At 38.6% G+C, this 115,343-nt stretch carries 101 protein-coding genes, 1 tRNA gene and 1 riboswitch (2 of these 103 running past the window's edge); of the genes, 42 read left to right on the forward strand and 60 right to left on the reverse strand.

The features are described 5' to 3' along the window. The 5 genes from KMW37_RS06170 to KMW37_RS06185 form a co-directional block, all read left to right on the forward strand. Nucleotides 1–1,825 carry the 3' portion of a DUF748 domain-containing protein gene (locus KMW37_RS06170; protein ID WP_215223733.1) on the forward strand. 368 nt of this gene lie to the left of the window's left edge, so 1,825 of the gene's 2,193 nt are visible here — the last part of the coding sequence; the start codon falls outside the window, past its left edge; the stop codon is at nucleotides 1,823–1,825. 290 nt (nucleotides 1,826–2,115) lie between these two features. Next, complete coding sequence (locus KMW37_RS22515; protein WP_262898194.1) at nucleotides 2,116–2,244, forward strand: hypothetical protein; 129 nt, start codon at nucleotides 2,116–2,118, stop codon at nucleotides 2,242–2,244. A gap of 132 nt (nucleotides 2,245–2,376) precedes the next feature. Beyond that, nucleotides 2,377–3,036, forward strand: a complete 660-nt coding sequence (locus KMW37_RS06175; RefSeq protein WP_215223734.1) for an outer membrane beta-barrel protein — start codon at nucleotides 2,377–2,379, stop codon at nucleotides 3,034–3,036. Nucleotides 3,037–3,302: 266 nt separating this feature from the next. After that, nucleotides 3,303–3,989: an aquaporin Z gene (gene aqpZ / locus KMW37_RS06180; protein WP_215223735.1), complete on the forward strand. Its 687-nt coding sequence runs from the start codon at nucleotides 3,303–3,305 to the stop codon at nucleotides 3,987–3,989. A gap of 200 nt (nucleotides 3,990–4,189) precedes the next feature. Next, on the forward strand, nucleotides 4,190–5,215 hold the full coding sequence (locus tag KMW37_RS06185) for a Gfo/Idh/MocA family protein (protein ID WP_215223736.1): 1,026 nt from the start codon (nucleotides 4,190–4,192) through the stop codon (nucleotides 5,213–5,215). 73 nt (nucleotides 5,216–5,288) lie between these two features. On the opposite strand, the gene uxuA is transcribed toward KMW37_RS06185, so the two are convergent. The 3 genes from uxuA to uxaC are packed head-to-tail and all read right to left on the reverse strand — an operon-like array spanning nucleotide 5,289 to nucleotide 8,769. Further along, nucleotides 5,289–6,470, reverse strand: coding sequence for a mannonate dehydratase (gene uxuA / locus KMW37_RS06190; RefSeq protein WP_246581358.1), 1,182 nt, complete (start codon nucleotides 6,468–6,470; stop codon nucleotides 5,289–5,291). A gap of 20 nt (nucleotides 6,471–6,490) precedes the next feature. After that, nucleotides 6,491–7,306 carry an SDR family oxidoreductase gene (locus KMW37_RS06195; RefSeq protein WP_215223737.1) on the reverse strand — a complete coding sequence of 272 codons (816 nt, stop codon included), beginning with the start codon at nucleotides 7,304–7,306 and terminating at the stop codon, nucleotides 6,491–6,493. A 35-nt stretch (nucleotides 7,307–7,341) separates the two neighbouring features. Beyond that, complete coding sequence (gene uxaC, locus KMW37_RS06200) at nucleotides 7,342–8,769, reverse strand: glucuronate isomerase (protein ID WP_215223738.1); 1,428 nt, start codon at nucleotides 8,767–8,769, stop codon at nucleotides 7,342–7,344. A 384-nt stretch (nucleotides 8,770–9,153) separates the two neighbouring features. On the opposite strand from uxaC, the gene KMW37_RS06205 reads away from it, so the two are divergent. Further along, a complete protein-coding gene (locus tag KMW37_RS06205; RefSeq protein WP_215223739.1) occupies nucleotides 9,154–10,167 on the forward strand; it encodes a LacI family DNA-binding transcriptional regulator in 1,014 nt (337 codons plus the stop codon). Nucleotides 10,168–10,211: 44 nt separating this feature from the next. Here the strand turns inward: KMW37_RS06205 and KMW37_RS06210 are convergent, their stop codons facing one another. Together KMW37_RS06210 and KMW37_RS06215 are read right to left on the reverse strand one after the other, a co-directional pair. Continuing rightward, nucleotides 10,212–11,888 carry a RagB/SusD family nutrient uptake outer membrane protein gene (locus KMW37_RS06210; protein WP_215223740.1) on the reverse strand — a complete coding sequence of 559 codons (1,677 nt, stop codon included), beginning with the start codon at nucleotides 11,886–11,888 and terminating at the stop codon, nucleotides 10,212–10,214. A 30-nt stretch (nucleotides 11,889–11,918) separates the two neighbouring features. After that, nucleotides 11,919–14,936, reverse strand: coding sequence for a SusC/RagA family TonB-linked outer membrane protein (locus KMW37_RS06215; RefSeq protein ID WP_215223741.1), 3,018 nt, complete (start codon nucleotides 14,934–14,936; stop codon nucleotides 11,919–11,921). Nucleotides 14,937–15,551: 615 nt separating this feature from the next. Here KMW37_RS06215 and KMW37_RS06220 point away from each other — a divergent pair. Next, nucleotides 15,552–15,785, forward strand: coding sequence for a hypothetical protein (locus KMW37_RS06220; RefSeq protein WP_215223742.1), 234 nt, complete (start codon nucleotides 15,552–15,554; stop codon nucleotides 15,783–15,785). Between the two features lie 362 nt (nucleotides 15,786–16,147). On the opposite strand, the gene KMW37_RS06225 is transcribed toward KMW37_RS06220, so the two are convergent. From KMW37_RS06225 to KMW37_RS06240, 4 genes are all read right to left on the reverse strand, one after another. Then, nucleotides 16,148–17,083, reverse strand: a complete 936-nt coding sequence (locus KMW37_RS06225) for a hydroxypyruvate isomerase family protein (RefSeq protein WP_215223743.1) — start codon at nucleotides 17,081–17,083, stop codon at nucleotides 16,148–16,150. Nucleotides 17,084–17,287: 204 nt separating this feature from the next. Continuing rightward, nucleotides 17,288–17,893 carry an alpha-ketoglutarate-dependent dioxygenase AlkB family protein gene (locus tag KMW37_RS06230; protein ID WP_215223744.1) on the reverse strand — a complete coding sequence of 202 codons (606 nt, stop codon included), beginning with the start codon at nucleotides 17,891–17,893 and terminating at the stop codon, nucleotides 17,288–17,290. A gap of 70 nt (nucleotides 17,894–17,963) precedes the next feature. Beyond that, a complete protein-coding gene (locus tag KMW37_RS06235; RefSeq protein WP_215223745.1) occupies nucleotides 17,964–18,839 on the reverse strand; it encodes a bifunctional helix-turn-helix domain-containing protein/methylated-DNA--[protein]-cysteine S-methyltransferase in 876 nt (291 codons plus the stop codon). Between the two features lie 311 nt (nucleotides 18,840–19,150). Further along, nucleotides 19,151–20,284: a histidine decarboxylase gene (locus KMW37_RS06240; protein WP_215223746.1), complete on the reverse strand. Its 1,134-nt coding sequence runs from the start codon at nucleotides 20,282–20,284 to the stop codon at nucleotides 19,151–19,153. A 169-nt stretch (nucleotides 20,285–20,453) separates the two neighbouring features. On the opposite strand from KMW37_RS06240, the gene KMW37_RS06245 reads away from it, so the two are divergent. Further along, nucleotides 20,454–20,906: an Lrp/AsnC family transcriptional regulator gene (locus KMW37_RS06245; protein WP_215223747.1), complete on the forward strand. Its 453-nt coding sequence runs from the start codon at nucleotides 20,454–20,456 to the stop codon at nucleotides 20,904–20,906. 58 nt (nucleotides 20,907–20,964) lie between these two features. Here KMW37_RS06245 and KMW37_RS06250 read toward each other — a convergent pair whose 3' ends face one another. Continuing rightward, a complete protein-coding gene (locus KMW37_RS06250; RefSeq protein ID WP_215223748.1) occupies nucleotides 20,965–22,248 on the reverse strand; it encodes a glycosyltransferase in 1,284 nt (427 codons plus the stop codon). Nucleotides 22,249–22,563: 315 nt separating this feature from the next. Here KMW37_RS06250 and KMW37_RS06255 point away from each other — a divergent pair, with 315 nt between their 5' ends. From KMW37_RS06255 to KMW37_RS06275, 5 genes are all read left to right on the forward strand, one after another. After that, nucleotides 22,564–23,184: a DUF2202 domain-containing protein gene (locus KMW37_RS06255; RefSeq protein WP_215223749.1), complete on the forward strand. Its 621-nt coding sequence runs from the start codon at nucleotides 22,564–22,566 to the stop codon at nucleotides 23,182–23,184. A gap of 511 nt (nucleotides 23,185–23,695) precedes the next feature. After that, nucleotides 23,696–26,050 carry a TonB-dependent receptor gene (locus KMW37_RS06260; protein WP_215223750.1) on the forward strand — a complete coding sequence of 785 codons (2,355 nt, stop codon included), beginning with the start codon at nucleotides 23,696–23,698 and terminating at the stop codon, nucleotides 26,048–26,050. Nucleotides 26,051–26,074: 24 nt separating this feature from the next. Further along, nucleotides 26,075–27,391, forward strand: coding sequence for a PepSY-associated TM helix domain-containing protein (locus KMW37_RS06265; protein ID WP_215223751.1), 1,317 nt, complete (start codon nucleotides 26,075–26,077; stop codon nucleotides 27,389–27,391). Between the two features lie 101 nt (nucleotides 27,392–27,492). Continuing rightward, nucleotides 27,493–27,819 (forward strand): hypothetical protein, encoded by a 327-nt coding sequence (locus tag KMW37_RS06270; RefSeq protein WP_215223752.1) that lies wholly within the window; start codon nucleotides 27,493–27,495, stop codon nucleotides 27,817–27,819. Nucleotides 27,820–27,832: 13 nt separating this feature from the next. Then, nucleotides 27,833–28,549, forward strand: coding sequence for a DUF4198 domain-containing protein (locus KMW37_RS06275; protein WP_246581359.1), 717 nt, complete (start codon nucleotides 27,833–27,835; stop codon nucleotides 28,547–28,549). A 168-nt stretch (nucleotides 28,550–28,717) separates the two neighbouring features. Here KMW37_RS06275 and KMW37_RS06280 read toward each other — a convergent pair whose 3' ends face one another. The 14 genes from KMW37_RS06280 to mgrA all read right to left on the reverse strand — a co-directional run bounded on the left by KMW37_RS06280 (nucleotide 28,718) and on the right by mgrA (nucleotide 42,512). Beyond that, nucleotides 28,718–31,087, reverse strand: coding sequence for a TlpA family protein disulfide reductase (locus KMW37_RS06280; RefSeq protein ID WP_215223753.1), 2,370 nt, complete (start codon nucleotides 31,085–31,087; stop codon nucleotides 28,718–28,720). A 185-nt stretch (nucleotides 31,088–31,272) separates the two neighbouring features. Next, a complete protein-coding gene (locus KMW37_RS06285; protein ID WP_215223754.1) occupies nucleotides 31,273–31,956 on the reverse strand; it encodes a GIN domain-containing protein in 684 nt (227 codons plus the stop codon). Next, entirely contained in the window at nucleotides 31,940–32,320 is a 381-nt protein-coding gene (locus tag KMW37_RS06290; RefSeq protein ID WP_215223755.1) for a GntR family transcriptional regulator, read from the reverse strand. Before KMW37_RS06290 ends, KMW37_RS06285 begins: the two co-directional genes overlap by 17 nt. Nucleotide 32,321: 1 nt before the next feature. Further along, nucleotides 32,322–33,074, reverse strand: a complete 753-nt coding sequence (locus tag KMW37_RS06295) for a hypothetical protein (RefSeq protein ID WP_215223756.1) — start codon at nucleotides 33,072–33,074, stop codon at nucleotides 32,322–32,324. A 142-nt stretch (nucleotides 33,075–33,216) separates the two neighbouring features. Beyond that, nucleotides 33,217–34,080 carry a hypothetical protein gene (locus KMW37_RS06300; protein ID WP_215223757.1) on the reverse strand — a complete coding sequence of 288 codons (864 nt, stop codon included), beginning with the start codon at nucleotides 34,078–34,080 and terminating at the stop codon, nucleotides 33,217–33,219. Nucleotides 34,081–34,084: 4 nt separating this feature from the next. Continuing rightward, nucleotides 34,085–34,921, reverse strand: coding sequence for an ATP-binding cassette domain-containing protein (locus KMW37_RS06305; RefSeq protein WP_215223758.1), 837 nt, complete (start codon nucleotides 34,919–34,921; stop codon nucleotides 34,085–34,087). A gap of 252 nt (nucleotides 34,922–35,173) precedes the next feature. Then, a complete protein-coding gene (gene cobC, locus KMW37_RS06310; RefSeq protein WP_215223759.1) occupies nucleotides 35,174–35,722 on the reverse strand; it encodes an alpha-ribazole phosphatase in 549 nt (182 codons plus the stop codon). Next, the gene (locus tag KMW37_RS06315) at nucleotides 35,707–36,513 is read right to left on the reverse strand and encodes an adenosylcobinamide-GDP ribazoletransferase (protein WP_215223760.1); all 807 of its coding nucleotides are present in this window, start codon (nucleotides 36,511–36,513) and stop codon (nucleotides 35,707–35,709) included. The genes cobC and KMW37_RS06315 overlap by 16 nt, the downstream gene beginning before the upstream one ends. Before the next feature lie 33 nt (nucleotides 36,514–36,546). Continuing rightward, the gene (cobT, locus tag KMW37_RS06320) at nucleotides 36,547–37,587 is read right to left on the reverse strand and encodes a nicotinate-nucleotide--dimethylbenzimidazole phosphoribosyltransferase (protein ID WP_215223761.1); all 1,041 of its coding nucleotides are present in this window, start codon (nucleotides 37,585–37,587) and stop codon (nucleotides 36,547–36,549) included. Next, on the reverse strand, nucleotides 37,587–38,318 hold the full coding sequence (locus tag KMW37_RS06325; RefSeq protein WP_215223762.1) for a Dph6-related ATP pyrophosphatase: 732 nt from the start codon (nucleotides 38,316–38,318) through the stop codon (nucleotides 37,587–37,589). Before KMW37_RS06325 ends, cobT begins: the two co-directional genes overlap by 1 nt. A 1-nt stretch (nucleotide 38,319) precedes the next feature. After that, nucleotides 38,320–38,829 (reverse strand): bifunctional adenosylcobinamide kinase/adenosylcobinamide-phosphate guanylyltransferase, encoded by a 510-nt coding sequence (locus KMW37_RS06330; protein WP_215223763.1) that lies wholly within the window; start codon nucleotides 38,827–38,829, stop codon nucleotides 38,320–38,322. Next, nucleotides 38,826–39,185 (reverse strand): DUF5522 domain-containing protein, encoded by a 360-nt coding sequence (locus KMW37_RS06335; RefSeq protein WP_317195555.1) that lies wholly within the window; start codon nucleotides 39,183–39,185, stop codon nucleotides 38,826–38,828. The genes KMW37_RS06330 and KMW37_RS06335 overlap by 4 nt, the downstream gene beginning before the upstream one ends. After that, entirely contained in the window at nucleotides 39,186–41,099 is a 1,914-nt protein-coding gene (locus tag KMW37_RS06340) for a TonB-dependent receptor plug domain-containing protein (RefSeq protein ID WP_215223764.1), read from the reverse strand. A 107-nt stretch (nucleotides 41,100–41,206) separates the two neighbouring features. Beyond that, nucleotides 41,207–41,405, reverse strand: a riboswitch (cobalamin riboswitch). Nucleotides 41,406–41,522: 117 nt separating this feature from the next. Beyond that, nucleotides 41,523–42,512: an L-glyceraldehyde 3-phosphate reductase gene (gene mgrA, locus KMW37_RS06345; RefSeq protein WP_215223765.1), complete on the reverse strand. Its 990-nt coding sequence runs from the start codon at nucleotides 42,510–42,512 to the stop codon at nucleotides 41,523–41,525. Between the two features lie 360 nt (nucleotides 42,513–42,872). On the opposite strand from mgrA, the gene KMW37_RS06350 reads away from it, so the two are divergent. The 8 genes from KMW37_RS06350 (at nucleotide 42,873) to KMW37_RS06385 (ending at nucleotide 52,959) form a co-directional block, all read left to right on the forward strand. Further along, nucleotides 42,873–43,307, forward strand: coding sequence for a hypothetical protein (locus KMW37_RS06350; RefSeq protein WP_215223766.1), 435 nt, complete (start codon nucleotides 42,873–42,875; stop codon nucleotides 43,305–43,307). A gap of 1,017 nt (nucleotides 43,308–44,324) precedes the next feature. Beyond that, nucleotides 44,325–44,582 carry a hypothetical protein gene (locus KMW37_RS06355; RefSeq protein ID WP_215223767.1) on the forward strand — a complete coding sequence of 86 codons (258 nt, stop codon included), beginning with the start codon at nucleotides 44,325–44,327 and terminating at the stop codon, nucleotides 44,580–44,582. Between the two features lie 296 nt (nucleotides 44,583–44,878). After that, complete coding sequence (locus tag KMW37_RS06360; RefSeq protein WP_215223768.1) at nucleotides 44,879–45,559, forward strand: haloacid dehalogenase type II; 681 nt, start codon at nucleotides 44,879–44,881, stop codon at nucleotides 45,557–45,559. A 322-nt stretch (nucleotides 45,560–45,881) separates the two neighbouring features. Continuing rightward, nucleotides 45,882–46,454, forward strand: coding sequence for a TetR/AcrR family transcriptional regulator (locus tag KMW37_RS06365; RefSeq protein ID WP_215223769.1), 573 nt, complete (start codon nucleotides 45,882–45,884; stop codon nucleotides 46,452–46,454). A 126-nt stretch (nucleotides 46,455–46,580) separates the two neighbouring features. Next, a complete protein-coding gene (locus KMW37_RS06370; protein WP_246581360.1) occupies nucleotides 46,581–47,906 on the forward strand; it encodes a TolC family protein in 1,326 nt (441 codons plus the stop codon). Between the two features lie 25 nt (nucleotides 47,907–47,931). Further along, nucleotides 47,932–49,050, forward strand: coding sequence for an efflux RND transporter periplasmic adaptor subunit (locus tag KMW37_RS06375; protein WP_215223771.1), 1,119 nt, complete (start codon nucleotides 47,932–47,934; stop codon nucleotides 49,048–49,050). Between the two features lie 21 nt (nucleotides 49,051–49,071). Then, the gene (locus KMW37_RS06380) at nucleotides 49,072–52,230 is read left to right on the forward strand and encodes an efflux RND transporter permease subunit (protein ID WP_215223772.1); all 3,159 of its coding nucleotides are present in this window, start codon (nucleotides 49,072–49,074) and stop codon (nucleotides 52,228–52,230) included. Between the two features lie 312 nt (nucleotides 52,231–52,542). After that, a complete protein-coding gene (locus KMW37_RS06385; protein ID WP_215223773.1) occupies nucleotides 52,543–52,959 on the forward strand; it encodes a LytR/AlgR family response regulator transcription factor in 417 nt (138 codons plus the stop codon). 7 nt (nucleotides 52,960–52,966) lie between these two features. On the opposite strand, the gene KMW37_RS06390 is transcribed toward KMW37_RS06385, so the two are convergent. Further along, a complete protein-coding gene (locus tag KMW37_RS06390) occupies nucleotides 52,967–54,187 on the reverse strand; it encodes an S-adenosylmethionine:tRNA ribosyltransferase-isomerase (RefSeq protein ID WP_215223892.1) in 1,221 nt (406 codons plus the stop codon). 124 nt (nucleotides 54,188–54,311) lie between these two features. Here KMW37_RS06390 and KMW37_RS06395 point away from each other — a divergent pair, with 124 nt between their 5' ends. After that, nucleotides 54,312–55,400 carry an o-succinylbenzoate synthase gene (locus KMW37_RS06395; protein WP_215223774.1) on the forward strand — a complete coding sequence of 363 codons (1,089 nt, stop codon included), beginning with the start codon at nucleotides 54,312–54,314 and terminating at the stop codon, nucleotides 55,398–55,400. Nucleotides 55,401–55,458: 58 nt separating this feature from the next. Here KMW37_RS06395 and KMW37_RS06400 read toward each other — a convergent pair whose 3' ends face one another. Next, nucleotides 55,459–55,650, reverse strand: a complete 192-nt coding sequence (locus KMW37_RS06400; RefSeq protein ID WP_186756632.1) for a cold-shock protein — start codon at nucleotides 55,648–55,650, stop codon at nucleotides 55,459–55,461. Between the two features lie 486 nt (nucleotides 55,651–56,136). Continuing rightward, nucleotides 56,137–57,273, reverse strand: coding sequence for a lactonase family protein (locus KMW37_RS06405; protein ID WP_215223775.1), 1,137 nt, complete (start codon nucleotides 57,271–57,273; stop codon nucleotides 56,137–56,139). 380 nt (nucleotides 57,274–57,653) lie between these two features. Between KMW37_RS06405 and KMW37_RS06410 the strand changes: the two genes are divergently transcribed. After that, nucleotides 57,654–60,203 (forward strand): phosphoenolpyruvate carboxylase, encoded by a 2,550-nt coding sequence (locus tag KMW37_RS06410; RefSeq protein WP_215223776.1) that lies wholly within the window; start codon nucleotides 57,654–57,656, stop codon nucleotides 60,201–60,203. 56 nt (nucleotides 60,204–60,259) lie between these two features. Here KMW37_RS06410 and KMW37_RS06415 read toward each other — a convergent pair whose 3' ends face one another. From KMW37_RS06415 to KMW37_RS06440, 6 genes are all read right to left on the reverse strand, one after another. Next, nucleotides 60,260–60,748: a Dps family protein gene (locus KMW37_RS06415; RefSeq protein ID WP_215223777.1), complete on the reverse strand. Its 489-nt coding sequence runs from the start codon at nucleotides 60,746–60,748 to the stop codon at nucleotides 60,260–60,262. Between the two features lie 336 nt (nucleotides 60,749–61,084). Next, complete coding sequence (locus tag KMW37_RS06420; protein ID WP_215223778.1) at nucleotides 61,085–62,101, reverse strand: hypothetical protein; 1,017 nt, start codon at nucleotides 62,099–62,101, stop codon at nucleotides 61,085–61,087. 14 nt (nucleotides 62,102–62,115) lie between these two features. Beyond that, nucleotides 62,116–62,442, reverse strand: a complete 327-nt coding sequence (locus KMW37_RS06425) for a DUF3817 domain-containing protein (RefSeq protein WP_215223779.1) — start codon at nucleotides 62,440–62,442, stop codon at nucleotides 62,116–62,118. A gap of 33 nt (nucleotides 62,443–62,475) precedes the next feature. Continuing rightward, nucleotides 62,476–63,021 carry a hypothetical protein gene (locus KMW37_RS06430; RefSeq protein ID WP_246581361.1) on the reverse strand — a complete coding sequence of 182 codons (546 nt, stop codon included), beginning with the start codon at nucleotides 63,019–63,021 and terminating at the stop codon, nucleotides 62,476–62,478. A 134-nt stretch (nucleotides 63,022–63,155) separates the two neighbouring features. Further along, complete coding sequence (locus KMW37_RS06435; RefSeq protein ID WP_215223781.1) at nucleotides 63,156–63,695, reverse strand: acyl-CoA thioesterase; 540 nt, start codon at nucleotides 63,693–63,695, stop codon at nucleotides 63,156–63,158. A gap of 82 nt (nucleotides 63,696–63,777) precedes the next feature. Further along, nucleotides 63,778–64,434 carry a protein-L-isoaspartate(D-aspartate) O-methyltransferase gene (locus KMW37_RS06440; protein WP_215223782.1) on the reverse strand — a complete coding sequence of 219 codons (657 nt, stop codon included), beginning with the start codon at nucleotides 64,432–64,434 and terminating at the stop codon, nucleotides 63,778–63,780. 135 nt (nucleotides 64,435–64,569) lie between these two features. On the opposite strand from KMW37_RS06440, the gene KMW37_RS06445 reads away from it, so the two are divergent. Beyond that, nucleotides 64,570–65,163 (forward strand): riboflavin synthase, encoded by a 594-nt coding sequence (locus tag KMW37_RS06445; RefSeq protein WP_215223783.1) that lies wholly within the window; start codon nucleotides 64,570–64,572, stop codon nucleotides 65,161–65,163. A gap of 66 nt (nucleotides 65,164–65,229) precedes the next feature. Here KMW37_RS06445 and KMW37_RS06450 read toward each other — a convergent pair whose 3' ends face one another. The 3 genes from KMW37_RS06450 to tamL are packed head-to-tail and all read right to left on the reverse strand — an operon-like array spanning nucleotide 65,230 to nucleotide 69,176. Continuing rightward, the gene (locus KMW37_RS06450) at nucleotides 65,230–65,814 is read right to left on the reverse strand and encodes a phosphatase PAP2 family protein (protein ID WP_215223784.1); all 585 of its coding nucleotides are present in this window, start codon (nucleotides 65,812–65,814) and stop codon (nucleotides 65,230–65,232) included. Nucleotides 65,815–65,818: 4 nt separating this feature from the next. Further along, nucleotides 65,819–66,724 (reverse strand): oxygen-dependent coproporphyrinogen oxidase, encoded by a 906-nt coding sequence (gene hemF, locus KMW37_RS06455; RefSeq protein ID WP_215223785.1) that lies wholly within the window; start codon nucleotides 66,722–66,724, stop codon nucleotides 65,819–65,821. Nucleotides 66,725–66,758: 34 nt separating this feature from the next. Beyond that, on the reverse strand, nucleotides 66,759–69,176 hold the full coding sequence (gene tamL / locus KMW37_RS06460) for a translocation and assembly module lipoprotein TamL (RefSeq protein ID WP_215223786.1): 2,418 nt from the start codon (nucleotides 69,174–69,176) through the stop codon (nucleotides 66,759–66,761). Nucleotides 69,177–69,191: 15 nt separating this feature from the next. Between tamL and KMW37_RS06465 the strand changes: the two genes are divergently transcribed. Beyond that, nucleotides 69,192–69,935: a TrmH family RNA methyltransferase gene (locus tag KMW37_RS06465; RefSeq protein ID WP_215223787.1), complete on the forward strand. Its 744-nt coding sequence runs from the start codon at nucleotides 69,192–69,194 to the stop codon at nucleotides 69,933–69,935. 13 nt (nucleotides 69,936–69,948) lie between these two features. Continuing rightward, entirely contained in the window at nucleotides 69,949–70,950 is a 1,002-nt protein-coding gene (locus KMW37_RS06470) for a bile acid:sodium symporter family protein (RefSeq protein WP_215223788.1), read from the forward strand. 5 nt (nucleotides 70,951–70,955) lie between these two features. Here KMW37_RS06470 and KMW37_RS06475 read toward each other — a convergent pair whose 3' ends face one another. The 9 genes from KMW37_RS06475 to KMW37_RS06515 form a co-directional block, all read right to left on the reverse strand. Next, the gene (locus KMW37_RS06475; protein ID WP_215223789.1) at nucleotides 70,956–71,759 is read right to left on the reverse strand and encodes a queuosine precursor transporter; all 804 of its coding nucleotides are present in this window, start codon (nucleotides 71,757–71,759) and stop codon (nucleotides 70,956–70,958) included. A 5-nt stretch (nucleotides 71,760–71,764) separates the two neighbouring features. Further along, nucleotides 71,765–72,679 (reverse strand): ribonuclease Z, encoded by a 915-nt coding sequence (locus tag KMW37_RS06480; protein WP_215223790.1) that lies wholly within the window; start codon nucleotides 72,677–72,679, stop codon nucleotides 71,765–71,767. 2 nt (nucleotides 72,680–72,681) lie between these two features. Further along, nucleotides 72,682–73,056, reverse strand: coding sequence for an STAS domain-containing protein (locus KMW37_RS06485; RefSeq protein ID WP_215223791.1), 375 nt, complete (start codon nucleotides 73,054–73,056; stop codon nucleotides 72,682–72,684). Nucleotides 73,057–73,120: 64 nt separating this feature from the next. Continuing rightward, a complete protein-coding gene (locus KMW37_RS06490; protein ID WP_215223792.1) occupies nucleotides 73,121–74,056 on the reverse strand; it encodes a phosphoribosylaminoimidazolesuccinocarboxamide synthase in 936 nt (311 codons plus the stop codon). A gap of 123 nt (nucleotides 74,057–74,179) precedes the next feature. Further along, the gene (locus tag KMW37_RS06495; protein WP_215223793.1) at nucleotides 74,180–75,487 is read right to left on the reverse strand and encodes a toxin-antitoxin system YwqK family antitoxin; all 1,308 of its coding nucleotides are present in this window, start codon (nucleotides 75,485–75,487) and stop codon (nucleotides 74,180–74,182) included. 21 nt (nucleotides 75,488–75,508) lie between these two features. Next, the gene (locus KMW37_RS06500) at nucleotides 75,509–76,690 is read right to left on the reverse strand and encodes an acetyl-CoA C-acyltransferase (RefSeq protein ID WP_215223794.1); all 1,182 of its coding nucleotides are present in this window, start codon (nucleotides 76,688–76,690) and stop codon (nucleotides 75,509–75,511) included. A gap of 38 nt (nucleotides 76,691–76,728) precedes the next feature. Continuing rightward, nucleotides 76,729–77,382 carry a hypothetical protein gene (locus KMW37_RS06505; protein ID WP_246581362.1) on the reverse strand — a complete coding sequence of 218 codons (654 nt, stop codon included), beginning with the start codon at nucleotides 77,380–77,382 and terminating at the stop codon, nucleotides 76,729–76,731. Then, nucleotides 77,372–78,025 carry a tetratricopeptide repeat protein gene (locus tag KMW37_RS06510; protein ID WP_215223796.1) on the reverse strand — a complete coding sequence of 218 codons (654 nt, stop codon included), beginning with the start codon at nucleotides 78,023–78,025 and terminating at the stop codon, nucleotides 77,372–77,374. Before KMW37_RS06510 ends, KMW37_RS06505 begins: the two co-directional genes overlap by 11 nt. A gap of 19 nt (nucleotides 78,026–78,044) precedes the next feature. Then, entirely contained in the window at nucleotides 78,045–79,010 is a 966-nt protein-coding gene (locus KMW37_RS06515; protein ID WP_215223797.1) for a vWA domain-containing protein, read from the reverse strand. Nucleotides 79,011–79,242: 232 nt separating this feature from the next. Here KMW37_RS06515 and KMW37_RS06520 point away from each other — a divergent pair, with 232 nt between their 5' ends. The 5 genes from KMW37_RS06520 to KMW37_RS06540 all read left to right on the forward strand — a co-directional run bounded on the left by KMW37_RS06520 (nucleotide 79,243) and on the right by KMW37_RS06540 (nucleotide 86,183). After that, the gene (locus tag KMW37_RS06520; RefSeq protein ID WP_246581363.1) at nucleotides 79,243–81,639 is read left to right on the forward strand and encodes a TonB-dependent receptor; all 2,397 of its coding nucleotides are present in this window, start codon (nucleotides 79,243–79,245) and stop codon (nucleotides 81,637–81,639) included. A 4-nt stretch (nucleotides 81,640–81,643) separates the two neighbouring features. Next, entirely contained in the window at nucleotides 81,644–82,474 is an 831-nt protein-coding gene (locus tag KMW37_RS06525) for a DUF4249 domain-containing protein (protein ID WP_215223798.1), read from the forward strand. Between the two features lie 196 nt (nucleotides 82,475–82,670). Next, on the forward strand, nucleotides 82,671–83,498 hold the full coding sequence (locus tag KMW37_RS06530; protein ID WP_215223799.1) for a 1-acyl-sn-glycerol-3-phosphate acyltransferase: 828 nt from the start codon (nucleotides 82,671–82,673) through the stop codon (nucleotides 83,496–83,498). 6 nt (nucleotides 83,499–83,504) lie between these two features. Beyond that, nucleotides 83,505–84,464, forward strand: coding sequence for a GNAT family N-acetyltransferase (locus KMW37_RS06535; protein ID WP_215223800.1), 960 nt, complete (start codon nucleotides 83,505–83,507; stop codon nucleotides 84,462–84,464). A gap of 462 nt (nucleotides 84,465–84,926) precedes the next feature. Continuing rightward, nucleotides 84,927–86,183, forward strand: a complete 1,257-nt coding sequence (locus KMW37_RS06540; protein ID WP_215223801.1) for a hypothetical protein — start codon at nucleotides 84,927–84,929, stop codon at nucleotides 86,181–86,183. Here the strand turns inward: KMW37_RS06540 and KMW37_RS06545 are convergent. Together KMW37_RS06545 and KMW37_RS06550 are read right to left on the reverse strand one after the other, a co-directional pair. Beyond that, nucleotides 86,180–87,595 carry an SDR family oxidoreductase gene (locus KMW37_RS06545; protein WP_215223802.1) on the reverse strand — a complete coding sequence of 472 codons (1,416 nt, stop codon included), beginning with the start codon at nucleotides 87,593–87,595 and terminating at the stop codon, nucleotides 86,180–86,182. The two genes, KMW37_RS06540 and KMW37_RS06545, sit on opposite strands and share 4 nt — an antisense overlap. Nucleotides 87,596–87,718: 123 nt before the next feature. Further along, nucleotides 87,719–88,300: a DJ-1/PfpI family protein gene (locus KMW37_RS06550; protein ID WP_215223803.1), complete on the reverse strand. Its 582-nt coding sequence runs from the start codon at nucleotides 88,298–88,300 to the stop codon at nucleotides 87,719–87,721. Between the two features lie 301 nt (nucleotides 88,301–88,601). Here KMW37_RS06550 and KMW37_RS06555 point away from each other — a divergent pair, with 301 nt between their 5' ends. From KMW37_RS06555 to KMW37_RS06575, 5 genes are all read left to right on the forward strand, one after another. Then, nucleotides 88,602–90,053, forward strand: a complete 1,452-nt coding sequence (locus KMW37_RS06555; protein ID WP_215223804.1) for a sulfatase — start codon at nucleotides 88,602–88,604, stop codon at nucleotides 90,051–90,053. Between the two features lie 25 nt (nucleotides 90,054–90,078). Next, complete coding sequence (locus tag KMW37_RS06560; protein WP_215223805.1) at nucleotides 90,079–91,629, forward strand: sulfatase family protein; 1,551 nt, start codon at nucleotides 90,079–90,081, stop codon at nucleotides 91,627–91,629. A gap of 145 nt (nucleotides 91,630–91,774) precedes the next feature. Then, nucleotides 91,775–93,355, forward strand: coding sequence for an arylsulfatase (locus KMW37_RS06565; protein WP_215223806.1), 1,581 nt, complete (start codon nucleotides 91,775–91,777; stop codon nucleotides 93,353–93,355). A 23-nt stretch (nucleotides 93,356–93,378) separates the two neighbouring features. Beyond that, nucleotides 93,379–94,839: a sulfatase gene (locus tag KMW37_RS06570; protein WP_215223807.1), complete on the forward strand. Its 1,461-nt coding sequence runs from the start codon at nucleotides 93,379–93,381 to the stop codon at nucleotides 94,837–94,839. Nucleotides 94,840–94,848: 9 nt separating this feature from the next. Beyond that, the gene (locus KMW37_RS06575; protein WP_246581364.1) at nucleotides 94,849–95,940 is read left to right on the forward strand and encodes an SGNH/GDSL hydrolase family protein; all 1,092 of its coding nucleotides are present in this window, start codon (nucleotides 94,849–94,851) and stop codon (nucleotides 95,938–95,940) included. A 71-nt stretch (nucleotides 95,941–96,011) separates the two neighbouring features. Here KMW37_RS06575 and KMW37_RS06580 read toward each other — a convergent pair whose 3' ends face one another. The 12 genes from KMW37_RS06580 to sucC form a co-directional block, all read right to left on the reverse strand. Next, nucleotides 96,012–97,076, reverse strand: coding sequence for an alpha/beta fold hydrolase (locus tag KMW37_RS06580; RefSeq protein WP_215223808.1), 1,065 nt, complete (start codon nucleotides 97,074–97,076; stop codon nucleotides 96,012–96,014). 6 nt (nucleotides 97,077–97,082) lie between these two features. Then, nucleotides 97,083–97,664, reverse strand: a complete 582-nt coding sequence (locus KMW37_RS06585; protein WP_215223809.1) for a hypothetical protein — start codon at nucleotides 97,662–97,664, stop codon at nucleotides 97,083–97,085. Between the two features lie 64 nt (nucleotides 97,665–97,728). Beyond that, on the reverse strand, nucleotides 97,729–98,544 hold the full coding sequence (locus KMW37_RS06590; RefSeq protein WP_215223810.1) for a DUF6597 domain-containing transcriptional factor: 816 nt from the start codon (nucleotides 98,542–98,544) through the stop codon (nucleotides 97,729–97,731). A gap of 20 nt (nucleotides 98,545–98,564) precedes the next feature. Further along, on the reverse strand, nucleotides 98,565–98,924 hold the full coding sequence (locus tag KMW37_RS06595) for a nuclear transport factor 2 family protein (RefSeq protein WP_215223811.1): 360 nt from the start codon (nucleotides 98,922–98,924) through the stop codon (nucleotides 98,565–98,567). A 289-nt stretch (nucleotides 98,925–99,213) separates the two neighbouring features. Beyond that, nucleotides 99,214–100,608, reverse strand: a complete 1,395-nt coding sequence (locus KMW37_RS06600) for a TolC family protein (protein ID WP_215223812.1) — start codon at nucleotides 100,606–100,608, stop codon at nucleotides 99,214–99,216. 4 nt (nucleotides 100,609–100,612) lie between these two features. Then, entirely contained in the window at nucleotides 100,613–101,791 is a 1,179-nt protein-coding gene (locus tag KMW37_RS06605; protein ID WP_215223813.1) for an HlyD family secretion protein, read from the reverse strand. A 51-nt stretch (nucleotides 101,792–101,842) separates the two neighbouring features. After that, nucleotides 101,843–102,241, reverse strand: a complete 399-nt coding sequence (locus tag KMW37_RS06610) for a DUF3302 domain-containing protein (RefSeq protein ID WP_215223814.1) — start codon at nucleotides 102,239–102,241, stop codon at nucleotides 101,843–101,845. 326 nt (nucleotides 102,242–102,567) lie between these two features. Continuing rightward, nucleotides 102,568–103,392, reverse strand: a complete 825-nt coding sequence (locus tag KMW37_RS06615) for an alpha/beta hydrolase (protein WP_215223815.1) — start codon at nucleotides 103,390–103,392, stop codon at nucleotides 102,568–102,570. 44 nt (nucleotides 103,393–103,436) lie between these two features. After that, nucleotides 103,437–104,198: a glycosyltransferase gene (locus tag KMW37_RS06620; RefSeq protein WP_215223816.1), complete on the reverse strand. Its 762-nt coding sequence runs from the start codon at nucleotides 104,196–104,198 to the stop codon at nucleotides 103,437–103,439. 203 nt (nucleotides 104,199–104,401) lie between these two features. Next, a complete protein-coding gene (locus KMW37_RS06625) occupies nucleotides 104,402–107,044 on the reverse strand; it encodes a twin-arginine translocation pathway signal protein (protein ID WP_215223817.1) in 2,643 nt (880 codons plus the stop codon). A gap of 259 nt (nucleotides 107,045–107,303) precedes the next feature. Continuing rightward, a tRNA-Arg gene (locus KMW37_RS06630) sits at nucleotides 107,304–107,377 on the reverse strand. 55 nt (nucleotides 107,378–107,432) lie between these two features. Further along, nucleotides 107,433–108,650, reverse strand: coding sequence for an ADP-forming succinate--CoA ligase subunit beta (sucC, locus tag KMW37_RS06635; protein WP_215223818.1), 1,218 nt, complete (start codon nucleotides 108,648–108,650; stop codon nucleotides 107,433–107,435). A 140-nt stretch (nucleotides 108,651–108,790) separates the two neighbouring features. Here sucC and KMW37_RS06640 point away from each other — a divergent pair, with 140 nt between their 5' ends. Then, nucleotides 108,791–109,471: an ABC transporter ATP-binding protein gene (locus tag KMW37_RS06640; protein ID WP_215223819.1), complete on the forward strand. Its 681-nt coding sequence runs from the start codon at nucleotides 108,791–108,793 to the stop codon at nucleotides 109,469–109,471. On the opposite strand, the gene KMW37_RS06645 is transcribed toward KMW37_RS06640, so the two are convergent. Next, nucleotides 109,468–109,932: a peroxiredoxin gene (locus tag KMW37_RS06645; protein ID WP_215223820.1), complete on the reverse strand. Its 465-nt coding sequence runs from the start codon at nucleotides 109,930–109,932 to the stop codon at nucleotides 109,468–109,470. The two genes, KMW37_RS06640 and KMW37_RS06645, sit on opposite strands and share 4 nt — an antisense overlap. A gap of 303 nt (nucleotides 109,933–110,235) precedes the next feature. Here KMW37_RS06645 and KMW37_RS06650 point away from each other — a divergent pair, with 303 nt between their 5' ends. The 5 genes from KMW37_RS06650 to KMW37_RS06670 all read left to right on the forward strand — a co-directional run. Further along, nucleotides 110,236–111,477: a cation:proton antiporter gene (locus tag KMW37_RS06650; RefSeq protein ID WP_215223821.1), complete on the forward strand. Its 1,242-nt coding sequence runs from the start codon at nucleotides 110,236–110,238 to the stop codon at nucleotides 111,475–111,477. 102 nt (nucleotides 111,478–111,579) lie between these two features. Further along, a complete protein-coding gene (locus KMW37_RS06655) occupies nucleotides 111,580–112,383 on the forward strand; it encodes a DMT family transporter (protein ID WP_215223895.1) in 804 nt (267 codons plus the stop codon). Then, on the forward strand, nucleotides 112,384–113,859 hold the full coding sequence (locus KMW37_RS06660; protein WP_215223822.1) for a nicotinate phosphoribosyltransferase: 1,476 nt from the start codon (nucleotides 112,384–112,386) through the stop codon (nucleotides 113,857–113,859). It begins immediately after the preceding gene. An 87-nt stretch (nucleotides 113,860–113,946) separates the two neighbouring features. Then, nucleotides 113,947–114,564 carry a bifunctional nicotinamidase/pyrazinamidase gene (gene pncA / locus KMW37_RS06665; protein WP_215223823.1) on the forward strand — a complete coding sequence of 206 codons (618 nt, stop codon included), beginning with the start codon at nucleotides 113,947–113,949 and terminating at the stop codon, nucleotides 114,562–114,564. A gap of 50 nt (nucleotides 114,565–114,614) precedes the next feature. Further along, a protein-coding gene (locus KMW37_RS06670) for a PhzF family phenazine biosynthesis protein (RefSeq protein WP_215223824.1) crosses the window boundary here: on the forward strand, nucleotides 114,615–115,343 show its 5' portion. 63 nt of this gene lie beyond the right edge of the window; 729 of the gene's 792 nt are visible here — the first part of the coding sequence; the start codon lies at nucleotides 114,615–114,617; the stop codon falls past the right edge of the window.

The following is a 115,343-nucleotide window of genomic DNA, read 5'->3' on the forward strand; positions in this document are numbered from 1 at the left end:
CAGTGTTCAATCAAGTGATGAAAAATCGGACATTCAATTTGAAATTCTCAATTTCCAAATGAATAAAGGACTGGCTACTTATTTTGATAAGGGACTGGATCATGAGGTAGATATGAAAGATCTATCATTGACACTGCCACGGTTTGCCTATGACAGTGAGTTGGCAAATATGGATATAAAGTTGATCGTCAATGAAACCGGCCAGCTGGCCATCAAAAATGATTATTATCCCAATGAAGACAGATTTGAATCACTAATTTCTGTTAGGGGACTTAATTTGGATATAATAGAACCTTATTTAGGGGATTATATAGTAGCTGAGGACTTTGAAGGATATTCTGGTGGCGATGTTAAAATTTCAGGTACTTTAGGTGAAGTCTCTCAACTAAATGTTTCTGGAAATGCCTGGGTTACTCATCTGATTTTGAAGGATACTGCTACCATGCCGATTTTTCAGGCCGATTCTGTATTGGTATCTCTAAATGATATTAATGTGTTTGAAGAAAAATATGAGCTAAGAAGGGTTTTTGCAGATGGTATGAGGATTCGGTTTGACATGTTTGATAGCACTAATAATATGATGGTACTTTTTGATCCACTTTTAGAAAGTGAGGAAGGCGCCAGCAATGATATTCCTGCTGACACTGTGCCTACTGAAGTAAGTTATTTTTATAGCATTGATACTTTTTTAATAGTAAATAGTGAGATTAAATATCGGGATTATGCCTTGGATGAATATTTCGAATATAATATTTCGTCCATCACGGCATTAGCTGACAATATCAGATCTGATAGTTCACAGGCTAAGATTGGCAGCTCAGGGATTTTGAATGTCAAAGGAAAGTATAATGCTAACTTAATTTTCAATCCGCAAGTACCTCTTGATTTTTCTCTGGATTTTGATGTGAAGGGATTCGAGATGGAAGATCTAAGTCCCTTTAGTTTGACTTATGCCGGCCACCCTATTTTTAAAGGGGATTTGGTTTATAGCGGGAAGACTTCTGTCAAAGGAGGGGTAATGGACAGCAAAAATAAGATTACCGTGTATGAATTAGAAGTAGGTGACCGGGTTTCTAAAAATGTGCTTTATGTCCTTCCCTTGAAGTTTGGCGTCTTTTTACTGAAAGACAAAAATGGAGTGGTAAACCTGGACTTGGCAATGGGAGGCAATCTATATGATCCAGAATTTGAAGTTTGGCCTTTAGTCTGGCAAATAATTAAACAAAATCTGGACAAAGTTGTGGCTGCTCCAGGTAAATTATTGGCCAATATGTTTGGAATGAAAGAGGAAGATATTCGATATATAGCTTTTGAGCCTTTGGATAGCCTTGCACGAGAAGAACAGACTCATTCATTGGATGTTTTACTGGAATTAATGAATAAGAAACCAGGTTTATCTGTGGAATTAGCCTATTTCGAGCCTGATCAAATTGAGTCCAGCCATTTTGCAGTACAGGAGGCTAAGGCAAAATATATCCATGATAAATTAAATTTGGAGAATGGGGATGATGACATGAATATTGTAGCCGATGATGATATTCATTTTACAAATTTCATGAAAGAACAGTTGCTTTTGCTTAATCCTGAAATGGATAGTACCGCCCTGAATATGCCTAGTGACAGTTTGGCGATTAAATTAATAGGAATGGAAAATGTCTTGCCCATGGCTATGCACTTGGAAGACATTAGAAAAAATCAAATTGAGGAATATCTAAACTCGATAGACAGTACAATGGTACACAATTTTACTTTTGTTGAATTGGAGAATTTGCCCGACTTTCCAGTTGAAAAGAGTGGCTTCGTGATTAGTTTTGGAGTTGAATAAGTTGGTTTATGTAATCTTATAATTTGAATCGATTTACATTTTCGGCTTGCCTTTGAGGGGCTGTTTTTTTCAAATTGCCCAGAGATAATTGAGAGGTTAACTACATGGGAGATTGAATGTTTTTTAGTCATTATCCATAATGATTAAATCTTGATTTTATGAGTTATTGGAAATATCTTTTTATTAATTGAGAAAAGAGTTTTGGGTCAGTATTCCCTATATAATTAGTTTTTATGTATATCCGCAATTGCACCAGTAAATATTAAAAGTGAATCGAAACGATCCTTTTGATGAAAGTATCAATTGCTTCGGTCTCCATACTTCAGTCTTCCGACCACTTGAGCAAAGGATTTATGGTTACTGGCATCATAGCGGATAATCAGATTAATTTTTTCTTTATTGATCCAGTCCTAAAATGATTTGGTAAAATGATCAAATGTGCCAAGAATTATAATTATTGATTTAAAATATGATACAAAAGATAAGTTTTGAGGTGGAATTTTGTAAATAGACTATGGTAAAATGTTTGTTTTCTAAACTTTATTTTAGCTATGAAAAGGGTATTTGCAATTGTAATCATGTTTCTTCTTCTTTCAAGTTCATCTTTTGCTCAAGAAGGGGGGATCCGGTTAAACTTATATGGAAATTTTGTTTTTGCAGATAAATTTGATTCCTATTATGACAGGGGGAATGGATATTTTTATTCAGGCAGGATCGAAGAAGGATTTCAATGGGGTGGAGGATTGGAATATATGGTCAACCCGATTTTTGGGGTTGAACTGATGTATTTGAGACAGGATACCAATAGTCCTACACGCTACCGTTTCGTAGCAGGCCCGGAAGAATTTACAAATTTTGATTTGGCCATAAATTATGTCCTGATTAATCCCACTAGATATTTTAGGACGCCAGGAAGTCCTTTTGAAGCATACGGAGGTTTTCAGATAGGCGGAGTATTTGCTAACCTTACTAACCCCGATAATGGCAGAGATGATACGGCGACCAAATTGGCTGTGGGACTTAGGGGAGGAGGAATATACTGGGCAAGTGATTATGTTGGGATAAAAGCCCAGGCCCAATTTATTTCAGTAGTTCAGTCAGTTGGAGGCGGTTTTTACTTTGGAACAGGAGGTTCAGGTGTTGGCGTAAGCAGTTATTCAAGTATTTTTCAATTTGGCCTTGGTCTAGGGGTTGCGTTGAAACTGAATTAACAGTGGAAAAGCCTTTCTAAAGAAATTTTTCCACACTGATTTTAAGGAATGAGCTTATGGTAATGTTATTTGATTGCGTTAAAAAGCATTTTGAAGTATTTAAAATGTTTTTTATTTTGATTTGAATTTGTGATTATACTTTTCTGGAGCATTATATTTCTATTGTGATTGGGTCAATGTAGTTTATTATTTGGCTTATTGGTTTTTTGAATAAATCTATAGTAATCATAAATGGAATTTTTGATTTACATAAACCACAAAATAAGATGAAAAACTTTATTGCTGAATTTATTGGGACCTTCTGGTTAGTATTGGGAGGCTGTGGCAGTGCTGTATTGGCTGCTGGTATTCCTGGTGTAGGAATTGGTTACGCAGGAGTTGCCTTGGCGTTTGGGCTTACTGTTTTGACGATGGTGTATGCGATCGGCCATATTTCAGGATGCCACCTTAATCCAGCAGTTTCTTTGGGGCTATGGGCAGGAGGCAGATTCCCTTCCAAGGATCTGTTGCCCTATATCTTCGCTCAGGTTTTAGGCGGAATTGCTGGGGCAGGGATATTGTATCTGATCGCTTCTGACCAAGCAGGGTTTGAATTAGGAGGTTTTGCTGCCAATGGTTATGGAGAGCATTCACCTCATGGGTACGGAATGACAGCTGCTTTGATTACTGAAATTGTGATGACCTTTATTTTCCTAATAGTCATCATGGGCGCTACTCATCCCAAGGCACCAAAATACCTCGCTGGTGTAGCCATTGGATTGTGTTTGACCTTAATCCATTTGATAAGCATACCGGTAACCAATACTTCTGTAAATCCAGCTAGAAGTACCAGTCAAGCTATTTTTGTACAGGACTGGGCAATCGGACAACTTTGGCTGTTTTGGTTGGCGCCTATTATTGGGGCTATTTTGGCTGGGTGGGTTTATAAGGCCTTATTGCCAACAGAAGAATAGGCCTTTTCTTTCTTTGAAAGAACTTGATGTTTTTTGAGCCCTGGAATTTGTTTCAGGGCTTTTTTGTGCTTTTTTTCCAAAGAAGCTGGAAAAGTGGCCATAGTTTTAATAAAAAAATGGTTCACAAAAGGAATTGGGTAAATCTTCCTTATTAATTTAGTTTGATTATGCTATCAATAAACTTTTAATGATCATTTAATATGAGGCAAATAGTAAAATTTGGGATCATCGGAACTGGGGCCATTGCTGCACAGCATGCTGCTGCTATAGCAGCAAGTGATACGGCAGAACTGATAGCAGTATGTAGCTCCAGTGAGGATAGGGCAAAAAGTGCAGGAAAAAAATTTAAGGTTGCTGCATATGATGATTTGGATAAGTTTTTAGGTAATCCGGAGCTGGATGCAGTTTGTATCTGTACTGCCAGTGGTCGCCATATGGAAGTGGCTATCAAATCTGCCCAATATAAAAAGCATATTTTGGTTGAAAAGCCTATAGAAATTAATCTCGATAGAGCGGATCGAATAATTGAAGCTTGTAAAGAAAATGGGGTAGTACTAGGGGTGGTTTTTCAGAACAGATTTAATGACGGCTATCTCCAACTAAAGAAGGCTGTGGTAAAAGGTAAATTGGGTAGATTACTTATGGGCAATGCCCATGTCAATTGGTTTAGGAACGAAGAATATTATAAAAGCAGTGATTGGAAGGGAACATTGAGGGGAGATGGAGGTGGTGCGCTCATTAATCAGGGAATTCATACTATTGATCTATTATTAGATATTATGGGGGAAGTAGAGGATGTATATGGCCAGGTAAAAACTGCCATGCATACAATTGAGGGTGAAGACCTAGCTTCAGCGCTCATTAACTTTAAAAATGGAGCAATGGGAAACATAACAGCCGGGACTTCCTTGTATCCAGGCTATCCGGAGAGGCTGGAGATATTTGGAACAAAAGGAAGTGTTATTTTGGAAGCCGGTAAAATAATTGCTTGGAATGTCCAAGATGGAGAAAGTTTGTCTGGTAACTCCAATTCTGAAAAGGCCAGTGGTGCTGCAGACCCTATGGCCATTGGGCATCAATTGCATTTTTTACTTATTGAAGATATGGTAAGTGCAATTAGGGAGAATAGGGAACCATTGATTACAGGAGAAATTGCCAAGCAGTCTCTGGCACTGATAAAGGGGATTTATAAGAGTTCATCTGAAGGAAGAAAAATAAAAATTTAAAGATTATGGTCGAGGAGAATAAGGATAATACGCTAATGAAGCAATAAAAAAGCAGGGCCTAAACCCTGCTTTTTTATTGCTTCATGCTATATATCAATCCTAACTCCAAGCCCCTGAGTTCGGCCAGCCCCTTAAGGCGGCCGATCCCAGTGTAGCCAGGGTTGGTGGTTTTTCTTAAATCATCTAACATCTGATGACCATGGTCAGGGCGCATAGGCAATGACTTTTGCCTTCTGGCCTGCACTTTGATCAATTCCTGCATGACTTCAATCATTGGCACATCACCCTCAAGATGGTTGGCTTCATGGAAATTACCTTCGGCATCCCTTTGGGTACTTCTAAGGTGGATAAAGTGGATATGATTTCCCCAGTCTTTAATGATCTGAGGCAGGTCATTGTCTGCTCTTACACCAAAGGAACCTGTGCAAAATGTAATACCATTATAATCACTTCCATTATCAGTAAGCAGCCTCTCCACATCATTGATGGTGCTCATCACTCTTGGCAATCCAAACATGGCAAATGGAGGGTCATCTGGATGTATGGCCATAAAAACCCTGTTCTTTTCTGCTACCGGGATGATTTCATCCAAAAACAGCTTGAGGTTTTCCGCCAATACTTTTTCATCTATGCCCTGATAAGTATCCAAAACCTTTTGGAAATCTTCTACCGAATAACCTTCTTCAGCGCCGGGAAGTCCGGCGATGATATTATTGGTAAGCAATTGCTTTGCTTCTTCGGTCATGCTTTGGAAATACTTTTCAGCTTTTTGTACTATTTCTGGAGAATAGGAAGCTGCTGCGTTAGGGCGCTTAAGGATAAAAAGGTCAAAGGCTGCCAGAGCTTGTAATTCAAATCTCAAAGCCTTGGAACCATTTTCCAATTCATAAGCCAAATCCGTTCTTGTCCAATCCAATACTGGCATGAAATTATAACAAACCGTATGGATGCCTTCTGCTGCCAGGTTTTCTATTGATTGCTTGTAATTGTTTATATATTCATGAAATTGCTCGGTTCTGGTCTTGATATTTTCATGTACCGGGATACTTTCCACCACAGACCAGGTTAAACCTGCAGCTTCGATGGTATCTTTTCTCTTTTTGATTTCCTCTCTGCTCCAAACCACTCCATTGGGAAGATGGTGCAAAGCTGAAACAATGCCGGTGGCTCCGGCCTGTCTGATATCTGATAAGGTTACTGGGTCATTGGGGCCATACCATCTCATGGTTTGCTCCATTTTTTTTATTGCTTTCATTGTTTAGCTTATTCTATTAGTTATACCCCGCTAAAAGCACTGAAACCACCATCTATGGGGATGATTGTTCCGGTAACAAATTTAGAAGCATCGCTGCATAGGAATCCCACTGCTCCGAACAAATCCTCTGGATTTCCAAATCGGTCCATTGGAGTATGACCGATGATTTGGTTACCACGATCGGTTAAACTGCCGTCTTCTTGAGTCAATAAGGTCCTGTTTTGTTCGGTCAGAAAAAATCCGGGAGCAATGGCATTTACGCGGTATTTCTTGCCATATTTTTGACAGAACTCTACCGCTAACCATTTGGTGAGATTGTCAATAGCAGCTTTGGCAGATGCATAGCCTATTACCCTTGTCATGGGTCTTGAAGCAGCCATCGAGGAAATATTGATGATGCTAGCCTCTGGGTTTTTCAATAGTAAAGGGGTGAATACCTGTATAGGCATCAAGGTACCCAAATAATTGAGCTCCATTACCTTTTTTACTTCTTCAATCTTTAAATCAGTGATTTTTTGGTCTGGAGTAACTATGGCTCCGGGCATGTTTCCTCCAGCTGCATTGATCAATACATCAATCTTTCCAAAATCCTTTTCAACTTGCTGTTTGGCAGTTTCGAGTGCTTCTTTATCAGTGACATCAGCAAGCAATGGATAGGCTTTCCCTCCATTGTCTTTGATTTGGCTGACCAGCTCTTCTATTTTTTTAGGTGTTCTTCCTAATATAATTACCTGAGCACCTTCTTGGGCAAGATACTGGGTGATCTGATTACCCAGTACACCCGTAGCACCGCTGATTAATATGATTTTGTCCTTTACAGAAAATAGTGCAGACATATTTTTATTTAAATTTTAAGATATACTAATTGAGATTATTGGAAGTTGAAATAATCTTTGGCATTGTTGTAGCAAATGTCTTGGACCATTTTTCCCAACCATTTTTCATCCGCGGGTAATTCACCGTTTGCTACATCATTTCCCAATAGATTACATAGGGTTCTGCGGAAATACTCGTGACGAGGAAATGAAAGAAAGCTCCTGGAATCAGTCAACATGCCCACAAAGCAGCTCAAAAGGCCCATATTGGAAAGGACATTCATTTGCTTTTCCATGCCATCCTTTTGGTCAAGATACCACCAGCCAGAACCAAACTGTACTTTTCCACGGATGGAGCCATCATTAAAGTTTCCAGCCATGGTGGCCATTACCTCATTGTCCCTTGGGTTAAGATTATAAAGAATGGTTTTACAAAGTTGGTCACTTTTATCCAGTTCATTCAAGAATTGGGCAAGGGCTTTTGACTGACTGAAGTCCCCAATAGAATCAAAACCAGTGTCTGGTCCCAAAGTGGCTAACATCCTCTCGTTGGTGTTTCTCAAGGCTCCAAGGTGGAATTGTTGGGTCCATCCTTTGGCATGATAAAGCCTGCAAAGTTCAATTAAAGTAACAAACTTAAAATAGGCTGTTTCGTCCTTGTTGATATGCTGGCCTGAAGTGACTTTTTTGAATAGGGACTCGATATCATAAGTGCCCATGGGATAAAAATATAGTTGCTCAAGGCCATGGTCAGCCAATCTTCCTCCCATTTCATGAAAATAGGCAATTCTGTTTTCCAGGGCTGCCATTAATTTTTCGTGGCTGTCAATCTGGATATTACTAGCCGAGGATAGCTTCTCCAAATAGCTTACATAGGCTTTTGGGTCTTCAACGGCAAAGGACTTGTCAGGGCGGAAAGTAGGGAAAAGCCCAATCGCCATGCCTTCATTGGCAGCTTTCTGGTGATATTCCAAGGTGTCCGTTGGATCATCTGTAGTACAGACTGTTTTGACTTTCATTTCCGTCAATAGAGATTGGGTACTATGGGAATCCTCCTGCAATTGGCGGGTGGTTTCATGATAAATTTCAGCGGCATTATCAGCCGTTAGCAATTCATCTATTCCAAAGTAACGTAATAGCTCCAAGTGGGTCCAGTGGTACAAAGGATTTCTCATCGTATAAGGAACCGTGTAGGCCCACTTTTCAAATTTTTCCAGGTCAGTACCGTTTCCAGTAATATATTTTTCATTGACTCCCAGGGCTCTCATGGCACGCCATTTATAATGGTCACCAGCAAGCCAAATCTGAGAAATGTTCTCGAATTTTCTGTTTTCTGCCAGGTCTTTTGGAGAAAGGTGACAGTGGTAATCTATGATGGGCATTTCTTTTGCATAATCATGATAAAGCACCTTGGCCATATCAGATTGAAGCAAAAAATCCTCTTGAATAAATTTTGAGCTAGATGTTGTTTGGGTGGTATTCATAATATTCAAATATTCACTTATTTTTTTGAAAAGCTGCTGTTCGTTTCTTTGGTTAATTAAAGGATAATCCAAAACAATGATTGGTATTGGTGCAGAGTTATCCCCTGATTTAAGAAGAAATATTGATTCAAAAGGGGTTTATAAAATAAGATTTTTGAAACCGCCTAAATCGAATTTAGATGCGCCATTTCAATAAGTAATAATAGCTAATGTTTGTTGGTTTTTTTAGTAATTAATCTACTTTAATCACGGAATCGTTTTCGTACTCATGCAGGCAAGTAAAGGACAGTTAACCATTTTGAAAGAATTAATTTTTTTAGGGCTGAGAGTAATTGAGGAATTAGTTTAAATTTGATGTTGGAATAAATCTTTTGTTACAGAATTATGAGTGGAGTAAACATCAAAATGTTGGCGGAGGCACTTCAGCTTGCCCCATCTACAGTTTCTAGGGCACTCAATGATAGCCATGAGATAAGCGAAAAAACCAAGAAAAGGGTTTTGGCTATGGCTGATCAAATGAATTACCAACCCAACCCTTTTGCCAGAAGCTTAAGGGAGCATAGGAGTAAGACCATTGCCATGATCATTCCCGATCTGGTCAATAATTTCTTTTCCCAGGTCATAGAGGGGGTAGAGGAAATCACCCAACAGTTTGGGTACCATTTGTTGGTTTATCATACGCATGAAAATGTGGAGAGAGAGAAGGAGATTGTGACCCATTTGTTGAATGGAAGGGTGGACGGGATTATGATGTCTGTTTCTCACCAGACCAAGGATACGGAGCATTTGAACAGGGTGCACCAAAAGGGTATTCCATTGATATTTTTTGATAGAATTTGTAATAGTATTCCCACTACCAAATTTGTTACGAATGGTTATGAAAGTGGCTATGAGGCTACCAAGCATCTGATTGAGCAGGGATGCAAAAAGATTGCCTTCTTACTACTTTCAAAAGAGATTTCCATTAGTCAGCAACGTTTAAAAGGTTATACAGATGCCTTGAAAGATAATGGTTTGGAGATGAATGAGGATCTTATCCTTATGTGTGGCAAGGAGGACCAAACAAACCATCAGCTGATCAAGGAATTTTTAAGTGGAGATGAAAGACCTGATGGTATATTGGCAGCAGTGGAGAAGCTTGCTATCACCACTTATTACGTTGCAGGTGAACTCAAATTAAACATGCCAGAAGATTTAAAAGTGGTCAGTTTTTCAAATATGAAAATTGCTGATCTATTAAATCCAAGCCTGACTACAATTTCTCAGCCGACTCATGAATTTGGGAGACAGGCAGCTAGTTTGTTGATGAATAAGTTGACAAAGAAGAATGCTCCAGATTTCAAGGATGAAATTGTTGTTTTACCCTCCACATTGCATATTAGAAAGTCTTCAAAATAAAAAAGCCGCCCTTTAAAAGGCGGCTTTTTTATTGTTTTTTGGAATTAATAACCGGGGTTTTGTGGGAATGCATCATTGCCTCCTGTGGTCCGGTCAATTTGATCTTGCGGAATAGGTCTGAGAACATGGAAATCCTGAATATTGTCAGCTCCAAGCGTATTATACATTTTTACCCTTTCGACAAGAATTCCCCATCTCACCAAATCCAACCACCTTTTTTGCTCTCCGAGTAATTCCCTGGCTCTTTCTTCGGTTAGGAACTCAAAGGTCATTTCAGCAGGAGTGATTTCCATTTGCGCTTCCATTCCTGGCCAGGCTGCTCTTCTCCTGATGGTGTTGATAGTGGCGGCTGCTTCAGCAGTTTTATCTTGCATCAGTTGGGCCTCTGCTAGTAGCAAATAGGTGTCTGCAAGTCTGAAAACCACGTAATCTCTTCCCCCTTCGGCTTGAGTTTTATCCGCTCTCCCCGGATCCAAGTGCTTGTTTAAAGTTGGGTAAAGTTTATCTGTATAGAGACTGGGAGTAAGCACCTGATAAGGTTTTTCAGCCCTTTCAGCTTCGGAAATCTCATAACCAGGGATATAAATGGCCGTGTCACCTTCAGCAAAGGTAACGCTAGACTTGGATTGATCAAATGTGGTATTATAAGTCCCCGGTTTATTGGTTTTGAATACATGTTTGAAAGACTTATTGTACCTACTATCAATATCCCTATTAGCAAATATTGTGTTCAAGGTATAATCAGTAGGGCGGTACCTTTTCCAAGGTCTTCCGTTGGCTACGTCCCTTTCCATACCTGGCTGAACATCATATTCCATGAGAAAATATAAATGTGCTCTGTTTCCATTGCCATTGTTCAGTGGGTCACGGGTATATTGAATGGAGAAAATGATTTCATCATTAATTTCATTTCCAAATTCATATACTTTGGCAAAATCAGGCAATAATTGAAAGCCATAATCATTAATGACTTTTTTGAAAAGGTTTTCCGCATTTTCATAGTCTCCGGATTCCTGTGCCTCAGTGCTGGCCTTTGTTAGATATACTAAACCAAGTAAGTTCTCTGCAGTTGGACGAGTTGCACGACCATAATCGTTAGACCTCATGTTTGGCTCTAAATCTGGGATAGCAGATTCCAAGTCATTAATGATGGCCGTATACATCTCAGCTACTGTTGATCTAGTTACTTCCTTGCTTGGAACCACTGATTCACTAAGTTGTAAGTCTACACCTCCAAAGAATTGGGTGAGCAAGAAATAATGATGAGCGCGAATAAATTTGGCTTCCGCCACTCTTTGCGCTTTGGTACCCTCATCCATTCCAGTAACTTCTGGTGCTCTATCGATTACCGCATTACAGGTATTGATGCCTTCATAAAATGCGTTCCAAATATTTCTGATATGTCCATTTCTAGTGTCAAATTGGGAAGTATAAGAATTCATGAATTTCCAACTTCCATCAGAACCGTTGGTATAGGTGTCTGTTCCAAAAATGGTCAAGTTATTTCCTTCTTCAGTACCGTAGAAGGGTCTCATAGTACTATAGGCTGCATTGATACCATCATTTAACCCACTTGGGGTATTCATATAATCGTTGCCGATTTTTGAGATTACATCTTCTTCCAAAACTCCCTGACAGGAAGTGAAGGCCAAAATTCCAGCGCCCAAAATCCCAATAGCTGCCAGTGAAGAAAGTTTGTTCTTTATTTTATATATGTTCATATTACTTCATTTTTAAGGTCCAAAAGCTGCTTAAAATTTGGCGTTGATCCCAAAGGTGATAGAGGTAATTGCAGGGCTGATATTGGCATTTACCTCACCGCCTCCTGCACCTTGGTCTCCATCGATGAACACTTCAGGATCTATTCCCTTATGCTTGGTTCTGTATTCGGAAAAGATGAATGGTTGCTGTATACTGCTGTATATTCTCAAGCTGCTCATCCCAATTTTAGAAGCAATTTCATTGGAGAAATTATAGCCAATATTGATGTTCCTCACTTTGATGAATGTGCCATCAAAATAAGACATAGAGGATGCATATTTTGGACTTTCTTGATTTTGGTTTGGCCTTGGATAATCATTGGTTGGATTATCAGGAGTCCAGTAATTGACCGCTAGGTTATTATATCTTCCGAATAGTGAATTAAAAGAGTCATGGAACCTGCTGCGGATCATAGAACCAAATCTTCCATAGATAAAGAAGGACAGGTCAAAGTTTCTATAATTGAAACGGTTGGTCATACCAAGTACAAAATTCGGTACTGCCGAGCCTAGGATTTGTCGGTCATCAGCATTGATCTGTCCATCATTATTGATGTCTTCCACCCTGATTTCACCTACATTGTCGCCATAAGTGTTGGCCACATCTTCTTGATCTGTTTGCCAAATGCCAATTTTTTTGTAATCATAAAATACCGTCAAGGCTTCTCCAACAAATCTACCAGCAGAAATATCATCTCCATTAGGTAGTTCAAGGATTTCTTCCCTATTTCTATTAAAGATGAAATCTGTAGACCAGCTGAAATTGGTCTTGTCAATATTTACACTTGAAAGCGTCAGCTCAACCCCTCTGTTTCTGGTTTTACCGATATTGGTGGTAAACCCTCCGAAACCAGTTGAGTTTGGTAGCGGTTGTGGTGCCAAAAGGTCCTCAGTTGTGGTGATATAATATTCCAAACTACCGTTGATCCTGCCCGCAAAGAAGGCAAAGTCAGCACCAAGGTTGAAAGTAGAAGAAGTTTCCCATCTTAGGTTTGGATTTCCAATGGTATTTGGGCCATAACCGTAAGCAGGCGTATTATCAAAAGCATAGGAAGTTCTACCTAATAAAGGTTGGGTTTGGTAAGGATCTATAGCTTGGTTTCCTATAGAGCCATAGCTGGTTCTAAGTTTTAATTGGTCCACAAAATCGGAGGTGCCAATAAAAGCTTCATCAGTCAAGTTCCAACCTAAAGCCACAGAAGGGAAGTATCCAAATCTATTGTTTTCCCCAAACCTGGAGGATCCATCAGCTCTCAATGTAGCGGTCAAAAGATATTTTCCTTTGAAATCGTAATTCAACCTTCCCATAAAGGATAGCAAGGTCCATTGGGTCAAATTGGTGTTTGCTGAAGTAATCTGACTTGCGTCCCCTAGTCTATGGAATAATTGGGATTCAGCGGGAATTCCCAATACCCCAATATTGGTTTCTTCGTAATTGTCATTTTGAATGGACTGAAGACCAGTGAACCTGAAGTTATGCATGTCCTTTAAACTCTTGGTATAGGTCACGATGTTTTCCAAGGTATAGTTGAACCGGAAATTTTCGCTGATACTGCCTGTTGGACTTCCGCCTCTTCTTGAATTGGTCATGGATCCGGTAAATCTGCCGTTTCTATCTATGGTGATGTCTGGTCCAAAGTTAACTCTATAAGAAAGGCCTTCAGCTATATTCCATTCTCCAAAGATACTGTTGAATATCCTATACCGTTTGGTCAGGTCCATATTGGCTCCAGGTACGATTTCAGCCAATGGGTTAGTTCTCAATCCATCAGTTGTTGGAAGGAATATTAGGTTTCCCTCATCATCATAAGGTTTGCCCAATGGATTTTCCTGCATGGCTCCGCCAATAGGATTGAAGTTTTCTCCATTTCTTTCACTGTACGAGACTAGGGTAGAAGTACCTATCTTGATTTTTTTATTAATCTTGTGATCAATATTTGCCCTGAAATTATACCTAGTAAAATCTTGGTTTATGATCACACCTTTATCTTGAAAATAATTTCCTGAGATAAAGAATTGTGTTTTTTCACTACCACCTGAAACACCTACTTGATGGCTTTGGATACTGCCTTTTCTCAATAATGCTCCTATATAATCGGTGGATCTGCCTTGTGCAATCCCCTCTAATTCCACGGGTTCAAAAAGTGCCTCATCAGCCTCCGGGGTAGCAGGTCCTTGCGGATAATTTCCTGTAGCCCTTCTTGACTCTCTTTTGTACTCTGCAAATGCAGGCCCATCAAATACCTCAATGGTTCCTAAGGATTGATTGACACCATAATAGGAATCTACAGATACCACTGTTTTGCCAGTAGTTCCTCTTTTTGTGCTTACCAAAACTACTCCATTAGCTCCTCTGGAACCATAGATGGCCGTAGCTGAGGCATCTTTCAAAACCTCCATTGAGGTGATGTCATTTGGGTTGATGTCATTGATGCCGCCAGCAATAGGAATACCATCCACTACAAAGAGCGGATCATTACTGGCATTAAATGAACGGCGCCCTCTGATCCTTACTTGAGGGGCTGCGCCAGGCTTACTTCCTGGAGAAGTCACATCCACACCTGAAGTACGGCCCTGTAAAGCTTGCCTCGCATCGGTGATGGGCTGTTCTGCAATTTCTTTTGCTCCCACGGATGAAATTGCGCCTGTTAGTTGGCTCTTTTTCACTGTACCATAGCCGACTACCACTATTTCTTCCAGATCAGAAAGATCCTGTTCCAAAGTGACGTTGATAGTACTTTGGTTGCCTATTTGTACGTCTTTAGAGATATAGCCAATGAATGAAAATTGGAGCGTACTACCGGATGGGGCAGATAGTTGGTATTTTCCATCGATATCTGCGGCAGTACCTTTACTTGTACCTTTTACTAATACTGCGGCACCCGGGATGGGCAGTCCGCCTTCATCAGTTATGGTGCCACTTATTTGGACATTTTGTCCAAAAACCGGGACACACAAAACCAACAATAATAGCATAAATGCTACTTTTGGGTAGAATCTGTCTTGCATAGTTATTTATAGGTTATTGTTAATTAAATAAAGTTCAAGGTTATGGGTTACTTGTAAAAATTAGAATAAAGTACATTTCTACATTTATTAAATTATGAATAGAATAATGCTATTTCAAGGTTAAATGGTGATTTATTTACGGAATCGATTTCGTTAAAAAAGTAGGTTTAAAGGTTATATTCTATGATGAAAGGTTGTAAAATTGTTTTTATATAGTGTCAAATCAATGTTTATGGTGATGAAATAAAATAATTGGCTATTAAGTTAAAACAGTAGAAAAGATCCTAGTAAATTATAAAAGGAGGGTGGTTGCATTATTGTTTAAGGCAACTTTAATTAGGCATATTGATCTCAACATACTTTCCTTTACCATGATGGATAAAGGAAAAGTAAAGCCATGTTGGGATTGGAATCCTAGGACAATCTAAATAGTGAGTTAATTGGAGAATTTAAAATTTAAGTGGCTTATGTAGATGCCGATTTTAAATATGCTCATCCTTTTGGATTTGTATTGGTGGGTTATTTGATAGACAAAAGAATATCACTTCTTATGACTTGGTGGAGAATCTAAAAATGCCTTAGCAGCATATCAAGAAAAATAATGGGACCTTGGTCATGATTCAGAATCCAGATGAAAAAGGGCAGGAAAATTCTCCATGGAAAAGTATGCTAAAGAGGAGAGATGTTTGTGTCATTGCTATGGGGAAGTTGAGAACCGATCCTATTTGGTGGTTTTACCTTACATGGTTACTTGATTTTTTTAACAGTAATGATGCTTTGGATTACAATTTAGATTTGAGAGGATTGGCCTTGCCTTTTATTTTCATATATTTCACATCTGATTTGTGAAGTTTCCGTTTTGTTGGTTGTCCGATAAAATGATCAGCAAGAGCTGGACAATTAATGGGAGGAGGAAAAACACACTTTTGATTTTTACACTCTTAGCAGTGGTAGGGTTTGCGAGAACTTTAGGGGCCTTGGTTGGCGCTTTATTTGAGTCGTTTGCAGGATTGACATTAGTGAAATGGGGCTATTTTCCAATTTTTATCATTGCCACATTATCTAAGTATAATGGCATTGATATTGATAGAAGTGTTAGTCCCAAACATAAATAAATAAGATACTTTGTATAAATAAGTTCAATTCCCAAATGAATAATAGCAAAGTAAAAATCCCGGAATTTTGTTCCGGGATTTTATGTTTTTATTACATCATTTAAATGAATCTGCTTCATGATAGGCCTTTAATAGGGCCATTTCTCCTTCTTTTCCTGGAGAAGCGTTACCATGTTCCATTCCACAAACGCCTTTAAAGCCTTGTTCGTCTATCCATTTAAAGACGTTTTTATAATTGATTTCTCCTGTACCCGGCTCTTTACGCCCAGGATTATCACCAATTTGGATATAGGCAATTTCCTCCCAGCATAACTGCATATTCTTGATCAGGTCTCCTTCATTTCTTTGCATATGATAGATATCATATAGGATTTTGCAGGCAGGGCTGTCTACTGCCTTACAGATCAAATGACCTTGATTGGAATGTCTTAAAAATAGATCGGGATTATCACTCAAAGGCTCCATAACCATGGTCAATCCATGTGGTTCAAAAACTTCAGCAGCTCTACGGTAAGCATCGATAACATTTGCGGTTTGTTGATCAAGGGGTAATCTTCTCTCGAAGTATCCAGGAACCACCGTCATCCATTTAGCATTGACAATTTTAGCTACTTCCACAGCCTTTTCACATTCTTTTACAAAAGCTTCCTTAAACTCTTCCTTGCCAGTGGTCAAGCCTACTTTCCAGTTGAATCCGGGGTCGATCACAAAAACACCCATGGTCATATTGTTTTTTTCCAAGGCAGCACCTATGCGTTTTTGATCTTCCAAAGACCTTTTCATCAAACCATTATCTTCCATTGCAGGAAATCCCTGCTCGGACATAAAATTGATCTGGTCTACATAATCGTCGCCTGCATGGTTTTTGAACATCCCGAAATGTGGCGCGTAATTCATGTTAAAAGCCCTTCTCTTCAGTTCCTCTTGTTGTTTGGCTTCAGCAAGTGAGAGCCCTCCGGTAAAAGTGGCCAGTGCTCCACTGAGTGCTGCATTTTTTAAAAAACTTCTTCTTTGGTTATTAAGGTTTTTCATATTGAATAATTGTTTGTGCAGATATATTTAAGGTTTTCAGTTGATAGTTTGAATTTCAAAATCCGACTAATATATATAGTAATAAAGCCTTACACAAGGGAATTCTTTTATGATTAACTGAAAAAGTTATTATTGGTTTTGAGCTATTGAATAGTGCTTCAGTGAAATTTTGAAAGGTGAGTTATAAATCCACGGCTTCAGATCTTATTGGTCGACAATGGTTCTGAAAGTCAGACTGATCCTGGGCCTAGTGATCTTTTTCGTAGGAGGTAGGCGGTGTAACCAATGGCTTTGGGTAGCACCACGCATGACTAGGAGACTACCGTTTTCCAATATCCTAGAAACAGTTTGCTTATTGATTTTATGTTTGAAAGTGAATTTGCGCTCTGCCCCCAAGCTAAGGGAGGTGATTACGGTATTTTCCCCTAAGGATTTTTCACTGTCACTGTGATAGGCCATTCCCTCAGAACCATCATGATAAAGATTCAAAAGGCATGAATTGAATTTTACATCGGCCTTTTCTTCTACCAATGTTTTTAACTGTTTGAGTTCTTCTGTCCAAGGAAGCGCCTGTTTGGTGGTGTTGGAATAGCTATAATCATAGGGCTTGTCTCCATACCAGGCAACCTTTCTTTTGGTAGTATAATGTTTACCATAGATAACGGCCTCATCATGGCGCCATTCAATATTGGACATTAGCTTTTCAAAGAAAAACTGGGATTGTTGTTCATTGAGGATCTTTCCATAGTAATGAACCGTCCCGTCATATGGGAGTAGATTGGTCAATTGGTTTTGGCTAAAGAGATCCATGTATTGAAGTACGAAGCAGGGGGAGTGCGGGGTTTGAAATAGGAAGATAGAATACAGTGATTGAATGAAGTCAGTAATTTTTTCTTGGTTCTATTATCTTGTGTCTAGCATCTTGTAAGGTTGCTTCCCAACCAATAATAGCGGTTTTTCGGATGGGGCCCCACATATAGCCTCCAAAGATACCACTCGCTTGAATTACCCTATGGCAGGGGATAAGGAAGGCAACTGGATTGCTTCCAATGGCAGTTCCCACAGCTCTGGAAGCTTTGGGATTGTCAATTTTCTCTGCTATTTGTCCATAAGTTGTGAGTTTACCCATAGGGATTTTTAAGAGACTTTCCCAAACCTTTAGTTGAAAGTCGCTGCCCTTGAGGTGGAGTTTGATTTGATCCATTCTGGTCCAATCTTGCTGGAAGATACGCAATGCATTTTGCTGTAATTGGTCTTCTTGGTTTTTGAAAGTGGCATTGGGGAAGCGGGCAACTAAGCCCTCTATTGTGTAAGGCTCATCTTCCAGAAAAGCCATATAACAAATTCCTTTTGAGGTGGAAGCCACTAGAATCTCACCAAAGGGAGTTTCCGAAAAACTATAATTGATCTGCAAGTTGGTTCCTCCATTTTTATATTCTCCAGGTGTCATTCCTTCTATATTGACAAAGAGATCATGTAACCTTCCAGTTCCAGAAAGTCCAGCTTCCATACTTGCATCCAAAAGATTGGAATTGGTTTCTCTGAGGATTTTTTTTGCGTGACCTATACTAATAAATTGCAGGAACTTCTTTGGGCTGACACCTGCCCATTCAGTAAATATGCGCTGAAAATGGAAAGGACTCAGACTAGCTTCCTCAGCCAATTCATCTAAGCTGGGCTGTTTTTTAAAGTTTTCCTGCAGATATTGGAGTGCTTCCGCTACCCTTTGATAGGTGATCTTTTCCTGGCTTTGCATAACTGGTTATTCCTTATGGATCAAAAGTAATAAGATATTCAGCAAAGCACCACCCGAAAATTGCTGTTTTGATAAATCATAATTTTTGACACCTGGAATCATGAATCCTGACTTTATTTCAACGTTTTTGTTAGTATTGGTGCTATTAAACTATCTTAATCATGGCAATACTCGTTGCGGCTATTCTAGCCGCATTTTATACAATCTTTAAGAGATTGTTTTATAAAAGAGACACTAATTAGAAGGGAACAGAAAAGCCCATCTGCTGAATCTTAAGCAGTAAATGGGCTTTGATTTAAACTTCTTTTTATTTATTCAATTAGGATGGTTTCCTGCTCGTGAACGAGATCAATGACAAATTCATCGATTTGTTCTTTAGTTACATTTGGCATACAGATGACATGGGTAATATCATCCTCAGTTGCTAGTTGCCATTTATTTTTGATATGATCAGAAAGTTTGGGAAGGATTACCGTAATGGCGCCAGGATTTGACCAAGCTTCAATTCCGATTTTTTTCAATTCATCTATGCAGTATTGAGCTACTTCAAGACTGTGGAAATAACGTTCTTTTAATCCTTCAATGCCCATTGATTTGATGGCATACCAGAGGAATAGTGGGCTGAGACCATTTCTTGAGCCAGTAATGGTAGTATCCATGGAGCCTATATAGGAAATTCCCTTTGCAATGCGGTCCTTATAAGATCGCTTGGTGACGATTACTCCACAAGGAATCGGTGAGCCGATGAATTTATGCCCACTAATGGAAATGCTGTCTGATCCATCTTGGAAGTCAAATGGGATGCGGGGTTCCATAAATGCCCCAAATGCACCTGAAAGTGCGGCATCACAATGGATATAGTGATCTTGGATAGCCAGTTTTTTGAGAATTTGCTTCACCTTGGAAACATCATCTTTGGCTTCTTTCATGGTGGTCCCAAAAGTGGTCAGGATGATGGCCGGCATATGACGGTTGAACCGCAGTGTCTGCTTAAGATCATCATAATCAATTTCCCCGTTTTCCTGTGATCGAATCACAATACTGGGGATGTTTAGCAAATGAATATTTTTCTTAACACTGTAATGAGTCGATTCAGAATAGTAAACCATTCCTTTGGGGTACATTTCCCTAGCGATATAAAGCCCGTAAAGATTGCTTTCTGAGCCCCCATTGGTTACATAACCCCAATAATCCTTCGGGTTCGCCCTGAAACGTTGCGCAAAAAAGTTGATCACTTCCCGTTCCATATCACTGGTCTGTACCTTATAAGTGGTGGTTTCTTCGAAAGGATCGCCTACATTATTGATAGGGTAATTTAGGAATTCCAATAATGGTCCGTAATTAAAGTCCTTAGCAACAGGATATCCTAAAAGGGATTTGCTCTGTTGTTTTATCCTTTGTATTAGATGTTGCAGTTGTTCTTTATCAGCAGGTTCATTGATCATAATTAGTGCTTTTTGCTCTTTATAACTTGATGTAAAAATACGAATAATAGATGTTTGGTCTGTTTTTATGTATCATTTTAGAAAATTAAACTATTATTTATAGTTTTATAGTGTGAAACACCTTTTTAACCTGACCAAGGGTTTAGTAATCAGATAATAAAATCTAGTAATGGACAAAGTCGATAAGAAGATATTGGCAGAACTACAGAAGAATGCCAAGCAGAATACTAAAGAAATAGCCAGTAAAATTGGATTAAGCGTTACCCCTACCTATGAGCGGATCAAAAAGCTGGAAAAGCAAGGCATCATTAAAACTTATGTTGCCTTGGTTGATCGCATCAAAATAGGAAAGGAAATAGAGGCTTACTGTCAGATTACAATGGCCCGCCATCAGAAGGGACTGTTGGAAGATATTAATGAAAAAGTATTGTCCTTTCCTGAGGTGATGGAATGCCACCATGTTTCGGGCAATTATGATTTTTTGTTAAAAGTGGTGGTGGATGATATCCACGCTTTCCATCATTTTATCAATGAAAAGTTAATTGTAGTAGAGGGGATTTCCACCATTCATAGTGCTTTTGTGATGCATTCCATTAAGGAAAATACAGCCTATTCCTTTTAAATAGCTTGGAGAATAAGAAACCTAATAAAGGTTGATCTTCCTGAGATGATGAACCTTACTAAAGGCGACCCAAGATAAAGTCGTTCATGATCTCGACAGTTTTCTCGACACCATTGGTGGCTCTTACCATTGCTTTGATTTTAGATGCATTGTCCATAAACTTTTGAGATGACACCTTATGAACAGCTTTCAGTAAGCTTTTGGGAGTGACATCATAAATAGGGATTCGAATGGCCATCCCGGAACGGGCAAGTCCATCAAGGTTAGCTTGCTGTTCAGCCTGAAAACCAATTCCTACTACAGGTGTACCTGCCCAAGCTGCGGTTTGGACTGTTCCTTGCCCTCCATGAATTACAGCGATATCAGCCATTTGATTGACTAGATGAGCAGGAAGAAAGCGACAAGCAAAAAAGCGATCGGATGGAATACCCAATTCATTGGGATCCAGAATAGTGGTGGTACTGCAGACAATATTAAAGTTTTCTTTTTCCCTCAGCGTTGCTATGATCAAATGAAGGGTTTCAGGAAAACCAGAACTTCCCAGGGAACAGAAGATATTTAGTCCTGGTCTAGAAAATACTTTAGTGACTTCTTCAGGCAATGGAATATCCATTTGAGAAAAAATGGGTCCAGAGTAATAATATCCTTGGTTGAGATCCTCCTCTTTTAAGCCACTTAAAATAGGCATGTCCGGTAAAAGGGTAATATCTCCTCTGACCAGATCGGTGATATTATAAATTGGCTGGAGGCCAAAATGTTTTCTAGCCTCATTAAAGGTTGTAAGCGAGGCTTTGGCAGCATCTTTAAGTAGGACCCGTTTCATGATTTTTCGCTTAAGGAAATCGGGCATGACCCTTCGCATAAAGAAATTCCTTTCCATGGTATTGGGCATATTATACATTTCCTGATGGATAAAAGCGGGGCAATTGACGGTAGGAACCTGTGTAACCATGGGAAGCTTTGCATAAGGCATGGAGATCATGCAACTAAGGTTTAGCCCTGCATAGACTCCATCCGGTTTATATTCGGCCAATGCTTCTAAATCAGCTTCAGCCATATTGATCCATTGATCGGTTGTAACAGGCAGGGGAGTCCCTACTTTGGCTTTGTAGCGGTTGATATCCATTATGATCTGGTGCTGTTCCCAGGATAATTCAGGCTGAAGGTTTTCTTCATCGATTCCTGCAGCTCCAATCATATGGTTATGGACACCGCCATGATTAAAGAATTTAACTTTTGCCCCAGTGTTTTTCATCCCTTTTGCAGTTTCTAAGGCTCGGGTAAAGTCTCCTAAGTTATGGCCATAGGAAAAGAAAGCCCACTTTAGATCATTTATTTGCATGGTAAGCTTGCTTGGTGAAGTGGAAAAATTAAGTCTAAACAAATAGCAATTTACCGGTTTTAATAAAAAGAGGTTTAGGTAGAAGATGATTTTATTTGAATAATGCTGTATGGTGTTGATAATGATATTTTTATTTCGGTCAGATTGAGCTGGGTCTTTGGATATGATTTAGGATCAAGTCTGTATTAGCAAATATATATTGTTAGTTATAAAAGGTAAATCAATAACAATTTGTGTGACTTATGTCGCTGTTCAGGCACATGACTATTAGTAACTTGAATGCATAGGAGGGCGCTATAAAAAAGCGTATAAGTCATGAGAAATTTACTAATGATTGGAATGGGGCTTATATTCAGTGTATTTCTGTTGACATCTTGTAATGATGATAAGGATCCCCAACCAAATATTCCGGAAACTAATTTAACTGAAGCAGAGGCAAAAGATTTGCTGTATATGCGTGAGGAAGAAAAGCTAGCAAGGGATGTTTATCAATATGCTTTTGACAAATATCAGGCTTTGATATTCGAGAATATAAGCAATAGCGAGCAAACTCATATGGATGCCATTTTGGTTCTATTGACAAAGTATAATTTGGAGGATCCAGCCAGTGAAATAGCAGGGGAATTTGATAATACTAGCTTACAAAGTTTGTATGATGAATTGGTCTCAAAAGTGGATGTTTCATTGATGGAAGCCTTGAAAGTGGGGGCTACCATTGAAGACTTGGATATATATGATCTAGCGGAAGCAATGGAACAGACAGAGTTGGCAGATATTCTTATAGTCTATGGAAATCTACAATGTGGATCTCGAAACCACCTTCGTTCTTTTACTGATGTAATCCATTTGGGTGGTGAAAGTTATTCTCCACAGTTTATTTCCATTGATGAATACTCGGAAATTATTTCTAGTGAGAAGGAGCTGTGCGGAAGATAAGTCAGGGAGGAATGGTTTTTTTTGGGTATTTTAGGGATTATGCTTAGAAATAGGTAGAAAGATAGGTATTGCGCGTATTAGCTTAATTCTGAGGTATTCGTTAGTTTCTATATTTTATAAAGAGATACTCTTTTAAGATTAATTGCTGAATTTTATTTTTTGACTCTACCTAACAGTAGATAGGATAGCAATGTCTGCCCATATTTAATAGGCTGCTTTAATTTTTACATAGGAACATTCCCTATGGCCATTGGGAAATGCGATCACAAGCAATTTTGGATGATCACAGGTTAATGATCAAAACGGCACTTTGGAAAATAAATCAGATCCTAAGCTGAATTTACCTGTTCACCATTTATCGGTTTTGCTCTAATTAGCAGTGGCAATAGCTTTAACTATTGGCTTCATGTTTTGATAGAAAAATACTATTTAAAATTAGTCTAAATAATTTTAAGGTTAGCGTTTTAGGTTATAGTTTTGTCCTTAATTAAACTTAATCTAAATAAGGAGAATGAAAAAGATACTACTATTCTTAGTTTTTTTATGTCTGGGAAATATGCTAATGGCCCAGGAAAAAGGCACCATAATTGGTCAAGTTGAGGATGAGGCAGGGAATCCTATACCTTATGCTTCAGTAATACTTCAAGGAACTTCTTATGGTGCAGCATCTGGTGAAGAGGGGGGATATCAATTTTCTGCACCAGTAGGAACTTATGTGTTGGATATATCAGCAGTGGGCTTTGAGGCCATGCATAGAAAAATATCAGTGAGAGCTGGACAAGTAAGCAGCGTGCCTTTGGCGGCATTGAAGGAATCTCAGGAAGTTCTGGGAGAGTTTACTGTAAGAGGCCAAAAGAGTGAATATAAGGTTGACAAGGCTTCTGGAAGTCTGCGTTTGAATGCACCCTTAATCGAAACGCCTCAAAATATCCAGGTGATCACGGCACAATCATTAGAAGATCAGCAGGTTTTGGATATGGCCGATGGAGTGCTTAGAAATGTCAGCGGTGCAACGCGTCTCGAGCATTGGGGAAATCTATATGCTCGGGTAAATATGAGAGGTTCACGCGTAGCGGCTTTCAGAAATGGGATGAATGTTACTTCCAATTGGGGACCTCTGACTGAGGACATGAGTTTTGTTCAGAATATCGAGTTCGTTAAAGGGCCAGCTGGTTTTATGATGTCCAATGGCGATCCCAGTGGAATGTATAATGTGGTAACCAAAAAGCCATCAGGTCAGACCAAAGGAAGCGTTAATTTGACTGTTGGGAGTTTTGACCTTTATAGAGGCGCTTTGGACTTGGATGGTAAATTGAGCAAAGATGGAAAGTTGCTGTATAGACTGAATGTAATGGGGCAGTCCCAGAATTCTTTTCAGGACTATACATTTCAGAATAGGTATAGTATAGCTCCAGTATTGAGCTATCAACTGGATGAAAAGACCAAGCTTACCTTGGAGTATGCCTACCAGCATGTGAAAATGTCCAACGTCGGTTCTGCTTATGTTTTTTCTACTGAAGGTTATGGTCAGTATGACCAAAGTTTTACCATTGCTGAACCAGGCCTAGATCCTACCAAAATTGATGACCATAGCATTATGGCCAATTTGCAGCACCAGATTAATAGCAATTGGAAAGTTACAGGACAGCTGGCTTATTTCAATTACAGCCAAGAAGGTAGTTCCATGTGGTTGAATGGAATAGAGGGGACCAGTTTACGCAGGTATGTGTCTATTTGGGATGCATTGAATGAAAGTGCTTATGGACAGGTTTACTTGAATGGAGAGGTGAAAACCGGAGGAATCAATCACCGTATTTTGGCAGGATTGGATTTGGGAACTAAAGAATATTTAGCTGATTGGAGCCAATCCCATCAATTGGATTCTGAGGAACAGTCATTTGATTTGGACAATCCATCATATGGTTATCCTGCCAATGGCTTACCGCAGTTTGACCGTAGTAGCAGCTTAAAACAAAGAGCCAACACTTCGGCTATTTTACAATCATATACAGGATTTTATGCGCAGGATGAGCTGGGTTTCTTTGATAATTCTCTGAGACTGACCCTTGCAGGAAGATACACTTATGTTTCCCAAAATTCTTATGGGACTACTGTTGAAGACAGCAAAATAACACCAAGAGTGGGTTTGAGCTATTCAGTGGATAATCAAACTTCGGTATATGCCTTATATGATCAGGCTTTTGTACCTCAAACGGGAATGCTGAAAAATGGAAATCCTGCCGGTCCAATTACCGGAAACAATATGGAGATAGGCTTGAAGAGAGACTTCTTTGATGGTAAGTGGAGCACAGGGCTTTCTATGTACAGAATATTCAAGGACAATGAACTGGTATCTGATCCGGAAAACCCAACAGCTCCTTATTCTCTTCAACTGCAAACTAGGACCCAAGGCGTTGAATTTGATGCTAGGGGAGAATTGGCTCCAGGTTTGGTGGTTACGGCGAACTATGCTTACACCGATTCTGAAATCACGGAAGATGAGCGTTCAGAACAATATTCACAAGTGGGTCAACCTGTAGCTGGTTTTGCTAAGCACTTGGCCAATGGTTGGTTGACCTACACGCTTCAGAATGGGAGCTTGAAAGGTTTTGGAATCAGTGCTGGTTTTACATTCCAAGGAGACAGAACGACATGGAATTGGCCAGGAGATGGACAGATGTCCTTGCCTGATTATTTCAAATTAGATGGTGGTTTATCTTGGGAAAACAATAATCTCATCATAAGGGCTAATGTATTTAATGTCCTTAATGAATATCTCTATTCTGGATCTGCCTATGCAACTTACTATTACTATCAGGCAGAAGCACCGAGAAATGCCCGTCTTAGCTTAGGATTTAAATTTTAATATTTCAGCTGTAATTTCTGACTTATGGATATTGTTTCTAACCAATCAAACATTAACACAAACGCCAAAAGTGTCAAAAAGAAGCCATCCGGTAAATCTGTTTTCCGTAGGGTCAATGATTGGCTACACCTTTGGTTGGGTTTGATTTCTGGAATCATTGTATTCATCGTGAGCATTACAGGCTGTTTATATGCTTTTGAAAAGGAAATCAGGGATTTTACACAGTCTTACCAATATGTAGAAGCACGACAAGTTTCCATGAAGCCACCTTCTGCGTTGCGTAAAGCAGCTGAGGAGTTTGTGGAGGAAAAGCATGGCCAAAAGCCCAGCATATTTGGTGTCCAATACCCAGGTAGTGACAAAGCAGCTATTGCTGCATATTCAGATAAGGAATATGGATATACCATGGTGTATATGAACCCTTATTCCGGAAAGGTTTTGCATGAAAAGATCCTAAATCGTGATTTTTTCAGAATTGTACTGGCAGGTCATTTCTATTTGTGGTTGCCACCCACAATTGGCCAACCTATCATCGCCTCTTCTGTATTGATTTTTGTGTTGCTATTGATCACCGGATTGGTCATGTGGTGGCCTAAAAACCTCAAAAAGTCAAATCGTGATAAAAGCTTCAAAATAAAATGGAAAGCCAGTTTTAAAAGAGTGAACTATGATCTCCATAATGTGCTTGGCTTCTATTCTTTGGTTTTAGCAATGGTTTTGGCCTTAACCGGCTTGGTCTGGGGCTTTCAATGGTTTAACAAAGCGTATTATTGGACCCTGACTGGAGGGAAAGAATACAGGGAGTTCTCCAAACCTAGCTCAGATAGTATCTTGGTAGATTTGCCTAGAGAACCAGCAGGGGAAGCAGGGGAAGATATAATTTGGGCAAAAATGGTGGAGGAATACAATGACCCCAACGGGCAGTTGATGGTGGAATTTGCCCATGCAGAAAATGCATCCATTGGCGTAATGTATAATCCGGATTATGGTACTTATTATAGAAGGAGTTTCAGGTACTTTGACCAGAAAACCTTGGAAGAAATTCCTGATGGTGGGGGAGTCTATGGAGAAGAATATACACAGGCTTCTTTGGGTGATAAAGTCTATAGGATGAATTATGACATTCATGTGGGGGCCATAGCAGGTCTTCCTGGGAAGATTTTGGCCTTTTTTATCAGTCTCATATGTGCAAGTCTTCCTATCACGGGATTTTTGATCTGGTGGGGAAGGAAAAAGAAAGCCAAGTCTAAAGCAAGAAAGTCAAAAAACAGATCTGATCACGCTGCTGAAAGCTGGCAAATGTCCAGAAAGGTGAAAAGCACTGATCAAATTACAGTATAAGATTTTAAGTCCTGTGGATGGAAGGGAGATGATATTCTGTCATTACCAAGCTCTCTTTCGACTACAGGCACAAATTAATTTTTCAACCTCAAGTGATGAATATGAACTACTGTAGCCCAGAAGTAATAATGATGAAAGATGATTTTATCCTGACCCGATGTGAACATTGTGGCCGTATAGGAATGATGTATGGCCAATGCATGGTAGGTTTCAGTGAAATTGATTTCAAGGGTTTTTGTCTTTATATGGATGAACTTTCATTTGAAGGGAATTATAGCCCTTTTTACGACGGGGTGGACAGGATCGTATTGGAAACTTATCATATGGACATACAATTTTCACTGCTTGAGGAAGAATTTTACAGGCTCAAATCCTGCTTGGAGGAAGTCCAAATTCAAATGAAAATTGATGATTTATTTAAGAATTAATATTTATAGAAAGATGATGAAAATAAAATTTAGCTTACTATTTGCCCTTGCATTGATTATCAATATGGGGAGTGCATCGGCCCATGCCTTATGGATAGAAACGTCCATTAAAGGGGAAAAAGGTGTGGAACAAGAAGTGAAAATCTATTATGGAGAGTATGCCGAGGGAGTAATTGAACAAGTATCAGATTGGTATTCGGATGTTAAGGATTTTGAGCTTTGGTTGATTGATCCTGCCGGAAATAAATCCATTCTAAAAACTGAAGCACAGGATGATCATTTTACCAGTAGCTTTGTTCCAGAAATGGACGGTGTGTATAGACTTCAAATAGGCCATTCTGCCAAGGACTTGGGAGGAGAATACCTTTATCAATTTAATACTGCTACCCAAATAAGTGTTGGAAAAGCAAAGGATATGGGTTCTACAGATGATAAAACAGATTTGGCTTTGCTTTTGATTTCTCCAGCACAGAAGAGTCTTAAGGAACAACTTTCATTCAAAACTTACTTCAAGGGAACTCCAAAGGCTGGTGTGAAAGTAGTAGTGGTAAGTCCAGAAGGATGGACCAAAGATTATGAGTCTGATGAAAACGGAGAGATCTCAATCGATACTCCTTGGAAAGGTCAATACCTCATTGAAGCTACCTATACAGAAGAAATATCTGGTGAACATTTCGGAACTCCTTATGAATTTATCTGGAGATGCGCCACACAAAGCATAGAAAAATAGGTTTGTAATTTTTTAACTGACTGACGACCCCATCAAGGTGAAGACTTTGATGGGGATTTTTTATAATAATAAGAGCTGTTCTGTAAAATGCGTGTAAGCTGTCCGGGATTTCAAATCCCGAACAGCACTGTTTACATCCCAAACAGCCTAAAATTCCTTTCTAAATCCTCAATTCAAATTTTCCTTCATCAAAGCTTTCAATTCTGCGTTACTCATATAAAGTTTGTTTCGGATTACTTTGCCCTCTTTATTGACCAATACGTAATGAGGAATACCTGAAATTTGGAATTTCTGGGAAAGTACATTCCATTCATCGGAAGTCAACCTGAAATGCTCTCCTTTGATGCTGGGGATACGTAGTCCCCAAGTTTTTTCCGGGGAGCTTTGGTCGGTGATATAGACAAATACCACGTCTTCACCCTTCATCTCATCTTTGAGAGGAGCGATTTTTTTCATACCGGCTATACATGGCCCACACCAAGTCGCCCAGAAATCCACATAAACCACTTTTCCTTTGAATTTGGCCATCATAGCATCGAAAAGCTGGTCTGCTTCTGTTTTTGGAGTTTCGTTGACATGATAGCCTTTGGCGGTTTTATTTTCTTCTTCAATGGCGGCAATTTTGTCCTTTAAACCCTGGAAGACTTCCAAAAGATAATTGGCTATAAATTGATTTTTAAAAAGTGTGGGGACCTCTTTTTCTTGTTCTGGTGTATAGGGATTATAGGCTGATTCCAAAATATTATGCTTGTCCTGAGAAAGCATAATATCAGCTAATAGTCCTGGTTTTATCCCGAGGTTTCCTTTGAGGTTTTGAGCATATTTAGCTTTTAAGTTTTTCTGAACAATTTCAGTTAGCATGCTTAGGTTTGATGAAAAAAAAGTTTCGAGAATATCTTTTGAATTATTAGCAGCAGTATTGAATTCACTATGTGAATTGGTAGATTCGAGTAATTTAAGGGAATTTCTTTCTTCCTGCGTTAGGCTAATACCTTTTTTATCTATTTCTGAAACTAAGTTTTTGTAGGGGTTGGTGAAGCCAGAATTGCGAATGATATCTGTGAACTTGATCCTATTGATCAGAATATCGTAATCACTTACTGCTAAATTAAGCGAATTGTTTAGGTCAGCTTCCTGCAAAAAAGATAGGTAATCTTTATCCAAAAGGGATTTTTCCAATGGGATTTCTCTTTGGTCGCGAGGAACCTGATTTTTTGACCTGTAGGCACTTTCCCGGTTCATATTATAGGATAAGACATTTGAATAGGCCCTAAATTGAATAGATTTTTCTTTAATGAATTTGGCCTTTTTGGACACTTTATGCTCCTTCAGATAAGTCTCAAATGCAGCCATGTCCTTATCCATAATATCAAAGCAGTAAGCCTTATATTCATCCCTATCCATTTCCAATATTTTTGAGTCCATATCCTGATAATTGAAATTGTGAATTCCGCTCATGCCTACGAGGTCTGAATTGATTTTGGCATTGTCTCCCATAAAATAGGAAGATGTTTTTCCATCTTTTTCAGGATCGTGTAAAGTCTTTAAATCAATTAACTGGAAAGTGGTTTTTCCCGGCTCAAAATAGATTGACTCAAAACGACCCATTAGCCTGATATAGGCTTGCTCAGGGTAGATCATTGGGAATTTGGCATAGAAGGTTCCGTCTGGATTAATGTTTATAGTATAGCTTTCTTGATTTTGTGTGAGCACATTGTCTAAGTGCAATAAACCTGTTTTTCCCAATTTTGGATGGTAACCTTTTATATAGCCTGTATAGACAGCACTGTCTTTGCTGAAGATAGGTGTCTCAAAAAAGTCATCATTGGTAATATGGTAACTAGGGACTTCAGTAGTTTGCTGACTATAAGTTTCCATGTTTTTAGGTGAAAAGTCTATAAGCATTTGGCCGTTTTTTCCTTCTTTGTAGAAAAGGGAGTTAAGTTGATCTTCAGTTTGATAGATGATTTCACCTTTCTTCTTTTTGGATTTTACTTCTACAATAGTAAAAACCTTTCTGTTCATGATTAGCTTGTCTTTATCAAAGCTATAAGTCCAGCCATTGCTGCCATCGGTTTTTAGCCAATTGCCCAGCAAGGATGGGGGAAAGGGAGAATCTACAATAGGCTGATCAGTCAAATGGATATCAAAGATTTTCCATTGATTTTCTAAGAAATCTATTTTTTCTGTTCCTTTTTCCAAAGGGGGGAAATACAGCACATATTGGTGTACACCTGATTCGTCCATAATGTGCCTTTCGTTAAGCGCAATACCTTCAGATTTCTTCACATATAGGGGTTCTCCTCCTGCACTGTTTATAATACGGGTATCTGATGTACCGACGCTAATCCATCGGCCTGGGGGATAATTTACCTTAAAATGTAAGACAGTTGTAGTGTCCCGTAGCTCTAGGCTTGTAATTTTTACATTGGGAGCCGTGGTGACTTCAAAAGGAGGGTTTTCAATAATCCTGTTTTGCGAAAATGATGTCAAATAACTTAGAACAATAAGTAATAAGGTTAAAAATAAGTTTTTCATAAATAAAATTTATTGTTAAATAATGAAAGTAAAGGGCAAGGTAATAAAAGATATTGAGTTTTAATTAAAAACTTAGTTCAGGTTGAAAAGGCCTGATTTGCCCATTTGATTAAAGCTTGAAGCTATTCGGGATTCCAAATCCCGAGCTGCTTATAAAGGGTCCTAAAAATTATAGCATGGCTCAATCAATAGAGATTGACCTTGGAATTATTGTCTTTTTCGATATTAACTTGATTAGGAGCGTTTCTAATGGATAATTTACTTTTTTCCATTTTTAAATTAATAGAAGAAGTTATGTTTTGGAGATCAGCTTCTGCTTCATTTAATGATCCAGATATAGTATCAGTAAGGTTGATGTGATTTTTGGATTGCCCCGTTGCTGTAAGATCTAGCTTCTTCACTTTAAGATCGTGGTTCATATCCAATCTGCCTCCTCGATTTTCAATATTCAAGGCATCGTAATTACCATGGACTGATACAATACTGTTTTTATCCATATCAATATTTTCTAAGTTTTTTACATCAATTAATATAAACTGGGTAGGACTTTGCTCATTAGTTTTGCGACTGATAAAGCAGGTATCATTTTCTATCCAGACATGATGGTTTAATTCACCACTTGAAACAGTATCTCTAAGACCTTTGAAAAGCACTTTAGAAGTTTCGCTTTTGGTAATGGTGATATTGGTTGGGGTTAACACTTTGATACTAGAAAAATGTTCAGCTAGCATCTGTTCTTTCAGTGGAACGATAGCACTATAATCCAATCCGGATTTTTTAGAATAATTATGAGCGATTACAATGCAAGTAGTTTGTAAAACAAAGGCAAATAGAACAAAGCCTAATAATATTTTATTGCTGGTTTTCATTGGTAGTTTCTTTAAGAGCGTTTAAAAGTGGTTTTAGATCATCGTGGGACAACTGGAGCAATTTTACCTTATGTACCAGTAGGGGAAGTTCTTGTTGAAGAAATTCTTCCTTTTGTCTTTGATGGATTTTTAAGGCGGCTTTTTCGGCTACAAAGAAGCCTATTCCCCGCTTATTGTCCAGTATGCCCTGGTCTTGTAGAATAGAGTAGGTGCGCATAACGGTGTTTCGGTTTACCTCCATCTCCTCAGCCAATTCCCTGACAGAAGGCACGCGGTCTCCGGGAGCAAATTTCTTTTGCAAAATTTGCTCGCAAAGCCAATCGGCTATCTGGAGAAAGATATTTCTGGATTCGTTAAACTCCATATTATACCTCCTTTTCTTTAAGTCGGAAATAGGCGATTATCCAGCAGATGATTGGAAAACAAATTAATACGATTGCTCCCCCTAATTCAGTTAAGGGAATTTCTGAATTGAAAAGAGGAATTTTTGGATGTTTATAATTTGTCATACCATTCCAAACACCTCCTTCAACTGAATTAAGGATTCGAAATATCAGTAAGATTAGAAAAACATATGTGAAATAAAGGAGTATGGCTGATAGGGGGCCTTTAATTATATTCCATTTTCCGAATAAAGTCCCTGTCATAAAAAGATAGGAAAGTCCAGTCATTCCCATTGCAACAATACCAAATATTCCTTTTTCAAAGTATGGATTTGGAAACATTGCAAAAAAAGAAAAATACTCAATTTCTATACCACTGACTCCTGGGACTACAGAATCAAAATATTCTGAGTTTACTCCCTTGTATAGCCATATAGTGAGATTGACACTCAGTTTGAATATAATAGGATAAAAGATGGCGAATAGTAGGAGCCTTAATATCCATTGCGCTAAGAATTTTTCGAAAGCAGATGCAGGTAATGAAAGATAACTAATCGTGGAATAATGATTTTCCAGTCCCGGAAAACTTTTACAGGTAATTAAAGTTCCAAAAATAAAATATCCCAATAAGAAGGAAGCAAGATAACTCTCAACTTTCCATTTGTAATCGGTCGAAGAGTAATTCTCGGGATTATTCGGCCAGATAAACCAATGAACAAGACCAATGGCCAACATCACTACAGGTATAATAGCAATATAATAAAGCCGATTATTATTGAAATCGTACTTTAACAACTTCAAGAACCTGTTTAAGCTAAAGATTTCATGTTGCCTTTTGGGATAGACTGGTGCTAAGTTATGCTTATTGTTTTCCATTTTATACCTCCAGTTCTTTAAGTCTGAAATAAGCCGTAATCCATGAGCTGACACAAAAAAGTGAACCTAATACCAATGTAGTAAGGGAAATTAATTCGACCTTTTCATCAAAGAATATCGGTTTGTCAACCTTTAAATTGATAGACCAAAACTTCAGGGAAGATGGATTTAAAATATTAGATAAAATGGTGAGGTATAATAGAATCAATAATAATAATCCTATTATACTTAGTGGACCCAGTAATAAATTCCATTTTTTAAATATGGTACTTCCAAAAAACAATAAGGATACTCCTAGACCGTATACGATACAAAGCCACATTGTTGTCAGTGTAGGTTGATTGGTTTTTCCTACAAAATCAGTAAAGGTAAATCTTTCTATCTGTGGTAGTAAAGTGGCTTTAAAGCCTTTTGAGGAGACATAATACTCGTGTAAAGTAACATAACTATCAGCGGTTAGATTTGCTGTGAATTTGAAAAGCAACGGGTAAAGAATAATAAATAGAAATACCCTAAAGGACCATTGGACTATGAACTTTTCAAAATTTGATGCAGGTATTAGTAAATATTTTATTGTTTGTCGCTCATTTTTTAACCCAGGAAAACTATTTCCCACTATGATTATTCCAAAAAATACATAACCAAGGATAAAGAAAGGAGTGAAATTTCTACTCTCAAAAATAATTGATGTTCCCGAATATCCATTTTTTGTTATATCTCCGGGAAATATCATCCATAAAATTATACTTATAGCCAACATTGCTACAGGAATAGTAGCGATATAGTAAAGCCGGTTATTATTGAAATCGTACTTTAGTAGTTTCCAGAACCTGCTTAAGCTGAATGTTTCATTTTTTGAGTTCATGGGCTTAGGCATTGACAGGTTTAAGATTGACCAATTGTTTATTGATTACTGCATTGAAGAGGAGCTCCAGAGAAACTTGTGATGGATGTTGTCCTGAAATCAGCGGTTTGATATAATGGTAACCACCCATATTTTTTTCTGCGTAGATACTGCCTTGATCTGCTTGTGGAGCAAAGCCAAAGTACCAGCGATCACTGATGGTAAGCATATCCTCATCAAAAATCACCTTGCCATCATCGATCATAACGACCCTATCAATTAGGTTCTCCACATCTTTCACTTGATGGGTACTGATGATAATGGTTTGGTCTTCCTGAATATTGGCAGTGACCAGTTTTCTGAATAGGCTTTTGGAAGGAATATCCAAACCATTGGTAGGCTCATCCAATAGCAGTAGCTTACAGTTGGAGGAAAGGGCAAAAGCTATAAGGAACTTTTTCCTCTGTCCATAGGACATTCTACCGAGTTTTTTGTCCCTTGGAAGATTGAATTCATCCAACAGCTTATCCAGTTTTTCATGATCAAAGCGTGGGTAAAAAGATGCCAACGATTTGGTGTACTTTTTCATACTGGTCCTTTCTGGTAAAAAGTTTTCCTCTGGCAAAAGAATCAATTCTTCCAAAAACAGTGGTGAACGGTCAAACGGAGTGAATCCATTGATATTGATCGAACCGGAATGCGGTTTTAAAAGTCCGCTGAGCAGTCTTAAAAGTGTAGACTTTCCTGCGCCATTTTTTCCTAAAAGGCCTATTACCTGTCCTGGATGGACTTCCCAGTCCATTTGATTGAAAAGTTGAGTTTGCTTTTTGTGGGCAAAGCTCATGTTGTTTAACAAAATCATACTCTAGTGTTTTAGTGTCATAGTGTATTATGACAGTAAATAAATAACTAAAAAACTATTAATACAAGGAAAGGGAGAAAAAAGTTGCAAGTATTTAGTACTAAGTATCAGGTATCAAGTACAAAGTATGGAGTGCGAAGTAAACACAAAGAGAAAAGAGCCTAGAGAAAAGATGTAAGAAAAATGAAACTGATCAGTCAGAAGCTGTTCGGAATTTGTAATTCTGCCCACTTTATTAGGGGATTTGTTAGTCTAAATAGATTGCACGTTTTCTAATTGAAGCTTGATTATTTCTCCATAATCCACTTTCAGGTCAAAGGAATCCTTTAGTGCGATATTATTTACATATGCATGAATTGCCCTTATGGGGCCGGCATGGGTGACTATGGCTATAGGACCAGCAGGTAATTTGTTCAGATCATTCAAAAAATCAATTCCTCTGGCAGAGAGCTCATGATAGGATTCTCCGTTGGGGCAGGAGGTGTGAACAAAATCTGACATCCAAGGATTCAGCTCCTTTTCAGGAATTTCATTCCAAGGCTTCATTTCCCAATCTCCAAAATCTAGCTCCATAAGCCTTTGGTCTTCCTTGATATGATTCCCAAAGAGTCCGATGGCCAATTCTTTGCACCTTTTTAAAGGGCTGGAAAAGACTGATTGGAAATTGATATTCTTGGGGATATTTTTCCTGACAGCTGTTAATTCCTTTTCAAAACTACTTGCCAAAGGCAAGTCTGTTTGACCATAGCAAATACCTTTTTCTATCGCTGGCCGGGTGTGACGGATCAGGAAAATTTCCATATGATCAAAAGACTCAGATAAAAGATTACCTCAGTGATCTGCTGTACAGCGCCTAAGGTGTCGCCAGTAAAACCACCAATCCACTTATTGAACCATCTTCCCAACCACCATTTGGTGATAAAACAGGGGATTAAGACCAAGAATACCGCATAGCTCTGGAATAGAGCTAAGGGCAAGAGTCCTGTAATAGTGGCCACAAATAGGTCCAAATTATTGATCTTTTCCTTAGCCATTGGTTTGGATTTGCTGCCTATTTTATCATTTAGTTTGGCGTATTGGTGGGTTTTGAAGAAAGTCAAAGCCATAAACCTACTAACAGCGTGACCCGAAATAAAACAAGCTAATAAGGACTGGTAAAATTCAAAGGAGTAAGCATTTCCCTTTGCCCAATCCACTAATTCCATCAAAGCTAAAAACTTTATGGGTAAAAGTATCAAAAGTCCAAGTACCCCATAAGTGCCCAGGCGGCTATCCTTCATGATGGTAAGGATCTTTTCCTTGGTCCATCCACCTCCAAACCCATCAAGTGTATCTGCAAATCCATCTTCATGAAATGCCCCAGTCAGGAGCATACTGATTCCCATGGAGAGGAAAATTGTAATTTGAACGGAAAGAAAATTCAAAAATATTAGGACTATCAAGCCAGAAAGCCCTCCAACAATCCACCCTATTAAGGGAAAATATTTTCTGGATAAAGTCAGATACTCCTCGGAGTGATCTACCCAACTTGGGCATGGGATACGGGTATAAAACATAACCGCAGTAAAGAAAGCCTGTATCTCTTTCTTCATAAGATATAATTAAATAGTGTACTAAATTAAACCCTATGCCTGGCTTACACCGGCACTTTCAAAACTGGCCATTTCATTTAAAAAGGTACAAGAAGCAGCAATAACAGGATAAGCAACAGCAGCTCCTGATCCCTCACCAAGCCTCATTCCTAAGTTTAAAACAGGCTTAGCCTTTAAATGTTTTAACATTGCTCGGTGACCCTTTTCTTCAGAACAATGGGTGAATAAAGAATAGGATAATACATTAGGGTTGATCTTATTTGCAATCAATAATGCGGCAGTTGAAATAAAGCCATCTACCAGAATAATCATTCTCTTCTCAGCAGCTTTTAACATGCCCCCACATATTTGTGCAATTTCGAACCCTCCAAAAGTAATTAAAATTGACAAAGGATCATCGCTAGTAGGGTGAAAATCAATGGCTTTTTTCAGTGTTTCAAATTTTTTCTTGAATTGTTCAGGATTGGTTCCTGTACCTAGGCCTACACAGTCTTCAAGAGGTAGCTTACAAATGGCCTGCATGATCAAAGCTGCAGATGAACTATTACCAATGCCCATTTCTCCAAATCCAATGATGTTGGTGCCATTATTGAAAGCTTCTTCTACCAAATCAGCTCCCTTGGTTAATGCCATTTGAGCCTCAGGCTCAGTCATGGCAGGCTCCAGAAGGTAATTTTTTGTGCCAAACGCGATTTTCGCATCAATCAGCCCAGGTGTTTTTTCAAAGTCATGGTTGACACCTGCATCGATGACCTTTACTTCGATATTGTTTTGTTGGGCCAACACATTTACAGCTGCTTTTCCAGAAAGAAAATTCAAGACCATCTGGAAGGTTACCTCCTGTGGGTAGGGGTTGACCAATCCTTCTTTGGCAATGCCATGATCTCCTGCAAAAACTAGGATTTGTGGCTTTTTGAGTATTGGACTGGTACTTTGCTGAATCATCCCAATCTGCAAGGCCAGCTCTTCCAATAGCCCCAAAGAGCCAATGGGCTTTGTTTTTTGATCAATCTTTTGTTGAAGTCTATCCTTTAATTGAGGGTTTTCAATTTTTTCAATTTGGAATTGAAGCATCAGCTTTTGGGAATTAGGTCTAAATAATGAAATCCTGACAATTGTGGTTTGTCTTGCTCTTTAGGCAGACAGCTATCATTGAGGTCCTTTGGACTTTCGTAGCTTCGGAAAATCTTTTCTCCCAACTCAAATTCAATTGGGTGGTCAAAAATAGGACCGTCAAAAACAAAGGTGTGAAACTCTCCATTTTCTCCGCATGGGTCTACTGATGAAGGGAGCTCTTTCAAGAAATCTTGATCGATCACTTTTCCTACAAATTCTGCAGGCAAAAGATCGGCTTTGGCACAGACAACAATAGTTTTGAACCCTAGGTCCAAAAATTCCTGTATAAGGTTCTTTGTGTCTTTTTTCCAAAGCGGAAAGTGACCTTTGAGGCCTATTTCTGCCAAGCGTTCCTCACGGTATTTTTTTAAGTCTTCCAAAAAGATGTCGCCAAAAATGCTATGACTGATATTTTGCTCTTTTAGTGGTTCAAGACTTTCTCTCATTATCCTGTCATAGTCTGACATGCTGGGCATTTCTGGTAATCTAATTTCCTGAATGGGAAGACCTAAGGATTTGCCTTGGGCATATAATAAATCTTTTCGAACCCCATGCATGGATATTCGGTCAAATTGGGCATTGACTGTAGTCATTAGTGAGCTTACCTCAAATTCCTTTTCCTGAAGAATATGATATAAGGCCAATGCACTGTCTTTGCCACCGCTCCAATTAAATATGCTTTTTATCATCTTACTTTAGTTGAATGGGTAATCCTGATACCATAAAGGTTGCTTTGTCCGCATTCTTTGCGATAAATTGGTTGATCCAGCCTTGCAATTCAGTGAATTTTCTACCGACTTCGGTCTGTGCGTGTATGCCCATACCTATTTCATTGGAAATGATAATCAGGTGTGCATTTACTGCGTTCTTAAAAATCATTTCCAGTTCATTTTTGCAGGATTCAAGGCAGGATTCCACATTGTTTTTGCTGTCGGCATACCAGTTGGTAAGCCAAAGGGTTACACAGTCCATCACCACGGTTTTGCTTTCTATGTCGACTTCGCTCAGAAACTTTTCCTCTTCAATGGTTGTCCATCTCTCATCTCTGTCGGAAAGGTGCCTTTCTACCCTTTTTTTGAAATCATCATCCCAGATTCTTGATGTGGCCAGATAGTAAGGGAATTCAGAAAGTTGCTCAGCCAATCCCTGTGCATACCGGCTTTTGCCGGACCTTTCACCTCCAGTAATATAGTAGATCATGATTTATTGAGTTTATCATATGGACAATTTTTGCAGCCGTTTCCACAGCATTTTCCCTGTCGGAGCAGGTACCAAGCTGTAAATACGTAGAAGCCTTGTTCATTTATAGTATAGTCTATTCCTTCTATCAGTTCTTTGGGCAAACCCAGTTTCTGGATGGTTTTGACCTTGTGTCCATCCAGGCTTGCTGTCCAATTGTTTATTCTATTTATTGTCTCCGTTTTTAAACAGCTGGGACAAAGACAATCTTTGCCTTCTTCCAAAGGTAGGATAGGAGGAAAAGCACTGCACCAGCATTGGTGGGAACAATGGAATTTGTTTTGACAATTTGGGCAGTGCTTTTCTTTAACCATCATTTAAAATTGATACCTGGCACCAATATTAAAGTTTCTACCTCTGGTAGTGTAGCCATATATAGCTGTAAAATCTTCGTCTAGAAGATTGTTTATTCCAGCATACAAATTAAGTTTTTTATTCAAAACAGATTGTTGGACATATAAGTCGATAAGCCCATAGCTATCCAACTCTAATTCTCCACCATAGCCCCAGTCATATATGGTTCTTTTGCTGGTGAAGTTATACTTTAAGGAGACCACTGTATTGTCTGTTGGCTTAGTAAGGAAGGTCATGCCCCATTTGTCTTTTGGAATCCTGTAAAATGTTTCAGGTTTATCAGTGCTTACATGAGCATAGTTTCCATTAAGCTCAAAAAACTGGTTCACTTTCCATGAAAAGTCAGCTTCAAAACCTTCCACTCGCCTTTTATTGCTTGTGTTTTGGTATTCTCCTCTAATATAATTTCCCTCCTCATCAAATATAGAAACAAAGTCTATAGGAGCAGATTCGTCTCTGGTAAAATGCACCAAGTTAATGGTGAAATCCTTGCCTACATAAAATGAGATCCCTTGCTCATAATTGATGGATTCTTCAGGTTGAAGGTTTTTATTTCCATATAATGGGGAATTCAGCTGATAAAGGGTAGGAGTGACATAGGCACTGGAAACCGATGCAAGAATTTTCAAGCTCACTTTGTCTGAAATGGCTGTCAAATAAGATGGATTCAGGTTATAAACAAATTTGCTATCATATTCCGAGTGTGTGTTTAATCGGGCACCCCCATGAATATTAAACCCCGAATTGGATTCATAAAACAAACTGGCATAGGGGTCGACTAAGGTGAATTGGTTTTCATCAAAGCTTAAATCACTAGGTTGCTCATAAGCAAGTTGCTGTAGATTTACACCCCAAAGTCCCTTTAAGCCAGATAAAATTTGATGCTCTTGGGTAAGGTCTAGTTGTAAATTTCTGCCATTGAATTTGCTGGGGAAACTGCTGATAAATTCCCTTTCATTTACATTATAAACAGATTTTAGTTTGATGCTTCCTTTTTCGTAGGTATAAGTAGGGGTAAGCCCCAACCTAAATTGTTGGTTAGTTTGCTGATTGTCTGCATCAGTGAAAGTGTTATCATCGTAATCTGATTCCATATCATCAAATGCAGAAATAAAATCCAATTGGAAGCGCTCAGAAACGGCATAGCCTAATTTCAATAGCGCATTTTGCCTTTTCATTCCATCCTTGCCAAATGGAGTAGGGGATTGCTCTTCAGAAGCGGATGAAAATCCATCTGAATGATAAGAACTGGCAGAAAGCATATAGTTAAACTTATTGCTTCTACCGTTCAGGTTGAGACTTCCTCTGTAGGTTCCAAATGAGCCGCCGTTTACATCCACAGAACCGGCCAATACTTTGTCCTTCTGACCTGATTTTAGTTTGATGCTGATCACGGCAGCAGAGGCTCCTGTCCCATAAAGTGTGCTAAGCCCCCCCTTTAAAACCTCAATGGATTCGACCTGATCCAATGAAAGCAACCTGAGGTCGTAAGTAGAGGCTATGCCTGATGGATCGTTTATAGGAAGTCCATCAATTAGAATCAAAGTGTTTTTGCTGCTGGCTCCCCTGACGAAATAATTGATATTGGTACCTGGAGAGCCGAAATTACCTTCTATTTGTATCCCTGGAACCTCATTGAGGAGGTCAGCAACGGTTTTACCGGCATTTTGTGCAATAGCCTCTTGGTCAAGTTTGTAAATGGATTTTCCTGATTTTTCTACTGGGATTTCAAATTTGGTCCCTGTGACGACCACCTCATCCAATTCGGTGGTATCTTGTGAAAATGCTTGGGAAGTGGAGAAATATAAACCAGCCAATGCAATTGAAAAGGCCCATCTTCTCCCTTTTTCTGTAAAAGGAACAATACTTTTGTTCATAGCGTAATGATAAATATTAAGAATTTGACACTATGAACTTTCTGGGAAAACTGATAAAAACACCCTCAGCGCTAAGAATGATTTTTCATGGCTTTTCACCCGAAAGCTCTGAATAACAGTTGATGGCAGGTCTTCTGACTTACTTCACTTTTGACGGCCTTCCCGTGCGCCTGAGCGTACAGTGGCTGTGGATGTCAAAAGCTGTATTGAAGCTTACAGCTGCGGGTACAGTTTCGGACTTTCACCGAATTCCCTTTTAAACCAAGTCCAAGAAAGGAGATTGGTACCAAAAACTTCTGCAAAGGTAATTATTTTTTATAATTAAGCTCAACAAATTACCCTTTGTAGAATAAGAACAGTATTAAAAAAAAAAAAGCATCCATCGATCTATATGGATGCTTTTTGCAATTTAAAGACTCCTGCTTATTTCAGGATGCCTTCTATTTTATTTAGTTCTTCTTTAGAAAAATCAAGCTTATCCAAACATTTAAGTGAATCTTCCAGTTGATTGGTTTTGCTGACTCCAATAAGAACAGAGGTGACCCGGTCATCCTTTAACAACCAAGAAAGGGCCATTTGGGCTAGACTTTGTCCCCGTCCTTGTGCCAAGTCATTTAAAGCTTTTATTTTATTGAGTGTGTTTTCATTGATTTCTGATTTCTGGAGAAATCCATGTGATTTGGCTGCCCTGGAATCTTCTGGGATTCCTTTTAAGTATTTATCTGTCAGCATACCCTGCGCCAATGGAGAGAATGGAATACAGCCTACTCCTTCTTGGCCCAGCACATCCAGTAATCCTCCTTCTACCCAACGTTCAAACATGGAGTATTTCGGTTGATGGATGAGACAAGGTGTTCCCATTTCCCTTAGCAAGTTGATGGCTTTTTGCGCATCTTCTGCTGGGTAATTGGAAATTCCTACATATAATGCTTTTCCTTGTTGGACAATTTGGTGGAGTGCTCCCATGGTTTCCTCTAGAGGGGTTTCAGGGTCAGGCCTATGGTGGTAAAAAATATCCACATATTCCAGTCCCATTCTTTTCAGGCTTTGGTCAAGGCTGGAAATTAAGTATTTTCTTGATCCCCAATCACCATAAGGTCCGTCCCACATTAAATAACCTGCTTTCGAAGAAATTACCATTTCATCTCTAAGACCAGCAAAGTCTTCTTTTAGGATTTTTCCGAAATTTTCTTCTGCTGAACCTGGTGGTGGTCCATAATTATTTGCCAGGTCAAAATGGGTAATACCAGAGTCAAATGCCAGTTGCAGTATTTTGCGTGAATTTTCCAAAACATCCACATGGCCGAAATTATGCCAAAGTCCTAGGGAAAGGGCAGGGAGTTTTAGTCCGCTTTTTCCACAGCGACGATAGGTCATTTTTTTATATCGATCTGGATGAGGTAAATAGCTCATATGGTATTGTGATTTTAAAATTTTACAAAGGATGCAATATAATCAGAATGATTCAGCTTTTCCCAATCCCCTGGCGGAGGAACTAAAAAATTATTTTTATAGGATGAATTACTTACGTTTTTAGGTTAAAAGGAGAGGAAATGATTACAAAACCCTTCAAATACAAGGATATCTGTATATATGTGAACGTGCTGAACTTAAAAAAACATAGTTTAAAATACGTTTTTATATATAAAAAATGAAAAATTATTTGTTTGTTTGAAATTTAATACAGACATTAGATATATAGATAATCAAAATAACCAAAGGTTAAAAAGTTAGTCTTAAGGTTGAATTTTTGTTTCATTAATTGTTTTTGATATGCTATTAGAACAAAGAAGAATGAAGCCCAATTTTCTTCCCGCATATGGAAAGAAAACATTCGAGAGGAACCTGATGCCATTGTTGGATTGGATTCCCATGATGCAAAAAGAATTTAATAGGGTAGAGAGGATAATAGGGAATGAACTTACCCCAGAGGCTGCATATTATTATTACGATTTCTATGATTTAGCTCAGATTATTAAACGGAAGTTGCTTGAAGGTCCACCCTTGGAAGTATCTGATTTGATTGCAGCGAAAGCAAAATTGGATTTTGGCTCGGAAGTGTTTCCTGAATTTAATAGGGAGGCTTTATGGAATCTATTAAGTGCGGCTGTACAAATCGACCAAGCTAATCACTCCTATTTAGAGAATAAAATTAAAGATAAAACTGTTTTGAAACTGCTTAGTGCAATTAAAAATTCTTTTCGTTGATTTTTTTAATATGTCAAACTTGGTGAGAAAGGTTCGGGAAATTTTCCCGAACCTTTTTATTTTTTTAGTATCCATAAGCTTATATGGCTACGCTGTTGAGGCAAGCCGTAATTCTGTAGGGATGGGCTAATTAGTGAAATTTTGTTCATCCTAACAATTTAAAATTAATAGATATGTATATCCGCAATTGCACCAGTAAATATTAAAAGCGAATCGAAACGATCCTTTTGATGAAAGTATCAATTGCTTCGGTCTCCATACTTCAGTCTTCCGACCACTTGAGCAAAGGATTTATGGTTACTGGCATCATAGCGGATAATCAGATTAATAGAAATCATAAATAGAAAGTACGAAGGCTGGTTTATAAATAACGAATAATCAATAATGTGTTTTTCTTTAGCTATCTGTGATCAAACAAAAGGGAGATATTTCAAAGAAGGCATGTAACTATCAAAATATTCTTTCTCTCCAAATTATTTGCTTGATCTAAAATGTTGACGGGACGAAAGAGGAAAGGAGGTTATTAAGTTACTTTTAGAATTTTTTTAGAATTTAGCCCAATAAATTTGTCTGTTTTGTCTTAGATATTTAAATGATCCTATAGGTGAATTCCAAATTATCGTTTATTATTTTTGATTAGATTTTTTTATGAAAATTTATTTGAAAAATTGAATTTTAGTAATTACAAGAAAAATACCCAAAACGGGGTATTTTTTTATTGATAAATATGATTTATGTAAAATTGGTGGCTGGTAAATATGTTGATAAGTTGTTGATAAAAAGATGCTTTTCCACTGTTTTCATCATTGTTTTTGTTGAAATCTCTTTCTATTTTTAAATCGATTTAAGTATTATAGGCGGTTTACCTGTTAACTAAGTAGTATTTTGAACTGTATTTTGTTACCATTTGTAATCAACACGAATCCGATCCCATGATGGGATGGTCAGCCAAAGGACCTTTTTTAAGGAATTATAAGTATCATTAAAGTACAATTAAAAAATATTAATTTCATATTTATGCTAATTTCATCTACTAATGGGTTTCTCTCAATAGTGAATTGTCCTTCAGACGGAGATCATGTGCTGGTGAGGGCAAATAAGAAAGTGGTGCTATCTCAATTATTTGATGATGGAAGAATTAAGTTTATTGAAGAAGAAGGATTTATTTTTGGTGTTTCAGTTTGTAAGCAGGAGCTTGCGGATATCTTGGTGAAGATGGTCAAGAGTATAGATTATACCAATTTTGAATCTGGTTTCGCCTTGGCAGATGCTTAAGCTTTATGCTTAATTTAAGTTTATTCTTTTTGTTTTTTTAAATGCTTTCTTGTTTGATAAAAGGTCACTAAGTATTACTTCGTTCTTTTTATAGGCCTTGTTTTCCAAGATTATATTTTGGGCTTTGTATTTTATTATCCTTTCTAAAAATCGTAAATTAAGGAGTAAATTTTGATTGAAATAGAGTTTTTGAATTTCAACAATTATTGTTTGTAAAATTCATCTATTGGAAATTATCAATTTTATTTCTTCCAGTGGTTGATCTTTGTTTATGGAAGTGTAATAAATAACCTGATATGCGTATTTCTTTAGCTTTTGATGTACATGGTACCTTGGTCGATGCTTCCAGTGTTATCAATTTGTTAAAGGAATATATTGGGAAGCAAGCAGGGGAAGTGTTGGAAACTTGGAAATATAAGCAAAGAGAATATGCTTTTCGTCATAGGCTGATGGAAGAAGATGTGGATTTTACAGTTTGTTCTGAACAGGCTTTAGAATATGCCTGCCTGTACCATAAGGTGGATATAAAGGCAGAGGAGAAAGTGGCCATTATGGATTACAGTAAAGCATTGCCAGCATATCCAGAGGCTCTCACTGCTTTAAAGGCTTTAAAGGAATTAGGCTTTCGTCTATTTGCCTTTTCCAATGGTCCTCAAGATGAGGTGAAGACCTTATTAAAACAAGCTGGTTTAGCTTCCCAATTTGAAAATATCTATAGTGTTCAGGGAACAAGAACCTTTAAACCGGACCCAGAAGTTTATGAAAATTTTTTACGGTATAACCATACTGGACATCAGTTTACTTGGTTTATATCTGGCAACTCCTTTGATATTATTGGCGCAAAAAATGTTGGGCTTAAGGTCGTTTGGGTCCAACGCTCTCCAGATATTGTGATGGATCCCTGGGGCATCGAGCCTGATATGACTGTAAGGATTCTGACTGATTTGATAGATTTTTTTAAGGATAAAGTTAGATAAGGGTGCTCGATAGGGTTTTGTATAGTATTTTTTAAATAAATATTTAAATTATCTTCCAAAGGATGGAACCTTTTATGTTTAAGCTAGCTTTTATTAGGCAAGTATTTTATCGGAAACCTTTAATGAGAGGGTAGATTGTTTCCTTGGTATCTAATGTTTTAGAAAGAGACCTTATCTATTTAAAGAATTGATCTTTTTTTTGGTGTTGGTTTTCAGTTGTTTATCGCGAACCAGGTGATTTAATTTTCTGAAATTTCAGTATTGAGGAACTAATTCTTGTTTTTAGCGATTGAATGTTCATTCGGTTTTAAGCAAATGACAAATGAGTAAAAAAGAACAAATACTAGCGGCCACTCTTGATTTGATTCGGGACCATGGGTTTCATGGTTGTCCTATGAGTATGGTGGCCAAGAACTCAAAAGTTGCGGCCGGAACCATTTACCATCATTTTGAAAATAAGGATGATCTTATCTTGGAATTATATCAATATGTCAATCAACAGTTAGTTACGGTAGCAGTAAATGGAGACAATCCTGCCAAAGATTTTAAATCCCGCTTTATGGATTTTTGGCAGAACATGAAAGCTTTCTATTTGGAAGAACAGTCCAGTCATCGTTTTATTGAGCAGTTTATGAATTCTCCTTATAACTCCGAGGAAGTACAAATGGGAGAAAACAAATGGCATGAATGGTTACATGATTTTTTCTCTGATGGTATAGAAAGTGGAGCATTGAGATCAGGAGTGAAGCCCGCAATTTTAGCCATTTTAGTACATGGCAGCATTATTAGTTCAGTTAAGGTCAGTTTAAACCATGGCAAAAAGGTTCGTCGAGACCAACTCAATCTTGGGGAAATCCCTGAAATAGTTTGGGATGGTATTAAATGCCAAGATTAGTATTCCAAAACCCAAATAATCCAATACAATTATTGATAAGATATACTTTGATCGAAGTGATCAAGGCCGGGAAATCTGTATTGTAAAATTGATAAATCAATTGTTTTAAGAATAAAATTTATGAGGATGAGTAAATACGTGTTTCTGTATTTAATCGCAGGAGCTTTATTATTTCCAGATGTTAGCTCAGGGCAGGGAGTCATGGGTAAAAGTGGTCAAGCTGCCCTTACATTGGAACAGTGCATTCAGTACGCCTTGGACAATGGGCCTGGTATGCAGCAGGCAATACTGGACGAGAGAATAGGTGGCCACGAAATAAAGTCAAGTTTATCGGGTTGGTATCCTCAAGTGTCCGCCAATGCTTCGGCTGCGAATAATATTAAATTGCAGCAACAGCCAATAGGAGGAGAGCTAATTACTTTTGGACAAAAGTATAATTCCGGTGTTTTACTTCAGGTCGATCAGCAGATCTTGAACAGGGATCAGATTTTTGCTGGCCGAACCTCCAAGTATATCAAGCAACAGTATGAATTGAATATAGAGCATGTAGAGATCGCTACGGTGGTAGATGTCAGTAAGGCCTATTACGATATTCTATTGACTTTTGAACAACTTAAAATACTGGATGAGAATCTTCTAAGACAGGAAAAACAGTATAAGGACGCCAAAAGTAGGTTTGAATCAGGTCTGGTAGATAAGACAGATTATCAACGAGCTGCGATAACACTTTCCAATATCAAGAGTGACCAAAGGAGGGCACAGGAAAGTGTTAATGCTAAAAAGGCTTTCTTGAAGCAATTGATGGGGTATCCAACAGAACAGGATATCGCGCTAAGTTATGATTATGCCCAAATGGAGCTGGAAGCTTTAGCTGATACCAGTAGCATTTTAAAGCCAGAAGATAGGATAGAGTATAGGCAGATTCAAACGGAAGCGAATCTTGCACAATTGAATACTGGATATCAAAAATGGGCTTATCTGCCCAATATTTCCGCAAGCTATAATTATAATTGGATCTATTTTAATAATTCAATTTCAGGCTTGTACGCCCAGAGTTATCCGAAATCAGCGCTAGGGCTAACATTGGCATTCCCAATTTTTCAAGGAGGAAAGAGACATCAGGAAATCCGCATTGCAGAACTGCAGCAGGAGAAAATCAATATAGCCAAATATGATCTGGAAAAGCAGATCAATACAGAATACCAAGCGGCACTGGCCAAATATAAAAGTGATCTGTTCGAATGGAAAACAATTAAATCCAACATGGAATTGGCCGAGGAAGTATATGATATACTCAAACTGCAATATGATGAAGGTATAAAGGCCTACGTGGATTTGATCGTTGCTGAAACGGAACTCAGAACAGCTCAACTTAACCATTATAACGCCATGTACAATTTGCTATCAAGCAAGATAGACCTTGACAGGGCATTAGGAAATATAGAGATATAAAACAATGACAATAACTAAGCAGGAAATGAAACAGTTTTTATGGATAATTTTTAGCGCTGCAATGGCAGGAGCAATAAGTTCTTGCGGGTCAGAGGCAACTACACAGTCAAATCAACCCTCAGCAGTTGCTGTAAAAGCAGCAAAAGTTAAAAGTGAGCATGTAACTGGCCTTGACGAGTATCCAGGTACTGTTGTGCCTTTGAATGAAATTCAAATCAGGCCTCAAGTAAGTGGATATATTACAAAGATTTTTGTGAAGGATGGTCAGCAGGTCACCAAAGGACAAGCATTGTATGAAATAGATAGAAGCAAGTACCAGGCAGCTTATGAGCAAGCAAAAGCCAATTTGAAGAGTGCCAATGCCCATCTTGAGCGTGTGAAAAAAGACTTGGAAAGGTATAAGGTTTTAGACCAAAAAGAGGCAATTGCGAAACAGCAATTAGATTATGCGGAAACTGATATTCTGACTGCCGAATCACAGGTAGCATCTGCTGAAGCACAGGTGAAGAGCACGGAAACAGATTATAATTATTCTGTTATCAGGGCTCCTTTTTCTGGGACCATTGGGATTTCCCAAGTGCGTCTAGGGGCTCAGGTTAGTCCAGGGCAAACCTTATTGAATTCACTTTCTTCAGATGATCCGGTTTTGGTTGATTTTGTGATCAATGAAAAGGATATCAGAAGATTTACTAAAATGATGAAGTCTGAAAATCTTGCAGATTCTGCTTTCACTATCAAATTCGGGAAAAATGATGTTTATCCCTATCCAGGAAAGCTCACGACCATCGATAGGGCTGTGGGCAGACAATCAGGAACAATCAATTTACGCGTGGAATTTCCTAATCCGGAAAAGGAATTGATAGCAGGGATGACCATTAATCTTCAAGTGTTGAATCAGGATATTGGTGAACAGATTACCATTCCTTTTAAGGCTGTTACTGAGCAAATGGGAGAGTACTTTGTATATGTCATTGATGAAGAAAGTACTGTTCATCAGCAAAATGTATTGTTAGGTACAAAATTCGGGGCAGATATTGTCATTAGAGAGGGTGTCAAACCTGGACAACAAATAGTGGTGGAAGGAATTCAAAAGTTGCGTGAAGGGGCAAAAGTAAGAATAGAAGCTGGCCAAGCAAGCAAATAAACGCTTAAAGCAGAAAATTTTATGATATCAGAAGTTTTTATTAAACGCCCGGTGATGGCGATGGTGATCTCTATAGTCATTTTGTTAGTGGGAGCCATAGCTATCGTAAATCTACCGGTGACACAGTATCCTGATATTACCCCACCGGTAGTGTCAGTATCAGCAAATTATACAGGGGCAGATGCCCAGACAGTTGAGCAAACAGTGGCCACGCCTATTGAAACCCAAATCAATGGTACACCTGGTATGGCCTATATCAGCAGTAATAATACCAGTACTGGTCAGATGAACATGAACGTTACCTTTGATGTAGGTACTGATATTGATATTGCCACGCTGGATGTGCAGAACAGGGTGAGCATTGCAGAACCCACGTTACCTGAAGCAGTAAAACGCCTTGGCGTGGTCGTGAGAAAGCGAAATCCAAGTATCATGATGGTGATCAGTATGTATTCTCCAAATGGTACACATGATACCAAGTTCCTTTCCAACTATACGAATATATTTATTAAGGATGCCCTTTTGAGGGTAAAAGGAGTAGGGGATATCCGTGCCATTGGGCAGGATTTCAGTATGCGTGTTTGGCTAAAGCCTGATAAGTTGGCGCAATATAATATTTCTTCGAAGGAAGTTTCTGCAGCCATACAGGAACAAAATTTACAAGTAGCGGCAGGAACAGTTGGTGGGATGCCTCAAATAGAAACGCAAACATTTGAATATCCAATAACTGTAAATGGGAAGTTGGAAAGAAAAGAAGAGTTTGAGGATATAGTGGTGAGAACAAATCCTGAAGATGGAACTTTGGTTTATCTAAAGGATATTGCCAGAATTGAATTTGGCGAATTTGATTATGGTAGGTTTTCATTGGTAAATGGGGAGCCTGCTGCGATTCTTTTGGTTTATCAAGCCCCAGGAAGTAATGCCATTGAAACTGCTGAAGGCATTTATAATGCACTGGATGAAATGAAGGCTTCCTTTCCTGCTGATATGGATTATGTGGTGCCTTTTGAATCCGTTTCAGTGGTTCAGGTGTCCATTGACGAAGTGTTACATACTTTGGTAGAAGCCCTGATACTGGTCATCATTGTTGTATTCCTCTTCTTACAAAACTGGAGAGCAACCCTCATTCCGATATTGGCCATTCCGGTTTCTATTGTGGGAACTTTTGTGTTTTTCATTCCATTAGGCTTTACCGTGAACACCTTGACCATGTTCGGTTTTGTCTTGGCCATTGGTATTGTAGTGGATGATGCCATTGTGGTGGTGGAAGCGGCACAGCATTATCTTGATACTCAGCGGATATCAGCTAAGGAAGCTACCATGAAGGCAATGAAGGATATTACTGCACCGGTAATTGCCATTGCATTGATCTTGGCGGCAGTATTTATTCCTGTTGGATTTATCCCTGGAATTGTGGGCAGGATGTACCAGCAGTTTGCCATTACGATTGCGATTTCAGTGTTGCTATCAGCATTTGTAGCATTGACCTTGACTCCTGCATTATGTAGTTTATTGCTTAAACCTTCAGAGATCAGCAAGGACTCCAAAGGTTTGAATAAGTTCTTTTACAGGTTTAATACTTGGTTTGAGAGGGTTACAGCGTCTTACGGGGCAGGAGTGAAGAAAAGCATCAAAGCTGCTCCATTGGTACTTATCCTATTGGCTTGTCTCTATGCAGGTACTTTCGGACTTTTCCAATCAAAGCCAACAGGCTTTTTGCCTACTGAAGATGAGGGAAGGTTATTTGTTTCTCTGGAATTACCTGAGAGTTCATCAACTTCAAGGACTAGGGCCATTATGGAGCAGATGTCCGAGATGATTACCTCAACCGATGGGATTAAAAATGTAACGGGTATTGGCGGGCTGAATGCTATTAATTTCTCCTTTAAGTCCAATAGTGGTACTTTCTTTATCCAAATGGATCCATGGGAAGAAAGAAAAGATCCTTCGCAACAACTCTTTGGTTTGATCGGACAGCTGAACCAGAAGTTTTCAGCAATCCAAGAAGCCAATATAGTGGTGGTGCCGCCTCCTGCAATCCCAGGTTTGGGGCAAACTGGTGGGTTCAGTTTTATGTTGGAACAACGTGCCGGAGGGAATGTTAAAGAATTTGAACAAGTACTTGGTCAGTTTTTGGGAGCAGCTAACCAGAGACCTGAAATAGCTATGGCTTACAGTTTCTTTACTGCCAAAACGCCAGGTTATCATATCAACGTTGATAGGGAAAAGGCTAAGAAACTAGGTGTGGCAATATCAGATGTTTTTTCAACCATGTCCACTTATATGGGAAGTTCATACATTAATGATTTTACCAGATATGGTCGTAATTTCCGGGTGGTGGCTCAGGCTGATACTACTTACAGAATGGATATTGAGGATTTGGAACAATATTATGTGATGAACAGGAGGGGAGAATCTGTTCCGCTAGGAGCCTTGGTGGATTATGAGGTAGTTGAAAATGCATCAGTGATTAGTCACTATAACTTATTCAGGTCTACAGAAGTAAATGGTAATGCTGCACCAGGTTACAGTAGTGGACAGGCCTTGGCTGCATTAGAGGAAGTGGCTGAAGAAGTTCTACCTGCTGGATACGGTTATGATTTCTCAGGATTGAGTAGGGAGGAATTGTCATCAGGTAATACCACCATATTGATCTTTGCATTGTCTATTATTTTAGTATCTCTACTCTTGGCAGCCTTGTATGAAAGTTGGTCAGTACCATTTTCTATATTATTGGCACTTCCATTAGGGGCTTTTGGAGCAATATTGGCGCTTACTTTCTTGCCAAAGCTGGATAATAATGTTTACGCGCAGATTGGTTTAGTGACTTTGATTGGACTGGCAGCTAAAAATGCTATTTTGATCGTGGAGTTTGCAAAAGAACGGGTAGACATGGGGATGCCTTTATTGCCGGCCACCATTGAGGCTGTCAAGCTAAGGTTACGTCCTATTGTGATGACTTCTCTGGCCTTTATTTTAGGGGTGGTGCCTTTGGCCCTTTCAAATGGTGCTGGGGCTGTTGCTAGGCAGACTATAGGTTGGACAGTTATCGGGGGAATGTTGGCCGCTACCTTTTTGGCTATTTTTGTGGTACCTGTATTATATGTGGTGATTACGAAAATTGCATATGGAAAGAAAACCTTGAAGTCATTGGAAAAAAGGGAAGCCGTAAAAGTATAAAAACACTAAATTTTTAAATATAAATTAGCCTAAGGATCGGGGATCTTTAGGCTAATTTTTATATTTTTAATAAAAAAAATGATTTTTGAATACATAAATATGCATATTATTTTATATCTTTATTCAAGATTGAAATAAAGAAAGCCATATTAACAAATAGCAGATCGTTTTTGCTTTAACTCTGAAATAACAATTGGAAGATTCTGGAATAGATTTATCATTCCAGTATTTTTTATTTGAAAGGGGGACTTAAATGTGATGATAAAATAAGCGGCTGATAAAAAAAAATCTCCAAAGTCAAATAAAGAAATTATGGGGGAAATCATATCACATCATGGAATGGCAACAAATAAGAAACACTCAAAATTAGAGAAAAACCACTCCGATCACGACGAACTTTTGATAAAAGACGCGCTTTTCGTTCGTGATAAAGGTTGCCTAAGACGGGTAAAGTTTAAAAATATACTTTGGTTAAAAGGGGATGGGAATTATACCACTCTAGTGACCAAAGATAAGGTATATTCCCTCAGAAATATTCTGAAGGAATTTGAGGCTCTATTACCAGAAGATGAATTTGTGCGAATTCATAAATCTTATCTGGTTAGGTTAGACAAGATTACCACGATTTCACCAAAGGAAGTTACCATTGAAACCGAAAATGTACCTGTTGGTAGGACTTATTACCAAAAATTGATCCATGGAATCAATAAATTAGGTTCAGGTGCATAATCTCATTTTAGCTTTTGTGATGCCATAATAAACTACTGTCACCATAACTCAAGAACCTATAATCTTGAGACAGGGCTTCTTTGTAAATATTTTTCCAGCGATTTTTAGTGAAAGCAGCCACCAGTAGGATTAACGTAGATCCGGGCTGGTGGAAGTTGGTTAATAGACCATTACAAACTTTGAAACGGTATCCGGGCATAATGAATATTTCAGTGCTACCAGTAACTTCTTCTAAATTTTCATTTTCCATATAGTCCAAAATAGCCTTAAGACTTTCTTTTAGGCTAGCTTTTTTGGGGTGGTTTTGATATGGGTAAAGCTTGGGGATCAGGAATAGTTTGTCCTCCTCGTTTAATAATTTTACGCCAAACCAATAAATACTTTCAAGGGATCTCATGGAGGTTGTACCTACTGCAATGATATTGCCTTCATGTTCCAAGAGGTTTTTAATGTTTTCTTTTCTAACAACCACCTGTTCACTGTGCATGGGGTGATCTGTTACATTTTCATCTTTGATAGGTTGAAATGTGCCTGCACCTACATGCAGGGTTAAATATTCCTTTTTTATCCCTTTTTCAGAAAGTTGGTTTAAGATGTCGTCTGTAAAGTGAAGCCCAGCAGTTGGAGCAGCTACAGCTCCTTCTTTTTGGGAATAGACTGTTTGGTACCTAGGTTTGTCCTCGGATGTGGCTTTTCTGTTAAGATAAGGAGGTAAAGGGACTTCTCCAGAAGCCTCAACAATAGCTGCAAAGGGAATATGTTCTTTGTCCCAAGAAATTTGGACATGTCCGGATGCTCTGTCGGACAAAGCAGCAGATACTTTTACTTCTTTATCATTGATAATGGCTAGACCTTCAAGAACTTCATCATCTTTCCACTTTTTCAAATTACCAATCATGGCCTTCCAAGTAACTGGGCCTTCATGGATCATGACCTCGTTGATGACTTGATTTGGAGCAATAGGTTGTAGCAGGAATATTTCAATTTTAGCACCTGAGGCTCTTTTAAAAATGAGTCTGGCAGGAATAACTTTCGTGTTATTGAATACCATAAGGGAATTGCTGGGAAGAAGTCCAGGGAGATCAAAAAAACGATGATGTTCAATTTCTCCCTCCTCAAAATGGAGTAGTTTGGAATGGTCCCTTTTTTCGAGTGGGAATTTGGCAATTCTCTCGTCAGGTAGTTCGTATTGGTAATCAGATAATTTGATTTCAGGCCTGCTTTCCATAGGGAAAATAATATCAGTAGTTAGTATTCTTAATAAAGAACAAGGTAGAAATTTGTACAATTCCTTTAGTTTTGCCCTTTAGGAGTGCAAATATAATTGTTTAGAAATAGGAGAAGAAATAATCATGTCAAATACACTTAGGTTGGATGCTGCTTATAAAAAGCACCAATTGGATTTTCGTTTTGAAGCAGGGACTTCTAGGGGAGTACTCAAAAGAAAGGAAACTTATTTTGTTAGTGTGAGCAAAGCTGGAGAGCATGAGCAAAAGGGTTGGGGAGAAGCAGGGCCATTGCCTAAATTGAGTATTGATGATATTTCCAATTTTGAGGCGTTTTTATCCAATTATATTGAAGCATTGAAGGAAAACGACGTGCCTTGGTCTCAAGAAGGGATTCTTGATTTTTGCAAAAGTTTTATCTCTGATGAACATCCAAGTATCCGTTTTGCATTTGAGACAGCTATGCTTGATTTACTCAATGGAGCAAAGAAGAAAATACTTGAGAATCCTTTTTACTCCGAAAATAGAGCGATTGATATTAATGGCTTGATTTGGATGGGGAATGTTGACTTTATGTTAAGGCAAATTGAAGAAAAACTTAAGGCTGGTTTTTCATGCATAAAAATGAAAATAGGCGCAATAGATTTCGATCAGGAATTAGCGTTGTTGGCCCATATTCGGAAAAATTTCAGTGCGGATGAGATCGTTCTAAGAGTGGATGCCAATGGCGCATTTAGCCCTGAAGAGGCCTTGGCTAAGCTGGATCTTTTGGCGAAGTTTGATTTGCATAGTATTGAGCAACCCATTAAGGCTGGTCAAATAGATACGATGGCTTTACTCTGTGAACAAAGCCCATTGGATATAGCGCTAGATGAAGAGTTGATTGGTGTGAATAAGATAAGCGATAGGAAAAAGCTGTTGGAGCAAATAAAACCACCATTCATTATTTTAAAACCTACTTTAGTTGGAGGTATTAAAGATACCCAAGAATGGATCAATTTGGCTGATCAATTAGGGATTCAATGGTGGATGACTTCAGCTCTTGAAAGTAATATTGGTTTGAACGCTATAAGCCAGTTGACTTCCAGTTATAATACCGTATTGCCACAGGGACTTGGAACCGGGCAGCTATATCATAATAATATTCCCTCGCCATTGGAGGTTAAGGAAGGGAAAATATTCTATACTTCAAGTATAGCTTGGGGAAAGGTATAAAAAAAAAGCTGCTAATTAGAAGCAGCTTTCGGTAATGTCATTAAATGTTATATATATCTTATGATAATTTTACATTCACTGCATTAAGACCTTTTCTTCCTTCTTTAAGGTCGAAAGTAACGTCGTCATCTTCTTTGATTTCGTCTACTAATCCAGAGATATGAACGAAATACTCTTTAGAAGACTCATCGTCAATGATAAAGCCGAATCCTTTAGATTCATTAAAAAATTTAACTTTTCCTGTGTTCATGATAATAATAATAAATGATAATATTAATTGATTTGTTCCAAAGGTAACGATACTTTTGACATTATATACATGCAGCTAAATTTTTTTTTTGCTTTTTGGAAAATATTTAATATTTAGAACATGCGGATAATGTTTGGGTAAAAGCAATTTTTATTTTTAAAAACATTGATAGGTGTATGTTTTGTTCTGATTTTTTGAAGCGATTCTATAAATGAAAAAGCTGGATTGGTTTGGTTCAAGTTATTATTGGGTGATGTTTTGTTAAGTTTTGTTAAAAAATCTACAAAGTGTTTTTTTTGTTATTTGCTCGGAATCAGTTGTTTATGTCTACTTCGTTTAGCTTGGGAATTGGACTTATTTAAGAAGGTTATTCCATGACGTGCCGGATATTTCCTTCAGAAAGACTAGAAGTGTTTATACAATAAAGGGATGAATTACTATCACTTTTAGCAATTCATCCCTTAATATTTTAGAGCAATCCCGGTACTATCTCGCCATAAAGAAATAAACAGGTTTGTGGATCGTAATTTTGCTGTCTAATTGTTTTATGATGCCGGTTTTAGGATTGCGTTTAAAAACAAAGATATCATTGGTGTCTTGGTTGCCTGAAAACAGGTATTCACCATCTGGTGAGATGCCGAAATTTCTGGGGGTTTTTCCTCCTGAAGAAACAGTTTGAATCTTATCAAGCGTGCCGGTATTTTCATCGATTTTGAAGGCAGTAATTTCATTGGCATCACCACGATTAGAAGCATAAAGGAATTTGCCGTCTTGGGAAATTCGTATCTCTGCAGCTCCGAGTGCGCCATCAAAATCTTTAGGCACTAGGGGATAGGTATCTAAGTGGATGATTTTATTCTCTTCTAAATTATAATCGTAAAGCCCTACTTCAGAGGTCATTTCATGTATCAAATAAATTTTGTCACCTGCTTCATTAAATACCAAATGCCTTGGGCCCGAGCCTGGTTTAACCTCAAAATGAGAAGGATTGGATATGCTAAGTGGTTTTTCTTTTGATGGATCAAAATCATATATATTGACTTTATCGGTACCAAGGTCAGCCACGAAAACCTGTTTTCCATTTGGGTGAAAAACCAGGCTATGAACATGAGGACCTTCTTGGCGATCAGGGTTTACACCTTTGCCCGAATGACTAATGTCCTGAACAGGGGCTCCAAGGGAACCGTCTGAATTAATGGGCAGCACTGCAAGGTCACCACTACTATAGTTTCCGGCTAATATGTATTTTTCCGATGGATCTAGAGTTATATAGCAAGGACCACTACCAAGCGTTGGTTTTGTGCTAATTTTAATGAGTTTATTATTGGCTTGATCGTATTTAAAAGAGCAAACGCTTCCTCCTTCTTCGCCTCCCATTTCTTGGACAGAAAACAATAAGTCTTCTTTTTTGTTTGTAATGATAAATGATGGATTGTTGACATCCGATTGTAAAAGAAGAGAATCAAATTGTCCCGTGTCAGGATGGTAGCCGATTAAATGAATTCCTTGTTCTGGACTCGAAGTATAAGTGCCCAACCAAAATTTGATCATGGGAATGGTCTTTTCAGGGTTAGATATATTTTCGCTTTTTTCCTGTTTGCAGGAGAAAAGACTTATGATCATTAGAATGATTAATGGTTTAAAGAGAGTTTTCACAATACTTGGTTAAATTTATGGATGCCTGAAGGTAAATATAAATTATGAATGTGCATAGCATAGAACTTGTTCAGAAAAATTATAAATTTATAAGGGGCTTTTTGGTTGAGGCATACTTTTACAGAAATACGTTAAACTAATTCCATTACGATCAAATTATGCATCTGACAAAAAACGCTGAATGATTGATAAATTGGCGGAAAAAAGGCTCTTTTTTTGATTAAAATTTAAAAAAAAGTCGGTTTTTATGAATAATTTTCTGTATATTGCAGTGTTTTTGATCAAAATGTATTTGTACTAACTTGTTTTGATTAAGTTGTAATTTTAATAAAACATTACTTTAAACCATGTCAAATACCTACCAGACTGAGGTGGCCAAAAGGTTTACCATTTATAACAGTTTATTTCTTGATTTACCTTTCGATGATATATATCGCACAGGGACTTTGCTCCCGATATTGTCATCAGCCTGTCAAAAGGGCTTTGAAGAAGGTAAAACGCCAAAAGAGATTATTAACCAGTTTTTTGAGGGCATGATGTCTTCTCATTCGATTAAAGAGAAGCATAATTTGTTGTTCCAATTGGTTCAGTATGTGGAAAGACAGGTTGTATTGTTTGATTCAATTGAGGACGCTGCTTTTGAGAAGATCAATGACGTGAAAGGTCAGGGTACCATGAACGCATTGATTTCAAGAGCTGAAAGCGATAAAAAGAAAGAAGAGCTGATAGAAAAGTTAAGGACTTTCTCTATTAGACTTACTTTGACTGCTCACCCAACCCAGTTTTACCCTGGGAATGTACTAGCGATCATTACTGACCTGGAGACAGCTATCAGAAACAATGATTTAGGTAGTATAGATTCCTTATTGAGACAATTGGGGAAAACTGCATTTATCAACAGAGAGAAGCCTTCTCCCTATGAGGAAGCTGTCAGCCTTTGTTGGTTTTTAGAGCATGTATTTTATAAGAGTATTCCAGATATCCTAGCTCGAGTATTGAGAAAATTGGATATACCTCTACATGAATGGGACAACCCTGATTTGCTGAAAGTTGGATTCTGGCCAGGAGGCGATAGGGATGGGAATCCTTTTGTGACCCATCAAATTACCATGAGCGTAGCAGACAAGCTTCAGGAAACTATTTTGAAATGTCTATACAGAGACATTAGAAAAGTTAGAAGAAGATTGACTTTCCAAGGTGTTGAGCCATTGATGCTAGAAGCTGAGAGAGGAATTTACAAGACGCTTTTCAGTGGGGAAAAAATATTCAAATCCAAGGGAGAGCTTTTGGAAGTGTTGCTTAAAGCCCGTGATATCATCATTGAAAAGCATGATGGATTGTTCTTGGATCTTTTGGATGAGTATATCTTAAAAGTAAATGTCTTTGGTTTCTACTTTGCAAGTATGGACATGAGACAGGATAGTCGTAAGCATGAGGCCTTATGGAATGAAATTATTGAAGTAACTGAAGGAAAAGAGGCTTTGGAGACATATCTAAATGCTTCAGAGGAAGAAAAAATTCAGAAAATCTTAAACTTTAAAGAATTACCAAGTCCGCAAAGTCTTCAGGATGAGTTCCATCAGGAGATGCTGGAGAGTATAGCTTCAATCAGCTATGTGCAGGACAATAATGGTACTGAAGGTCTTCACAGATACATTATTTCCAACTGTCAGTCAGCACTGCATATCCTTCAGGTTTATCAGTTGAATAAACTGACACTTGCTCCAAAAGGAGAGCTTAAACTGGATATTGTTCCATTGTTTGAGACTATTGATGATTTGGCGGCAGCGCCTGGTATCATGGAGCAGCTATATACAAATCCCACATATTCTAAACACCTTAAGCTAAGAGGTGGTAAGCAGACTATCATGTTAGGTTTCTCTGATGGAACCAAGGATGGTGGGTATATCAGGGCTAACTGGTCTATCCTTAGAGCTAAAGAGGGCTTGACCTTAATGTCAAGAAAATATGATGTCAGCGTCATATTCTTCGATGGTAGAGGTGGGCCTCCAGCTAGAGGTGGTGGAAATATGCATAACTTCTATGCTTCACTGGGTGACCAGGTGGAGAATGAGGAAATTCAGGTAACCATTCAGGGACAAACTATTTCCGCTAACTATGGAAAGCCGGTTTCTTGTACCTATAATTTGGAGCAATTGCTTAGTGCTGGATTGGAAAATCATTTGTACCCCACTGTGGATAATAGATTGACCGAGGATCAAAAGGCCGTTATTGATGAAATGGCGGATATCAGTTATCAAGCTTATAAAGAGTTTAAGAGTCATCCACAGTTTGTTCCTTACTTGGAGAAAGTGACGCCTTTAAAATTCTTTGGTAAAACCAATATTGGATCTCGACCACTAAAAAGAAGCAAGGGAGAGGGGATGAAGTTTGAGGATCTTAGGGCCATTCCATTTGTGGGGTCTTGGGCTCAAATGAAGCAAAATATACCTGGTTTTTATGGGGTAGGTAAAGCCATTGAAGAAATGGAGAAAAGAGGAAAGAAAGATCAGGTTGTGAAACTTTATCAGGACTCTTTGTTCTTTAGGTCTTTGCTGGGTAACTCCATGCAGTCATTGGCTAAGTCGTTCTATCCAGCTACGGCTTATCTGAAAGATGATAAGACCTTCAGTGATTTCTGGGAATTAATGCATGAAGAATATCAAAGATCATTTGACAAAATCTTGGAAGTTTCTGGAATGACATCATTATTGGAAGATAATGAAGTAAGTAAGAAGTCCATTGAAATCCGTGAAAAGATTGTATTGCCATTGATCACTATTCAACAATATGCTATTCAGGAAATGCTTGAGGCTGGAAAGGAAAACGCCATATTGCAGAAATTGATATTGAGAACTATGTTTGGAATAATCAATGCAGCTAGAAACGCAGCTTAATTCCAAAATAAAATAATAGTAAAAAAATCCCCGGCATTAAAAACCGGGGATTTTTTTTATTTAAGGAATGATGTTAGCATCCAATGGTGAAGTTCTATGCTCTTGATCATAGCAATCAACATATCCTCTGTGGCTGAATCACCGAGTTCTGCTACATTTTCAGCACATTCATTCATGTTTTCTGCCAATATTTCAAAATCCTTTAAAACCTCCTTAACCATTTCATCGGATGGTAAATCTGTTCCCACCTCTTTGATCTCTGAATGTTCCAAGTATTCCCTGATTAAACTTAAAGGCGTCATACCAAATACTCGAATTCTCTCTGCTATCAAATCAATGTTTTCATAAGATTCCGTATATAGTTCTTCGAATTTGTCATGCAAATCAAAGAAGTCTCCACCTGTGACGTTCCAATGGAAATTCCTTAGTTTTTGGTAGTGGACGTGGTAGTTCGCTAAAAGTTTATTTAAGGAGTTTACTATCTTGTCTGATTCTTGTTTGTTAAAGCCTAATTTTTTGAATACTCTTTTTTCTGTCTGAATCATTTTTGGTTTTCTTTTTTAGTTCAAAATATAATTATTGGGTTTAATCCTGTTATTGGGTCCAATAACCTGTATCAATGATACATCAGTAATTACGATAAAAATCAACCGCAAAACTATCCTTATTAAAGCATATACTATGCCAAGAGGTACATATTAAAAGGATCTATGAACCAATCTGAATTTAGATCATGTAAATTCAAAAAATGGGAATAATCGTGTTTAGTAGTATAAAATCTATATTGACTTTATAATAATATTACTTTCCTAAATGGGGAGTTGTTTTTAATAGCTAGAAGTAAAAACCAAGTAGAAATAAAGGGAATCAGCTATGCTTAACTACTTGTGAAGAACTTGCCTCAAGCTTAATCGAAGGATTTCGCCCATATTCTTACATTCCAGAAATTCACTGGTTTTATAATGCTTGGATAAATCCTTCTTAAGGTTATCGATATTTTCTGGTGTGGAAATGGTGTCTCTTTCCATACTGTACAATATATCTTCAATTTCCTTGGTAGAGGTTTTTAACCTATGCGCTATCAAGGCCCTTTCCTCACGTTGGTATTGGGCCATGGATTCGGGAGTAATATGTTTGATCCCTAGCTGGATTAAGGTGTTGTTTTGTTTGAAATACTGCGGTAGATAAACTGATTTTTTGCCTTCGTAAGATTGCTGGTCAAAATCAATGGCCCTGATCCTATAATGGATTTCTTCAAAATCAGGGGTTACATCCACGACAAAATTAGATGAATGCATGTCACCCAATAAGCGAACAAAGCATCGCTCATTGAATTTTACAAATTCCTTGGATATACGGATGGGGTTAAGCAGCGGATCATGAATATGCTGGCGCATAAACTGCTCACCAGGTATTCCCGCAATATGTTCTTCCACAAGGGTGTCCTTATAGACCAGGTATCCCATCCTGTTAGGAGAGAGCAAGTGTTCAAGCTCTAAGCCATAAACCCTAGAAGCATCGGCCATTTTTACATAAAAATAATCAAAATTATCATTGATGCGGTTGACTATTCGGATCCTAAACGGCTGGGTATTTCCATAAGTGCAGATGTCTACACGATCCACATAAAGGTGTTGCATGACACTCATGTCTCCCTCAGCCTTTAAGATCGCATATATTTTCTTGAGGTTATAATGAATGTCTTCCCTGTCTTGCTCATTATAAAATACAGTTTCCCATAGGGTGTCATTCCCTTTGGAGTCATATAGGGAAATGGAGCTTACATAACGTAAAAGTTCCTTATAATGGATTGGAATGTCTATTTCCCTACCATATTTTATCAGGTACCTCCTAAGCCCCTTATTGATCGGGTAAATATGTTTTTTCCTTTCAATCACGCTAAATGAATGCTTTATCCATTAGTAACCTCAATATCCTTTAATTGATTCTTTATTTTTCGATCAAATAGAAAAGGACCAAAGGGTAAAACTGATGCAATTAAGGCAAACAGGGTTCTTCTGAATGTCCAGTTAAGCTTGGATTTCGTAGGGAAAACCAAATAAACATAAGCCATAAATAGAATCCCGTGTGCCCAACCAACGTATTTTACTGCCATTGGCATGTCCATGGTGTATTTTAAGGGCATAGCAATAAATACCAGAATAAGGAAGGAAGCACCTTCTGCTATACTGATATACCTGAATCGCTTGAGGGCATTGATTTTTTTATTATCCTGCATGGGTACTTTAATGTTTCACACTCTGGGAATCTACTATTTGTTAATATTAAAAAACACTTGAAGGCTTTTCCAAAGTTTCCTTTTTAGGTTTTCTTCTTCAAAAATTATTTGTAGGTCATCTACAAAGATGTATTCTACGTCTTTTTCTGCAGTTACTTCATAGCTGACTTCTTTGAGGTGGGCCAAAGGATGGTTCAGTCTGCCAAAAATCAAAACTTTATGCGGGTTCAACTTTCTGACAGCTCTGGGGTCTAATGATTCCAGATGCGTAGAAGATACTAGGGCTATATCCTTTAGTGAATGGGAAACAGCTCTTAATATTTTTAATAAGAAGTCCTTTAGTTCGTTTGCCAATGTATCACCTTGGTAAATGACCATCAGTCCCTTCTCAAATTCTCCTTCATAGTCTATTGTACTGGATATCGATGATACATTATTATCCTTGTCTGAAGCATTATTCTCTATTGGTTCTTCAACTTTTGAGTTTTCAGAGAGAATATTTGTTTCGTACTGGTTGAATTTTCGGGCCAAAAGTAATTCTTTGGCTTCTTCAGGAATTAGTACAATATCTTCCTCCATGAATAATCCCAGTTTAAATAGGTCTATTTCTTCCATATGGCTAAAATGCTCAAAAATACATCGACAAGCAACCAAAAAAGCGGGATTTCCATAGGTATCCCGCTAAATTTATCCCCAACTTGTTGATAATCAATTTATTGGTTTTTACCCAACGCGTCTTCGAAGCCAAATATTGATTTCAATTCAACAGCATCCTTAGGGTCCATTCTTTTAGCTAATACAAGTCTCAACTGTCTTCTTCTTAATGCACCTGCAAATAATTCATCTTCTTCAGGATTAGAAGGCTCGAGTTTGGGTACTTCAATAGGGCGACCATTTTGATCTACCGCAACAAAAGTAAAAAAGGCCCTGTGCGTTTTGGTCTTTTTATTGGCAGGTATATCCTCGGCCCAGACTTCAATATATACTTCCATGGAAGAATTAAAGGAGCGGGTAACCTGCGCTTTAAGGGTTACTACATTGCCCAAAGCAATAGGATGCTGAAAAGAAATACTATCTGCTGAAGCAGTCACAACTATGCGATTGGAGTGTTTTTGAGCTGCTATAGCGCCCACAATATCCATCCAGTGCATCAGTTTACCTCCCATGAGGTTATTTAAGGTGTTGGTATCATTGGGCAATACCATCTCCGTCATGATTACTTCAGATTCTTGTACTTTCTTTATCTTCGCCATTTAAAATTTGTTTTTTACGAAAATATAAAATATGTTTCTAAGTTCTATGAACAATAACTTTAAGTTTAGAATATTGTTTTGATTACTCCCACCCTTCTTCACCTAATAGAGGTACAAAAGCAAAATTACTGAAGGACTCTTGAGTTACTTGTTTGGCTGTTTTTTTGATGAATCTCATCATTTTTTGGCTTTTTCTATCACCAACAGGAATCACCAAAATGCCACCAATTTTTAGCTGCTTTAACAAGGAATTCGGGACTATTGGTGCCCCAGCCGTAACGATTATTTTATCAAAGGGAGCTTGTTCCGGTAATCCCAAAGAACCATCTCCTTGGTAAAAGTTAATATTGATGCCAATTTTAGGTAGGAATTTTTTTGTCCGTTGAAACAGCTTTTTATTGTATTCAATGGAGTGAACTTCTGCTCCCAAAAGGTATAATATGGCTGCCTGGTAGCCTGAACCTGTCCCAATTTCCAGCACCTTATCTCCTGGTTGAACATTAAGTAATTCGGTTTGGAAAGCCACAGTAAATGGTTGGGAAATAGTCTGACCCTCGCCAATGGGGAAGGCCTTATCGTCATAAGCATGGGAATGAAGGGCACTGTCAAAAAAGAAATGACGGGGTATGGTACCTATGGCATTAAGTACTTTCTTGTCCATGATCCCTTTATTTTCAAGTGTCTTGACCAGTGCTTTTCTTTGGCCTTTATGAGAATAGCTGTCCTCCAGTTTTAGCATGCTTGATGTGTGAACTTATTTTTATCGAAACTTCTTTTTAATGCTAAGTTAATGGATTAAATGGCTTAATTTTAATTCTGAAAGGGCAATTTGAGTTATTGCCTGATTTTATGAACATTAAATTTACAGGCTTTCATGTTTACAGGTATTGTAGAGACAATGGGAGAGATAAAAGGAATTTCCCAAGAAGGTACAAATATTCATTTTGATATATCTTCTCCGATTACTGGAGAACTAAAAATAGATCAATCGGTTTCCCATAATGGTGTTTGCCTTACAGTGGTGAAAGTAGAAGGGGAAGTTTATAGGGTGACAGCCATTGATGAAACCCTTCAAAAGACAAGCCTAGGGGAGTGGTTGGTAGGAAAGAAGGTGAACCTGGAACGTTGTATGCCAGCTGATGGGCGTTTTGATGGGCATATTGTTCAAGGACATGTAGATCAAGTGGGAACTGTAGAAAATATTTCTTCCCAAGATGGTAGTTGGTTATTTGATTTTTCTTTTGATGATTCCAAGGGGAATGTAACAGTAGAGAAAGGTTCTATTACCATCAACGGTACTAGTCTAACTTGTTTTAATTCTAGACCAGGAGGTTTTTCGGTAGCCATCATCCCATATACTTATGAACATACGAATTTTCATCAATTGCAAATAGGGGATAAAGTCAATTTGGAATTTGATATTGTAGGCAAGTATATTCAGAGAATGATTAAAGGTTATGAAAATTAACTTTTATGCTAAAAGTGGAAATTAAAGAGCAGGGATAATTAATTATCCCGGCTCTTTAATTTTATCTCATTCATCCATTTCTTCTACTTTTCGAATGGCTGTCATTTTTATTTTGATTACCAACCACCATGAAAACCATCCGGCAAGCATGCCAACACAAGCACCAACGATGAGGTCAGCAGGATAATGTACCCCGAGATAGAGTCTGGTATAACTTACTACAGTTGCCCATAAGAACATCCAGCCAAAGCCTGGCACGCGCCGTTTGAATGTAAACCAAAGGTAAGTAGCCAGGGCAAATGTGTTTGCTGCATGTGAAGAAGCAAATCCAAACATGCCACCACACCTTTTATAGTTAAACATTAATCCTTCCCATCTTGGATCATGACAAGGGCGCGGGCGCTCAAAGAAAGGCTTCATAAATCCAGAGGTAGTTTGGTCACTGATCAAAATGGCCAAGAAGATTCCAATGAATATCCAAATGCTGCTTTTGCCAAGTTTTTTGATAATAACATACACCAAAAATGCATAGAAAGGAACCCAAATTAAAGTTTTGGTCATGGCATACATTACTGGATCCAGCCAATCCAAATGCAAGGAGTTTAAGAATAGAAAAAGCTCCTCATCCCATATTTTTAATGTTTCTATCACTGAATTATAAGCTTTGCCAGTCGATCCCTTTTTTTAAGTATTTTAATGTATTGGCTTCTGGAGAGCCCTCTTCTGGGATATGCATATATTCCCATTCTGCTTGAGGAGGCATGCTCATTAAGATACTTTCGGTTCGGCCATTGGTGTCCAAACCGAATTTGGTTCCTGCATCCCAAACGAGGTTAAACTCTACATAGCGTCCTCTTCTTAAGGCCTGCCACTTTTTGTGCTCATCCCCAAAAGGTAGCTGGGAGTTTTTGGCCATAAAATGGCGGTAAATTTTAGGAAAGAGATAGCCTATGGATTTCACAAAATCAAAGGTGGATTCGAAATCATTTTCTTCCGTTGATGTCAAGCGATCAAAGAAAACTCCTCCAATACCACGGGTTTCATTTCTGTGAGCTATATAAAAATAATTGTCTGCCCAGTCCTTAAATTTTGGGTAGAAATCTTTATTATATTGATCACAGGTGGTTTTTAATTCACTATGAAAGTATTTAGCATCTTCAATGTCCACGTAATGTGGTGTAAGGTCAATACCACCCCCAAACCAATATTTTCCATTGCTCATCTCAAAATACCGGATATTCATATGGATGATAGGAACCATGGGGCTGTCAGGGTGAATGACTATGGAGACACCAGTAGCATAGAAATCAGCTTTTTCAAGTTTTAATTTCTTCAGGATTTTTTCTGGGGTCGGACCATGTACGGCAGAGAAGGCTACACCACCTTTGGCAATGATATTTCCGTCTTTAATGATACGGGTTCTTCCTCCTCCTCCCATTTCACGGGTCCACAAATCTTCTTTGAATTTGGCTTTTCCATCACCTAATTCCAATTCTTTGCAAATATGGTCCTGAATGAGTTTGAAATCTTCTGAAATCTGTTCTTTACTGATTTTATGCATAGTCATTGATTGATCAAAATCTAAAATTAAATGATTAGAAAGGATATCCAATACCGATATTAAATACCGTCTGTCCTTTTTCTCCCAATGGGTTTTTGAAGGAGAGTTGGTCCAAGATGAACCTTTCTCCCTTTGGTCTTGCTGGATCAATGGCCTTAATTCCCATGTCCAACCTTAGGACCAAAAAGTCAAAGTCCATTCTGAGACCAAGGCCAGTTCCTACCGCGATTTCGCTGATGAATTCTTTGGCTTTGAATTGGGCACCCTCACGGGTTGGGTCTTCCTTTAAGGTCCATATATTTCCTGCATCAACGAAAAAGGCCCCATCGAAATAACCGAATAGTTTTCGTCGAAACTCGAACATGGCTTCCATAAGAATTTCACCAGGCTGCTCATACCTATAATCAAAATATCCGTCTTCATTTTTAATGGGCGTAAAAGATCCAGGCCCTAAGCGCCTCGGTTGCCAGGCCCTGATACTGGTACTTCCTCCAGCAAAGAAATACTTTTCATAAGGCAGAACTCCATTACTAATACCATATGGAATAGCGAGACCTGCATTGAGGCGATAGGCGAAAGTGCTTTTTCTGCTCAAAGGGATAAATCTCCTAAAATCTGACTGGAATTTTAAAAACTGGAAGTACTGTAAGCTTCTGTTTTCAAAGTTGGCTTTGTTAAGGAAATTGATGGAAGTACCACCACTTTCCATAAACAGCCGTAATAATGAAGAACGGTTTCTTTGGAATAGTCCATATTGGTTGAAGTTGATAATGGCCTGTCCAGAAACACTACTGACATAAGAGGACTGAAAAGAGTTAATTAGGTTATTACCCAGTTCCTGCAGCTCCAGTAGCCTTTCCTCGAAGGCTGGATCAAGGTTTGAGCGGATCAGGTTGGCATCAAGGGCATTGATGGTATATTGCTGTCTTTGGTTCCTAGTAGCCCAGCTATAGGCTATAATGGTGTTAAAACCTTCCCGCACATACTCTGGCCGATTGACATAATTATAACCCAAAAGCGTCCTTGTCCTTGGGTTGTAGCGGCCATATTGATTAAGTGCCTTTCTATTAAAAGGGAAGAGGAACTGAGGGAAGATCACTGATGCGGAAGTATTAAGCTCCCTACTTCTATAAACCCCTCCAGCGGTAGTAGCAGAGGCTACCCCTTCTAGACCAGCCCTAAAATTGAATTCAAAGATTTCCAAACCACGAAAGAGGTTCCTGTTTCTAAGGGAATGGCTGAAGAAAGGCCCAGGAAGCTGTTCAGTAATACTCGCACCCAACTGATTGGTGATTTGATATTTTTGATTGGGTTGGGTGTAGATTTTTGTGGTGATATTATTTCCTAGCGTATCAAAGGCAATATTCACAAACCTAAAGATATCCAGGTTGGCTAATTGCCGCTGGGTTTCCAATACTTCCGACCGGCTATAAAGATCACCCTTATTAATAAATACCCTGGAATCAATGATCTTTTCAGAATAGCGGTCTCTGTACATTATATAGGTAATATCATCATATTCCTTAATAACTTCTTGATCTAAAATGACATCAGTAGGGGTGGAAATATTGAAAATTACCGAATCGATGGTGTAAACCTTATGATCCTGCGCATAGGTTGGTTTGCGGATGATTTGTTCTATTGAAACGGTCTTTTCTAGCGTGTCTTTATAAACATTGTATTCTATATAAGACTTCGAAAAAGTATAGTACCCATTGTTTTTAAGTAGCTCTTCAACCCTTTGTCTTTCCTTTGTCAGGTCTTCTTGGTTGTATTTCTTTTTGGGAATGATGAGCTGCTTTTTCTTGTTTTCCCTGAGCAGCCGATAAATGTTGTCATTGTCTGATCGAGTGTAAAGACTGTCAATTATGTAGGGGGGATTTTCGGAGATATTATAAGTGATAAAAGCTTTTTTCTTTTTTCTCTTCACTTCAGTGCTGACCTCTGCATCAAAAAATCCATGGTTTACAAGGTAATTATTCATTTCACGTTCTGTGGCAAAGGTCTTTGCACTGTCATATATGGTTTTTGGATTGCCCGTTCGCATAAACCAGTTACCATAATCCAGCTTTTTATTTAGGTCCTCTATTTTGTTGTTTAATTTAAAAAACTTCCTTTGAAGCTTATTATTGTCAGGTTGCGCCTCCAGTTGGGCTTCCAATTCATGTTGTTGGCTGATATAATTTGCTTTTTTTTCAGCGAGACGCAGGCTATCATAATTCATCTTGCCGATATTATGTATGATTACCCCTGGAGAAAAGTTAAATATTGGTATACGGGTATTGGGGGTTTGTTTGATGAGTTCTTTTAACTTTGTCTCATTGCTGGCTTGGATTCCTTTCAGGTCAACATTATATACCAGGTACTCATTTTCCTCAAGCCCCCGAGTAAGGGAGCAGGAACAAAATAAAAGTGCGGACAGTATAAAGTTTATATATTTGGTTTTATTCACAATGTTTCGACCTTAATGATCAGCAAAAATACGCTTAAGTTTATTAAATCCTTACAACAGAAAAAATTCCGTAAGCAAGAGAATGCTTTTTTTGTTGAAGGAGCCAAAAATGTAACGGAATTATTGCAATCTGATTTTGAAGTTAACCAACTTCTTTACACAGAAAAATTCTATGAAAAGCATTCCAGTTTGGTGGATGGCTTTGTTGGCCAAAGCTTTTTAGTTTCTCAGAAAAATCTAGAGTCAGCAGGGGCTTTTAAAACGAATGATGAGGCCTTGGCGGTGGCTAAGATAAAGGAAAACCATTCTTTCGAAGTGCAGGAAGGGGAGCTGGCCATAGCATTGGATGATGTCCGTGATCCTGGAAACTTGGGAACGATTATTAGGATTGCTGATTGGTATGGGATCAATAAGCTTATTTTTTCCGAGCAAACAGCTGATTTGTATAATCCAAAAGTACTTCACGCAAGCATGGGATCATTTACCAGGATTCAATTTTTTTACACCTCACTGAAGGAATATTTGTCTCAACAGAATCAAAAAGTATATGGAGCTTTTTTGGATGGAGAGAATATACATCAGTCCCCTTTAAAAGGAGAAGGTATTATTCTTATGGGCAATGAATCAAACGGAATCTCAACAGAACTGTCCCCTCTAGTAGATTGTAAACTGACGATCCCTAGATTTGGGAGTGCGGAGTCCCTGAATGTAGCCATTGCAACAGCGGTGATTTGTGATAATTTTAAAAGAAATATTTAATAAGGATTGTTAGATGACCAAATTGAAAAAAGTGATTGTTAAGGCCGGCTTAAACGGCTTTTTTTTAGCCTTAATGGGCACGATTTTATTGGCCAATTTATTTCCTGAATGGGGAAGCGAAGAGAGTGTAATTCCATTTAAAGAGATCACTCATTATGGGGTTTCCTTTATTTTCTTCTTTTATGGAGTAAAAATGGATCCTGTAAAATTGAAGTCAGGTTTATCCAATTGGAAACTCCATCTTTTGATACAGACAACCACCTTTCTGGTCTTTCCCGTAGTTGTGCTATTGGTAAAAAGCATTTTTGGAGAGGAGGATAACAATATTTGGTTGGGTGCATTTTATCTCTCTGCGTTACCTTCCACAGTATCCGCTTCAGTGGTGATGGTCTCGATCGCAGGCGGTAATATTCCCGCCGCAATATTCAATGCCAGCATTTCCAGCATTGTTGGGATTTTTATTACACCCATATGGATGGAGCTGTTTTTGAAAGGAAGTAATATGAATTTTGATTTGATGGATACTTTTTGGCAATTGAGCCTACAGGTTTTGTTTCCCGTGATAGCAGGGTTTTTACTGCATAAAGTCTTGGGCAAGTTAGTCAATAAGTATGGGGTGTTTTTGAAATATATTGACCAGTCTATCATATTGATGATCGTATTTTCGGCTTTTTCGGCGGCAGTGGGGCAGGGGATGTTTGAAGGAGAAAGCTGGGCTTTTCTGCTTGGCCTTGGAAGTTTGATGCTGTTGCTTTTCCTGGTTATGGCCATGACCATGTTTGGCATTGGAAAGGTTTTAGGTTTTGATAGGGCAGATCAGATCACCGTTTTGTTTTGTGGCTCCAAGAAATCCCTGATACAAGGTGCAGCTATGGGGAAAGTGCTTTTTCCTGATCCAGTGACCTTTGGTGTCATTTTACTTCCAGTGATGCTTTATCATGCCCTGCAGCTGGTGATGGGGAGTATAATTGCTCAGCAGCTAGCAGACCGAAAGCCAGCGCCTGCTACCACATAGTTTCATCATAAAAAGGAGGTATCGGATGCTGCTTCCTCCATCATTCTTTCAGAAGATTCCTTGCCCAGGTATTTGTCGATGATATCATGAGCAAGATAAAGTAATGGTGTAAGCACAATGGCAACGGTAAATTTATAGATGTAATTAATAATACCTACAGCAATCAATTGCTCAATGGACCAGTTTCCAAAAACATAGAAAGCAATTCCCAAAACGACAAAGGAGTCTATTAATTGGGAAACCAATGTGGAACCGGTGGCCCTAAGCCATATCATTTTTGCTCCAGTGACTTTTCTTAATTTCTGAAATACAAAGACATCGATAAGCTGCCCCAAAAGGAAAGCGGTCAAACTGCCAATAATAATCCCTAATCCTTGCCGAAATATGGTGTTAAAGGCATAATCAATATCAAATGGCATTCCTTCTGGTGTGCTGCTGTTCACCTCCAACCAAAATTGGGCAGGTGGTAGGTTGGTGATTATTGCAATCGCTATAAAGACATAGGCGATAAAAGCAGCAGTAAGAAAACTGATTTTTCTTACTCCTTTCTTTCCAAAATATTCATTGATAATATCGGTAGTGATAAAAACTACGGGCCATAACAAAACACCGGCTGTTAAATTGAAATCAAGTACATATTCACCAAAGAAACTGATATTGGCAGGATTGAGATCCAATGTAGCTTCACCGGAAAATATTTTTACACCGATGATTTCAGCCAAAATCGCATTTGTAAGAAAAATTCCACTTAGGATAATGAAAAGGTTGGTTTTTTTGTTTTGAAAAGTATTGTTCACTTGTTTTTCCATATTGATTAAACAGTATAGGTTTCACCTTCTATGCTAAGTTCACTTCCCAAAAACACCTCTTTTGCCTCGTTTAATAAAGGATCAAGGTCTTGGTATCTCGTTGAGTAATGTCCCAAGAGTAATTTTTTCACATTTCCCTCCTTGGCTATCCTGGCAGCTTGCCTAGCTGTACTGTGGTAGGTAAGTGATGCCCTGTAAGCCTCTCTCTCCATAAATGTTGCCTCATGATAAAGTAAATCGACTCCTCGAATATAAGGTACCAAACTAGGGTCATAAATAGTATCCGAACAAAAAGCATAGCGGTGCAAAGGAGGAGCAGGGTAAGCAAATTCATCAACCTTGTAAATGGTTTTACCTTTTTCATCCTTAAAGTCCTTTCCACTTTTTAGGGTGTTAATGGCTTCAATACTCATTGGATGGGCCAATAACTGTTCTTTGATGAGGTTCCGCTGTCCTCTCTTTTCTATGATATAAAACCCTGTACAAGGCAAACGATGCTTTAGAGGAAAACTAAATACCTGGTATCTTTTGGCATCCAATAATAATTCCTTGTTTTTGGGGTTGGTGGGGACAAACTTCAGCGGATAATTTAATTGTGTATTACCATATTTAAGTTGGGTGGTAATAATTTCATCCAAGCCTTTCGGACCGTAGATGGTCAAGGGCGTTTTCCGTTTGTTTAAATGAAAAGTGGAGATCACTCCCATCAATCCGAGGTAATGATCTCCATGTAAATGTGATATAAATATGTGTTTAATCTTGGAAGATTTAACCTTATATCTTTGTAGTTGAATTTGTGTTGCTTCCCCACAATCTATCATAAGCAGGTCATTGCCCACTGTGATTATTTGGGAAGTTTGATGCCTGTCATGTGCAGGAACGGCAGAATTGGCTCCTAAAATGGTGACTGTAAATTCCAAATTTAGTTGCCGTCTTCTTCGCTACCGTTAATTTCATGCATGAATATAGCATCTGCAGCTTCCTCCTGAGAGTCCACAATGGTCAACACTTTATCCAACATGGAGATTTTAATAAGCTTGTTTACGTGATCCTGAGGTGCAGAGATAATGAAGATACCTCCATCTTCTGTAAAGGTCCTGTGCCCCACAAGTAGCGCACTTAGTCCACTCGAATCAGCATATTTTACTTGGCTCATATCCAAAACCAAATTGCGGTAGCCCTCTGCATGAACTGTTAAAAGCTCAGATTTTAATGCTGGGGAAAGTGGGGAGTCAAGTTTTTCTTCCAATAAGGTGAAAACTACAAACTGTTCTTTTTTATCTACTGAGTATTTCATGGGATTTAACTTACAAATTTTGCCATTCATATGAATAGCCTAATCACTTTTTGTGTTTCCAAGATTAAATATTTTCTGCGATGGCAGATTTAATACGATCCATCATATTACTGTTGTCAGCCTTAACAAATGCTTCACCAGTAATCTGCTCGTAAAGTTCAATATAACGTTCCGAAATATCATTTACAATATTATTTGGCATATTGGGGACACTTTGACCATCCTTGCCTTGGAAACCATTGGAGATTAACCATTGCCTAACAAATTCTTTTGAAAGTTGCTTTTGATGTTGGTTAGCTTCCTGATTGGCCTTATATCCTTCAGCATAGAAGTATCTAGAAGAATCTGGGGTATGTACCTCATCAATCAACAAAATTTCTCCATTGTACTTTCCAAATTCATATTTGGTATCGACAAGTATCAATCCCATTTCTGCTGCCATTTCTGTTCCTCTCAGGAAAAGAGCGCGGGTGTATTTTTCCAAAATGCTGTAATCTGCAGCACTTACAATTCCCTTAGCCAATATATCCTCTCTGCTGATATCTTCATCATGTCCTTCATCAGCTTTGGTAGTAGGAGTGATGATTGGCTCTGGAAGTTTATCATTTTCTTTCAAGCCTTCTGGCAAGCTTACCCCGCAAATACTCCGCTTTCCATCTCTATATTCTCTCCAAGCATGTCCAGCTAGGTATCCTCTAATAACCATTTCGACCTTGAAAGGTTCGCATTTTTTACCAATTGTTACATTGGGATCAGGCGTGGATGTTACCCAGTTTGGAACAATGTCTGAAGTCGCTTTTAGGAATTTTGCGGCTATTTGATTGAGTACTTGTCCTTTGAAAGGGATAGGGAGAGGGAGGACAACATCAAAGGCAGAAATCCTGTCTGATGCCACCACAGCAATCTTATCCTTAAACATATAGACGTCCCTTACTTTTCCCTTGTAGAATCCAGTTTGCTCAGGGAATTCAAATTGGGTTTCTTTTATTGCTGTATTCATGACAAAGCTATTTTTATATTTCCAATTGGTAAAAAACCAGAAAGGAGGGTTAATTCGATGAATAAAATTTTAAATAACAAAAATAGGGGTTAGCATTTTTTTAACCTTTCTTTCTCCCCAAAATTATTTAATTAATTTACCTTCTTTATTGAAAATTTCAGTTTTTAGAATTTCACCATCCCTATCAAAGTATTTCCACTCGTGGTATTTCTTATTATACCAAAATTCCCCTTCTTCTATTAGCTTACCATCTTCTCCGAAATGCTTATAGGGTCCCATTCTCCAATCAAGGTCATAGGTGGTGACAGTATTTAATTTTCCATTGGGATAATATACTTTTTCCTCACCTTGTTTCATTCCTGCTTTAAAGCCTCCCTCTAACAATAATTGACCATTTTGGTCAAAGCGTTGGTAAGTGCCATCCCATTGGCCCTGCTTATAGGGGATGATTTCCACTTTATTTCCTTTATCATCAAAAACGTTAACAATTCCCTCAGGGAGCTTATTGGTGAATTTGATGGTTTTGAGGATTTCACCGTTTTCATGGAAGAATTCATGGGTGATTTTTTCACCATCCTTATTATATGAAATGATTTCAGCTTTGCTTCCAGAGGGGAAATTGATGCGCTGTTGACCTATAGGTATTCCATTTTTGTATTCGGCCTCTTCTCTTAAACTACCAGAATTGTAATATGATTGGAATTTTCCTTCTGGCTTGCCTTTTTTGTAAAGACCTGTTTGAGCAATTTTTCCATTTTCAAAATAGCTGGTAAATAGTCCGTTTTGTTGACCATCTTTGTAGATCGCTTTTTCCTCCAATTTTCCACTTGGGAAATAAGCAATAAGCTCACCTTCTAATTGACCATTGTCATAATGCTCAATAGAGGAAAGCTGCCCACTTTCATAGAAGGTCTTGAAAACTCCATCCAATACACCAAAATCATAATTTGCAATGTTCATGACTTCACCAGAAGGGAAGTACTGAATGCTTTGCCCATGAGGCTTATTGGAAAAAAAGGTTGTTTTCTGTTTAATGGAGCCATCAGGATAATAGGTGCTCATTTCCCCTTCAAGTACATCTGCTGTGAAATGGGCTATTTGGATTAGGTTGCCATCCAGATCATAAGAATAGGATTCCCCTTCTCTTTTATCTTCTTTGAAATTAATGACTTTTAGGGTGTCTCGTTTTTCAGGAGAGAAATAAACAAAGAGCCCTTCTCTTTTTCCGTCTTTCCAATTGCCGGCAGTTTGTAGGGCTCCATTTTCGTAGTACAGTTTATAGGGGCCTGTAATTTGCCCGTCTACTTCTTTGTATTCTTCTTTGATTTGGGTTTTTTCCAAATCATAATAAGTGATAATCTTTTCCTGGCCAAAGACCAAATGGTTGCTGATTATAAGCAGGAATAAGGCTGGGAAAAGTTTGTTGACCATAGGGCTTAGAAAGATAGTATTTTAACTAAGGTTTTGAATGACCATGGCAGAAGCACCTCCTCCGCCATTACAAATGCCGGCAACACCAATTTTACCTTTTTTATGCTTAAGCACGGAGTTTAAAGTTGCTAGGATTCTTGCACCAGAAGCTCCTAAGGGATGGCCCAATGAAACCGCACCCCCAAATACATTTAGTTGATCTGAAGATAAGTTCAGCTGTTCTTGGTTAGCAAGGGCTACTGCGGAAAAGGCTTCGTTGATTTCATAATAATCGATATCAGCATTGCTTAAGCCTGCATTTTCTATGGCCTTGGGTATGGCTAGGGCAGGAGCAGTGGTGAACCAGATAGGATCCCTGGCGGCATCTGCAAATCCCAGGATTTTGGCAATAGGTTTCAATCCCAGTTCTTCAGCTTTTTCTTTGCTTACCAGTACCAAAGCTGCTGCTCCATCATTCATGGTGGATGCATTGGCGGCAGTTACTGTACCTTCCTTATCGAAAACAGGTCTAAGATGAGGGATCTTTTCAAAAATGACATTTTTGAATTCTTCATCTTCATCTATGACAATGCTTTCACCTTTCCGGCCTTTGATTTCTACAGGAATAACCTCTTCTTTGAAATAGCCATTTTTCCAAGCTTCTGCGGATCGCTGATAGGATTGTATGGCATATTTATCTTGTGCTTCCCTGGATATGTTCATATGCTTGGCCGTATTCTCGGCACAATTTCCCATTGGAAAATCATAGTAGACTTCATGCAAGCCATCTTTTGCCAGGCCGTCTACTAATTCACTATTGCCAAATTTATATCCAAAGCGCGCTTTTGGGATATAGTAGGGGACATTGGACATACTTTCCATTCCTCCGGCCACCATAATATTGTTTTGCCCGCACATGATTGACTGGGCGGCAAACATGACTGATTTCATCCCTGAAGAGCAAACCTTGTTTACTGTAGTACAGGGAACATTATAGTTGATTCCTGCCCCCAAGGCCGCTTGACGAGCTGGAGCTTGTCCCAAATTAGCAGAGAGCACATTCCCCATAATGACTTCCTGAACAGCTTCGGGTTCAATTTTAGCTGTTTTTAGCGCTCCCCTTATGGCCTGTGCACCTAATTCAATGGCACTGAGTCCAGATAACTTTCCTCCGAAACTCCCCAAGGGAGTTCTGACAGCAGATATGATATAAACTTCTTTCATTTGGGCTTATTGGTTATAGGGTCATAGAAATTTATCAATTACCAGTCAGGGAGGTTTTTGTCAGGTCGCTTGGTGGCCTTTTTCCTGGTTTGCTGTATATACTGCATTTCTGCATTGTTCATAGCATCTAGGATTTGCTCTGCCTGTTCTGGTGAAATATTCATCTGTTGTAATTTCTGCTTGAGTTCCTCCATTGCTTTTTCCCTTTCACTCAAATCACTCTCTTGGGTTGACTTCTCCTCGGAGGCTTCTTGACGATCGGATTTTTCGCCACGTTTTTCATCCATTTTTTCAGATTCTTCAGCACCATCTTCCTGGGTTTGCTCTTCACCCTGACCGTCCTTGGATTCTTTTTCTTGCTGTTGCTGGTCTTGCTGATCTTGATTTTGATCGCCTTCCTGTTGCTGATCTTGGTTTTGCTGATCCTGTTGATCCTTATTCTGCTCTTTTTGATCTTGGTTTTCTTTTTCCTGATCTTCTTGCAATTTATCCTTTAGAGCGTTGAGCTTCGGGTCATTGGGGTATTTCTGCAGTCCTTCCTGCAATATTTCCCCTAGCTTGGCATAATCAGTATTGACATATTGTTTGGCTGCTTGGTTAAAATATGCCATGGCAGTTTGGGCCTGCACATTTTCTGAAGCCAAGCCGAAAAACAGCATGCCAATGGAAAAGCAAATTATTTTAATTTTCATTGATTTCATTGATGTCTCCTAAGTTCTTAATAAACTCCTGATAGTGAGAAACAGTTTCATCGATTTCCAATGCCTTGTTCATGATATCCAAAGCTTCTTTAAATTTGAATTGGTCTACCAATTCATCAGCTTGGGCTTTCATGCGTTTGGCATAATTGGATGGTTCCTGCTGGTCCTGGTTTTCATTCTGCTCCTGATCCTTTTGTTGGTCTTCATTTTGTTCCAGCCATCTGGCTAATAGCTCATAGTTATAACGTGCTATGTCATTGGTAGGATCTTTGATCAATGCCGTTTTAAATGCCTGTAGGGCTTCCTGATATTTTTCGCCTCTACCATGTAATACGCCGTTTTGGTTGGCTGCTGATGAGGCAATGGCCTTATTATTGGCAGCACTGAGCTCAAGGAATTTCCTTTGGGCTTCTTCTTGCTGCTCATTAAACTGATAACTTAAGGCGAGGTCAAAATTTGCTTCCTCAGCGGTTATACCAAATTCATTGAGTAGGCTCAGATGCTGACGTACTGATTCCTCATATTCTGCTTTGGCATATTGTTCTGCAGCTTGGTCTATGGCCTTGTTTCTCTCAGAAATTTGGCTCCAAGATGAAGGGATCAATAGAAGTGTGGTCAGAATAATCTTATTCATAGTTATGGGGCATCTCTATTTACATACTGATTGTCCTAAGCGGTAAGATCATGTCCAATAGGGCAAGGCCCAAAGCCGCTAATAAGAAATAGAAATATTTATTGGCAGAGGCTTCTACGGTTCTGGAGCCGGTAACAGTGCCTTCTACTTTTTCAATGACAGTAATCAACTGCGGGATTTCCTGTGCATTATTACTGATTTCAAAATATTGTCCATTGGTCTCACTGGCAATCCTTTTCAAAGTAGTGCTTGAAAGTTTACTGATTGCTGGACCGCTGGAGTTTTTGTCCATCATTACACCACTTCCCTTGGGGATAGTACTTCCTTTTTCGGTACCAACACCGAGGCTGAAAACCCGAATTCCCTCTTCTTTCATGTTTTCTATAATAGTGTTGAGGTTGTCTCCAAAGTTTTCCCCATCGCTAATCAAGACTATGGATTTTGACTTTGGATCTTGGTTTTCATCTGTTTTGAACTTTTGAATGGCAAGTGCCAATGGAGCGGCAATATCAGTTCCATAATTAGGGACAAGATTGGTGTGGAGACCATCCAAATGAAGCTGCAGTACATTCTGGTCAAAAGTCAAGGGACACTGCACGAAGGCCTCAGAACTGAATATGATCAGTCCAATTCGGTCAGTGCTGAAATTCTTGATTAAGTTTTTAAGCTCAAATTTTACCCTCTGCAGCCTTGAAGGACCTATATCCTGGGCATTCATGGACTGCGAAAGGTCTATTGCTATGAATATGTCCTTACCTTCTTGTTTTATTTCCTTGGTGGCATTGCCTACGGAAGGGCCAGCCAAGGCTACCAGAAACAAAAGGAAATAAAGTATCCTCAGGCCCATTTTCAACAAAAGGCGGTGAGTTTTGACTTTTAACTTTTTATTAATAATGTAAAAACGGTATAAATATACCGTATAGAGCAGTGTGAAAATCACTGCCATTATTGTCAACAAAGAAACATTAGGATATGCCCAAATCATGCCTTGAAATTAGGAATTTTAAATCAAAACGAAACAATGCCCATAAAATTATTACGGTCCATTGGCTATAGCTGGTACGTATGTCGGAGTAATTAGTTAATAGTAAACTTACTAGCATAGATATCACAAAAAAAATACTAACTTAAATTGGAATTTTGTTTTCAGGCAGAATGATTAAAGTAAAGGATTTTGATTACCCATGTACCCAAATAGAATAACCAAGAGTTTCCCTATGAAGCATTTTTTGTTTTGCCTGATGATTTTTTGGCTGATTGGCTTTTGTCCTTTTATGGGGATCGCTCAGGAAATAAAGAAAATCAAAGGAGTTATAAGTTCTGAAAAGACAGGAGAAGCACTCCCTGGGGCATCCATTTTTTGGCTGGGGGAAGAAACCAAAGGCGTGGTCAGTGATGAAAAGGGTTTTTTTGACATAGAGGTAATCGAACTGCCCCAAACCTTGGTAATTACTTTCGTGGGATATGAAATAAAGCATATACCAATAGATAGAGCCAATTTAAGCACAGAGTTAAAGTTGGAATTGGGTGAACTGTTACAGAATTTGGAAGAGGTGGTAATAGAAGGAGGCAGTGAAGATTCACCAATTGAGAGTGTTGATTTGGGTAGGAATACCATTCCCATTAGTACATTAAAAAATATCCCCTCCCTATTTGGAGAAGTAGATGTACTCAGAAGTCTACAGTTATTGCCTGGAATACAGACCGCAGGTGAAGGCACTACAGGATTATTTGTCCGGGGTGGTTCATCCGACCAAAACCTGATACAACTTGATGGGGCTCCAGTCTACAATCCATCTCACTTTTTCGGGTTTTTCTCTGTTTTCAACCCTGATGCTTTGGAAAGCGTGGACCTCTACAGGGGGAATATTCCAGCCAGAATGGGAGGGAGACTATCATCGGTTGTAGATGTGAAGATGAAAACCGGTCGGACGGACCGGATTCATGGTGAGGGTGGAATAGGAACCATCAGTTCTAAATTGAGCCTTGATGGACCTTTGTTTTCAGATAAATCATCATTTGTACTATCAGCTCGAAGAACATATGCAGATTTGTTTTTGAAGGCTTTTGGAAGTGATGAAGTGAAAAATAACCTGCTGTATTTTTATGATTTAGGAGGGAAGCTGGAATTTCGGACAAGTGATAGGGATAAGCTCACGTTTACTACTTTTTTAGGAAATGATTATTTGGAAGTAGATGGCCTTTTTGCCTTTGGCTGGAAAAACTGGGTGAATAGCCTTAACTGGAATAGATTAATCAAGGAAAACCTGTTTTTGGAAATCAATGGATATTATTCCCAGTACGGATATAATCTAATTATCGAAGACGAGGAAGATGGGTTTAGCTGGGAGAACCTCTTGTCTGAAGGAGGCTTAAGAGGAATAATCAACTGGTCCGTTAATGATAAGATCAATTTAGAAGGAGGTTTTCAAAACCGGTATTACCATTTTTTCCCTTTAGAAATGGAAGTTGAGCCTGGGAGCAGTTTGGAACCTGTGGTGACCAATCCTGTCAATGCTTTTCAGTACGACGCATTTGTTTCTGGGAATTTTGATATTAATGAAAGACTAAAAGTAGAAGCGGGTTTAAGGGTAAGTGCCTATCATCAAATTGGGAAAGGAGCAGAATATATTTATAGAGATGGTCCAAGTAGTGAGGAAGAGGATATATTGGATACGCTCTTTTACAAACCATTTAAAAAAATGCAGTTTTACCATGGATTGGAACCCCGCTTAGCTTTTAGGTTTAAGATTAATGAGCAACTTTCCCTCAAGGCAGCCTATAATAGAAATTACCAATATTTACAGATTGCTGCTAACAATTCAGCTGGACTCCCTATAGATAGATGGGTTTTATCAAATAGGTATATTGACCCACTTAGTCTCGATCAATATTCACTTGGGATATTCAAATCATTTGGAGAGCAAGATTGGGATTTGTCTTTGGAAGGATATTATAAGGACTATGATAATATCGTGGATGTAAAACAGGGGGCTGATTTATTATTCACTGACAATATTGAGGCAGAGTTGCTAAAAGGCCAAGCTTGGTCTTATGGGGCTGAACTTATGCTGAAGAAAAATTCGGGAAGTTTTACAGGCTGGCTAAGCTATACTTATTCAAGGACTTTCCGGAAAGTACCAGGTATCAGTTTGGGAGAAGCCTATAACCCTAGGTATGATAGGCCTCACGACTTAAGTTTGGTCTTGCAACGAACAATTAATCCAAGATTACTGGCCAATATTACCTTTATATATTCTACGGGCCAGGCAGTCAGTTTTCCCGTGGGTTCCTATGCTATGGATAGACAGGAAATCCCACTATATGGGCCCATAAGAAATGAAGACCGTTTTCCTGACTATCACCGGATGGACGCTTCAATTACCTGGAAAAATAAAGACAAGGGTAAAAAATGGAAAGGAAGCTGGAATTTCAGTATATATAACCTTTATGCTAGAAAGAATCCCTATTTATACCAGTTTACAGATATCATCAATAATGATGTGAATTATCAATCCTCCCCAGACGATGAAATATTTTCAAGAAGGCCCGGAGTGGTAATGACTTATCTGTTTACTGTATTGCCATCGATATCTTATAATTTTGAATTTTAAACTTATGAAGTCCTCAAAATACGGCATAGTAATCATTACTATTCTTCTTCTTAGCTCCTGTTTGGAAGAAGTTAGGCCGGTATTACAAACTGCTCCTTCCCAGACGGTTATTGAGGGTATATGGACTGATAATAGAAGTATTAATGAGGTGATTATAAGCCAAAGTCATGATTATTATGATTCTACTGGTTATAAGTCGGTAGAATCTGCAGAAGTATATATAATAGAAGAAGATAGGCAGAGAAGGATTGATTTTCAGTTTGTGAGCAGTTCTTTGAAATATCTTCCCGAAACCAATATTGTTCCAAGGGAAGGAAGAGTTTATTCGCTGCATGTGAAACTGGGAGGTGAACATCATGTGTCAAGTGGTACATTATTGGAGGCACCAGAAATAGACAGCCTAACTTATTCCTATAAAGAAGGAAATTTGATCAGAGATGAGGGGTATTATATAAAGGTGAATGGGAAAATCCCTTTTGAAGAAAATAATTATTATAGGGTGAAAGTGGTGAGGAATGATACCTTGTTAAACAGAAGGGGGGATTATCTGCTTTTTGATGATACCTTTGGAAAAGGAGCCATAGAAGATGGTTTTGATATTGATAATATTGTTTTCAAAAAGGGAGATGTGGCCAGGGTGTCCCTGTATAGATTGAACAAAGATGCCTATGATTATCTGAAGAGCCTCCAAGGATTCCTTTTCAATGATGGAGGACTTTTTAGTCCTTTGCCCGAAAATCCACCAAGTAATATCCAATTGCTTGAAGGTGAGAATGCTGCTTTGGGATATTTTATGGTAGGTCCAGTAGTAACAGAAACAATAACGATAGAATAAGGGACTAATAAGGTTTTATGAGCTAATTTTTAAGGGGCTCTTTATGATTTTTTTGTATTTTTAGCTTTTGAAGTCGCAAAGAATGGCTTCAAAAAGGATTTGTTAATCACCAGGGAAATCCGCATAAATCTGTATATCAAATATTTAGGGTTGACAAGATTTGTCGGGGAGTTTTGGTTAAATTTAATATCCGCAGTTGAAGGAGCCACAAAAGAAATTTATAGAAATAAGAAAAGTAATTGAGGACAAGAATCCTTCACTTTTGAAGTGGGTTCCTGGCTTTGTTCTCAGTTATATCCGTCGCATAGCTCATGAAGATGATATCAATTATGTTATGGGCAAGTTGGGCCATCTTCAAGGCCTAGACTTTGTAAATGGACTGATAGAGGAATTCGGGGTAAAGATTGAGCTTAAAGGTGCTGAGAATATTCCTAAGGACGAAAGCGTGATCTTTGCTTCAAATCATCCTTTGGGTGGATTGGATGGAATTGCCTTTATGTATGCCCTAGGAAAACACCGTAAGGACTTGAGGTTTTTAGTGAACGATATCCTCACCAATATCAAAAATTTTGAGCCTCTGTTTGTACCAGTAAATAAACATGGCGCACATGGAAGGTCTGCTGCACGGCTGATAGAGGAGACCTATGGAGGAGATGAGGCGGTATTGGTTTTTCCAGCTGGCTTGGTTTCAAGAAAGCAAGAAGGAGGGATAAAAGATTTGGAATGGAAGAAAAGCTTTATTGCGAAAGCCAAGAAATATAAAAAAGATGTAGTTCCTGTTTATATTGAGGGAAAAAACTCATCGTTTTTTTATAACCTGGCCCTGATCAGGAAAAAACTGGGGGTCAAAGCAAATATTGAGATGCTTTATTTGGCAGATGAAATGTTTGGCCAAAGGAACAAAAAAGTAACTATACATGTAGGAAAACCCATTTCTTACAAGTATTTTGATGATTCGAAAAGTGAAAAGTACTGGGCAGAGGAAGTGAAAAATACCGTTTACTCCATAGCCACAGAAAGTTAAGTTTTTATGCAAGAGATAATAGCGCCTGTTGATAAGGAGATTTTGAAGAGGGAGTTGACACCCGAGAGATTTTTACGCCATACTAATAATGGCGATAATCAGGTATATCTAATAAATCACCATAATTCCCCCAATGTGATGAGGGAAATTGGACGTCTTAGGGAACTGACCTTTAGAGGTGCAGGAGGAGGAACAGGACTGCCATTGGATATTGATGAAAATGATACCTGTGAAAATTGCTATGAGCAATTGATCGCTTGGAACCCTGAAGAGGAAGAAATCATTGCAGGTTATAGATTGATAAACTGCAAAAATGCAGGAGAGAATGAGCATGGTGAAGTGAACCTTTCCACCGCCCATTTATTTAAATTCACCGATAAATTCAAGAAGGAATATCTGCCAAAAACAATTGAGTTGGGCAGGTCTTTTGTTCAGCCTAAATACCAGCCACGGAAGGATAACCGAAAAGGGGTGTTTTCCTTGGACAACCTTTGGGATGGACTGGGAGCGGTGGTGGTCTTGAACCCTGATGTTGAGTATCTTTTTGGAAAGGTGACGATGTACCCACATTTCAATGCAGAGGCAAGGGATTTGCTACTGTATTTTATGAATCATTATTTTCCAGATAATGAGCATTTGGTGGAGCCTATCAGCTCTTTACCCTACAAAACAGATATAAGTGGATTTAAGGCGCTTTTTGAGGAGAAAGATTATAAGGAAGGATACAAAATCCTAAATACCAAGGTTAGGGCTCTAGGTGAAAATATTCCACCATTGATCAATACCTATATGAACCTTTCTCCAAGCATGAAAACTTTTGGAACTGCCATGAACAATGAATTTGGGGCGGTGGAAGAGACAGGAATTATGATTACCCTAAAGGATATCTATGAGACCAAAAAGCAGCGCCATATAGAAACTTATGAGAGAGATAAGTACATAGATAAGAAGGTGGAGGACAAATAGGTTTTAAGATAAGAGATTGTAAAAAAGCTGTTGGGATTTGGTTTCAACAGCTTTTTTATTGTTTATGTTTAAGGAACTTTTTTAATCTGTATATCCGCTATTCCACCAGTAAGTATTACCCTTCAAAACATTCTCTCAAAAATGACACATCTTTCACAGAAATAATTAATTAAACCTGTCTTCCGCCAGGTAGATCAGTGGAAATTCGTGGAATCGGTGAGAAATAAATCTACTGGTGTGAAACTGGATAATCATATTTTTAAATTATAGGATTGGATAAATAAAGATTTTTTGATCACAAAAGTTTGATGTTCAGGTGTTTTAATTAATGAAAAATTTCGTTTCACAAATAAATAAATGTATTTTGTATTTGTATATAAGTGCTTCATGGTTAAGTAGACGGTTTGTTGTTTGCTTTTTTTGAGTAATTGTATAAATATTTTGGTTTTTTCATTTTGTATCATGTCCAATAAGTTCATTTTATGTACTGTTCTAAGTGTTTTGATAGGTGTTTTTTCTTGTTCCAGAGAATTGGATGTTCCCTCACAACTTAGTGGTACAGTTTCTTTTAGTTTTAAATTGCCAAATGAAAGCAGCAATGCCAGAAAGTTGGTTGATGATTTCAACTTGGTGGTCAGTGCTCAAATTACCATCATTAAGGGGGATGGATCGGCTACCGAAATTACGGGAAAGGTAATGGATGTTTATGAATCAGAGGGTACGTTTTATGTTGAAGAAATCACTTTGCCTGTTGGAAAATATCAACTAACTGAATTTTTATTGCTAGATGCAGAAGAAACGGCACTTTTTGCAATACCAGAAAAAGGGAAATTACAAGATTTTATTGATGCTCAGTTGCCCATTGCTTTTGAAGTAATGGACCTTAATAAGGTTAAGGAAATTATTTTGGATGTTCTTTCGACTTTAGGTTACTCCCCTGAGGATTTTGGTCTAGATCCAGAAAAGGTGAAATTTAGGCCATTGTTGTATTTTTGGGTGGCATTGCGAGATAAGTATGATGAGGAGAAATATTTATTGGGTGATTTGGTGATTAATACTTCTTATCAGATTGAAGTTGATTCAGCTGCGAAAGTAATATTGAAGGAAGGGTATGAAGAAGGTTCGATTCTTGGATTGGAGGCTTTTGTAGATGGCTATTCAAAGATGAGGACCCTTATTTCTATTGATAGTTTATTAAAGCATCAGGAGGAACCTTTGTTGATTAAAATGGCGAAAATACAAGAAGAGGAAAAAGTATATAATGGAAATGTGCTGCTAAGAAACCAAGAGGAAGTGGATGAGTTTGGAAAATATCAATATGAAACCATAAGGGGCAATTTGATAATTGAGGAAGATGGAAGGGAGGGAAGCACTTCTATCCAAAGTTTATCTCAATTGAAGGGGTTAGGAATGGTCGAAGGTGATTTCATTGTTAAAAATAACCCTTCACTTGAGTCATTTGAGGGGATGAATGTTAATGAAGTAAGTGGAGAGTTTTTAATTGAAAACAATCCTAAAATATTAGAGCTTTCAGGCTTGCATGAGTTCAGAATAATGGGAGGAACCCTGAAAATCCTTGAAAATTCAAGTTTAGTAGACTACTGTGCAATCAGTAAATTAATTTTTGAAGATCCAGAGGTAGAGATAGAGGTACAAAACAATGGCTACAATCCTACTAAAGAAGAGATCCGGAATAACTTAACCTGTGCTGCGGATTAATTGGCCAATTTTCTGATCATGCCGCCAAAAATTGCGCCGTGAAATGGCAGTACGGAATACCAATAGATACGACCCCAAAGACCTTTTGGTCGGAAAGTAGCTGTTTGGGTAAGTCTATGGTTATCAATTTTGAACTCTAGCCAAGCATCGCCAGGAACTTTCATTTCCGCATAAAGCAGCAATCTTTTTTCTTCTTTCTTGGCATATAATACTCTCCAGAAATCCACGGCATCCCCATTATTGATGGTATGTACATGGGTGCGTCCTCTTCTAAGTCCAACGCCCCCAGATAGTTTGTCAAGAAAACCTCTTAGTTTCCAAAGCCAATTGGCATAATACCATCCCGTTTCTCCGCCGATTTGCCATATTTTTTCCAAACATTCTTCTTCATTTTCGACTGATGCAGTTCTGCAGTCTTTCATACAGCCAAATTCAGGGACATTGATAAATTCGGAGATATTGTGATCAAACCTTCCACTCACCAGTGAATCCTTCCAGCTGGAAATAACTTCATTGGAATCTATTTTTGTAAAGGCTTTGCTTAAGGCTGTTTGATAATCCATCGGTTCTATGCCCAGCTCCTTACCCAGTGTGTTGGGCTCACAAACTACTTCTACTTTCATACTATCCACTAGGGAGACGGCCAACTTGTAGGTTGTGCTGGTGACGAAAAACAACCAGTAGGAGGATAGCCTTGGAGTCATGACAGGCACAATCCAAATCTTTCTTTTCAGACCTCTGTTGGCTGCATAGCCCAATAGCATCTCCTTATAAGTTAGTATGTCCGGTCCGCCAATATCAAAATGCTTGTCATAGGTTATTGGATTGAATATGGAAAGACTCAAAAAACTGACTACATTCCTTATGGCGATAGGCTGGCATTTTGTGGATAGCCACTTTGGTGCGACCATAACAGGGAGTTTTTCGACCAAATCCCTAATGATCTCAAAGGAAGCACTGCCTGAGCCTATAATAATTCCTGCCCTTAGAGCAGTGAAATGATATTTTCCCTTTGACAATTCATCTTCGACTGCTTTACGGGATAGCAAATGTTTTGAAAGTACTTTATTATTGATGATGCCTCCCAGATAAATAACATGTTTTGCTTTAGTTTGATCCAGATAGTTTCTGAAGTTTTGGGCTGATTTTAATTCTAAGGCACTAAAATCTTCTGAAGTTGACATGGAATGAATCAAGTAAAAGGCTCCATCAATATCCTTAGGGATAGATTTAAGGGAAGTTTCATCCAAAAAGTCAGCTTCTATTACTTTGACCTGATTGACAAATGATTTGGGTAGCGAAAATCTGTTTTTATCCCTTACACAACAAACTACCTTATGGCCATTGTAGACCAAGGCGGGAAGAATTCTCTTTCCAACATAGCCCGTAGCACCTGTAAGAAGGATTTTCATTGAATTGCATCTTTATATTGTTAAGACCAAAAAAATAGAGAATTGTTTAGAATGAAGTGGTCCTCTTAGAAAAAAAGCTCCGAATTATTTCGGAGCCAGCGAGTTCTGTTTAAAAGCAGGTTGTCAGTTAAATGAAATTTGAATCCCAAGTAATTTATAAAATTCTTTCAGTATAGCAGGATGGCCTGGCCAAGCTGGTGATGTGGTCAGATTACCATCAGTAATGGCTTGATCAGCAGGAATGTTTTTCCATGTTCCTCCTGCCAATTCAATATCAGGTCCTATTGCTACATAGGCTGTTAAGGTTCTGTTTTCGAGTACCCTTGCAGCGGTTAATATTTGTATACCATGGCAGATGGCTGCTACAGGTTTGTTGGCTTCGAAGAAATGTCTGGTAAACTCAAGGACTTTTTCATTTAACCGGGTGTATTCTGGGGCCCTACCACCTGCAATATAAAGACCATCATAATCAGCGGGTTTGACCTGATTAAAGTCTTTGGTGATTCCGAAACGGTGACCGGGAGTTTCTTTATAAGTTTGGTCTCCTACGAAATCGTGAATGGCTGTGGGGACAGTATCTCCTTTTTTTCTTTCAGGCCCGACTGTGTCCACATGTAAACCTACCGAAAGCATGGCCTGAAATGGGACCATGGCTTCATAATCTTCCACATAATCACCAACGAGCATTAATATTTTCTTTGTCATAATCATTAGTTTTATTGGGTTTAAAAGATAGAAGCAGAATGTAATTATTTTTGTTTATAATATAAAATCAGTACTGTTAACTGTCTTTTAATTTGTTATTGGGATATGAAAGTGGCTGATTTTTCCGTAGAGTTTATTAAAAAAATTGATGTATGGTGTTTTATTAGTTTAAAATTGCATAAAAGTTGTCGTTAGTTTTTTTAAATTTGTTTCAGGCCGCTAAATCCCTATTTTATTTAAGCAAGGAAATGTTTAGGCTTTTGCTAAATTTAATTTTCTGAAATCATAAAAAAATAAACCATTGAAATACCTAGTCACAACGCTTTTGTGCATTAGCGCAAGTTTTGCTTTTGCCCAAAAAAAGGAAAAACCTAATGTCCTATTTATTATAGCAGATGATTTGACAGCCAAGGCTGTATCTGCCTATGGTAATCCATTAAAAATTACTCCCAATATTGATAAGCTGGCAGCTGAAGGAACCCAATATGATATGGCCTATTGTCAGTTTCCAATCTGTGGTCCTTCACGTGCTTCTTTTATGTCTGGATATTATCCTCACGCAACAGAAACTTTTGGATACACTAGTGGAAGAGAGAATATTGGTCCTGATAAAATTACTTGGTCACAATTGTTTAAGAATAATGGCTACTATACAGCCCGGGTGAGCAAGATATATCATATGGGAGTTCCCATTGATATAGAGACAGGTTCCAATGGTGCTGATGATGAAGCTTCTTGGACAGAAAGGTTCAATAGTCAAGGTCCAGAATGGAAGGCAGAAGGTGAAGCAGAGTTGGTGCAGGGAAATCCTTTTGGGAAGCTTCCAAGAAAAGGGGGGAATGTAATGACGATAGTAAAGGCAGATGGAGATGATCTAGCACATTCTGATGGGAGAACAGCCGAAAAGGCAATAGAGTTGATTAAAAATAAAGGTGATGAGCCATTTTTTCTGGCTGTAGGCTTGGTAAGGCCTCATGTGCCTTTTGTTGCTCCAAAGCAGTATTTTGAGCCATATCCTTATCAGGAAATGGTTTTACCACCAAAAGTGGTAGGGGATTGGGATGATATCCCTGCAAATGGTATCAACTATGTGACCAGTGTAAATGCTAGGATGTCAGAGGATCAAGAGAAAAAAGCCATAGCGGCTTATTATGCATCGGTATCTTATATGGATGCTCAAGTAGGTAAGGTCTTAAAGGCCTTGGAGGAAGAAGGCCTTACAGATAATACCATTGTGATTTTTACCTCGGATCATGGCTTTCACTTAGGAGAGCATCAATTCTGGATGAAGGTAAGTCTTCACGAAGAATCGGCTAAGGTACCTCTGATCATCAAGGTGCCTGGGAAGAAACCGGCAGTCAGTAAATCCTTTGCGGAATTGATAGACTTATATCCTACAGTGGCAGAATTGGCAGGTTTGGAATTGCCCAATGCCATCCAAGGTAAAAGCTTGGTGGGAACATTGGATAATCCAGCTCATGAGGTAAGGGATATGGCTTTTTCAGTTTCCAAGTGGAGAGGTAAGCATTTATTCCTATTGAGAAATAGAAAATGGGCATTTATACAATATGAAGAAGATGGAGCAGGAGGAATGGAGTTATTTGATATGGTAAATGACCCTCAACAATTTAATAATCTCGCCCACAATCCTCAGTATGAAGATGTAGTTGAAATGTTCAAGTTGAGGCTAAAGGAGAAATTGGCTGAGGTTCGGGATAATGATTTAGGAAAAACTTATACAGCAAATAAATAAAACCAGCATACCAAAATAATAATCCATGTTTAGAAATGTATTATGGGCCTTGATAACACTGGCAGTTGTTTCATGCTCCAAGCCCAAAGAGCAAAAACCGCCAAATATTGTTATCATCATTTCGGATGATCATACTCGTCAGTCTATAAGTGCTTATGGCAGCACGATTACTGAAACTCCAAATATTGATAGAATAGCCAATGAAGGGGTGTTATTTAATAATGCTTATGTAACTAATTCAATTTGTGGACCTAGCCGTGCAGTGTTATTGACAGGCAAATACAGCCATTTGAATGGTTTCAGAAGGAATACGGATAGCAAATTTAATCCAGGCCAAGATCAATTTGTGAAACATTTGCAAGCAGCAGGTTATCAAACAGCATGGATTGGTAAATATCATTTGGGTGAAAATCCACAAGGTTTGGATTATTATGAAATTTTACCTGGTCAGGGTTTCTATTTCAATCCGGATTTCATTGTAAAAGGTCAAGAAGAAAGAATAAGAAAAACTGGTTACGTAAGTGACCTTGTAGAGGACGCTGCTGAAAACTGGTTGGATAGCAGAGATCCGGAAAAGCCATTTTGTGTGGTGATTGGCCATAAAGCTACTCACAGAACTTGGATGCCTGATTTGAAGGATATGGACATGTATGATGATGTCACTTTCCCAATTCCTGATAATTTCTATGATAACTATGAGGGGAGATTGGCTGCCATGGAAAATGATATGTCTGTCGACAAAACCATGATCATGGGCTACGACCTTAAAATGTTCCCTGATGAGGTAGGAGATAATAACGTTAAGAGAATGACTGATGAGCAAAAGAAAGCGTTTTTTGCCCATTATACTCCTATTCGTGAAGAACTTGAAGCCAGCAACTTATCCGGAAAGGAATTGGTAGAATGGAAGTACCAGCAATACATGCGTGATTATTTGGCTACAGCTGCCTCAATGGACAGAAACATTGGTAGAACCTTAGATTATTTGAAAGAAAATGGCTTGGAGGAAAATACCATAGTTATTTACACTTCGGATCAGGGATTCTATTTAGGAGAGCATGGATGGTTCGACAAGCGATTTATGTATGAAGAATCCTTCAGTACTCCAATGATCATGAAGTACCCAGGAGTGGTAGAGCCTGGTACAAAATCTGATGCTATGGTCATGAACTTGGATATTGCACCTACTTTGTTGGATGCTGCTGGAGTGAAAATTCCTGAAGACCTTCAAGGTGAATCCATGCTTCCTGTATTAACAGGTGAAGTTGAAAAGGGGAGGGAAGTGCTTTATTATCATTATTATGAAGTAGGTGAGCATAATGTTTCCCCACATTTTGGAGTGAAAACTGATCGTTATAAAATCATTAGATTCTATAATCAAGTGAACTCTTGGGAATTATTTGATTTGGAGAAAGATCCTACAGAGATGAACAATGTTTCAGGTGAAGAGGCTTATCAGGAAGTCGAAAAAGAAATGAAAGCCAAGTTACTTGAAGCCATTAAAAAGTATGAAGATACGGAGGCTGAAGAGATTTTTCATCAAGAGATCGGCAACCCGACCATAAATAAAAAATAAATACCATAAGGAATAGCAAAGGGTGTTAATGCTTGAAAATAGCATAGCACCCTTTTTTTGTTTTTAATCTTAAAAGGAAATGAAGCTTATTTTTTTATTTTAATTATTAAATTCTAATTTTAGAAAGGAATCAAAAGATATTTTAATGAAAAGTTTATTATATACTGTTATGGGAGTGATTGGCCTATTTGGCTTCAGCTCTTGTCAAAAAGCAGTGAAGGAGGAAACCAGCAAAAATGCTAGGCCTAATATCGTCTATATATATGCAGATGACCTTGGCTTTGGTGAGATAGGCCCTAATGGCCAGGATAAGATCAAGACACCTAATTTGGATAAAATGGCCCAAGAAGGGATGTTGTTTAATCAGCATTATACAGCTTCTCCAGTTTGTGCTCCTGCTAGATGTGCTTTATTGACGGGTATGCATACAGGGCATTCATATATCAGAGGCAATAAGCCAGTATTACCTGCTAGCTTTACTGATGAGGTAGAAAATGGTCAGGAACCTCTCCCAAAAGATCAGGTAACGATTGGTGAAATGTTACAAGGTGCCGGATATAAAACTGCAGGGATAGGAAAGTGGGGACTTGGAATGACCGGAAATGAAGGGCATCCCAATAACCAGGGCTTTGATTATTTTTATGGTTTTCTTGACCAACGTCAGGCGCATAATTTTTATCCAACCCATTTATGGGAAAATGATCAATGGGATAGCTTGAATAATCCTTATATTTTTGTTCATACTCCTTCTGCCCGTGGCAGTAAAGCCAATCAAACTGCATTGGAGAATTTCAAAAAGAGTGATTTGAAATATGGTGATGAAGGCTTTTTTGATGCCTATATAGGGGAGGAATATGCTGTGGATAAGATGACTGAAAAAGCGGAGCAGTTTATTCGTCAGAATAAAGACGAGGAATTCTTTTTGTATTTACCCTATACGATTCCCCACGTTTCACTTCAGGTTCCAAATGAAGCGCTGAAACCTTATCTAGGTAAGTTTGAGGAAGAACCTTATTTGGGACAACAGGGTTATGCACCACATGAGTTTCCTAAGTCAGCTTATGCTGCCATGATCAGCTATTTGGATCAGGAAGTAGGGAAGATATTTGCTTTATTGGACGAATTGGGACTTGATGAAAATACCATTGTGATTTTTTCAAGTGACAACGGACCAACCTTTAATGGTGGTGTAGATGCCGAATATTTTGAAAGTACAGCTGGTCTTAGAGGCTTAAAAATGGATGTATATGAAGGAGGGATCAGAATGCCGATGATCGCTTGGTGGCCTGGAAAGATCAATGCAGGAAGCACTACAGACCATATTTCAGCTCAATACGATGTAATGGCCACTTTGGGTGAGTTAACTGGTTCTGAAGTTCCAACCAATTCGGATGGGATATCATTTTTGCCTACTTTATTGGGAAAAGATTCCGAACAGCAAGCCCATGAGTTTTTGTACTTTGAGTATCCTGAAAAAAGAGGACAGTTGGCAATTAGAATGGGGAAATGGAAAGGTGTAAAAACTGATCTTGCAAAGAACCCGGAAAATCAATGGCAGCTATTCAACCTGGAACTTGATAGAAATGAAGAAAATGATGTGGCAGCTGCTCATCCGGGAATTTTGAAACAATTGGATGAGATTGTAGCAAAAGAGCATGCTTCTCCTAAATTTGATAATTGGAAGTTTGTGGACAAAATGCTGGAAATGGCTTCTGTTGAAAATTAACAGTGATCTAAACAATATCATTAATGCTTAAAACAGCCAGATTATTATCCTTTTTGCTTGTGTTGGCCAATGTGGTTCTCGGTGCTTGCACGGAAAAAGTATCAAAGTCCTCTGAGCAAAAAAGACCGAATATCATCCTGATCAATGTTGATGATTTGGGATGGAAAGATTTGGGTTTTATGGGGAGTGACTACTATGAAACTCCCAATTTGGATAAATTCAGCCAAGAGGGAATGATCTTTACCAACGCTTATGCAGGGGCTTCTAACTGTGCACCTTCTAGGGCCAATATGATCAGTGGTCAGTATGGGCCAAGACATGGGGTCTATACGGTGAGTCCTTCGGATAGGGGAAATGCCAAAACCCGCAAATTGATTCCTACCAAAAATATAGATTCGCTTTCAGATTCCTTGTTTACAATAGGAGAGATGTTCCATGCCAATGGTTATACCACAGGTACTTTTGGAAAGTGGCATGTCAGTGAGGATCCAACCAAAATGGGCTTTGATGTCAATATAGGAGGGAATCATCGCGGGAACCCTGGTAGAGATGGTTATTTCACCCCTTATAATATAGAGCATATTGTGGATGGCCCTGAAGGGGAATATCTTACAGATAGGCTGACGGATGAAGCTATCAAATTTGTAAAAGACAATCAGGATGGACCTTTCTTTTTGTATTTAGCTTTCTATACTGTTCATAGTCCTTTGATGGGGAAACCTGAATTGGTTGAAAAGTTCAAAGCCAAACAAGGTTCTGGTGGCCAGGATAATGCAGTTTATGCAGCGATGGTTTATTCCATGGATGAGAATGTAGGTCGCTTGTTAGAAGTGGTTTCATCCTTGGGCTTAGAAGAAGAAACCATGGTGATTTTTACCTCAGATAATGGTGGCATTCGAAAGACCTCCAATCAATACCCTCTTAGAGCTGGTAAGGGGTCGTATTACGAGGGTGGAATCAGGGTGCCATTGGTCATCAAGTATCCAGGAAAGATTCAAGCGGGACAAAAGGTAGATGAGCCAGTACTTCAAATGGATTTCTTTCCAACACTTCAAAATGTAATCCAGGCTGAGAATATAAACCAAGGTTTGGATGGGCAGGATTTAAGCCCATTGCTTTTTGAAAATAAGAATTTGGCTAAGAGAGATTTGTTCTGGCATTTTCCTATTTACTTGGAAGCTTATTCTCCTAAGGATGACCAGGCAAAAGACCCTCTTTTCAGGACTCGTCCAGGATCTGTAATTAGGTCAGGTAAATGGAAATTGCATGAGTATTTTGAAGAGGGGGATTTGGAACTATATAATCTTGAAGAAGATTTGAATGAGCAAAATAACCTAGCAGAAGAGCATCCTGAAAAAGTCGAAGAACTCTATTCCAAATTAAAAGAATGGAGAGTATCGACCAATGCTCCAGTTCCAACTGAGAAAAATCCTGAATATGACGCTGATTTTGAAGCTCAGAAGAAAGCGCAAGTGATGAAATAAAAACTGAATATGATGAAGAATATAATTATCCCAGTACTCCTGTTTTTTGGTTATTTATCAGGTTTTGCACAGGAAGTTAAATGGTATGATCCGCTGCAGGCTGATGAATTAGTTTTGGAGGGTCAAGGATTTGACAATATTGCTTATAATAGATTACCTGATGATGCTGAGGAAAAGGTCAGGAAGCCTGTTTGGGGACTGTCTCGACATGCCGCAGGTTTATTGTTGAGATTTCAATCTGATGCAACCGAAATTAAGGTCAAATATAAACCAGGTGGTAATCTACAAATGCCCCATATGCCTGCTACAGGAGTAAGTGGCCTTGACCTTTATACCAAGGATGATACTGGCAAATGGATTTGGGTGCGTGGAAAATATAGCTTTGGACAGGAAGTAAGTTATCAGTTTATTACTCCGGGCAGTGTAAATGAAGGAAGGGAATACCAGCTGTATCTTCCTTTGTATAATCATGTTGATAGTTTAATGATCGGAGTAGGAGCAAATGACCTTTTTAGTTTCATAGCAAAGCGGTCAGAAAAACCTGTCGTGGTTTATGGAACTTCCATAGCACAAGGAGCTTGTGCCTCTCGTCCAGGAATGGCGTGGACAAATATCGTTGGAAGGGAGTTGGATACCCCCATGATTAATTTGGCCTTTTCAGGAAATGGTAGGCTTGAGCCGGAATTGATTGATTATATTAAAACCATTGATGCAAAGGTTTTTGTATTGGACTGTTTGCCAAATTTGGGGCCAGGAGGAGGATTTACAGAAGAGGTTGTTAAGGCCAAGATTGTTAATTCGGTAAAATCTTTAAAAGAACAACATCCGAATACCCCCATCTTGCTGGTTGAGCATGCTGGTTATTCAGATGGCTTGATTGATCCAGAAAGAAAACAGACTTATATTAGTCTCAATAATTGGACAGAGGATGTTTTTTATAAGCTAAAGACCCAAGGTTTTGAGAATTTGCATTTGATGACTTATGAAGAAATAGGGATGGGGAATGATGATTTTGTTGATGGAACGCATCCCACTGACCTAGGCATGCAGCGTTACGCTGAAGCTTATTTGAAAAAGCTACGTCATATTTTGAGTGAGTAAAACTTAAGAGAAAAAATTATAGGAGAAGGTATTTGAAATCTATTCAAATACCTTCTTTGCTTACATTGGATTTAATCCATTACAAAGTTTATAATTTCGCTCTGGAATTTTTCTGACTCATTGATATAGGGTTCATGGCTGGAATTTAAAAAGAGAACAAATTTCTTCTGTTCAGCTGGAGTACCTAAATTTTCAAAGACATCCATTCCTTCTTCGGGTGCAATAAGGTCATCGTATCTTCCCCAAATAAACAATGTGGGTAAACTGAGTTTTTCTACATTAGCAATGAGGTTGGTTCCTTCTGCATCCTCATTTAGTCGATCGTTGACAATAGCTAAGTTTTGGGACAAGTATGCAGGGAAAGGATTGTAGGATGAGGCAAAGCCGATTCCCAAATAATCACCAAAAGATAAATCGGCCAGTTCTTCAGGAATGATGATTCCACCAGGAAAGCCAATAAAATCCCTCCAGGCATTTTTGTCTTCCCTAGATTCGATTCTAGGAGTTTCTGAAGCCCAAGCCAAAGCTTCCGTCCAATGTGCAATGTGATTACCTTTGGCAATTTCTTCATTGGCGATATTTATGAGAAAGCTTCTCCTGTATTGCCAACTTAGATCATAATCAAAGTTATAGGCACCATCCACTGAAATCCACCCACTAATTTTGTTTTGGGAATCAGCTGTCAACAAGTAATTAACACCAATGAAACTACCGAAACTATGTCCCATAAGGTAAATTTCAGTGTTTTCATATTTTGCTTTTAGGACTGTAACAATGGCATCAAGATCCTTCACAAACTGCTCGATGTTAAGGCTGCTCTCATCAAATTTGCCTTGGGCATTACCACAGCCCCTTTGATCATAATAAACCATGGCAAGGTCTTTTTCAAGGGATTCTGACCAATCAAACATATCTGCTTTGGCTACATCCAAACTGGTCAAGCCTGGGCCTCCATTTAAGTATATCACTAATTTCTTCGAGGCAGTATTGCCTTTTACCCATACAGGGAGTACTGACTCATCTACTTTTACATGGAAAAATGTGTCCGCTTTAGTAACCGAATCAAAAGACTCACTGCAAGCCGTCAATAGGACTGAAAAAGCAAACATTACCAGGGATTTATATTGATTTTTCATAACAGTTTATCTGAGCTTATATTTTAGTCCAAGTTCTAGAAAGAAATATCCAGTATTATTGGGGAAATTGGGCAGGGCAAGCAGGAATTGTGGCTTAATAAAATATTCTAAAGGAATTTCACTTTTGGCACTCAGATCCTTACCGAAGGAAATGAAATAGCTTGATGCAAAATACCCCATTCCGGCTTTAGCTTTTTTTACTTCTCCATTAGGGGTTGGTTCATAAACATTAGGGACAAAGGTTTTTAGACCACCCAGTCCAAAACCCAAGGCAAGTTGATTGCCTTTTTGGTTTTGCCGGGAGTATTGTATTTCAGGCAGAATAAGTAAGCCGCTTTGGTATCTTCTATGATAATAGTAGGCAATATTTGGACTTATAATCCAGGATTTTGTAATGGACTTGGTCAGGCTGTTATTTTTAGAATGGTCTTTTTCCCAAGTTTTAATAGAATAGTCAAGGCCTATTTTAATACCTGGATGAGTAATCATGTCACCAAAGTAAGAAAAGGTAATGGCCTCAGGTTTGGTGATTTGGGCCTGGGCAATCAGAGGCAGACAAAGCATGAGCCCCAGTAGTTTTAATTTCATGTTTTTATTTCAAAGAAACAGTTTTGCCAAGTTTAATAATTGTAAATTTTAGACAGGCAGAGAATTAATTTAATAAGGGGGTTTGAATTCCTTTGTCCAGTTGGGAATACTGAGAAGGAGAAAGTCCCGTGCAGGATTTTATTTCTTTTATGAAATGTGATTGGTCGTAAAAATCATATTCATGGGATATTTGGGTAAGTTGCTTAGATCCCCGTTTTCCAATGTCTTTGAGACTGTTGGTGAGCCTTATGGTCCTAGCATACTTTTTGGGCGTCATCCCCAGTTTAGTTAAGAATTTACGTTCGATAGATTTTACGGATATTTGAAAGGTTTTTGATAAATCAGCTACGTTTATCCTACCCTTAGAATGGTGAATTAGCTGAACGATGTGATCAAATGTTGGATCAGGATTCAATTCAATTTTCTGAAGAGACTTTAGAAAAAACTGCTCAATCAATTGTACTCTTTTATGGAAATTCAAAGCCTCAAAGAGCTGGTCTTCCAAAATGACTATTTCTTTTCCAAAACAAATTTCAGGACTAAGAAAAGTATCTATGGTTTCTTTCAGGTCCAATTTGGAAAAAGGATACAAGCCATTTGGTTTAAACCGAACACCGATTAACGGACTCCTTTCGACAATTACCTTTTGGTATTTGGATTTGAGGCCGGTTAAGTGGCTTTTCATTTTACCGTTATCCTTTAAAAAAGGAGAGGACCTTATTATAAATGAATCTGTAAAGATCAGCTCAATGGAATTGTCTGGTACAATATGGTGAGGTAATGATGAAGGATTGATATCAGAGAAATTTTCTGTCCATATACATTCAATGTATTGGTTTAATGGATGAATGGGCTTTATTTCTTGATAATTCCAGTTCACAGGATAGGTAGTTTAAAATACTATAGGTTCTCTAATTTTCTGTCTTCCCTGATTTCTCCGGGAATATTATAATATGCCTTGATTTTATGGATCAGCCCATCTTTTAAATAATGCCATTCCGTTACTTCCAAGCGAAAATTGTCCTGAATAGCCGTATATTGTATACACGACTTATTTTTATCGTAAATACTGTCGTGTATTTCAAATCGATGACCAAGAAATTTATCTTTATTGATTTCTATTAAGCTCATATAGGCTTGTTTTCCTTCAATGATACCATATGGGCTAATATGGGTGAAATCCTCTGTTATTGGTAGCTCCATGAAGTTTCCGGATTCCCAGAGTTCAAACCATTTCATCGAAAGTATTCTGGCTTCCATTTAATCTTTTTGCTTTTAATTTGGTAAGTTAATAATGTTTTATGATTATCTGTTTTCACACCAGTAGCTTTATTTCTCACGGATTTCCACGGATCTACTTGGCGGAAGACAGGTTTAATTAATTATTTCTGTGAAATATGTATCATTTTTGAGAGAATGTTTTGAAGGGTAATACTTACTGGTGGATTAGCGGATATACAGATAATGTTTTAAAAACATCAAAATTTGCCAGTTATTGATAATAAGAATTTTTAAGATTTTTGGCAAAAGTTCAAAAGAAGATTAAATCCTACATAGATCCACCTAAGGCAAGATATAGATTGACCCTTTGGATGATTTTTTCTGTTTGCACGCGAAGCAAAGTGATTTGGGAAGTATATAAGTCCATCTGTTGTAAAGTGAGATCCCTAAGGTCTGACTTACCTACTTTGTAGGAAATTTCTTGAAGTTCATAGGCTTTTTGGTTCTGCTGGACTTCCTCTTTTAGTATTTTTTCTCTTTGATCCACTATCTGTACCGCTTCAAGTGCGGTTTCTACGTCATTTATGGCAGCCAATACCGTCTGGGCATACTCATAAACCGCCTGTTCTTGTTCATAGGTTTTGACTTCAAGGTTTTCCTTGAGAAGACCACCTTGGTAGATCGGGGCCACCAAGGCCCCCCCTAAACTCCTGATTGGATTGGAAAATTGAGGGACCAAGGAAAAGATATTGCTGTGCACAGCCCCAAAAGTTCCTGTCAGGCTGATTTGAGGAAGTCTAGCTGCTTTGGCTGACCTTACGCGATGAAAACTTGCATTGAATCGGTGCTGGGCTGCCAAGACATCAGGTCTCCTTTCCAATATCTGAAGAGGAATGCCTGCAGGTATGATACTGTTGATTTCCATCAAATCACCCTCTACGCTTATAAGGCTGGAAGGGTATCTGCCCAATAGCAGTTCTAGCGCTCTGACTTGGTTACTATAAGCCAGTTCCAGCAAGCTAAAACCGTCTTTGATATTATTCAGACTCGCTTTGGCTATCGCAAGGTCCTTTTCATTGCCTATCCCTACCTGAAAACGCTTGTCAGCTATTTCAACCAATTGTTCGGACAGGTCAAGCATTTCCAAAGCCAGTTCTTTTTCCATATAGATTTCAATGGCCAGGTAATAGTTTCTGACTACAGCTGCCGCAATGGAAAGTCTGGCAAAGCTCAGGTCCATGGCAGCAGCTTCATATTCTTGAATTTGGGCATGTTTGACATTTCGGAGCCTGCCCCAAATATCAAATTCCCATGCGGCTGAAAAAATAGCTCCATTTAGTCCACCACCGAAGTCACCACCTAACTTACTGTTTTCCCTCCCCAAGATATTGAGAGCAGGGCTGAGCGCACTTTTGGCCATCTTTACATACCCCTCAGCTTGCGAAAGACGGGCTTCTCCCACGTTTAAATCCAAATTGTATTCCAATGCCTCATGAACAAGTGTGTCCAGTATGGGGTCTGAAAATTCCATTAACCAATTCTCGTTAAACATAGTAGAATCAGATTGCGATTCTTGCGCTTGTTGCCAGGTAGATGGGAGGATAAAATTGGCAAAAGCTTGTTCTTGAAGCTCTTCAGGGCTTGGCGGATCCTTTACCTTACATGAAAAGGGGCAAACAGCCATGAATATAAAAATAATACTGATTGGGGAAAGATTCTTCATTAGATCAGTGCAGTTTAAGTACCAGCCAGTCCAATTTTGTACCTACTCTTATGATCACTTTTCTGACCAAATGAATAAGTTTTCCATGTTCTGTATAGATGGCTCCTTGCCCTACGGCACCCGGAGCAAGGAAAACATCTTCGTTTTTATCCAGTTTTAACCTGACCGCAAAACGCCCTTCATGATAGCCATCTATCCTGGTGTCTGGGAGCCTGCCAGAAGTAGTCAGCTGGCCTTGTGCATTGGCCCATACAATGTGCTCCACTTCACATTTGATGATTCTATTTGGATGTGTGCGGATAGCTACTTCCGCCTCATTGCCACTCTCTACATATCGAAGCTCATTTTGGTGGAAAAGGGCAACTACCCATTGCTCATCTTCAATGAAAGTCATGACAGGCTTGATGGGAAATTGTACCGCCATGGCACCTTTGCGGAGCTGGAGGTTAATTACCCTACCATCTGCTGGGGCCCGGTAAATGGTCTGATCCAATTCCCACTGGGCATAAGCAATATCTGACTTGGTCTGTACCAATGCAGCCCTTGCCTGTGATATTTCGGCTAATTCACCCTCTTCTGTCTGGGCAGAGAGTTTTTGAATGACTTGGGATTTTTGGGATTGTGCCACTGCAAGTTGTGCCTGAAGGTTATTTAAGTTGGTTTCCGCTTCTTCATACTCAAACTGTGATCCAGCCCCGCTTTCTGCCAGTTCCTTTGTTTGTGCAAAGCGCTTTTTGGCCAGTGTAATTTGCGTGTTGATAACCTGGATTTGACTATTGGCAGTGGTTAGCTGAGATTCTAATTCCCTATCAAATGCCTTAGCTCCAACCAATTTTGCTTCAAGCTCAGGCAGTTTGGCTTCCAGTTTTTTGATTTTTAACTCAAAGGGAGTGGGGTCGATTTTGAACAAAACTTCTCCTTTTTTAACATGTTGGTTGGGAGAGATGGGGACCTCTACCACCAAGCCTGTCACGCGAGGGACTATCTCCACATTGTAGTTCATGATCCTAACATCGTGGGATGAGGGTGCTACAATATTGAGTATCAATATGAGTAGCGTAATGGCCACCACTGGAATGATAATAACTATGACTTGAGAAATGGTGTTCCAAGGCAGTAGCTTGAACTTAAAAAAGATCAACCAAACAATACCCGAGTAAATCAGCAATAATAATATTTCCATTTTGAAGAATTAGGGGTAAGTGAGAGTTGGTTAAATTGAGAGTAAGGATATTCAGGAATTATCATGACCCTTTTCTTTTTTCAAGTCATCAAAGGTTTCCTCATGATAATCACCTTTATCTGTTCCATAGGCCATTTTATAAAAAACAGGTTTAGAATAGGTCCAAATCCAAGCCAAAGGCCATAAGAGCCCACCAAAAAACAAGGAAAGTATACATAGTGTTTTGATTGCTTGGGCCTGCGGATGATTTCGTTTTTCCGCAATTTTTTCAGGAAGGACATGGACCATCAAGAAGACTGTGATCATGATGATGGGAGCAACGATCAAGGCCACCCAGCTGACCACATCTGCTACTTTGTCTTCGAAAGCACTTCCATATGTAATGAGTGGATAGAGGTTGAACATGGAAAATAACGTCAACCATTTGGTATGAGCGTGCATCCTTTTCATGATTATCAGGGGTTGTGATGACGGTTATTCTTAAACACAATCATTACAAGTGGTGATTGTACAGATTAGGCATAAGAATACAGATACTGAATTATCAAAAGAATTAAATTTTGTTGTATGTGGTCTCTTACTGGATAAACTAATTTAATGAATTATTAAGGAAGCAGGGATCGATGAACTTAAGGATTGAAAAAGATTATAAAATGGTGCAAAATTTGGTGACAAAAAAAAATGACAAATTCTAAGGGTAGAAAAAGAATGGTGTTAAAAGTATAAGAGTAATCCAGGTATTGGATTACTCAAATTTTGGTGGAAATTAAATGGGGTTATTTGTTTTTCTTTTGAATAATACGATTTATTTCATTTAGTAATAATGGAAAAGCGGGGGCAGTCATATTGTGGCCATAGCCATCCATTTCATAGATTTTCGTTTCATGATGACCTGCTTCCTTCATCATTCGCATCATATAGGCGTTTTCTTCATATCTGCCTAACATTTCCATATTTCGGTCTCCGGTAATCAATAATAATGGAGGAGCGTCAGGTCTCACATGATATAAGGGAGCCAAATCATCAATAATGGGCTGGGTTCCTGGTATACCTCTTTCTTCTCTTACAGTAAAATGGGTAATGGTATGTCCACTAAATGGAATAAGACCTGCAATCTGATTGGGGTCAATATTGTGCTGACTTAGCCATCTTTTATCTAAACCAACCATGCTGGCAAGATATCCGCCTGCCGAATGTCCCGAGACAAATATCAAAGAAGGATCACCGCCAAAGTTTTGAATATTCTTAAATGTCCAAGCAACAGCAGCAGCTGCATCTTCAATATATTTTGGTGCATTAATTTTGGGGTATAAACGATAATTGACCCCAATCACCGCAACCCCCTTTTCTTTTAAAGCTTGGGGGATTTCCTTTTCTCCACCTGTCAGTCCACCACCATGAAACCATACTACTGTTGCAAAGTCCTGCTTACCTTCTGGGTAGTATATATCCAATACACATCTTTCGTTAATATATTCATCAGCAGCCCGAAGGTCTTCTTGATAATAGGGAATATTGGTTTCTGTCTTATAAGCTTCGGTTTGTGCAGAAACTATGATGGCATAGCAAAAGGATAGGGTAAATAGAATGATTTGTTTCATAATGGTTTATTAGGGAGTTAATTATAATGGATTTAGCTGCAATGTTAGTTTTCAGAATTTTGGTCAATGAGCTGTTCTTCAACTATATCCCATGAGAAATTAAGAAACAGCCTCGAGTGTCCTCTAAATGGATCTTTTGTCTTGAGGTATTTAAGTTTTTCCTGTAATAATTCATGATTTACCTTGGTGTCTCTTATCAATAAGTGATGGGATTCTGAAGGATGCTCTTTGTGTTCCCGCACCCAAATAGGGTGTCGCTTGATGGTCTTTATTTTGGTTTTCAGACTTTTTTGAAGCTCTAGAAAGTAAATATCCTCATAGCCATAATTACCACAGAATTCTTCGTCTACACCAAGAGATTTGAAAAAGGTAGATTTAGTGCAGTAATAGGTATTTGGATGGATATTATGTTTCTGCCCATCTTTCAATCTCTCGAAATTATAGAGTGCTTTAGGAATGGGCTTTTTTAACAGGTAGGCCAAAGTTTCCTCGGGGAAAGTATGGTCAAGATCGGTCAGAATTACTTTGCTGGATTTGGCTAATAATACACCTAAGTTACGGGCTCCACCCTGATTCCATTTAATATCATCATTAATCCTTGCAAGGGTGAAATTTAACTTTTTTGAATTGATAATGACAGGTACGGGTGAACAGTCATCTACAAAAATAAATAGGATTTTGTTTAAAATTTCAGGGCTGTATTGCTCATATTGGGTTACAAATTTTTCTATGATTGGAGCCTTTTGGTTTTCAATATATACAGGGACTATATAAGTTAATTCTATAGGAGAATAGGAACTTAGCATAACAGATTAATTAAACAATAATATTCCTTCGATATATTCATCGAAGATAATACATATTTTTTACCAGCCCTATCAGTAGGTGTGACTAAGCAATAGTTTTTCAAAGGAAAAAATAGGTGCTTCTGAATGGAAAGATGAATCCACATCTGAAATGGACAAAAAAGACATAAAAAAAGAGCGGCCTTAGGCCGCTATAGTTGGGTTTATATACTGAACATTAGGGTTCCTTTTGATTGTGAATTGGCTTTTATGCCTTTTTTCTCAAGGGTTTTTCCTGTAGAGCTGTCCTTAACCTTAATGGTATAAGTGCCTTTGGAAAAGACTTTTGGGGTAAATGTATTTCCTTTAATGGCCATATAATAAAGGCTTTCACCGGATTTCTCTTCAATTACCTCTACTACTGGATTGCTAAGTCCATTGACTTTGATTTCAGGAAGCCAAGCAGCTGCTTTACGACCATAATTGTCTTCTTGGGCAACAGTGATTGGCCAACCAGCGTATTGTCCTTCAGGATTTCTTAAAGGATGAACGTATTTTGGCCAGCATTCAGTGGTAATGGTTCTATTGGTTTTGTTGAAGGTGACAATACCATAACCAGTAGCTCTGTCATAAACAATGGCTGGCTTTAAACCTGTCAGCCTAGGGTTGGCTACTGCTTTTATGGTCATTTTATTGCCAAATCCATCCTCGTAATTCCCTGTGTATGCAGGATTACTTTCAGAATGATTTTCCGAATTGGCTACTGGTGGCCACCATCTTCTTGGCCAGATATTATTTAAGGCAGGACCTGCAAAAGCAAATCCACTGTCTCCATGCTCTTCTACACCGTATTGGACGAAACTTGCCAAATGCTGGTCCCCCGCTATATGGAAGGCAAAACATTTTCTGATTTTTTCCACTGCTTTATCCCTACCTACTTGAGGCCAACCATTGCTGTCCATATCTCCATTGATGACATCTCCACTGACATATTCTCCTGATTCTGGAATTTTTAGGCCAGGGACTACACCATCATTTTTAGCATCAGCGGGAAGGGTAGATACTGTGCAGAAATTGGTCTGTGTTACCAAGGATTTCATTTTGACATCACCTGACCAGTCCTGGGACCAGTGGTCAAGGAAGCTTAGCTGCCTTTCTCCCAGTAGTTGGGCATCTTCCACACGGTGTTTTTTGATGTCAAAATCCGGATTCTGGATCCAACCATTCCAAATATCGGCTTCCTCGGGAAGCACGTGCTTTGGAGCTGATTTCCATTTTCTGTCTTCCAAAATAGCAAAGCTTACACCGCCATAGATCCATTCGGTATAATATACATCAATACCTCTTTTTACTGGAGTAGGATCGTAAGGGTCAGGAAGATGGCTTGTTTGACATTTTTGGACCATATTCACCCATTTAGGAGCCATTTTGTATCCGCCTGAGTCTTGGGCAGGAGCTCCCCAGCTACCTGAGATGTCTGCTGCTTTACCGGCCTCTCCCCAAATATTTCCATGATATACATCGTGGTCATCGGGAATAATGGCGCAAGGAATGTGGCGGAATACTTCTCTGTAAGACCAGCCAAACATCATCCATTTGCGAAGATAATCCAATGCAGCTTTGTCTATAGGGGAGGTCTGTATTCCAAACCCTCCTGTGCTTTCATAAAATTGGTCCCCGACAAATAGCGCCAGGTCAGGTTGGTGACAGGCTACATGTACAGGTACCTCTGAATCAGGAAAACCATAATCACAGTTACAACTGAATACCGCTGTTTTTACATCTTCCTTAGCAATAGGCTCTTTTGAGATAGTTCCCTCATAGCTATAAAAACGGCTTTCTGATTCATCGTCTGAGTGCCCACTTTTGATAGGCAATTCCAACTGAATTCGGTATGGGACCGATTCGTTATAGCCCCAATTTTCTTGTCTGAAATGGACAGTTCTAGACATAGGTTCCACTTCCGATTGGTCCAACTCTTTCCATGTCCCACCATCTTTTATTGCGAGACTTACCTTATGCCCTGGGATTTGCTCAACTGGAGCAAGTTGTCCTGTTAACTTTAAGGTGCCTTGGTGTAAGGTGTATTGGGCAAAACAGATTGGTCCAAATTCATGTTCTGAACTGGATATTAACTTGCTACCGAAAATCTTCCAGTTGGCAAATGAAGCAGCAGCAGTAGTTTCTTGGATTTCTTTAGCCCCTTCTTTGATATTGGCCACCAAAGCAATATTGCCTGATATTAATTCATTGCTGAAACCGTCTTTCTCTGTAGAAGTTTGTAGTATTTCTCCAGAAGGGCTCAATAGGTTAACAGTAATGCTGGGCTGGCTATTATGGCTAGAGGTTTTCACCTGAAGGGTGAATTTATCTTTAATCTCAGCTTGGATAGGGAGAAGTTTGTCTCCGATTTTGAGCTTTGCGCTAGTAGTCATGGCGATATCAATGCCTTTTCCATGTACAGCAGCGGAGCGGTAATCGTCAAATTTTCCTTTTATCCCAAGACGAATTCCAATATAGTTTTCATCAGATACAGGAAGTGATTGATTAGGTTCAATATCAATGCAGGTTTCCAATGATCCTTTTTCATTGGTAGCTTGGGTGGTTAGACAATGTAAAGTTCTGTTAGGACCACTGACTTGACAAAGTACCTTGCCGTTTTGGATTTTCCAATCTTGTAACCTGTTTCCCCAATACTCTGGGCCTACCCAGTCCATATCCGGCCAAAGCGCCCAATCACTTTCAAAGTGTAAACTTGTGTTTTTCTCAACATGGTTTTTATGGGCATCCAACGGGGATGAAATAAAGCTCACGCTGGGAGTTAATGCTCCCAAGGCCATTATTTTTAAGGACTTTCTTCTCTTCATTGTTTCTTTTATTCGGCTGGTGGATTGGGGGAAATATTGTTTCTCCTAAAATCAGCCTCAATATATGATATTTCATTAGGAAGTAAAAATTAAAAGAAAGGAATTGAAAGAAAATATTTGTGATGAGTTAAAATGTTTTATTAGTGGATTTGTAGGGTATTGAGGGAAAGCGTCTTTTTGAAAAATGGGAGTGAGGACTAGTTTATTGCTGTCTGTAAATAGAAAAGCCTGATGAATTTTTCATCAGGCTTATGTACTGTACGCGCGGAAGGATTCGAACCCTCAACCCTCGGAGCCGAAATCCGATATTCTATCCAGTTGAACTACGCGCGCAAAAACACGATATGAGGACCTAGGCCCTCATATCGGCTACAAAGATAAGATATTTTTAGGCGTTTTTAAGAACGTCCTGAACTTTTTCTGCTGCTTCTTTTAGGGTGATAGCAGAAGAAACTTTCAATCCAGATTCGTCGATAATCTTAGCACCTTCTTCAGCGTTAGTACCCTGAAGTCTTACAATTATAGGTACTCTGATGTCACCGATTGACTTATAAGCTTCCACAACGCCACTAGCAATTCTATCGCATCTTACGATACCACCGAATACGTTGATAAGGATAGCTTTTACATTAGGATCTTTCAAGATAATTCTGAAACCAGCTTCTACAGTAGTGGCATTTGCCCCGCCTCCTACATCTAGGAAGTTGGCAGGCTCACCACCAGAAAGTTTGATCATATCCATAGTGGCCATGGCCAAACCGGCGCCGTTCACCATACAACCTACGTTTCCGTCAAGTTTTACATAGTTAAGGTCAGACTTGCCTGCTTCTACTTCCAAAGGATCCTCTTCGGAAAGATCTCTTAGTTCAGCAAGGTCTCTGTGTCTGTATAGTGCGTTGTCATCCAAGTTTACTTTGGCATCTACTGCCAAAATTTTATCATCAGAAGTTTTCAACACAGGGTTGATCTCAAATTGAGAAGAATCGGTAGCATCATAAGCCTTATAAAGGGCTGTGATAAACTTAACCATTTCCTTCAATGCATTTCCAGAAAGGCCAAGGGCAAAAGCCACTTTTCTAGCCTGGAATCCTTGAAGCCCTACTTTAGGATCGATCCATTCCTTGATGATTTTCTCGGGAGTTTTTTCAGCTACTTCTTCAATGTCCATACCTCCTTCAGTAGAGGCCATGATCACATTGCATCCTTTTGCTCTATCCAATAGGATAGAAAGGTAATATTCTTTTGGTTCAGAATCACCAGGATAGTATACATCCTGTGCTACTAGTACTTTATTTACTTTCTTTCCCTCTGGACCAGTCTGATGCGTTACCAAAGTTCCTCCTAGGATGTTTTTAGCTTTTTCAGTTACCTCGTCCAACTTCTTGGCTAAAACCACACCATGAGAGTCGGTTTCCTGAATTTTACCTTTACCACGTCCACCCGCATGGATCTGAGCTTTGATCACATACCATGAGGTACCTGTTTCTGCGTTGAGTTGCTTGGCTGCTTCTAGTGCTGCTTCTGGGGTATCAGCGACGATACCTTCCTGAATTTTAACACCATAACCTTTTAGAACTTCTTTAGCTTGATATTCGTGTATATTCATCCTAGCGAAAATTTTTGCTCGAAGTTAAGTAGCTAGAGGGGATTATTCAAGGTTTTTGACTCTCTTTTTCCCAAAATAAATGCATTTTTGAACTAATCCGTTAAATAGTTTTATCTTTGAATTTGTTCAAATAATCAATCATGCTTAAAGCAACTGGCATACAAAAATATTATGGCGATCTCCATGTTCTTAAGGGTGTGGATATTAGCATTCAATCAGGAGAAATAGTTTCTATAGTAGGTGCATCGGGAGCAGGTAAAAGTACACTTTTGCATATCCTGGGAACCCTGGATAATGCTGATGGCGGAGAAGTGGTTGTTGGGGACAAAAAATTGGGAAATCTTAAAGGAGATAAGCTGGCTGCCTACAGAAATTCTGAAATAGGCTTCATTTTTCAGTTTCATAATCTGCTTCCTGAATTTACCGCTGAGGAAAATATCATGATTCCGGGATTGATTGCCAAAAAGGATGCCAAGCAGTTAAGGCAAAAAGCCGTAGAACTGGCCAAACTGCTAGGCATCGAGGGGCGTTTGTTGCATAAACCCTCAGAATTGAGTGGGGGAGAGCAACAGCGGGTTGCCGTAGCCCGCGCATTGATCAATGACCCTAAAATAATCTTTGCAGATGAACCTAGTGGAAACCTGGATACTCAAAGTGCTGAAGCTTTACATGAATTGTTTTTCAAGCTTAGGGATAGCTTTGGGCAGTCCTTTGTTATTGTGACCCATAATAAGGAACTCGCCCAAATGGCCGACAGGATGTTGACCATGCAGGACGGAGTTATTATTTCTGAAGAAAAGGAAGTGGAAAAGCTTTCCTAGTCCTTTTCAGCCAATTGGTTGATTTCTTCTATCATGGCCTTTACATGACCTGGTCCATCAAATAAACCTTCATGAGCAGCAATTATCCTATGGTTCTTATCCAGCAGATAAGTGATTCTTTTTGGCATTTTAATCAATGGAATCAAGGCATCATATTTTTTGCAAACCTCACCTGTGGGATCAGAAAGTAGCTCAAAGGGAAGATTATGCATTTTCTTAAATTCTTCATGACTTTTGATGGAGTCTCTGCTGATTCCTACAATATTTACATCCAGTGATTTGAAGATTTGAAAATTGTCCCTAAAACTGCATACTTCCTTTGTACAGCCTTGGGTTTGATCTTTTGGGTAGAAAAAAATCAGGCATGGTTGACCTTTGAAATCCTCACTTAATTTGAATTTTTTGTTCGAGGTAGAAATTAAAGAAAAATCAGGAGCTTTGCTGTTTATTTTGATTGCCATATAAATGTTCTTTATCCTAAAGTTTATCGTTTTATTGCCGAGTTTTTATTTTCTTCTTGATAACAAATATGTCTCAAAGTTGTTCCAAGTATTGTTCCTTTTTTCAGTTCAAGAAACTTTTTTTAAAAGTTTTAAGCTATTATTACAATAAGATTAAGTCGATTTTTCCTATTATAAGGACTAATTGATTCAGGATCAGGATATAGAAGTTTTTGAAAAACCGGTAGGAAAGGAGTATCCTTTTAATTTGCTTCAAAATGGTAATAGAATAAATTTTGGAGCTGAACCTTTATCTAATTACGCATGACCACGACGATCATTATAACACTTTGTAGTTTATTGCTGATTGCCTATTTATTTGACTATAGTTTCAAAAAAACCAAGATACCGTCAGTAATATTATTGCTTTTGCTAGGATGGCTGGTGAAACAAGGTACCATGCTTTTTGAGTTGGATTTGCCTGACCTTTCATCCATTTTGCCAATACTCGGTACTACTGGTTTGATTTTAATTGTACTTGAAGGGTCTCTGGAGCTGGAACTGAACAAGGATAAGATCACTTTGATAAAGAAGTCCTTTTTTGGGGCTTTAGCGCCTTTATTGGCCCTTTCTTTCTTGTTGGCTTATATATTTGAAATGTATGGAGGTTATTCCTTTAAGGATAGCCTGATCAATGCCATTCCTCTGTGTGTGATCAGTAGTGCCATCGCCATTCCAAGTGTAAGGAATTTATCCACAGCCAATAAGGAGTTTGTTATCTATGAAAGCAGTCTTTCCGATATTTTGGGAGTGGTATTCTTTAATTTTGTACTGAGAAACGATACTTTTGGATTTAACTCTTTTGGTGTGTTTGGTCTCCAGTTGGTGATCATTACATTGATCTCCTTTATTGCGACAGTGGGCCTTTCCTTTTTGTTGAGCAAGATAGAACACCACATTAAATTTGTTCCGATCATTCTTTTGACCTTGCTGATCTATGCCATTTCATATGTTTACCATTTACCGGCATTGATCTTTATTTTGATATTTGGACTGTCTATAGGTAACCTTAATGAGCTTCATAATTTGAAGTTCTTCAATGTTTTCAGAACCGATATTTTGAATAAAGAGGTTCAGAAATTTAAGGAGTTGACGATAGAAGCGACCTTTTTGATCAGGTCATTGTTCTTCCTGCTTTTCGGATATTTGTTGGAAACTTCAGAAATTCTCAATACCACAACCTTGATCTGGTCTGTTGGTATCGTAATATTGATTTTCTCATTGAGAGCAATACAGTTAAAAATGAGCAAGTTGCCACTTAAGCCGCTACTATTTGTAGCGCCCAGGGGCTTAATTACCGTTTTGTTGTTTTTGTCCATCGAGCCATTTAATGTTATTGGATTAGTGAATAAATCATTGATCATTCAGGTAATTGTTTTGACGGCATTGGTAATGATGTTTGGCGTGATCACGAGCAATCCGGAAAAGGCAGAAGAGGAGCAAAAAAAAGCAGCAGAGACCAAGGCTAATGGCGAAGATGTGAAGTCTACGGTTAAAGCCAGTTAATTAGCCTTGATGGAACCTTTTTAAGGAATTAATGATTGCCTATTAAATCCTATTTTAGCAGTCTAAAAAGCCTAAGTTTTGAATCAAAAAAGTGTGCAGCACATGTTGCTAGCTGGGATATTCTTTGCCATGATGCAAGTTTTGGTGAAATTTGTCCCTCATTTGCCTGCCGTTGAAGTGGTGTTTTTCAGGTCTATATTCAGTTTGGTTGCCACTTATGCTATTCTGAAGAATCAAAATATACCCTTGTTTGGGAATAATAAGAAGCTGCTCATTTTACGGGGAGCTTCAGGTGCTTTGGGGCTGATAACCTTTTTTTACACCTTGCAAAATATTCCCTTGGCCAGTGCGGTAACCCTACAATATCTATCACCGATATTCACGACCATCTTTGGAATCTTTATTGTCAAAGAAAAAGTTAAGCCCATTCGGTTTTTGTACTTTGCCATAGCTTTTGGTGGAGTTTTGGTCATCGAAGGTTTTGATCCTAGAATATCCATTGAATATACTTTGATAGGAGTGGCTTCAGGCCTGTTTGCTGGATTGGCGTATAATATTATCAGGAAGCTCAAGGGCACAGAGCACCCTTTGGTGATTGTATTTTACTTCCCATTGGTTACCTTGCCTATTGTGGGGCTATGGAGCTATTTTAACTGGGTGATGCCCCAAGGCTGGGACTGGCTGCTACTCTTGGGAATTGGTGCTTTGACTCAGATGGCACAATATTATATGACAATGGCTTATCAGCATGCCAATTTAGCCAAGATTACCAGCCTAAATTACATTGGAATCCTTTATGCATTGTTTTTCGGTTTTATCTTTTTCGGGGAAACCTTTAACTTGCTAACCTATTTGGGGATGGCACTGGTGTTGTTTGGAGTAATATTAAATATAAGATCAAAATAGATGAAGATTACCAGGGATTTGTATCAAGGCTCGTTGGCCCTTTTGACTGACTTCTACCAACTGACCATGGCCTATGCTTATTGGAAGTCCGGTAAGGCAGAGCAAGAAGCCGTTTTTAATTTATTCTTCAGAAAAAATCCCTTTCAAAGTGGTTTTACTATTGCAGCAGGCTTGGATTATGTGATTGATTATTGCAGGAATTTTAAGTTTGACGATAATGATCTGGAGTATCTTTCAGAGATGAAGCTCGAAAATGGCGAGCCAACCTTTGAGCCAGGGTTTATCAAATACCTCAGAGACTTGGAGTTTTCTTGTGATGTGGATGCTGTGGAAGAAGGCGCAGTGGTTTTTCCCAATACTCCTATCATTAGGGTAAAAGGACCCTTGTTACAATGTCAGTTATTGGAAACCCCTCTTTTGAACATAATTAACTTCCAGACCCTGGTGGCAACCAAAGCAGCTAGGATAACTTTGGAAGCCAAGGGAGATCCAGTTTTGGAATTTGGACTAAGAAGGGCACAAGGGATTGACGGAGCACTTGCAGCCAGCAGGGCCAGTTATATCGGGGGCTGCTCTTCTACCAGCAATGTTATGGCCGGTAAATTATTTGGTATTCCTGTATCAGGAACCCACGCACACAGCTGGATCATGGCTTTTGAAAGCGAAATAGAAGCCTTTGAGGCTTATGCTGCAGCTTTTCCTGATAACTGTATATTCCTTGTCGATACTTATGATACAATTCGAGGGGTGAAAAACGCCATTAAGGTCGGCAGGGCCCTGGAATCGAAAGGAAAGAAATTATTGGGAGTAAGAATTGACTCGGGGGATTTGGCTTATTATAGTAATATAGCAAGGGAAATGCTTGATGAAGCTGGTTTCACTGAAACCAAGGTAGTGGCCAGCAATGACCTTGATGAGCATATTCTATCTTCCCTAAAAATGCAGGAAGCTTCCATAGATATTTGGGGGATAGGGACCAAGTTGGTAACAGCTTATGATCAACCAGCTTTAGGAGCTGTCTATAAAATGGCAGCGCTTAAGGATAGTGAAGGAAAATGGGTGCCAAAGGTCAAGGTTTCACAGCAATCCATTAAAATCAATATTCCAGGCTACCACAATATAAAGCGTTTTTATAAAAACGGAAAGGCAGTATCCGATATGATATTTTTGGAGGATGGGCCTGAATTAAAGAATGAGGTGACCATTATTGATCCATATGATCCTACCAAAAGGAAGAAAATTAAAATGGATGACTTGGAAAGCAAGACCCTTATTGTTCCAATTTTCAAAAAAGGGGAGAAGGTTTATACCAGACCTAGAATCCAGGATATAAGGAATGCCACTTTGACCAATTTGGATCGTTTTGATAAAGCCCATAAGAGATTGATCAATCCTCACATCTATCCAGTTGGATTGGAGGAGAATCTATATCATCTCAGAACCAATCTGGTCCTTCAAGCGAAGAATTACAGCTAATGGTCCTTTTGTGGTAGATTTATTTAGAGGGGAATAAGGCATCGGAATAATTGATTTGGTAGAAGGGAAATCTTAAAAATTAAAATTATGAATGCACTGTTGATCGTAGATGTACAGAATGATTTTTTACCTGGTGGAGCCTTGGCAGTGGAAGAGGCGGATCAAATTATTCCAGTGATCAATAAATTACAGGAGAAATTTGATTTTATAGTGGCCACTCAGGATTGGCATCCCGAACTTCATAAAAGTTTTGCCGCCAACAATCCAGGAAAGAAGGTAGGTGAGATCATTAACCTTGATGGAGAGGAGCAAGTCCTATGGCCTGTTCATTGTGTACAAGGAAGCACAGGGGCAAAATTTCATCAAGATTTGAATCAAGAAAAATGGGCTAAGGTTTTCCAAAAGGGGACAAATCCTGTTGTGGATTCATATAGTGGTTTTTATGATAACAGCAGAAAAGAAAATACAGGTCTCGGGGATTATTTTCACGATCACCATATTACTGATGTATATGTGGTTGGTTTAGCGGCCGATTATTGTGTGAAATTTACGGTGCTTGATGCATTGAAAGAGGGGTTTGATGTATTTTTGGTTACCGATGCAACCAAAGCGGTGAACCTTTTTCCAGGGGATTTTGAAAATTCCTTGAAAGAAATGAGCAAAGCAGGGGCGAATTTGCTCAGCAGTGATGCTATTTCCTTATAGATTATTTAAAAGTATTCTTAAATTGATAGTCGACCTTTAAAATTAATACTATGCAACTTCCCATCGTCACCATTGATGCTTTTACTGATACCCCTTTTTCGGGAAATCCAGCAGCTGTTTGTTTACTTCCCGGCCCTCTAGCTGAAGAGGGAATGCAGCTAATAGCAGCTGAGATGAATTTAAGTGAAACTGCTTTTTTACAACAAACAGGTCCTACAGCCTTTAAGTTGAGATGGTTTACTCCAGAAAAAGAAGTGGATCTATGTGGACATGCAACCTTGGCGAGTGCATATATGCTATATATTGAAGAAGTGGTAGATGAGCAGGAAGAAATATTCTTTGATACCAAAAGCGGTGAATTGAAAGTGAAGATGGTTGATGGAGAAATTCAAATGGATTTCCCATTATTGCCTACCAAAGAGGACAAACATCCTTATTTTACCGATAATTTTTTCGGACAGAAAGTGGTTGGGGCTGCTTCCTTAAAAGGAAATTGGATATTGGAGTTGGAAAGTTTTCATCAGCTGGAATATGTAGAACCAGAATTCCACTTATTGGCCATGCACAGTGATGAAGGCATTATCATTACATCTAAGGGAAATGAAAATTTCGATATATACTCCAGGTATTTTGCCCCTAATCTAGGTATCAATGAAGATCCAGTTACAGGATTTGCTCACTGTGCTTTGATGGATTATTGGAACAAAAAGGAAGGGAAAACTAGCCTGAATGCTTATCAAGCGAGCAAGAGAGAAGGAGATATGAGATTGGAGTTGATG

It is taken from the genome of Echinicola shivajiensis (assembly GCF_018642165.1).
GTDB classification, from domain to species: Bacteria; Bacteroidota; Bacteroidia; order Cytophagales; family Cyclobacteriaceae; genus Echinicola; species Echinicola shivajiensis.

Excerpts from the sequence above, each read along its gene's own strand:
- KMW37_RS06415 (WP_215223777.1), bottom strand. The coding sequence starts at position 60,748 with ATGATTCAGACAGAAAAAAGAGTATTCAAAAAATTAGGCTTTAACAAA.
- KMW37_RS06650 (WP_215223821.1), top strand. The coding sequence starts at position 110,236 with ATGACCACGACGATCATTATAACACTTTGTAGTTTATTGCTGATTGCC.
- KMW37_RS22515 (WP_262898194.1), top strand. The coding sequence starts at position 2,116 with ATGAAAGTATCAATTGCTTCGGTCTCCATACTTCAGTCTTCCGACCAC.
- KMW37_RS06325 (WP_215223762.1), bottom strand. The coding sequence starts at position 38,318 with ATGATAAAAAGCATATTTAATTGGAGCGGTGGCAAAGACAGTGCATTG.
- KMW37_RS06365 (WP_215223769.1), top strand. The coding sequence starts at position 45,882 with ATGAGTAAAAAAGAACAAATACTAGCGGCCACTCTTGATTTGATTCGG.
- KMW37_RS06640 (WP_215223819.1), top strand. The coding sequence starts at position 108,791 with ATGCTTAAAGCAACTGGCATACAAAAATATTATGGCGATCTCCATGTT.
- KMW37_RS06470 (WP_215223788.1), top strand. The coding sequence starts at position 69,949 with ATGACCAAATTGAAAAAAGTGATTGTTAAGGCCGGCTTAAACGGCTTT.
- KMW37_RS06335 (WP_317195555.1), bottom strand. The coding sequence starts at position 39,185 with ATGATGGTTAAAGAAAAGCACTGCCCAAATTGTCAAAACAAATTCCAT.
- KMW37_RS06485 (WP_215223791.1), bottom strand. The coding sequence starts at position 73,056 with ATGAAATACTCAGTAGATAAAAAAGAACAGTTTGTAGTTTTCACCTTA.
- KMW37_RS06250 (WP_215223748.1), bottom strand. The coding sequence starts at position 22,248 with ATGCAAATAAATGATCTAAAGTGGGCTTTCTTTTCCTATGGCCATAAC.
- KMW37_RS06175 (WP_215223734.1), top strand. The coding sequence starts at position 2,377 with ATGAAAAGGGTATTTGCAATTGTAATCATGTTTCTTCTTCTTTCAAGT.
- KMW37_RS06500 (WP_215223794.1), bottom strand. The coding sequence starts at position 76,690 with ATGAAAGAAGTTTATATCATATCTGCTGTCAGAACTCCCTTGGGGAGT.
- KMW37_RS06225 (WP_215223743.1), bottom strand. The coding sequence starts at position 17,083 with ATGAAAAACCTTAATAACCAAAGAAGAAGTTTTTTAAAAAATGCAGCA.
- KMW37_RS06350 (WP_215223766.1), top strand. The coding sequence starts at position 42,873 with ATGCTATTAGAACAAAGAAGAATGAAGCCCAATTTTCTTCCCGCATAT.
- KMW37_RS06235 (WP_215223745.1), bottom strand. The coding sequence starts at position 18,839 with ATGCAAAGCCAGGAAAAGATCACCTATCAAAGGGTAGCGGAAGCACTC.
- KMW37_RS06545 (WP_215223802.1), bottom strand. The coding sequence starts at position 87,595 with ATGAAAATCCTTCTTACAGGTGCTACGGGCTATGTTGGAAAGAGAATT.
- KMW37_RS06355 (WP_215223767.1), top strand. The coding sequence starts at position 44,325 with ATGCTAATTTCATCTACTAATGGGTTTCTCTCAATAGTGAATTGTCCT.
- KMW37_RS06535 (WP_215223800.1), top strand. The coding sequence starts at position 83,505 with ATGCAAGAGATAATAGCGCCTGTTGATAAGGAGATTTTGAAGAGGGAG.
- KMW37_RS06445 (WP_215223783.1), top strand. The coding sequence starts at position 64,570 with ATGTTTACAGGTATTGTAGAGACAATGGGAGAGATAAAAGGAATTTCC.
- KMW37_RS06210 (WP_215223740.1), bottom strand. The coding sequence starts at position 11,888 with ATGAACATATATAAAATAAAGAACAAACTTTCTTCACTGGCAGCTATT.
- KMW37_RS06280 (WP_215223753.1), bottom strand. The coding sequence starts at position 31,087 with ATGAAAAACTTATTTTTAACCTTATTACTTATTGTTCTAAGTTATTTG.
- cobT (WP_215223761.1), bottom strand. The coding sequence starts at position 37,587 with ATGCTTCAATTCCAAATTGAAAAAATTGAAAACCCTCAATTAAAGGAT.
- KMW37_RS06410 (WP_215223776.1), top strand. The coding sequence starts at position 57,654 with ATGTCAAATACCTACCAGACTGAGGTGGCCAAAAGGTTTACCATTTAT.
- KMW37_RS06405 (WP_215223775.1), bottom strand. The coding sequence starts at position 57,273 with ATGATCATAAGTCTTTTCTCCTGCAAACAGGAAAAAAGCGAAAATATA.
- KMW37_RS06475 (WP_215223789.1), bottom strand. The coding sequence starts at position 71,759 with ATGGAAAAACAAGTGAACAATACTTTTCAAAACAAAAAAACCAACCTT.
- KMW37_RS06295 (WP_215223756.1), bottom strand. The coding sequence starts at position 33,074 with ATGTTGGCCATTGGTCTTGTTCATTGGTTTATCTGGCCGAATAATCCC.
- KMW37_RS06185 (WP_215223736.1), top strand. The coding sequence starts at position 4,190 with ATGAGGCAAATAGTAAAATTTGGGATCATCGGAACTGGGGCCATTGCT.
- KMW37_RS06550 (WP_215223803.1), bottom strand. The coding sequence starts at position 88,300 with ATGACAAAGAAAATATTAATGCTCGTTGGTGATTATGTGGAAGATTAT.
- KMW37_RS06575 (WP_246581364.1), top strand. The coding sequence starts at position 94,849 with ATGATGAAGAATATAATTATCCCAGTACTCCTGTTTTTTGGTTATTTA.
- KMW37_RS06305 (WP_215223758.1), bottom strand. The coding sequence starts at position 34,921 with ATGATTTTGTTAAACAACATGAGCTTTGCCCACAAAAAGCAAACTCAA.
- KMW37_RS06360 (WP_215223768.1), top strand. The coding sequence starts at position 44,879 with ATGCGTATTTCTTTAGCTTTTGATGTACATGGTACCTTGGTCGATGCT.
- KMW37_RS06595 (WP_215223811.1), bottom strand. The coding sequence starts at position 98,924 with ATGGAAGCCAGAATACTTTCGATGAAATGGTTTGAACTCTGGGAATCC.
- cobC (WP_215223759.1), bottom strand. The coding sequence starts at position 35,722 with ATGGAAATTTTCCTGATCCGTCACACCCGGCCAGCGATAGAAAAAGGT.
- KMW37_RS06330 (WP_215223763.1), bottom strand. The coding sequence starts at position 38,829 with ATGATCTACTATATTACTGGAGGTGAAAGGTCCGGCAAAAGCCGGTAT.
- KMW37_RS06505 (WP_246581362.1), bottom strand. The coding sequence starts at position 77,382 with ATGAAAATTAAAATAATTTGCTTTTCCATTGGCATGCTGTTTTTCGGC.
- mgrA (WP_215223765.1), bottom strand. The coding sequence starts at position 42,512 with ATGAGCTATTTACCTCATCCAGATCGATATAAAAAAATGACCTATCGT.
- KMW37_RS06215 (WP_215223741.1), bottom strand. The coding sequence starts at position 14,936 with ATGCAAGACAGATTCTACCCAAAAGTAGCATTTATGCTATTATTGTTG.
- KMW37_RS06495 (WP_215223793.1), bottom strand. The coding sequence starts at position 75,487 with ATGGTCAACAAACTTTTCCCAGCCTTATTCCTGCTTATAATCAGCAAC.
- KMW37_RS06275 (WP_246581359.1), top strand. The coding sequence starts at position 27,833 with ATGATGAAAATAAAATTTAGCTTACTATTTGCCCTTGCATTGATTATC.
- KMW37_RS06440 (WP_215223782.1), bottom strand. The coding sequence starts at position 64,434 with ATGCTAAAACTGGAGGACAGCTATTCTCATAAAGGCCAAAGAAAAGCA.
- uxuA (WP_246581358.1), bottom strand. The coding sequence starts at position 6,470 with ATGAAAGCAATAAAAAAAATGGAGCAAACCATGAGATGGTATGGCCCC.
- KMW37_RS06645 (WP_215223820.1), bottom strand. The coding sequence starts at position 109,932 with ATGGCAATCAAAATAAACAGCAAAGCTCCTGATTTTTCTTTAATTTCT.
- hemF (WP_215223785.1), bottom strand. The coding sequence starts at position 66,724 with ATGCATAAAATCAGTAAAGAACAGATTTCAGAAGATTTCAAACTCATT.
- KMW37_RS06245 (WP_215223747.1), top strand. The coding sequence starts at position 20,454 with ATGGACAAAGTCGATAAGAAGATATTGGCAGAACTACAGAAGAATGCC.
- KMW37_RS06380 (WP_215223772.1), top strand. The coding sequence starts at position 49,072 with ATGATATCAGAAGTTTTTATTAAACGCCCGGTGATGGCGATGGTGATC.
- KMW37_RS06285 (WP_215223754.1), bottom strand. The coding sequence starts at position 31,956 with ATGAAAACCAGCAATAAAATATTATTAGGCTTTGTTCTATTTGCCTTT.
- KMW37_RS06270 (WP_215223752.1), top strand. The coding sequence starts at position 27,493 with ATGAACTACTGTAGCCCAGAAGTAATAATGATGAAAGATGATTTTATC.
- KMW37_RS06425 (WP_215223779.1), bottom strand. The coding sequence starts at position 62,442 with ATGCAGGATAATAAAAAAATCAATGCCCTCAAGCGATTCAGGTATATC.
- KMW37_RS06610 (WP_215223814.1), bottom strand. The coding sequence starts at position 102,241 with ATGAAAAGGATGCACGCTCATACCAAATGGTTGACGTTATTTTCCATG.
- pncA (WP_215223823.1), top strand. The coding sequence starts at position 113,947 with ATGAATGCACTGTTGATCGTAGATGTACAGAATGATTTTTTACCTGGT.
- KMW37_RS06600 (WP_215223812.1), bottom strand. The coding sequence starts at position 100,608 with ATGAAGAATCTTTCCCCAATCAGTATTATTTTTATATTCATGGCTGTT.
- KMW37_RS06395 (WP_215223774.1), top strand. The coding sequence starts at position 54,312 with ATGTCAAATACACTTAGGTTGGATGCTGCTTATAAAAAGCACCAATTG.
- KMW37_RS06625 (WP_215223817.1), bottom strand. The coding sequence starts at position 107,044 with ATGAAGAGAAGAAAGTCCTTAAAAATAATGGCCTTGGGAGCATTAACT.
- KMW37_RS06265 (WP_215223751.1), top strand. The coding sequence starts at position 26,075 with ATGGATATTGTTTCTAACCAATCAAACATTAACACAAACGCCAAAAGT.
- KMW37_RS06290 (WP_215223755.1), bottom strand. The coding sequence starts at position 32,320 with ATGGAGTTTAACGAATCCAGAAATATCTTTCTCCAGATAGCCGATTGG.
- KMW37_RS06240 (WP_215223746.1), bottom strand. The coding sequence starts at position 20,284 with ATGATCAATGAACCTGCTGATAAAGAACAACTGCAACATCTAATACAA.
- KMW37_RS06205 (WP_215223739.1), top strand. The coding sequence starts at position 9,154 with ATGAGTGGAGTAAACATCAAAATGTTGGCGGAGGCACTTCAGCTTGCC.
- KMW37_RS06220 (WP_215223742.1), top strand. The coding sequence starts at position 15,552 with ATGATTCAGAATCCAGATGAAAAAGGGCAGGAAAATTCTCCATGGAAA.
- KMW37_RS06490 (WP_215223792.1), bottom strand. The coding sequence starts at position 74,056 with ATGAATACAGCAATAAAAGAAACCCAATTTGAATTCCCTGAGCAAACT.
- KMW37_RS06605 (WP_215223813.1), bottom strand. The coding sequence starts at position 101,791 with ATGGAAATATTATTATTGCTGATTTACTCGGGTATTGTTTGGTTGATC.
- KMW37_RS06255 (WP_215223749.1), top strand. The coding sequence starts at position 22,564 with ATGAGAAATTTACTAATGATTGGAATGGGGCTTATATTCAGTGTATTT.
- KMW37_RS06465 (WP_215223787.1), top strand. The coding sequence starts at position 69,192 with ATGATCAGCAAAAATACGCTTAAGTTTATTAAATCCTTACAACAGAAA.
- KMW37_RS06510 (WP_215223796.1), bottom strand. The coding sequence starts at position 78,025 with ATGAATAAGATTATTCTGACCACACTTCTATTGATCCCTTCATCTTGG.
- KMW37_RS06520 (WP_246581363.1), top strand. The coding sequence starts at position 79,243 with ATGAAGCATTTTTTGTTTTGCCTGATGATTTTTTGGCTGATTGGCTTT.
- KMW37_RS06400 (WP_186756632.1), bottom strand. The coding sequence starts at position 55,650 with ATGAACACAGGAAAAGTTAAATTTTTTAATGAATCTAAAGGATTCGGC.
- uxaC (WP_215223738.1), bottom strand. The coding sequence starts at position 8,769 with ATGAATACCACCCAAACAACATCTAGCTCAAAATTTATTCAAGAGGAT.
- KMW37_RS06260 (WP_215223750.1), top strand. The coding sequence starts at position 23,696 with ATGAAAAAGATACTACTATTCTTAGTTTTTTTATGTCTGGGAAATATG.
- KMW37_RS06430 (WP_246581361.1), bottom strand. The coding sequence starts at position 63,021 with ATGGAGGAAGATATTGTACTAATTCCTGAAGAAGCCAAAGAATTACTT.
- sucC (WP_215223818.1), bottom strand. The coding sequence starts at position 108,650 with ATGAATATACACGAATATCAAGCTAAAGAAGTTCTAAAAGGTTATGGT.
- KMW37_RS06525 (WP_215223798.1), top strand. The coding sequence starts at position 81,644 with ATGAAGTCCTCAAAATACGGCATAGTAATCATTACTATTCTTCTTCTT.
- KMW37_RS06655 (WP_215223895.1), top strand. The coding sequence starts at position 111,580 with ATGTTGCTAGCTGGGATATTCTTTGCCATGATGCAAGTTTTGGTGAAA.
- KMW37_RS06340 (WP_215223764.1), bottom strand. The coding sequence starts at position 41,099 with ATGAACAAAAGTATTGTTCCTTTTACAGAAAAAGGGAGAAGATGGGCC.
- KMW37_RS06375 (WP_215223771.1), top strand. The coding sequence starts at position 47,932 with ATGAAACAGTTTTTATGGATAATTTTTAGCGCTGCAATGGCAGGAGCA.
- KMW37_RS06585 (WP_215223809.1), bottom strand. The coding sequence starts at position 97,664 with ATGAAATTAAAACTACTGGGGCTCATGCTTTGTCTGCCTCTGATTGCC.
- KMW37_RS06540 (WP_215223801.1), top strand. The coding sequence starts at position 84,927 with ATGTCCAATAAGTTCATTTTATGTACTGTTCTAAGTGTTTTGATAGGT.
- KMW37_RS06560 (WP_215223805.1), top strand. The coding sequence starts at position 90,079 with ATGTTTAGAAATGTATTATGGGCCTTGATAACACTGGCAGTTGTTTCA.
- KMW37_RS06195 (WP_215223737.1), bottom strand. The coding sequence starts at position 7,306 with ATGTCTGCACTATTTTCTGTAAAGGACAAAATCATATTAATCAGCGGT.
- KMW37_RS06580 (WP_215223808.1), bottom strand. The coding sequence starts at position 97,076 with ATGAAAAATCAATATAAATCCCTGGTAATGTTTGCTTTTTCAGTCCTA.
- KMW37_RS06435 (WP_215223781.1), bottom strand. The coding sequence starts at position 63,695 with ATGGCGAAGATAAAGAAAGTACAAGAATCTGAAGTAATCATGACGGAG.
- KMW37_RS06565 (WP_215223806.1), top strand. The coding sequence starts at position 91,775 with ATGAAAAGTTTATTATATACTGTTATGGGAGTGATTGGCCTATTTGGC.
- KMW37_RS06300 (WP_215223757.1), bottom strand. The coding sequence starts at position 34,080 with ATGAACTCAAAAAATGAAACATTCAGCTTAAGCAGGTTCTGGAAACTA.
- KMW37_RS06660 (WP_215223822.1), top strand. The coding sequence starts at position 112,384 with ATGAAGATTACCAGGGATTTGTATCAAGGCTCGTTGGCCCTTTTGACT.
- KMW37_RS06570 (WP_215223807.1), top strand. The coding sequence starts at position 93,379 with ATGCTTAAAACAGCCAGATTATTATCCTTTTTGCTTGTGTTGGCCAAT.
- KMW37_RS06620 (WP_215223816.1), bottom strand. The coding sequence starts at position 104,198 with ATGCTAAGTTCCTATTCTCCTATAGAATTAACTTATATAGTCCCTGTA.
- KMW37_RS06230 (WP_215223744.1), bottom strand. The coding sequence starts at position 17,893 with ATGGATCTCTTTAGCCAAAACCAATTGACCAATCTACTCCCATATGAC.
- KMW37_RS06315 (WP_215223760.1), bottom strand. The coding sequence starts at position 36,513 with ATGAAGAAAGAGATACAGGCTTTCTTTACTGCGGTTATGTTTTATACC.
- aqpZ (WP_215223735.1), top strand. The coding sequence starts at position 3,303 with ATGAAAAACTTTATTGCTGAATTTATTGGGACCTTCTGGTTAGTATTG.
- KMW37_RS06515 (WP_215223797.1), bottom strand. The coding sequence starts at position 79,010 with ATGATTTGGGCATATCCTAATGTTTCTTTGTTGACAATAATGGCAGTG.
- KMW37_RS06370 (WP_246581360.1), top strand. The coding sequence starts at position 46,581 with ATGAGTAAATACGTGTTTCTGTATTTAATCGCAGGAGCTTTATTATTT.
- KMW37_RS06615 (WP_215223815.1), bottom strand. The coding sequence starts at position 103,392 with ATGAAACAAATCATTCTATTTACCCTATCCTTTTGCTATGCCATCATA.
- KMW37_RS06385 (WP_215223773.1), top strand. The coding sequence starts at position 52,543 with ATGGGGGAAATCATATCACATCATGGAATGGCAACAAATAAGAAACAC.
- KMW37_RS06390 (WP_215223892.1), bottom strand. The coding sequence starts at position 54,187 with ATGGAAAGCAGGCCTGAAATCAAATTATCTGATTACCAATACGAACTA.